Raw genomic sequence first — 113,490 nt, forward strand, 5'->3', positions numbered from 1 at the left:
CCCGGCGAGGGCTTGGAGCAGGCACTGCACCGGGCCGACGGGGCGCTCTATCGCGCCAAGCGGGAGGGGAAGAACCGGGTCTGTGTCTGGCAAGCCGGCGAGACCCGGGCGTCGCCCCCGCCGGTGAGCGCCGCTTGATGCGGCGCAGGGGTCCTCGACCCAGGCGATCCGGGTCGTGGCCGTTTCAGCGGTGCAGCTCGCCGGCGCGCTCCGGCTGATAGACGACTTCCAGGATCTCGACCTCAATGTTGCGGCCAGCGGGACCGGACCAGTTGATGCTGTCACCGACCTTGAGACCGAGCAGGGCGCTGCCAACCGGGGCCAGCACAGAGATCTTCGACTCATCTCCCTGCACGTCCTTGGGATAGACCAGGGTCAGGCAGAAGGGGGTGTCGCTGTTCTTCATCTTGAAGCGTACCTGGCTGTTCATGGTGACCACGTCCGGCGGCATGTCGGCCGGCTCGCGGACCTCGGCGCGATTGAGCTCCTCCTGCAAGGCCTGATGCTGGGGTGAGTGGCCGAGCAGGGGTTCAATTCGGTCCAGATCCAGGCTGGAGATGATGAGATGGGGAGCAGTCATAGGGTATTTCCTCATGCAATAGGGTTAACGAGGCCCAGGGGGCCAAATAGATTGGGAAGCACGGATGTGATGGACGCGGCCCCCGACAGCTCGTGGGAACGACGAGGACGGGGGCTCAGCTGGGTGTGAGCAGAATGGGAAAAATCAGACTGGTTTTCATGGAGATACCATAACCATTATGATTTCCTTTGGCAATGCTTCCGCCCAGTCTCAGGGAGCCTGATAGTCGTACTGAAGCAGGATGCGAACCAGGCTGCCATCGGCCCGCATTCCCTGGATAGCATCGTGCCAGCGTTTGGCTTCCTGGGGGGGAAAGTCGGGGCTGGCGGCCAGATAGAGTGGCACCTTGGCCAGCCTTGCCCCCTTGACCAGATCGGAGAGCCGCAGCCCGGCCTCCTGCTGGGCGTAGCGCATGGTATTCCAGGCGGCGGCCCAGGCCTGGATCCGCCCCAGGGCCAGCTTGTCGGCGTTGTTGCGCTCTGCGGTGACTATCTCCAGAGAGGGTGCCCCCAACTCCTGGAGCCGGCTGTGGCTAAGGGAGTGGCGCAGCACGCCGATTGTCAGGGTGCTCGCCTCATTCAATGCCAAAGGCGTGGGGTGGTGGCGTCGATCGCTGGCGAGCACGAAGGCCTCATCGAGCAGTGGCACTATCCAGGTCAGCATCGTCTCGCGCGCCTGGCTGCGTACCGGCGGCAACAACAAGACCCCGGGCCTGTGCTGGGCCTCCTGAATGGCGCGTGCGAAGGGCATCAACTCTATCTCGATGGGTTCGTGCAAGCGCCGGGCCGCCTCTTCAATGACCTCTACCGCCATGCCGGTCGGCGCCCCTTGCTGGGCGCGGATCACATAGGGAGGCACCTCGCCCGCGAGCAGGGTGATCGCCTGGGCAAAGGGGCTAAGCAAGATAAACAGCAGGCAGAGCAGCAGGGACATGGCACGTCATCATGGTCAACGAGCGGCCAAGTGTACCATCTGTGGCCCATCTGTTTAGTCGAAGAAGTCGCGAATGTCCCGTGGTTGGTAGTCGGCCAGCGCGAGCCAGGGAGCCTGGGCACTGAGCTTGGCGGGGGTGAGCGTCATCTTGTAGCTGCGATAGCCATCAAGGGAGCCCGACTCGACTTGCAGGGGGACTTGCAGGCGTGCGGACCAGAGGATGCGGGTGCGCTCATGGGCCGTCTTGTGTTCATACCAGCGCGCCCCGGCCGGGGCGGCGTCCTCCAGCAAATCCATGGTGGCCAGCAGCTCAGGGTCAATCAGGAAGCGGACCTTGGCCCAGTTGGGGGTGAAGGCAACCTGGCCATACTCCTCGGGGGGCACGCTCACCAACTGCTTGTGGTAGCGGTCGGCGTAGTGCAGTTGCACTGTGCCATCCTCATCCCGGCCGACCCAGCGGGCCGCCATCTGATGAGTGAAGTGCTTGTGACCGGGCTGGCCATCATGCTGCTGGTGGTAGGCACGGGCCACTGTGATGGGGATGAGTCGCTCGCTCCATATCTGATCGCCGCGGCGTTGCCAGCGCTCTTGCCAGCTGCTTTCACGAATGACGCCATCGGCGCTGGTGGTGCGATCCTGATACTGGATGCGGGCGGCCAGGTCCGGGACATCCGGCGTGCTGGCCTGGACGGACAGGGTTGCGAGTTGCAGCAGCAACCCCATCATCAGGGCAAACGGGGGAAGCGGGGTCTTGCGCATGGGTCTCTCATCGTGGGATCCGGGGCCAAGGTTGGGCCCGGGCAGCAAAGGGGATAACGGGTAAAAGGGGCCGCCGTCGATGCGGCCCCTGCGCTGAGAGGTTGCCTGTCTCTCTTAGAGACCCAGGGCCTCTTGTATCTTGCCAAACACCTTGATGTTCTCCAGGGTGCCCTTGAAGCGCGCGCTACCGGCGCCATCGGCAAACAGCATCACATCGCCGCCGCCATGGGTCTCGGATCCGAGCTTGACGCCGGTCTCCTGCAGGTAGTCATCGCTCATCACCTCCGCGCTGGTGAGGGTGGGGCGCACGTCGGCGCGGTTGGGACCATTGCCAAATACCAGGGTGGTGAAGGGCTTGCCATCCACGTCGTTCTGGGTCGAGCCATCACCATTTTTCACCAGATCCAGCACGGGGTTGCCCTTGGCGGCGTAACCGTTGATGGTCATGGTGTGGTCATGGTCTGCGGTGACCACTATCAGGGTGTCGTTCAAATCGACCTTGCCGAGCGCCGTCTTGACCGCCTCATCCAGCGCCACCGCGTCGGTCAGGGCCCGCTTGGCATTGGTGCCATGCAAGGCGTGGTCGATGCGACCCCCCTCCACCATCAGGAAGTAGCCCTGACTGTTTTTGGCCAGCAGATCGATCGCCTTGGCGGTCATCTCGGAGAGGGATGGCTGGGTATTGGCGGCGCCTTTGGCGACCCTGTCCAGTTCGTAGTCGAGGTGGGACTTGGCACTGAACAGTCCCAGCACCTTGCCGTCACTCACCTTGGCCAGATCGCTTTGGGTGGTGACGTACTGATAGCCCTGGGCCTGAAGCTCGGCGGTGAGATCCCGGCCATCGGCACGCCCGCCCTTGTTGCTGCTGGCATCATATGGCGTCCAGTGATTGGCACCGCCTCCCAGCAGTACATCGACCCCATCCCCCAGGGCGCTGTTGAAGCCGGCGCCCCCCGGTACGGCCTGGGCGGAGATGGCGTAGGCGGCATCTCGGTGGCAGATGTGGGCGTAAGTCGCCGCCGGAGTGGCGTGGGTCAGCTCGGTGGTGGTGACGGCGCCCACCGACTTGCCGGCGGCCTTGGCCAGCTCGAGCAGGGTCGGCACCGAGTGGCCGTTGTCCGCCGTGCAGTTGTTGATGCCCTTGTTGCCGTTGACATCCTTAGCCGGCGCCACCGCCTGGGTATCGGCACTCATGCCAATCACCTCGTTGTTCATCTTGACGCCTGTGGTGTAGGCCGCCATCGAGGGGGCCGAATCCGTGGTCTGGGCATCATGGGAGAAGGTCTTGATGCGGGCGCTGCGGGGCAGGGACATCATCTCGAGGTTGCCCTCTTCCCCCACCTTGTAGAGGCGGGTGGCGGTGAGCACGGTCGGGCCCATGCCATCGCCAATAAAGAGGATGACGTTCTTGGCATCGCTGGCCTGGACCCGAGGCACCAGGGCCAGGGTGGCCAGGGTCAGGGCGGCGCAGATCGGTGAGGTCTTGAATCGAGTTTTCATGGGTCTGTTCCTTAGAGCTGGGCCGCAGCCTTTATCTTGCCAAAGACGGCTGTGTTATCGAGGGAGCCATGGAAGCTGTCTGCGCCCTGGCCAATGGCGCCAAGGAATACATCCGTGCCGCCGTGGGTCTCGCTGCCGAGCTCACCGACCTTGACGACCACCTCCTGGTGATAGTCGTCGGCGGAGACGGTGGCATCGTCCAGCGGCGCTACGCTTGCCCGGGAGCCATCGACGCGGTTGTAGCCGTTGCCAAAACCAATGATGGTGTAGGGCATGCCGTCGCTATCGAGCAGGTTGTCGCCGCTGACATAGTCCTTGGCCAGCCCCAAGACTCCGGGGTTGCTGGCGGTGGTCTTGCCGGTGCGCTTGGCATAGCCGTTGAGCACCAGGGTGTGGTCGTGGTCGGCCGTGACCACTATCAGGGTGTTTTTCAGCTCGGGGTCGGTTTTCTTGACCTCATCGATGGCGGCCTGGATGGCCTGGTCGAAGGCGAGGGTGTCTTGCAGGGCGCGCTTGGCATTGGTGTCATGCAGGGCATGATCGATGCGTCCTCCTTCCACCATCAGGAAGTAGCCCTTGGACTTGTCTTTGAGTTGCTTGATGGCCGCCAGGGTCATGTCGCTGAGGGAGGGCTCATCCTGGGGCCTGTCCAGCTCATATTTCATGTGACTGGCGCCAAACAGGCCGAGCAGTGGCTTGCCAGCGGCGGCGCCTTGCAGCTCGCCCAGGTTGCTGGCGAACTGGTAGCCCTGGGTCTTCATCTCCTCGATGAGGTTGCGACCGTCGGTGCGCTTGCCCTTGTCAGCCTGGGGCAGGAAGAAGCTGCTGCCGCCGCCGAGCACCACGTCGATGCCATCCTTGAGGGCCGGGTTGTAGCCAGCGCCGCCCGGTACCATCTGCACGGCGATGTCCGCCTCGAGATCCCGGTTGCAGATATGGGCATAGGTGTCGGCCGGGGTGGCGTGGGTGATGCGGGTGGTGGTGACCACGCCGGTGCCACGGCCATCGGCCTTGGCCAGTTCGAGCAAGGTGGTGACAGACTTGCCTGCGCTCAAGGCACAGTCGTCCTGCTGGGTGGCATCGCCATCCATGCTGATGACGCCGTTGTTGCTCTTGACCCCTGTCATGTAGGCGGCCATGGAGGGGGCCGAGTCCGTGACCTGGGCATCGTGGGAGAAGGTCTTGATAAAGGCCGTCTCCGGCAGGGTATCCATGGTGAGATCCCCCGCTTCGCCGACCCCGTAGATGCGGGCGGCGGTCAGGGTGTTGATCCCCATGCCATCCCCGAGGAAGAAGATCACGTTTTTGGCGCGAGTTGTGCCCGCATCCTTGTCACCACTGTTGTTGCTGTCGCTGCTGGAATTGCAACCGGCGGCCAGGGCGGCGCCTATCATGAGTGCAATTCCTGTGATTTTTTTCATGGGTTCGCTCCTTGTAAATCCAGAGCGAAGCCTAGAGAGGCAAGATGACAGTTTGAATGAACCCAGATGACACTATGATTAAACCCTTAATGAATTGCCTTGCTAATCAATTCGTTAATATTTTCTGAGACGCCCTGGCCGCTCCCTTGGGGCAGATCCGCACCCAGGGGAGATAAGAGTCTGTCAATGTGGGGAAAAGCAGGTAAAATGCGCCCCGTTCCGAGCAGAGAAGGTGAGAGAGAATGTCGATTAACTGGTTCCCCGGTCACATGCACAAGGCCCGTAAAGAGATTGCCGAGGTCATGCCCCAGGTCGATGTCATCATTGAGATGCTCGATGCCCGGATCCCCTTCTCCAGCGAGAACCCCCTGGTGCCGGAATTGCGGGGCGATACCCCTGTCATCAAGGTGCTGAACAAGGCTGACCTGGCCGATCCTGCCATCACGGCGCTCTGGGTTGAACATATGGAAAAGGAGAAGGGGATCAAGGCCCTTCCCCTGACGCAGCAGGAGCCTGAGAAGATCAAGAATCTGCTGGCCCTGTGCCACGAGATGCTGCCGGAGCGCAATCTTGATGTGCGCGGCGTGCGCGCCATGATCATGGGTATCCCCAACGTGGGCAAGTCCACCCTGATCAACACCTTGGCGGGCCGCACCATAGCCCGCACCGGCAACGAGGCGGGGGTGACCAAGTCCCAGCAGCGCATCAAGCTCGACAACAATGTCATCCTGACCGACACCCCGGGCTTCCTGTGGCCAAAGCTCAATCCGCCCTCTTGCGGCTACCGCCTGGCCGTCACCGCCGCCATCAAGGACACGGTATTTGACTATGCCGACATCGCCATGTTTGCCGCGGATTACTTCATCAAGGCCTATCCGGATCGGGTCAAGGCGCGCTACCAGATAAGCGAGCTGCCGGAAACCGAGATCGAGCTGCTGGAGATGATCGCCCGTCAGCGAGCCTTCGTGCGCAAGGGCGGCCTGGTCGACCTGCACAAGGCATCCGAGATCCTGGTCAACGAATTCCGCTCAGGCTTGCTGGGCCGCATCTCTCTGGAGACGCCGGAGATGGTGAGCGCCGAGATAGTGCTGGCGGCCGAAGAGGCGGAGCACAAGGCCAAGGAGAAGGCCGAGCGCGAGGAGGTGCGCCAGGCCCGTGCCCGTCGCAAATATGCCAGGAAGCGCAGTTAACGAACGGTGAGACGTTTAGGTAACAGAAGAGGCGACCCCGGGGTCGCCTCTTCTTGTTTGGGTCCGCGTTGAAATCCTGTCACGGGTCCTGCCCGAAGGGGAGGGGGCCAGCATTGCTGACGCGGTTCAGGAAACGCTGGCCAACAACAAGGGGAGCCGAAGCTCCCCTTGTTGTATGGCACTGGCCTTATTGCTGCTGGATGACCCAGATCTGGAAGGCTTTGCGCGTCTCGGTATCGGCCTTGTTGTACCAGCTTTGCAGCTGGGTCAGGGCTTCTGGGTTGCTCTGAGCCTTGCTCGGTGCAACTTGAACCGGGGCGCTGCTGGCGGCCATGACGGCGGCGGTGGAGACGGCGACCGTGGTTGGCTGGTTGAACGCCTTGCCCATGGTGATCAGCTCCTGCTGATAGTCACGGGTCAGCTGGAAACCCTCGACCTTGGGCAGTACGAACTGCTCGGTCTTGAGGGGCTGGCCACTGACCTTGTCTTTCAGGACCACATTCTGAGTCTTGATGAACTGCTGGGCTTCGGCTTCGTTACGGGGTTTCTTGTAATCCAGGGCCAGCTGCTGGTTGTCCTTGGCCGTGAAGTTGATGACCAGGGGCTCTGCGGTCACGAACTTGGTGTCGCTGCGGCTGGAGTAGTTACCCTCGAAGGCGACGACCAGCTGATGATCTCCCGCCTGGATCGGGAAGCTGTTGGACTTGTCGAGCAGCTTGGGATTGATAGATACGCCATCGATCAACTGCACCACATAGGGTGGGGTGACTTCCAATTGGACATTGGCCAGGGCGCTACCCGCCCACAACAGACCAGCCAGGGCCGGCACCAAAACAGTCAGTTTCATCTCTTCTCCTTGAACAGTCAGGCGATGGCCTGCTGAAAACAGGGGCCATTTTTACAGGTTTGCGCGAGGGCGGCAATAGCCAAGGGGCACCGCTCTTGCCATGGGGAACCCTTCATCTATTACCTTGTTACTCAATAGCGAGGATGGCCGGCACATGGGCTGCATGTTGGCGAGGGCTAATCGATGCGGCGACTGATAGCGGCCAAGGAGGGCGGGGCATCGGCAACCCTGCCCTGTGCCGCGCCCTTCATCGTGGCGAGTCTTAATCGACGCGGCGACTGACGGAGGCGGGCAGGGCTTAGGCAACCCTGCCCTGTGCCGCGCCCTTCATCGTGGCGAGGCTTAGTCGATGCGGTGACGGTGACGGAGGCGGGCAGGGCATCGGCAACTCCTGCCCTGTGCCGCGCCCTTCATCGTGGCGAGGCTTAATCGATGCGGCGACTGATGGCGGCGGACAGGGCATCGGCAACCCTGCCCTGTGCCGCGCCCTTCATCGTGGCGAGGCTTAATCGATGCGGCGACTGATGGCGGCCAAGGCGGGCAGGGCGGGCAGGGCATCGGCAACTCCTGCCCTGTGTCGCGCCCTTCATCGTGGCGAGGCTTAATCGATGCGGCGACTGAACGGGGGCAGGGCATCGAGCAAGCCCTTGCCGTAGCGCTTGGTCAGGAGGCGGCGATCGAGAATGGTCACCCGGCCCCTGTCGCTCTCTTTGCGGATCAGGCGACCACAGGCCTGGATCAGCTTGCGGGAGGCCTCGGGGACCGTTAGTTGCAAGAAGGGATTGCCACCGCGTTGCTCGACCCACTCTGCCGTCGCCTCTTCCACCGGTGAGTTGGGCACGGCGAAGGGGAGCTTGGTGATCACCAGGTTGGTCAGGTAGTGGCCGGGCAAGTCCAGCCCTTCCGAGAAGCTGCCGGTGCCGAGCAGCACGCTGGCCTGGGCACCATCGCATTTCTGTTTGTGCAGGGTCAGCAGCGCACTGCGCGACGCCTCGCCTTGTACCAATAGAGAGAGCCCCTTGGCGCGCAACCCTTGCGCCACCTCGTTCATCTGACGATAGGAGGAGAAGAGCACCAGGCTCGCCTCCTTGCCTGCGACCAGCCGAGGCAGCACCTCAATCAGCTCCTGGGTGAAGCCGGGGGCACTGGGTTCATTGACCATCTTGGGCAGATAGAGCTCCGCCTTCTGGTAATCGAAGGGGGAGCGCAGGCGCAGGTAGCGGGTGCCGTCATGCTCCTTGAGCCCCACCTGATGGCGAAAATAGCTAAAGGAGGAGAGGGCGCTCAGGGTGGCCGAGACCAGTACGGCGCCGAGGCAGCGTGACCAGAGCCACTCTTCCAGCAGGTAGCCGACCTCGATGGGAGAGGCGTGCAGCCAGACCTCCCCCTCGTCTCCCTTCACCATCCAGCGGGCCATGGGGGTTTTTCCTTGGGGAACATGGCGACTTAGCATCTCCCAGAGGGCGTTGAATCCCTCCAGACGCTGCAGGTGAAAACCGGTTTCGGCCAGCAACGGCTCGGCCTCCTTGCGGCGGATCTCCCCATCTTTCAGGGCTTCGGCGATGGCGCCCTGCATCCTGTCCAGGGCCCGCAATGCCTTCTTGCTCGCCTCTTTCAGGTTTTCGGCCAGCATGGGCAGGGGGTCGGGCAAGACGCCACCTTCGAATCGGTAATGGGGCTCCTGGCCGAAGAGCCCTTCATTGGCGCCAAGCCACTGCTCCAGGGCCTTGAGGTCCGGCTGCAAGGAGGCGAGGGCATCTTGCAGCTTGAGCTGGGGATCGATCAGGCTCTCTTTATTGAGACTGCGAGTCAGCTTGCCAGCACTCTGGGCGAGTTTCTCCAGCCAGCGGCGCGAACCCTTGATGCTGGCGCTGGCGGCCCCATGGTCCCGGGCGATGGTGGGCAGGTGATGGGCCTCGTCGAGCACATAGAAACACTCGTCCGGGCTGGGCAAGATGATGCCGCCGCCCATGGTGAGATCCGAGAGCAGCAGGGCGTGATTGACCACCAGGACGTCGGCGGCCTCCATGTCATTGCGGGCACGATGGAAGGGGCAGTGTTGGTGATGGCTGAGCGCCTTGTTGCAACTGTGGCGGTCGGCGGCGATACGCAGCCAGCCGGGTTCGGAAATGGGGTCGGGCCAGTTGTCACGATCCCCATCCCACTTGCCATCGGTATAGGCCTGCCACAGGGCCTGGTAGAGGCTCCGGTCGCTGGCGCTTGGCTTGTGCTTGCTCAGGGCCTCGAAGTTGAACTCAACATTGCTCATGTCGGCGCCACTGGCCGCCTGTTCCAGCAAGTGCTCGCAGCAGTAGCGCTGGCGGCCCTTGACCAGCATGAACTTGAATGGCAACTCGCTATGACGATGATAGAAGGGCAAATCCTTGTGGATGAGCTGCTCTTGCAGCGCCACTGTGGCGGTGGAGATGATGAGTTTCTTCTGGGTCAGGCGTGCGACTGGGATGGCCCCTTGCGCATAAGAGAGGGATTTGCCGATGCCGGTGCCTGCCTCGGCCACCAGGATGCGGCGGGATTTGTCATATTCCCCGGTGAGCGTCTTGGCTATCTCTGCCACCAGGAAGTTCTGCTCTTTGCGCGGCATGAAACCGGGCAAGCTGTCGGCAATCTGGCGGTAGGTAGCACGTATGCTGGCTTTGAGACGGGTCGATAACATGGGCTTGATGGGCGCGCGGCTTGAGGGAGCAGACAGACAGGATACCCGTAACTCGGCTGCCGGGTCGAGGCTGTTGAGCGAGACGCCATGCCACTGTCGCCATATGTTCCACTGTGGCGACAAAACACCTTTGACTCCGCTTTGGTGGCACAGAAAAGCAGCGTTTTACGCTGTAAACGTTTTCCCTCAAAGAGAGATGAAAGATGAGATGAGGATCACATTTTTCTCCCTATGACTATCGATTCTCCGAAAAGTTCCAAGTTTTTTCATTGCGGATTGCAAAACCCGATGCTAGTCTCGGGCCCCATAGTGATGCAAAGAACATCGCTAACACAGGGAATAACAACAACTTAGTGTTTAATTACAGTAGGCATTGGAAACTATGAAAAAGACAATTCTGGCTATTGCTATCCCGGCTCTGTTCGCTTCCGCCGCTAACGCCGCGGTCATCTATGACAAAGACGGTGTGACTTTTGACGTTTACGGCCGTGTTCAGGCTAACTACTATGCTGACCACAATAAATCGGTCAGCGGCACTGCAGACTCTTACAAGTTTGATTCTAAAACTGGCAACACAGTATTCGTACCAGGCAGCGCTGGTGGTTACGAAGACGTCGATGGTGAGCTGGTTGGTTCCTCCCGTCTGGGTTGGTCCGGTAAAGTTGCCCTGAACGACACCTGGTCTGGTATCGCCAAGACCGAGTGGCAGGTTTCTGCCGAGAACTCCGACAACAAATTCAACTCCCGTCATATCTACGTGGGTCTGGACGGCAGCCAGTACGGTAAGATCATCTTCGGTCAGACCGACACCGCCTTCTACGACGCCCTGGAAGCGACCGATATCTTCAACGAATGGGGTGACGTAGGTAACTTCTACGACGGTCGTCAGGAAGGCCAGATCATCTACTCCAACAGCTTCGGTGGCTTCTCCGGCAAGCTCTCCTACCAGACCAACGATGACGTCGCTGTTAAAGTGACTGACATCGGTCAAGGTGTGAAAGAAGACGCCGTATTCGGTTCGGACGTCAAGCGTAACTACGGCTTCGCTGCTGCTGCCGGTTATGACTTCGACTTCGGTCTGGGCTTCGACGCCGCCTACTCCACTTCCGAGCTGGAGAACAAGGTCAATGGTGACGAAGGTAACAAAGACGAGTGGGCCATCGGTGCCAACTACGCCATCAACGGTTTCTACTTCGCCGGTATGTACACCCAGGGTAAAGTTGACAACGACAACACCGGTTGGGATAGCAAGGGCCGTGGCTACGAGCTGGCTGCTTCCTACAACGTTGACGCCTGGACCTTCCTGGCTGGTTACAACTTCACCGAAGCCAAAGACAACGACAGCAGCTACGAAGATCAAGTTGATGAAACCCTGCTGGGCGTTCAGTACAACTTTACTTCCAAGTTCAAAGCCTACACCGAGTACAAAATCCAGGGTATCGACAACCTGGACGACGAGTTCACTGTTGCCCTGCAATACAACTTCTAATTTCGGCTCCCTCGTCTAGGGAAACGATATTGAGTTGATGAAACGGCCAAGCTTGCTTGGCCGTTTTGCTTTTCGCGTTTCTCTCGCTTTTTCTGCTCTGATGTCCCTGCGTCACATCACGTTGTCAGCTTGCCCGGCTTGGTATCAGCTTCGCTATTCGTTAGATTAATCAGCTTGTTACCCCGACAGGGAAGGAGCGGGCCTTGATCGATTTCACTCATCCGGCGTGGCAGACGTTTGCCCAGCAACTCTTGGCGCAAGATGCGGTCAGCGTAAGAGATAGAAACCTGCAACCCCTCATCGGCCTGCTGCGCAGCCATCAGTTGCTGCTCTCCCTCGGCGCCCATCAATATCAGCTCACGCCGGCGGGCCGGCGCTACTTGCAACGGGAGCTCACCCTGGCCAAGTTGTCGTCAGCTCCGCCGAGCCCGGAGGAGTGGATCCATGCCCAAGGCTGGCAGCTCAAGGAGCGGATCAACCAGCGGGTGCTCGCCGCCCTCTATCGCAAGGGTGAGCAGCCATTTAGCACGGCCGAACAGATAGATTTCGAAGACAAGGGGATCACGCCCTGTGGCGACGGGGTCCTCAGGCTGAGGGCGAGCCACCCCTTCAGCCTGTTTTTGCAGGGCGGGCAACTGCTCGATGCCGCGCCCTGGTTGCAGGGGCTGGGTGAGCTTAGCTTGCCGGAGCGCAGCCTGGCGCGGCTTGGCAAGTTGATCTGGCCAGGTCAGGAACCCGCCCGGGCCATCACCACCGACAGCCTCGGCATCTTCACCGAGTTGGTGCTGCCAGATGACTGCATCCTGGTCTATGGGGAGCGCGAAGCCCCCCATCTTCTTGCGCCCCTGCTGGCCGCCTTGCCCCTCGGGGTTCGCTGGCACCATATCACTCGCCTGGATCCGGCTGGCGCTGCGCGGGTTCAGGCGCTGGCGGCGCGCTTCGCCCGTCCGGCGAGCTGGTGGCTACCCCGGGATCTGGCCCCTCTCATGATGCACTATGGGCTCCCCCTGTCGGGGCCGAGAGCCTGGGAGCCAAGCTTGCTGCCGGGTGCTTTTCGCACCGCGTGCCACCCGCTGATAGCCGCGCAGCAGGGGCTCTGCGCCGAGGTAATGGCCCTGGCTTCGAGCTGGGAGGCCCTGGCCGGATAGTCGGCAAAACATGGGGCTAAAAAGCGGTTTTCCCACCCGATGGGCGGTGGTATAAAGAAGAGGCGCAGTGCCGCCTCAGGGCCGCTGCGTTTACCATCCAGGACGCCCCCCAATAACATCAATGGAACACAGGGAAAACCATGTTTGAAAAGGTTGTTGCCGCCCCAGCGGATCCGATTCTGGGCCTGACCGATGCCTTCCGCGCCGATCCTCGTACCGACAAGATCAATCTCGGGGTTGGGATCTACAAGGATGAATCCGGAGCCACTCCTATTTTGCGCAGTGTCAAACAAGCCGAGCAACGCCTGCTCAATGACGAGAAGAGCAAGAACTACCTCGGCATAGAGGGCACCGCCGCCTATGGTGCCGTGGTGCAACAGCTGCTGTTTGGCAAGGGTGCGGAGCTCATCAACAGCGGTCGGGTCAAGACGGCGCAGGCGCCGGGGGGCACGGGTGCCCTGCGTATCGCCGCCGAGTTTGTGGTGCGCAACAACCTGAGCAAGACCGTCTGGATCTCGGATCCGACCTGGGCCAACCACGTCAGCGTCTTCCAGGCCGCCGGTCTGACCGTGAAGTGGTACAAATACTACGATGCCACCACCAAGGGGCTCGACTTTGCCGCCATGCAGGCCTCACTGGCCGAGGCGCAAGCCGGCGATCTGGTGCTGCTGCACGGTTGCTGCCATAACCCGACCGGCATAGATCCGACTCGTGAGCAGTGGCAGGCCCTGGCCGAGCAGAGCCTTGCCGCTGGCTGGTTGCCGCTGTTTGACTTTGCCTATCAGGGTTTTGCCCGTGGTATCGAAGAGGATGCCGAGGGGCTGCGCATCTTCGCCGCCTGCCATGATGAACTGCTGGTGGCGAGCTCTTTCTCCAAGAACTTCGGGCTCTACAACGAGCGGGTCGGGGCCTTTACGCTGGTCAGCGCCAGCAAGGCCGTGGCCGACGTGGCCTTCACCCAGGTCAAGACGGTGATCCGTGCCAACTACTCCAACCCGCCGTCCCATGGCGCCGCCGTGGTGACCACCATAGTGCAGGATCCTGCCCTCTATGCGGAGTGGGTGGCCGAGGTGGCCGAGATGCGGGTGCGGATCCGGGAGATGCGTGAGCTGCTGGTGGAGAAACTTGCGGCGCAGGGTATTGCCCAGGACTTCAGCTTTATCCGCGAGCAGAACGGCATGTTCTCCTTCTCCGGGTTGGACAAGGCCCAGGTTGAGCGACTCAAGCAGGAGTTTGGGATCTATATCGTGGGCTCCGGCCGCATCAGCGTGGCAGGCATCACCCATGCCAACATAGACCCCCTGTGCGATGCCATCGCCAAGGTGATCTGAGCGCTGCCTTGACCGTTCCTGAGTGAGCGGCTGACGTCAGAGACAGAGAGGCCCGCCATGTGCGGGCCTCTCTTCATTGATATGGCCCGATCAGCGGCGACCTTTGCTGCCTCCGAGCAGGGAGCCGAGCACGCCCCGTACCAGCTGGCGCCCCATCTCGTTCCCCAGGGTGCGGGCCACACTCTTGGCGGCCGTCTGCACCACCCCATCGTGCTGACCCCCCCGGGGGCCGGTGCGGCCAAACAGTATCTCGCCGATGGATCCAAAAAGGCCGCCGTCATCCTCGGCTTGCTCGGGGGCTTGACCGGACTGGGGAGCTGACTCAGGCGCGGCTTGAGTCTGCCCTTTCAACCGCTCGAAGGCTGACTCCCTGTCCTGGGTCTGTTCGTACTGACCAAACAGCAAGGAACCCTTGATGAGAGCCTGGCGTTCGGGGACCGTCAGCGGGCCTATTCGGCTGGCAGGGGGCGCTATCAGGGCGCGCTCCACCATTTGGGGGCTGCCCTTCTCATCCAGGGTCGAGACCAGCGCTTCACCGACGCCGAGTTCGGTGATGACACCAGTGGCGTCAAAGGCTGGATTGGCCCTGAGCGTATCGGCGGCGATACGTACTGCTTTCTGATCCTGCGGGGTGAAGGCCCGCAGCGCATGCTGTACCCGGTTGCCGAGTTGGCCCAATACGCTGGCCGGGATATCGGCCGGACTCTGGGTCACGAAGTAGACGCCCACCCCTTTGGAGCGAATAAGCCGTACCACCAGCTCTATTTTTTCCAGCAGCGCCTTGGGGGTATCGGTAAAGAGGAGATGTGCTTCGTCGAAGAAGAACACCAGCTTGGGTTTATCGGGATCGCCAATCTCGGGCAGCTGTTCGAACAGTTCGGAGAGCAGCCAGAGCAGGAAACAGGCGTAAAGGCGGCTCGACTGGGTCAACTTATCCGCCGCCAGGACGTTGATGTGACCACGGCCCTGCTCATCGGTCTGCAGCAGATCCTGGATATCGAGCATGGGTTCACCGAAGAAGTGATCGGCCCCGGCGCGCTCCAGACTGAGCAGATTGCGCAAGATAGCGCCGACAGACGCGCTCGATACATTGCCGTAACTGGTGGTGAGCCGTTTGGCATTTTCGCCGACGAACTGCACCATGGCCCGCAAGTCTTTCAGGTCTAGCAGCAACAACCCCTCGTCATCGGCCACCTTGAACACCAGCTCCAATACACCGCTCTGGGTCTCGTTGAGGCCAAGTAACCGCCCGAGCAGCAAGGGACCCATATCGGAGATGGTGGCGCGCACCGGATGGCCTTGCTCGCCATAGAGATCCCAGAACACCACGGGACTGGCGGCAAAGGTGGGGGCCGCAATGCCCATCTGGCCGAGTCGCTCCTCGAGCTTGGAGGAACGGGTACCCATAGCGCCGAGGCCACTGAGATCGCCCTTCACGTCAGCCAGAAAGACGGGGACCCCCTGATTGGAGAAGCCCTCCGCCAGCACTTGCAATGTCACTGTCTTGCCAGTCCCGGTTGCTCCCGTTATCAGGCCATGGCGATTGGCCTTGGCGGGTAGCAGTGAGAGAGGGTGTTTGCCGGCATAGGCGAGGATCAGGGGGTCAGCCATGGGAGCTCCTTGTGGCAGGTTCGAGTAGCAACCGATTGATTGCACTCAGTGTGGTGCCAAGATGGGCCCCTGACAAGGGACGGGCAGGGCGGAAGATAAGGGAGGCCGAAGGAGACGGCTATCGCGAGGGGGCGGTTGGGATCATGCCGGTTTTCGCCGGCTCAATGACGGCGAAACAGCCTGAGCAGGAGGGCGCAAAGCAGGCCTCCCAGGCTCGCGGTCAGCAGACCAAGCAACAGACTGCCGAGCAGGAAGGGGGGCAGCAGCGTGGCAGCCTCCTGTTCGAACCAGGCCAGCGACCACTCCAGATGGAAGGGGGCCGGGGTCAGCTGAAGCAGTGCGCAGCCGGTGCGGTAAGCCCACAGATACATGAAGGGCAGGGTAACGGGATTGTTGAACCAGACCGCCAGCAGTGCCAGGGGCAAGTTGAGGCTAAACAGCAGCGCCAATCCCACGGCGATCAAGCTGTGCATCGGCAGGGGGATCCAGGATGCGAACAGACCGGCCGCGCAGGCGCCGGACAGAGCACGGGTGCCCGACTGCCAGAGTTCAGGGGCGAACAGGCGTTCCCCAAACAGGGCAAACCACTTGTGCTGGCGCAGCTGCTCCGGGGTTATCCGGAACCGGCTACGCCAGTGGGAGTTCATGGTTTGTCCACCCCTGACTTGTCTGCGCTGCGATTGCGCCATTGACGCACTATGCTCAGCCGCCAGAGGCCGCGTACTACCACATAGCCTGTGATGGAACTGAGGATCGCCAGCACCAGGGAGCCGAGCAGCAGGGGCGGGGCTATGGTCTCGAAGACAGATGTCAGCCAGCTCCAGGTAAATTCAATCTCTATATGCTGGGAGGGCTGGCCCAGCAGATGGCAGCCAACCACGTAGGCGGCGTAGAACAGCGGCGGCATGGTGAGGGGATTGGTCAGCCAGACCAGGGCAACCGAGAGCGGCAGATTGACGCGAAAGAGGATGGCGCCACCGGCGGCCAACAGCATCTGGAAAGGGACGGGGATCCAGGCCATGAAGAGCCCGACCGCGAAGGCGCCAGCGGCGGAGCGACGGTTCAGATGCCAGAGGTTGGCATCGAGCAGCAGGTCACCGAAAAGACGTAAGTGCTTGTGTTCCTTGAGCGTTTTATGATCCGGCATCCAGCGTTTAATGAGATGTTTGGGCATAATGAAACCTTGCTAAATACTTGCTCCATGGATCTGCGTCTATTGTCGTTTGCCCTCGGGGCAAGCTCCTGTCTGCTTTGGCCATGGTTGCCTTCATTCCAATGGGGGGGATTATGGCTGTCCCTGCTGATCCCCTTCTGTTTTATACGCGCCTGGCGGCTGCTGTTTTTGGTACTGGGCATCCTCTGGATGCAGGTCAACATGCAGGCACGGCTCTCCTGGTTGGACACCCTGGGGGAGCAGGCGAGCCACATCATAACCGCACAGGTGCAAAGTGCAGAGCCTCAAGATGATAAATTTACGCGGCTGCGGCTCAAGCTCATCGAGCTGGATGGTCGCAGCTTACCCCTGCCTCCCTCGGTGCGCATCAATGCTTACCAAACTTTACCCGAGCTGACACCGGGCTCGACGCTGACACTGGTCGCCTCTCTCAAACCCGCCCACGGTTTGGCCAATGAGGCTGGCATGGATGGCCGGCGTCTGTTGCTGGGCAAGGGGATCAGCGCGACAGGCAACTTGCGTCGCCTCATCAGGGTTGACCGCGAGCCACCCGGTCTGCGGGCCCGCTGGCTGGCCAGCGCCGGGCAAGCCTGGCAAGGGTTGGCGCAGGCGCCTTTGCTCAGCGCGCTTACCTTTGGCGAGCAAGCTGGCATCTCGGATAGGCAATGGGAGCTGTTTCGCGGCGCAGGCCTGACCCACATCATCGCCATCTCGGGTCAGCACATCGCCCTGGTGGCGGTGCTGGGTTTCTGGTTGGGACGGCTGTTTGGCTTGAAAGGGGCATTGGTCGGCACCTTGCTATTTGCTGCCACTTATAGCTGGTTGGCGGGTTTTGCAGTGGCGACCGAGCGGGCCCTCATCATGGTGCTGGTCTGGAGCATACTGCGAGTCTGGAAGCGGGATTGGCCCCCTTATCGGGTCTGGTTGCTGGCCTTCGTGGCCATCTTGTTGTGGGATCCCTTTGCGCTCTTTGCCGCGGGCTTCTGGCTCTCTTTCCTGGCGGTGGCGCTCTTGATGGGGGCGAGTTACCTCTATGGCAGGCCCAGCCTGCTGCGGCTGCAAGGCCTCTTGCTGCTCGGCCTGTTGCCACTGCAACTCGCGTTGTTCGAGGGGGTGGCACCCTTGGCGCTGTTCATCAACCTGCTGGCTCTGCCACTCTTTTGCCTCTTTATCATCCCGGTGGCGCTCATTGCCGTACTGGTGAGTCTCTTCTCCCCGAGCCTCGCCCATGGTCTGTTCTGGCTGGCCGATGGGGCGCTCGGCTATATCATGGTCAGCCTGGAGTGGCTCAATGGACAGTGGGCACTCTGGTGGCCGGTACCGGGCTGGGCGCTGCCGCTCAGCATCTTGTTTTTGCTGGGCTGGATAGCCTGGACGCTGCCTGGCGGCCGCTGGTTGGGGTTGCCGCTGCTTGTGGCCGCCTTGCTCGCCGGCTGGCCAGCTGCGCCGAGCTGGCAGGTGCGCGTGCTGGATGTGGGGCAGGGGCTGGCGGTGCTGCTCAGCAGTCGTGGTCATCACATTCTATTTGATACCGGCGATCGCTTTCCCGGTGGTTACAACATGGCGGACGCGGCCATCTTGCCGATGTTGCATCGGTTATCGGTCGATGAGCTCGATATGCTGATATTGAGCCACAGAGACCGGGATCATGCGGGCAATCGGGAGGCCCTGCGCGCGGCGCTGCCGGTCAGGGCCGAGTACTCGTCTTACGCTTTCTCGGCCAGCACCCAGGCCTGTCGACGTGGTCAGCAGTGGCAGTGGCAAGGATTGACGCTGCGCATGCTGTGGCCTGAGCGCAGTGGCGCCGGGCGCAACAACGATGGTTGCGTATTGCAGATAAGCGACGGGCAGGTGAGCGTACTGCTGAGCGCCGACATTGAGCGGGAGGCCGAGACCCGCCTGCTGGCACTGGAGGGGGAGGGAGTGCGCAGCACTGTGCTGGTCAGCCCGCACCACGGCAGCAAAACCTCCTCAACACCGGGTTTTGTGAGTGCGGTGGCGGCCACCGAGGTTGTGCATAGCGCCGGTTTCATGAATCGCTGGCACTTTCCTCGTCCTGAAATCGTGGCCCGCTATCGCGCCCTGGTACCCGACTCACGGCAATGGATCAGCGGGGAGTCGGGGGCGATCTCGATCGAGGTGGGGTCAAATGGACTTGAGATCCGGGGTGAGCGAGATGCCGGGCCCTGGTATCGACGCAGTGGAGCTTGGTGGAAACCACAGCTTTGGCTAGAATAGCCCGTCATTTCCCATTTATAACGGCGATTCATGCAACAAGATAACTCTCAAGATACCTCTCAAGAGAGCTGGCCCGTGTTCAAGCGGCTGCTCGCCTATGTGCGCGATCGCAAGCTGGGCTTGGCGGGCGGCATCATTGGCATGCTGGGTTATGCGGCGGTCGATACCACCTTCGTCTACTCCATCAAGCCGCTGATCGATCAGGGCATCAATGGCAACGACAAGACGGTGCTGACCTGGATGCCCTTCTTCGTACTGGGCATAGTCGCGCTGCGCGGCGTCGCGACCTTCCTCTCCACCTTCTGCATGGCCTGGGTCGGTAACCATGTGGTACTCAAGTTGCAGCAGCAGGTGTTTAACCACCTGATGGCCATGCCGATGAGCTTCTTCGACCAGCAAAATACCGGTGCCCTGCTCTCCAAGGTGACCTATGACGCCAGCCAGGTCTCTTCTGCGGCGAGCTCGACCCTGGTCTCCATCGTGCGGGAAGGGGCGACCGTCATCGGTCTGCTGGGCCTGATGTTCTGGCACTCCTGGCAGCTCTCCATCATCTTCCTGGTGGTCGGCCCCGTGGTCGGTGTCTTGATAAGCTTCATCAGCCGCCGTTTCCGCACCATCAGCCGCCAGATCCAGAAGGCGATGGGCAACATCACCACCTCGACCGAGCAGATGCTCAAGGGTCACAAGGAGGTGCTGATGTTTGGCGGTCAGGAGGTGGAGTCCAAGCGCTTCTTCCGGGTCAGCAACCACATGCGCCAGCAGAACATGAAGATGGTCGCGGCCAACGCCATCGGCACGCCCGTGGTGCAGATGGTGGCCTCCATCGCCCTGGCGGTCTTCCTCTATGCGGCGACCGTTGACGGGGTGCGCGAGACCCTGACCGCGGGTACCTTCACCGTGATGATCACCTCGATGATGATGCTGCTCAAACCGCTGAAGAGCCTGACCGACATCAACAACCAGTTCCAGAAGGGCATCACCGCCTGCCAGAGCCTGTTTGGCCTGCTCGACAGCCAGCCTGAGCCCGATACCGGCACGCGTCCCCTGGACAGGGCCCGGGGCGAGATCGAGTTTCGCAATGTCACCTTTAGCTACCCGACCAAGCAGACCCCGGCGCTGCACAATGTCAGCTTCAAGGTCGAGGCGGGCAAGTCGGTGGCGCTGGTGGGCCGCTCCGGCTCTGGCAAGAGCACCATCGCCAGCCTGCTGACCCGTTTCTACGACATAGAGGAAGGGGAGATCCTGCTCGATGGGGTCAACATCCAGGAGTACCGTTTGAGCGATCTGCGCAAGCAATACGCCCTGGTCTCCCAGCATGTGCACCTGTTCAACGACAGTGTCGCCAACAACATCGCCTATGCTGCCGGCGATCGTTACAGCCTCGAGCAGATCCGCCATGCCGCCGTGGTGGCCCACGCCGATGAGTTCGTCAGCAAGATGAGCGACGGTTACGATACCGTGGTGGGCGAGAATGGCGCCTCCTTGTCCGGCGGTCAGCGCCAGCGGATCGCCATCGCCCGCGCCCTGTTGCGCGATGCCCCGGTGCTGCTGCTCGATGAAGCGACGTCCGCACTGGATACCGAATCCGAGCGTCACATTCAGGCCGCCATCGACGAGCTGTGCAAGGCGCGCACCTCGCTGGTGATCGCCCATCGCCTCTCCACCATAGAGAAGGCGGACGAGATCCTGGTGATCGATGAGGGGCGCATCGTCGAACGCGGTAATCATGAGGCCCTGATGACCCACGGTGGCACCTATGCCCAGCTGCGCGCCATCCAGTTTGGCGACGTGCCTGTGGGACATAAAGGCTGATGCTGGATAGGCTCTGGTATGGGCAGAGTGGCTGGCGCTGGTTGCTGGCCCCCTTTGCCCTGCTGTTTGGTCTCATCAGCGGTCTGCGCCGCCTGGCTTTTCGGCGTGGCTGGCTGGAGGCTTATCGCGCCAGCCTGCCGGTGATCGTGGTGGGCAACCTCTCGGTCGGCGGCAATGGCAAGACGCCGGTGGTGATCTGGCTGGTGGAGCAACTGCAGGCAAGAGGCTGGCGACCCGGGGTGGTCAGCCGCGGTTATGGCGGCAAGGCCCCCCATTACCCATATCGGCTCGATGCTGGCAGTACGACCGCAGAGGCGGGGGACGAGCCGGTGCTCATTGCCCGCCGTTGTGGCTGCCCCGTGGTGGTGGCGCCCACACGGGCCGATGCGGTGCGACTGCTCGAGGCAAGTGGTGAGGTGGACATCATCATTACCGACGATGGTTTGCAACACTATGCCCTGGCGCGGGATATCGAGCTGGTGGTGGTGGATGGCATGCGCCGTTTCGGCAACCGCTGTCTGCTGCCCATGGGGCCGCTGCGTGAGCCCCTTTCCAGGCTAAAACGGGTGCATGCCGTGCTCTGCAACGGTGGTGAACCCGAGCTGGGGGAGTACGGCATGCAGCTGGTGGCGGCCGCGCCGCGCCGGGTGCTGGACGACACTGCCCCGGATGTTCCCCTGGGCCCCGAGATCGATGCCCTGGCGGGCATCGGCCATCCCCCTCGTTTCTTTGCGACCCTGACCGAACTGGGTTATCAGCTGCGCCAGGCTCAGGGTTACGCGGATCATCACCCCTTCGATCCCAGCGAGCTGCTCGCCCGTTTCGCCGATCGTCCCCTGTTTATGACCGAGAAAGATGCCGTCAAGTGCCGCGCCTTCGCGCAGCCCCATTGGTGGTATCTGCCGGTCAGTGCCGAGCTGCCTCAGGCATTGCTCGACACCCTGTTGAAATCCTTGAAGGAGTCTCGTTTTGGCACTGGACATTAAGCTGCTCGACATCATTGCCTGCCCGGTCTGCAAGGGCAAACTGCAATACCACAAGGAAGCGGATGAGCTCATCTGCCGCTTCGACAAACTGGCCTATCCCCTGGAAGAGGGCATCCCCGTGCTGCTGGAGAACCGTGCCCGCACCCTGACCAGCGATGAGCTGCCCTCATGAGCTTCGTGGTGGTCATTCCGGCCCGCTACGCCTCGACCCGCCTGCCGGGCAAACCCCTGGCGGACATCCATGGCCAGCCCATGGTCGCCCATGTGGTGGCCAAGGCGCGCCAGTCCGGGGCAGAGCGAGTCATCGTTGCCACTGATGATGAGCGAGTGCGCGCAGCCCTGTGCGAGAGCGGGGTCGAGGTGTGCATGACCTCGACGGATCACCAGTCTGGCACCGAGCGCCTGGCCGAGGTGTGCCGTCACTACGGCTTTGCCGCCGATACCATAGTGGTCAATGTGCAGGGGGATGAACCGCTCATTCCCCCGGCGATCATCCGCCAGGTGGCCGACAACCTGGCCGGGGCCAGCGCGCCCATGGCAACCCTGTCGGTGCCGATCCTGGCGGCGGAGGAGCTGTTCAATCCCAATGCGGTCAAGGTCGTGACTGACAAGGATGGCTATGCCCTCTACTTCAGCCGCGCCCCCATTCCCTGGGATAGAGACGGTTTCGCTGCCAGCAAGGAGCAGGCCGGCCCCTGGTACCAGCGCCATATAGGCATTTATGCCTATCGCGCCGGCTTCATCGAGCGCTATGTGGGCTGGGCACCGAGTCAGCTCGAACAGGTGGAATCCCTCGAGCAGCTGCGGGTGCTCTGGTATGGCGAAAAGATCCATGTGGCTCAGGCACTGGAAGCGCCGCCGGTGGGGGTCGATACCCAGGCCGATCTGGACAAGGTACGGGCCCTGCTGGCGGTATCCTGATGACGCTGCCCATGACCAATACGGCATCTTCGGATGCCGTTTTTTGTTGATGGCTTATATAATTATTTGATTAATAACGTTATTCATGTGCTTCCTCAAACTTTTCCCCGCCATGATTTGCCAAATCGATCAGTTTGGTTATGATGCAAGACGCCGTGTTAACCCTAACTGGCACATAACAAGATAAGAAACGGGGTGTTTGGGTGATAAATGTATTCCTGGTCGATGATCATGAGTTGGTGCGTACAGGGATAAGACGCATTCTGGAAGACGTCCGTGGTATCAAGGTGGTGGGCGAGGTACAGAGTGGCGAGTTGGCGGTCACTTTCTGCCGTCAACATCACCCGGATGTGATCCTGATGGATATGAATATGCCGGGGATCGGCGGGCTGGAAGCGACCCGCAAGATCCTGAGATTGCGGCCCGATGTTCGCATCATAGTGCTGACCATTCATTCTGAAAATCCGTTCCCGACCAAGGTGATGCAGGCGGGTGCCGCCGGTTATCTCACCAAGGGTGCCGCGCCGGAAGAGATGATCCACGCCATTCGCCTGGTGCACTCTGGTCAGCGTTACATCTCCCCCGAGATAGCCCAGCAGATGGCCCTGAGCCAGTTTGCCTCTGCCGACGAGAACCCCTTCAAGTCTCTGTCCGAGCGCGAGCTGCAGATCATGATGATGATCACCAAGGGGCAGAAAGTGACCGATATCTCTGAGCAGCTCAACCTGAGCCCGAAAACGGTCAACAGCTACCGCTACCGGCTGTTCAGCAAACTCGATATCAATGGTGATGTAGAGCTGACTCACTTGGCTATTCGTTATGGCATGCTCGATGCTGATACCCTGTAACGATTGATGAGAGTGAAATATAAGGAGGCGGCTTGAGCCGCCTTTTGCGTTCTTGGGCGGCGACGAGGTAAGCTGCTGCCATCCAAGTCTTTTGTTTCGCTGCCACGCCGAGTGCCTTATGACGACCAGCCCATCCTCCTCCTTCGACAGCAAAGCCTTCCTCAAGGTGGTCAGCCACCAGAGCGGCGTCTACCGCATGTATGACAGCGGCGGCACTGTCATCTATGTGGGCAAGGCGAAGGATCTGAAGAAGCGGCTCGCCTCCTATTTTCGCAGCAAGGTCGACAGCATCAAGACCCGTACCCTGGTGCGCCAGATCAGCGATATTCAGGTGACGGTGACCCATACCGAGACCGAGGCACTGATCCTCGAGCACAACCTCATCAAGCAATATCAGCCGCGATACAACGTGCTGCTGCGCGATGACAAGTCTTACCCCTGGATAGTCATCACCGGCCACCGCCATCCGCGGATCGGCCTGCACCGGGGGGCCCGCAAGTTAAAGGGGGACTATTTCGGCCCTTACCCCTCAGGGGGCGCGGTGCGCGAGAGTCTGCACCTGATGCAGAAAATATTCCCGGTGCGTCAATGCGAGGATGCGGTCTATGCCAACCGCAGCCGCCCCTGCCTGCTCTATCAACTCAAGCGCTGTGCCGGTCCCTGCGTGGCCGGTCTGGTGAGCGAAGAGGAGTATGCCCAGCAGGTCGAGCTGGCCCGCTTGTTTCTGGCGGGCAAAAATCAGCAGGTCATAGGCTCGCTGGTGGGCAAGATGGAGTCTGCCAGCGGCGACTTGCGCTTCGAGGAGGCGGCCCGCTATCGGGATCAGATCCAGGCGCTGCGCAAGGTGACCGAGCAGCAGTCGGTGAGCGGCAACGTGCTCGATGAGCTGGATGTGGTCGGGGTGGCCTTCGAACAAGGCACCGCCTGTATCCATGTACTCTTCATTCGCCAGGGCAAGGTGCTCGGCTCGCGCAGCTATTTCCCCAAGGTGCCCGCCGATACCGACCTCGATGAGGTGGTGCAATCCTTCCTGCTGCAGTTCTATCTGTCGGGGCAGGGGGGACGCCAGATCCCGAGCGAAGTGCTGCTCGATGTGGCCCTGGAGGATGAGGCACTCATCGCCGATACCCTGAGCCAGACCGCGGGTTACAAGGTGCGGGTACAGAGCCGCACCCGCGCCGAGCGCGCCCGTTTCATCAAGCTGGCGGCCATCAACGCCCAGAGTGCGCTACGCTCGCGGCTCGCCCACCAGAGCACCATGGCGGCGCGTCTTGCCCAGCTCGAGGAGTTGCTCGAGCTTGATGGCCCCATCAATCGCATGGAGTGTTTCGATATTTCCCACACCATGGGGGAGCGCACCGTGGCGTCTTGCGTGGTGTTCAACCGGGAGGGGCCCTTCAGCGCCGAGTATCGTCGCTTCAACATAGAGGGGATCACCGGCGGCGATGACTATGCCGCCATGGAGCAGGTGCTGGAGCGCCGCTTTGGCAAGCAGCAGGAGCCGGACAAGGTGCCGGATGTGCTCTTTATCGATGGCGGTCTGGGGCAGTTGCGCCGCGCCGAGGAGATCCTGGCTCGCCAGCTGGATTTTCTGGGGGGCAAGCACCCCCTGCTCATCGGCATTGCCAAGGGGGTAACCCGCAAGGCGGGGCTGGAGACCCTCATCATGGGGGAGAGCCATGAAGAGCTTCATCTGCCGGCAGACATGCCGGCCTTGCACCTGATTCAGCACATTCGCGACGAATCCCACCGTTTCGCCATCACAGGTCACAGGGCGCGCCGCGCCAAGGCGCGTACCACCAGTACCCTGGAAGAGATCCCGGGGGTGGGACCGAAACGGCGTCAGGCGCTGCTCAAATATCTGGGGGGTCTGCAGGAGGTGAAGAAGGCCAGTATCGATGATCTGGCCCGGGTCCCCGGCATCAGCACCGAACTGGCACAGGCCATTCATGAAGCGCTGCACGGCCATTGAGCATGGTGGCATGCATAAGGGCCGTGACGGGGAGGGGACCGAAATGCCATAATGACCCGGTATTTCAAGGTTATTGATGGATTAATAAACTAAGGCGGGTGTCAGCCCGGTTGTCATGGCAACCGGCTTGGGGCTACCATCTAGCGGCATACAAGAAGTGGCTGAAAATAATGACAAATATTCCTAATCTTTTGACGTTTTTCCGGATATTGCTGATCCCCGTCTTCGTCGTCCTGTTCTACCTGCCTTACCAGTGGTCCTATCTGGCGGCGGCAATCGTCTTCTTCCTGGCGGCCGCCACCGATTGGTTCGATGGCTACCTGGCCCGCAAGCTCAACCAGTCCACCGCCTTCGGTGCCTTCCTCGATCCCGTCGCCGACAAGATCATGGTGGCCGCCGCCCTGGTGGTCATCGTCGAGCACTACAACACCGTCTGGGTCACCATACCCGCCATGACCATGATAGGGCGCGAGATCATCATCTCGGCCCTGCGCGAATGGATGGCAGAGCTCGGCAAGCGCTCTGCGGTCGCGGTAAGCTGGATTGGCAAGTGGAAGACCATGATCCAGATGGCCTCGCTCACCGGCCTGATCTGGCAATACGACATCTGGATGGTGTGGTGCTCTTACCTGCTGCTCTATGTCGCGACAGTGCTCACCTTCTGGTCCATGTTCCAGTACCTGCGCGCGGCCTGGGGAGATCTGACTTACCACTCCCGTTTCTGATCGAAAACACACTGCCATGTTCTGGGCCCGCGCCAGCGAGCGGGTCTGGAGCAAGAGTGATGGTTTAGTGCTTTGGATCCAGGTAATGACAACAAGCATTGAAAAAAGACAAAAAGAGTAAAAAATGGTCGAACGATCAGAGTATTAAATATTTGGGGTTGACTGGTGAGCCAGCATCGCTAGAATGCGTCTCGTAGTCAGGCGTTACGCCAGACCCTGCGGGAATAGCTCAGTTGGTAGAGCACGACCTTGCCAAGGTCGGGGTCGCGAGTTCGAGTCTCGTTTCCCGCTCCAAATTTAGACAATCGAGAGCCAACTCTCTTTTGCATGGCGCGTTAGCAAAGCGGTTATGCAGCGGATTGCAAATCCGTTTAGTCCGGTTCGACTCCGGAACGTGCCTCCATATTGATAAGCTCGCATCATGAGCTTGATACCGATTGCGGTGCCCGAGTGGTGAAATCGGTAGACACAAGGGATTTAAAATCCCTCGCTTTCTGAGCGTGCCGGTTCGATTCCGGCCTCGGGCACCATTAAAAATCAAAGACTTACGAAGGCCACTAGCGATAGTGGCCTTTTTGTTTTTTGGCCGAATGGCGACAGAGTGGCGACACTAAAATGCCAGTGATTGTTGTTATTTACGCTAAGGTGTACCATGTACACCATTAGGTCGAATGGTTAGAGTGAGTGATGGGTGAGTAACGCCATTGAGTTTGTTGAAACATCGGTCTTTACCAGGCAGATAAAAGCTCTTGCAACAGATGATGAGCTCAGAGCATTACAAACGGAACTCATTGCCCAACCGGAAAAGGGGGATTTGATCCAGGGCACCGGAGGCTTGCGAAAAGTTCGCATGGCAACTGGCCAGCAAGGAAAGAGTGGCAGCGCGAGAGTCATCTACTTTTTGGCGACAGCGGAGATGATTTACTTAGTGCTCGCTTATGCCAAAAATGAGAAAGATAGCCTGACATCGGCAGAGAAAGCCGACTTGAAGCGCTTGACCACGTTACTAAAGGGCGAGGTTTAACATGAACATGTTTGACGAATTGAAGGCTTCCCTTGAGGAGGCTGTTGAGATTAAGCAGGGCCGTCTTGAGCCTGCCGTGAGAACTCGCTATGAGGTTGCTGACGTCAAGGCTATTCGCCTCGCGCTTAATGTCTCTCAGCAAGAGTTTGCTCAGGCTCTTGGGACGAGTGTTGATACTGTTAAAAGTTGGGAGACCCGACGTCGGAACCCGACTGGACTGGCCGCGAAGGTATTGACGCTTATGCAAGAAAAGCCGGATCTCTATCGAGAATTAGCCACGCACTGATGTGGTGTTGAACGAGGTAGAGTGAAGAGGTCCCAGGCAGTGGGGCCTCTAATGACTTGCAAGATTTCAGTTATCCGTTCACCCCTCATGACGCCTAACATCCAGAGGCGCTACCCGTTTGATGCAGTGAATGGTACTGCTGGCACGACCGGCACTGTCTGGTTGATATGAGAAACGGATCCGGAGCCGCTCCATCGCTGCACCATGACTGGCGTTGGGTCGTGGCAATGACCGGGGGGATAAAAGGGCATTGCAAGGACGAGGGACACCCCAGGCGAGCGTAACCGCTCGCCTGGGGTTGGGATCAACCTTGGACGTTGACCACTATCCGGCCGCGTACCTTGCCAGCCAGGAAGGCATCGCCCTGTGCAACGGCCTGGGAGAGAGGGATTTCCCGGGTGATGAGGTTGAGGCGCTCGATGTCGAGATCGTCGGCCAGCCTTGCCCAGGCCTGATGGCGCAGGGAGAGCGGGGCCATGACGCTGTCTATTCCGCAGAGGGTCACGCCACGCAGGATGAAGGGCATCACGGTGGAGGGGAAATCCATGCCGCCAGCCAGTCCGCATGCCGTCACGACACCGCCGTAACGGGTCGTCGCGCAGGCATTGGCCAGGGTGTGACTGCCCACGGTATCCACGACACCGGCCCAGCGCTCCTTGCCAAGGGGGCGGCCCGGCTCGGACAGTTCGCTGCGATCGATCACTTCTGCCGCGCCCAATGACGTGAGGTAATCCGCTTCGGCGAGACGCCCGGTGGAGGCGACGACCCGATAGCCCAGCTTGGCCAACAGGGCAATGGCCACACTGCCGACACCGCCATTGGCGCCAGTGACCAGAATGCTGCCATCACCGGGGGCCACGCCGTGTTTTTCCAGTGCCAGCACGCAGAGCATAGCGGTGTACCCGGCCGTGCCAATGGCCATGGCTTCCCGGGCACTGAAGCGAGGGGGCAGGGCTACCAGCCAATCCCCCTTGACCCTGGCTTGTTCGGCCAGTCCACCGCAATGGGTTTCACCCACGCCCCAGCCATTGAGCACCACCTTGTCGCCAGCCTGCCAATCGGGGTGGCTGCTGTCCAGCACTGTGCCTGCGAAGTCGATCCCCGGGATCATCGGGAATTTACGCACCACAGGTGATGCCCCGGTCAGTGCCAGGCAATCTTTGTAATTGAGTGATGACCACTCGACGGCCACGGTGACATCCCCCTCGGGCAACGTCTCCTGGGCGATGGCCTGGTAGGTGGCGCGATAGCCCGCCTCATCTTTCTCAATCAGGATACCCTTGAACATGCTGTGTACTCCCTTAATTGGACTGGTTGCTTATTAATGATCGGTAAAAATCACTTCGCTATTTTCATGAAAAATTGGAGGAAAGAGGTCATTGGCTCGGTGGAGCCCGCCAACCTTGCCCGCAGCACGGCCCCTTCCCAGCCGATCCAGAACTGGTGGGCGAGGGCCGCGCAGTCGCTCTCCGGGGCCAGCTCTCCCGCGGTCACGGCGTCCTTGAGGGATTGCTCAAGCAGCGCCTCCCAGCCGCAGAGGATCTGCTCGAGCCGCAGACGCAGTGCAGGTTCGAGCTGAACGACCTCCTGACCCAGGTTGCCGATGAGGCAACCGCGTTTGAAATCAAACCGCTCCAGCCCCCGGCAGGCGCTATCGACAAAGGCATGGAGTCTGGCCAGGGGCGCTTGGCTGCTATCCCCTAGGTAGCGGGTCAGCTTGGCGCAGAAGTAGTGGTGATAGGCATCCATCACCGCCAGGGTGAACTCACTCTTGTTGGCAAAGTAGTGATAGAAGGAGCCCTTGGGGATCTGGGTGGACTTGAGCACCTCGTCAATGGAGGTGGCACTGATGCCCCGCTCGGTCAGCAGCGCCATACCACGGCGGATCAGCAGGTCACGGGTGTCTGCATAGGATTGCCCGTGGAGGGCAGGGCGGCCACGGGGGCGGCGGGGAAGCGAGTCGTTTGTGTGCATAGGGATTATTAGACGCCTCATCTAGAAATAGATCAATCCACAATGATGAACCCATGTTGAGCCTGGTTTCTCCCTCCACCCTGGGCAGTCATCTGAGAGGAGCAGGCGGCAGCCATCCCCCTGGCTGGCCTCTCTGTTGAAGAGAGCCAGCATCACCACGCCAGGTTGAACCCAATAGCAAGGGCGCCCCAAGGCGCCCTTTTGATACTAGATGGCCGTGACCGGCCGCTTAGTTGCTCATCTTCTTGTAGATAAACAGCACCAGCAGGGCGCCGATCACGGCGATGATCAGGCTGGGCAGATTGAAGCCCGTCACTGTGCCCATGCCGAGCAGGGTGCTGACATAGCCCCCGACCATGGCACCGACCACCCCCAGCACCACCGTCATGATAAAACCGCCGCCATCTTTGCCCGGCATGATCCACTTAGCCAGTATGCCCACGAGCAGACCCAGCACAATCCAGGAGAAGAATCCCATGACACTATCCTCATCAATGTTTGGAAGTCAGACTATAGGCCCAAATGTCACCCAGGCACAGGGCCCTCAGGAGGGCATGAGCCAGCAATCGTCGGACTCATGGGCCGTTAACAGCCTAGTTCATCAGCACTTTACTCGATAGGACGCAGTGGCCGTGCCTCAAGCTGCTGGCCACTGGGCTTGCACACCAGTATGGATCCCTGCTCGAACCAATCCCCCAGCACGATGCGGCGGGCGCTGCGTTTGCCGAGACGAAAGTCGTGAATGGCGGGTCTGTGGGTGTGGCCGTGGATCAGCAACTGGCAGTCATGGGCTTTCATCAGATCTGCCACGGCCTGCTCGGTGACGTCCATGATGGTGTGGGGCTTGTGGCTGTTTTGCTGCTGGCTCTGGCCACGCAGCTTGCCCGCTATCTTGCGACGGCGCGCCAGGGGCAGGCGCAGGAACAGCCAGCGCAGCCAGCTTAACTGAGTGATGCGGCGAAACTTCTGGTAGTCGACATCGTCGGTACAGAGCCGATCCCCGTGGCTGAGCAGGGTGCGGGTGCCATAGAGATCGATGATGCAGGGATCGGGCAGCAGCATCATGCCAGCCTGTTTGGCAAAGCCCTTGCCGAGCAAAAAGTCGCGATTGCCGTGGATGAAATAGAGCGGCACACCGCGCTTGCTCAGGGCCAGGAAGGCATCGGCCACCTGTTGGTGGAGCGGGCAGGGATCATCATCGCCAATCCAGAACTCGAACAGATCGCCGAGCACATAGAGGGCATCGGCCCCCGGCGCCTCCTGTTGCAGAAACTGGATCAAGGCCGCCGTCATGTCGGGGCGGGCGCTGCAAAGGTGAAGATCACTGATAAAGAGGGTGCTCATGGGGCCCTATTGGTGAAGGTCATGGCGAAACGCCAGGGTTAAGAGTTGAAAAACGGGAATGCGGGATCCGTTAACGCTGGGGCCAGTGTAACAAGCCAAGGTCGCTCCCTTCCAGCGTTAGCAGTGCCAGATAGGGATCGCCCGGCAGCGCCAGTAGCTGGCAGATGGCGGCTTCCCCCTTGAGACCCTGCGTCAATCGCAGGTGCAGCACGGCGCGGTAGAAGTCGATGCCAAAGTGCTCAAGCAGCGCCGCCATCAGGCCAAGATGACGCCAGCCGTGCAACGATTCGATGGGCCCGGGCGTGACATAGAGCTCGAGAGGCCAGCGTTGACCATCTTGCCCGGTCAGGTGTTGCTCCAACAGCCAGATGCCGTTGCCTTTGTCCCGGCCATGCCAGCCCTGTGCGGTGAGGCCCATGGCAAGGCTCGCCGGATCGGGATGCTGGCAAATGATATCGAGGTCGCTGCCGGGCCTGTCCAGACCGATGACCAGGGTGCTGACCAGGGCCAGATCCTGACAAGTTGCCTGCAAGGCTGCCCAGAGGCCACGTTCGCTCAGCAGGGCATGGGCCGCGCGTTGGCGATCATTGCCCTGGGCCAGATAATCGATGCGGCGCCAGTCAGCGCCATGCTGGCCTCGCGCAGATGGAAAAACTGCGGCCGGGGCCGCAGTGTTATCAGTGCGCAGAAGGCAGCAATCAGTCAGCAAGGGTGACCTTGGTGATGACCACATCTTCTACCGGTACGTCCTGGTGCATGCGGCCGGAATTGCCGGTCTTGACGCCCTTGATCTTGTTGACCACGTCCATGCCGGCGGTCACTTCACCGAATACGCAGTAGCCGAAGCCCTGGGTGGTGGCGGATTTGAAGTCGAGGAAGTCGTTGTTGCTGACGTTGATGAAGAACTGGGCGCTGGCGGAGTGCGGCTCGGAGGTACGGGCCATGGCGATGGTGCCAACTTTGTTGGACAGGCCGTTGGCCGCTTCGTTCTTGATGGAGGCGCGGGTCTCTTTCTCGTCAAAACCGGCGGCGTAGCCACCGCCCTGGATCATGAAGCCGTCGATGACGCGGTGGAAGATGGTGTTGTCGTAGTGACCATCGCGGCAGTATTGCAGGAAGTTGGCCACAGTTTCCGGGGCTTTTTCCGCGTTCAGGGTCAGGGTGATGTCGCCGTGGTTGGTGTGCAGAGTAACCATGATATGTCCTTTATTCTGTCGGGTGAAAAGTGGGCATGTGACCGGGCCCGGAGGCAGTCACAGGCAAGCTTTCATCTAGGGGTAAAAATAGTGGCCGCAATTCTAGCCTATCCCGGTCCCCGGGCAAAGTCGCGCGACCCTCTCAGGAGATCAACCCATGACGGGCGTCAGCAGATCGGCCAGGGTTCATGCTGGGGAGCGGCCTGGCCCCGCCCCCATCTTGGCTGCGTCGATACCGGCATGGCCGCCAATTGGCGAAAAAGCAGCCAGCCTGGACCAAAAAGGCGGCGACTGGTGGCCCCGGCTCGTTTTCTAAAGGGGATGCGGTTAGAATGGCAGGCCATTTCACTCACAGGCAGTGGTCATAAGATGCTGAAGATATACAACACACTCACTCGTCAAAAAGAAGAATTCAAACCTATCCACCCGGGCAAGGTGGGCATGTATGTGTGTGGTGTCACTATCTATGATCACTGTCATATCGGTCACGGTCGCACCTTCGTCGCCTTCGACGTGGTGGCCCGCTACCTGCGTTACAGCGGCTACCAGCTCAACTACGTGCGCAACGTCACCGACGTGGATGACAAGATCATCAAGCGCGCCGCCGAGACCCAGGTGACCTGCGACGATCTGACCGAGCGCCTGATCGGTGACATGCACCAGGATTTTGATGCCCTCGGCATGGTGCGCCCGGACGTCGAGCCGCGCGCCACCCAGCACATCCATGAGATCATCGAGCTGGTCGAGACCCTGATCGCCAAGGATCACGCCTACGTGGCCGACAACGGCGATGTCATGTTCATCGTCGAGTCGTTTGCCGACTACGGCAAGCTGTCCGGTCAGGATCTGGAGCAGCTGCAGGCCGGTGCCCGGGTCGATGTGGTGGATGCCAAGCGCAACCCGCTCGACTTCGTGCTGTGGAAGATGTCCAAGCCCGGCGAGCCGACCTGGGACAGCCCCTGGGGCCCGGGTCGTCCCGGCTGGCACATCGAGTGCTCCGCCATGAACTCCAAGCACCTTGGCAACCACTTCGACATCCACGGTGGCGGCTCGGATCTGCAGTTCCCGCACCACGAGAACGAGATCGCCCAGTCCTGCTGCGCCCACGGCGGCGACTACGTCAACACCTGGATGCACAGCGGCATGGTGATGGTGGACAAGGAGAAGATGTCCAAGTCCCTCGGCAACTTCTTCACCATCCGCGACGTCCTGGCCCACTACGACGCCGAGAGCGTGCGTTACTTCCTGATGTCCGGCCACTACCGCAGCCAGCTCAACTACTCGGAAGACAACCTCAAGCAGGCCCGCGCCGCGCTGGAGCGGATGTACACCGCCCTGCGCGACCTGCCTGCCGCCGAGGCCGCCGGTGGTGACGAACAGGTGGCTCGCTTCAAGGAGGCGATGGACGACGACTTCAACACCCCGGAAGCCTACTCCGCCCTGTTCGATCTGGTGCGCGAGATCAACCGCCAGAAGGCCGAAGACCTGACCGTGGCCGCCGGCCTCGGTGCCCGTCTGCGCGAGCTCGGCGCCGTGCTCGGCATACTGCAGCAGGATCCGGACGCCTTCCTCAAGGGCAATGACGCCGATGAAGAAGTGGCCGAGATCGAGCAGCTGATCGCCCAGCGCAACCAGGCCCGCGCCGACAAGAACTGGGCCGCCGCCGACGCCGCCAGAGCCCGTCTCACCGAGATGGGCATAGTGCTGGAAGACAGCGCCGGCAAGACCAGCTGGCGCCGGGCTTAAGGCCGGTGGCCCTGCTCGCGCCAACCGGTTGACCAAATAAAAAACCGCAGCCCTAGGGCTGCGGTTTTTGTTTGTGGTCTCTCCCGTGAAGTCTCAGCGGCTTTCGGTCTGCTTCCCTCTCCCCTTGAGGGAGAGGGCCAGGGTGAGGGGTAGCTAACTTCTTTGGCTCGCCAGTCTGGCTGATGTGGCTCAGTGTCAAAGAGGCGAGGGCTTTGCCCTCGCAGGGGTTTCGCCCGCCCTTCGGGCTGGGGCGAGTGACTTTTGAAAGACCCGCTCTCTTTGGCAAATAACACCAAAAGTCTTCTCCCCCAACAAACCGCCCGCTTCGCGGGTTCCCTCCTCTCGTCCAACGGGTCGGACGGAGCACCGCAGACGGCACTTTGGCCTTCGCCATCCTTGGCTTCGGCCAAAGTCCGCTTCGAACATCCCTGTTCTCGCGCCAAATCGGGGTCGAGCAGTGCTCGCCCTGATCCGCTTTGGCCCCTATGCCGACTGCGGCTGCGCCATCATCCCTGATGGAGCTCCTGACCCGTTGAACTCGACTCGGCGGTTTGCAGGGGGAACCAATACCGTGCCCGCCCGTGGCTTCAGCTAGTCCAACTTTTTCGGCAGTCTGTTCGATGCCATTTGCAACCATCTCGCCGAGATGAAAATTGTACAGGAAAACAGCACCGACAAAACCAGTGACTCTGTGCTGGAGTTGGTTTAATTGGATAGATAAAAAATCGAAACCAAAGGGTTGCGGTTTTTGTCTATGAACATTTCATGGTTTCATAATTAACATTTAATAGTATTTTACATTTACATGATATTTTTAATGTCAATATATAACGCATAAAGACGACAAGCTGACATATCTAAAATTGGTTCATACATAAATGAATTAAGATGGATGTTCTCTGGAGTCATTAAGTTGACTTGATCTAATAAAGCGATACTTTCTAATTCTGTTGAAAATACTACTGTATATTTGTCAAAAAGCTCACGTGTTTGGTTAGAGGTGATAGAGGTTACGAACTCTTGGTCAGAAATCCTATCTATCATGAACTCTTCGGCTTTAAGCCTGATAGCCATAGCCAAAATAACTTTACACTCAAGCTCAGGGGTTTCTTGGTTATCAATTACTAGGGCGTCACTGTGTTGGAATATTTTATCTATTATGGAGTCATGACCATTTGGTAGTGATAAATTGGGTAGGTCACTAAATATATCGCGGTAAATAAATTGTAAATCACTCACGATGATGTTTGCGCTATTTTCTTTTAGATGCAGTAAAGATGTAAGTTTTTCGAAATGTTCATTACGCCCACAATACTCTGCAATATTTCTGGCAAACGGAATGCTTGCCAGCATGTATTTCTCATTGGTACTTAAATTTTGTTTCCAGGTTGAAAACACATCCTTCTGATATCTTTCTTGAATTATTTTGATTCCATCAAGGGACTTTATAGCTATCAGTCTATTCTGCCGCTTAGCATTTAGACGGCTACTAACAATTCTGTGGAAGTCAAAGTTATGAGTAAGTAAAAGTAAATGAAAACAAGTTGTCTTTGATAAATCGCGCAGATACTCTACGATTGCATATTTATTTTTATAATCAAAAGAGTCTGCAATATCATCAACAATGATCAAAATAGGTTGAGTGCTTTGCTTTCTAACTTCTAGCTCAAATAACACATTAAGGATATATAATGCGCGTTTTTCACCTTGGCTTAACGCGGAAATTAAGCTTTGATGATTTATATTTTCTGAGTTACCACGACCATCATTGAATCTGAATTTTATCGTAGGTGTTGCTGCATTGAGAATGACTTCATCTTGGTTTTCAACACTAAGCTTAAATGGTACGTCAAAGCGTTTGTTGAAAGTGTCAACAACAGTTTCCCATGTAGTTCTTTGTTCTTGGGCTTGTTGGATAATTTGTTTTATTAGTTCTTGATTTTTTTTGTAAGTGTCTACTAAGTCGTGCCAAAGAACTTGTTGTGATTGTAGATAACTTAAAACTATTTTTTTCTTGAATAGATTTATGTTTTGATATTCTGGAAGCAAGTCTTGATGCTCTGAAATATAATCACGAAATGTTTGAGTGTCTTTTGTCTTAAGTTTGTTATCAAATTTGCTGAGTTTTTCTTTGAGCACTGGGTTTTTTAATATTTGGTCTTGTTCCTGCTGAAGTAGTGCATTTAGATCTTCTTGTGAGGTAACTTCACATTTTTCACCCTTAATTGAAATGTTGACGCTGTGCGATGCTGTAAAAAAACCTGATTCATTCAAATTTTTAGATACATCACCAGCTTTCTGGTGATTAAATGTTCTGGATAGGATTGAAGACTCACTAATAAGCTTCTCATAAGTCTCAACATATTCAGTTAGCTCTTGATTTAAGTCTCCAGAGGAAATAAGTTCAATAACTTTTTGGTTGAAAAGATCATTGTATTTAAGATTACTGAAGTGACTTAGGTTATCATACTTTTCTTCATATAATTCCACCAGCAACTCTAGTAGTTTCTTTTCTGGTTTTGAGAATGCCTCGCAAATAATTTCTGGAATACCTTTGGCTGCTTTTCCAGAGGATTTTGACAGGGATTTTATTAGTGACTCCCGTTTATCATCTACTTCTTTCAATGCTATATCATATTGTTGTTTTAGTCCGTTATCGACAAGTAATGTGGACAGTTGTTGAGAGCTATAACTTTCATTGTAAGAGTCAATGGTTAGAACTTGCTCAGCAGTAATGTCAGTGTCATTTATCTTTACTGATCTAATAGTTATACGCTCAGGGAAAATAATATCTTTAGTGGTTTTTTGGTTTTCAATATCTTTGAAGGTTTTTGTTAGGGAAGTTTTTAATGTGCCATTAGGCGCATATAGAGAGTTAACTCCACAGCAAGAATCAGTTTTTGTAAGATTAAATTTTTTTGATAATTTGCTGATCCCATAGCAATTCTCTAATTCTATATCAAGTAGCATGACATACCTTCTCATAAAATATGGTTAATTAATGCTGTCGATTATAAATCGGGTTTTTAGCCCATAGGTTCGATCAGCGGAGCGTAATCGGACGAGCTAGAAATAAGGTGTTATCACGGATAAATACTCACTATCAGGCCTTTAATATAAGGTCATTCCTCGATAGGACGGTGTACCGCTTGTTGCTGTACTCATATTAATTTTTACCATGTCGATTGTGCTTGTTGCATAGGTGCGACAATTTGGTCTTGCCATACGGTGGGTGAGGGGCCAGATCAGAGATAACAACCCTCCCGATCATTGTCCCGAATACATTGGGTTCGGTTAACTGGCCTCGGAGTTGAGGATTCGGGTTTTTGCCCCCTGTTGTTCGCCGAGGTGAGCTCGTTTGTCCAGGCCGCGAGGCAGGACGCCGAGCGAGCGCCGCTGGGCCAGGGATGGCCCATCGGCGCGTGCCGTCGGATAAAGGGGCGAACCGAGGGAACCCGACGCAGGAGGGCGAACAAGTGGGGGTGGCCTTTCTTTTGGTGACTTTTCTTTGGCCACGCAAAGAAAAGTCACTCGCCCAGCCGCGCAGCGGCGGCGAAACCCTGTCGAGGGCAGTGCCCTCGTGTCCTGCATGGCGAAGCCATGCCAATCAGGCTAGTGACCCCTCACCCTAGCCCTCTCCCGCAGGGGGCGAGGGAATTGTTACCGTGGTGCAATGCGCTGCGCTTATTGCACCCTACCGTTCTCCCGCAAGGGGAGAGGGAATTGTTACCCTGGTGCAATGCGCTGTGCTTATTGCACCCTACCGTTCTCCCGCAGGGGAGAGGGGATGATTACCGTGGTGCAATGCGCTGCGCTTATTGCACCCTACACGCTTATTGGCACCCAACGCCTCTCCCCCAAGGGGAGAGGGGATGGTTACCGCGGACGATTACGCTTCGCTACTCGACCCTACTTGTCCCGGGTCCCGGGGCCGTCGGAAACCCCGTCGAGGGTGGAACCCTCGCACCTTGGCGAGGCGCGGGATGCCGGGCTGGCATCCGCCAACGACGCTACCGCCCCTGGCTCTCGCTACCACAATGCGCCGCTGACCCTGGCTTAGGAAAAGGGCCCAACGGGCACCCACCTCCATCCTACGGAGCCCGCTCCACGGATATTGCTGACTCAAGTGTCAGAATCGACAGGTTTTTGCGCTGGTTCAACGTTACGGCCGCACGCCTGGGGTGGCGCGGGGCGTCAAGCCTTGGCGGGGGGCGCACCAAAGTGTGAACGGGCCGATATTTCCCCAGGTCGGTCCCATCTCCCCCTTGTCGGGCGTGTCCCGAGTTGGCTAAGGTGGTCGCCCATCACATGCAGGCAGTGGAGAGAGGCATGGACAACATATTGCAGACCCTGTCGGAGCGGGTCACCCAGGCGCAGGATCTGGAGAGCCTGACCCGGCCGCTGTTGGAAATGCTCGAGGCGGTGACCGGGCTGGAGTCGACCTATCTCACCGAGATCGATCTGGTGCAGGGCAAGCAGAGCATTCGCTATGCCAACAATGCCAACAATGCCAACGACGTGGCCGGGCTGCAGATCCCGGAGGGGATCACGGTGGACTGGAGCGATGCCCTGTGCCGGCGCGCCATCGATGAGGGGCGCATGTTCACCGACAACGTGGCCGAGTGCTGGGGCGATTCGGATGCGGCCAGGATCATGGGCATTCGCACCTATCTGAGCAGCCCGGTGCGCACCCCCTCGGGGTCACTCTATGGCACCCTGTGCGCCGCCAGCGCCGAGCGCAAGCCCTTCGTGGCGGGCTCAGAGCAGCTTATCGGCTTCTTCGCACGCCTCATCGCCGAGCATGTGGAGCGGGAGCAGTTGCTGCAGCAGTTGCAGCAGGCCAACCAGGAGCTGGCGCGCCAGGCCCTCAGCGACCCCCTGACCGGCCTGCCGAACCGGCGGGCGCTGATGCAGGAGCTGGCTCGCCTGTTTTCCCTGTCGGATCGGGCCGGGCACCCTGTGCTCATCGCCTTTATCGATCTCGATGGCTTCAAGCAGATCAATGATACCCACGGTCACGAGGTGGGGGACAAGCTGCTGATCACCATGGCGCAGCAACTGTCGGCAGCCCTGCGCGGCGGCGATCTGCTGGCACGGGTCGGGGGTGACGAGTTCGTCGTGGTGGGCATGGGGCCTCATCAGGGGCATGAGACGGTCGAGAGGGCGGTGCAAGGCTTCCAGCGCCGGTTGTTCGAGCAGAGCGTCTTCCCACTGCCTATCCCCTCCCGGGTGCTGCATTACCCCGGTGCCAGCGTGGGGGTGGTGGCCATAGATCCGGCCCACACCAGCATCGACGACGCCTTGCGTCAGGCCGATGCGCGCATGTATGCGGTCAAGCGCCAGCGCCGCGCGCTGGGATGACGGGCGGATTGCATCTGAGGTGCCCCAGCCCATGGCAAGGGGCCACGGCTTTGATGCCACGCATTGTTGCCCCCGCGCCCGGGATGCTAGGATGCGTCTCCCTCAACACAGGCACTCTCTACCATGGCAAACCGCGTTATCGGCCAGCTCCGCGCCCTAGGGGCGAAAGTGACCACCCTCTTTGCGGGGCTCTGTGAGTTCCAGCAGCGCATCTGGGTGGTCAGCATCATCAAGGATGCCTACACAGACACCTTTATTGTCAATGAAGACAGCTTCGAAGAGCCGATGCAGTGGATGCTCCGCAAGGGCTACAGCGCCGACTTGCTGCAACGGGTCAATGAGATGCGGCGCTCCCAGGTGATCCAGCTTGAACTCGGGGATGTCAGCCATCGCCTGATGCGGGTCAAATAGCCCCGCTGGATTAGCGCTGTCGCCAACTCGCCCCAGATACCATGGGCGGACAAGCTCCCGTGACGTCACCCTTGCCCCATCGGCCCCCGCGATGGTGGCCTATGCCACTGCTTATTTTTCTTTGGTTCTCTCCGCCTTCAGGGCCCCGGCATAGATGCAGAACGCCGAGTTGTAGTCGTTATAGGCAATGGCGTAATTGAAATCGCAAAAGTAGGCCGGGTGCTTGGTCGCAATGGCATCCCCTGCCTTGCACTGGGTCTGCATGTTCTCCACGAGCCCGTCATTGTTTCCCCCCAGGCAGGCCTTGCCCGTGGTCTTGTCGTCGCCGCAGGCCGTCAGCAGGGTACAGAGGGCGATGCCCATCAAGGGTTTGATTAGGTAGTGCATGTTGATCCCGACCAAATGAAAAATCCTGACTGTGATGAGGGTGCCATGGGCTGCTGACGTTTCACCATGCATCGGTGCCATGCGCGTCGCTTGTTGGCGCCCTGCGGGAGCCGCATGCGTTAGACACGCTACCGCCCCTGGCTGTCGCTGCCACAGTGCGCTGACCCTGGATAAAAGAGGGCCAACAGGCACCCATGGCCATATTACGGATCCCGCCAGGCAGGAGTCACGGCATTGCGACGATCCCGGTCGGATATATCTGGTTTTCTTGCGCTGCTTCAAACTTCGGGCCATCCAGGTCCCTTTTTATCTCACAAGCCGGGGTGGCCTGAGGGGTAAATCGTTGGCTGAACGGCCCCGTGACGGATGTTAATGCGCCATGGATGAGGGGGCGGGCAGGGGCGGGTTGAAGGCGTGTCTTGCGGTGCAAGGCGAGGGGCCTTGGGCGTTCACGTCAGGGGCAATTCTGGTCGGCGATATGCGGTTCTGTGAGCCGCGGCCTCTGGTGAGGCCGCGCTGAAGAAGGGATCAGGGGGCGGGGAAGTACTTGCGCTGGATCTGCTGAAATGCGCTGCTGGCCAGCACCTGGGTCAGGCCCTGTTGGAAGCTCTTGACCACCGCATCATCGACCCCCTGGCTAAAGGCGTAGCAGAACTGCTCCGAGCTCAGCACCCAGCGCACCTGATAGCGGGTCGGATCCGCGCCCGGGCTGCTTAGCAGACTCATGACGGTGGTCTTGTTGGTCGACACCAGATCGATCCGGCCCGAGTCGAGCATCTTGATGGCCTGACCCAGGCGGTTGGCACTTATCACCTTCTGTTCGTCAAAGCCGTTGTTGAGCAGCAACTGCTCCCCGACGTCGGCCCGCACCGCCCCTATGTTGTACTGCTGGGCATCTTCGAGTTTGTTGATGGTGATCGCGCGCCGGGTCAGACCCAGCAACACTATCTCGGCGTAGCCGATGGAACAGGCCCATTTGAACAGCGGATCCCGCGCCTCGGTGCGGGCGGTGGAGAAGAGCACCACATTGGGTTTCTGGGTCAGCAGGTAGTAACCCCGGGCCCAGGGCATGATGGCGATAGGCTGGGGCGGCGTTGCTGTCTGTTGCCAGACCCGTTGCAGCAGCTCGACCGCGAGGCCCGCGGGCTGGCCCGTCTCATCGAGGTAGTTGTAGGGGCGATACTCTTCGCTCAAGTAATGGAGGCTCGCCAGCGGCGTGGTGGCCCAGGCCGGTGCGGCGAGCATGAAGATGATCAACGGCAGACTGAATGGGGTGGTCCATGCTCTCATGCGGCCTTCTCCTGTGCGCCTGGGGCAACCTTGAGTGTCGCCAAGTCACAGGATTTCGCCAGCCATGGCCCCTCGACCCGGGGAGGGCCATGGGGCTCACCAGCGGCCGCGGGTCTCTCCCAGCGGGCGCAACTGCTCATCGCGCAAACCTAGCAACAGGCTGCTGCCATCGGGCTGCAGGCGAAACTCGCCATAGGCCGCCCCGGTCAGCGTCTCCCCTTGCCCCTCCTCGAAGAAGTAGGCGTCCGGCCCGACCTTGACCATGCCTTCCCGGCGAACGAGGTTGAGCAGCCGCTCGTCCGGTGCCAGTTTCCCGGTATCCCCGTGGGGCTGCCAGTGAGCCACGCCTTGGTTGTCTAGCCGGATCACCAGCTGGCTGCTGCCCGCCGGTTGCCGTGGGTGAGCCTGGGCCCATTGGCGGGCTATCTCGTAGTTGAGCCGCATATAGTCCCCCTGCATCAGGGAGCGGGGATCCACCGGGGCCAGACGCAACAACACGGGTTCGCCGCTGTCGATGGCATGCTCGAAACGCCACACCTGGGCGTTGACGCCCAGCAAGATGGCGAGGCCACAGAGCAAACTGGCAAGGGTTCTCATGAGTGTCTCCCAAGGCGCAGCAACAGGGCGCGCATCAACAAGAGGGCGGTGCCAGAGCCGAGCAGCAGCCAGGACTTGGTCATCAGCGGCAGGGCCAGATCGTAGTAATAGAGCGAGCCGAAACCGAGCAGCAGCAGGGCGGCCAGGGTCATCATGCCCAGGCTCCCGGCGTAGAAGCCGAGCAGCAGCACCAGGGCGCCCGCCCCCATGCCGGGGATCAGCGCCGCCAGCAACACCAGGGGCAGGGCGAACAGCCCCTGGCGGCGAGGCAGCTTCAGATGGTGAAGCAGGGCGAGCAGCAAGGCCGCGCACAGCAGCGGGTTGAGCCAATGGGGCAGCCGCGACTGTCCCAGCTCCTCGAGCACGCTGGTTTCGTCAAACAGCGGCTGATGCAGGCGCCCGAGCAGGATCAAGGAGAGGGCCAGGCCAAAGGCCATGGCTTCGAACCGCTCGTGCTGATGAGGACGGCGCTGTGCCCAGAGCCAGCAGGCGCAGAGCAGCGCCATCACCAGTGGCAGAGCCAGGATCTGCAAACCGAGGCAGGCGAGCGCCAGGGTCAGCAGCAGGGCGGCGGCCAGGGTGTGAAATAGCCGGATCAGCCAGTGTTCAAAGCAGAAGGCGATGGCGAACGCCAGCGCCGAGAGCCCGGCCCAGGCGCCAAAGGCGTGCACGTCCATCCTATCTATCAGGCCATAGAGCAGCCAGGCATCCGCCGCCAGGGTCAGGGCCAGCACGAACTGATCCCAGAGATCGCCGCTGCGGGCACTGCGATTGAGCAACAGGGCCATGGCGAGCAGAGTCGCGCCAAGGGCCAGGGCATGATCCTGGCTGTCTATCAGATCGCCAACGCTCAAAAAGAGGAAAAACAGCAAGAAGAGGGCGGCGAGCCAGCCGACCACCCCCAGCATGAAGCGGTTGGCCCAGTGGGGCTCGTTATCCCGGGGTTCATCCCCCTCGACCAGCTTGGCCGAGCGCAGGATCTGCCAGAGTTCAGGCTGTGAGGACATAGGGGCTCCGGCAAGGCAGGGAAACTGAACGGGCCGGGGCCCTCTGGTTACTGATTGGCAGCATGGCGACTCCTCTGTTGTTGCAGCCAGCGGCTGGCGGCCACCGACAGGCCAATGGCGACGAGGCTGAGCAGCAAGAAGCCATTCACATCCGGCTCCATCCATTTGCCGAGCGCCGCCAGCAAGACGACGATGACGCTGAGGCAACCCATGGCGAGCCCGGTGATGAAGCTGTGATGCCAGCAGCCATAGGCGGCGCCGAGCCAGAGTAGCCAGAGCGGCCAGATCCAGGAAGAGGCGGCATCAAACAGGGCGAGCAGGGCGAGCAGGGTGACCCCAAGCCCGGCCATCAGCGCGGGCAGGTAAGCGGGCATCACCTTGTAGCGGGCAGGCAAGCTCCAGAGCCCTCCCCAGAGCAGGGCATTGAGCAGGGTGAGGCACCAGGCCAGCCCCTCCTCATCGAAGGAGAAGAACAGCGTGAACAGGCCGAGCCGCCAGTAGAGCACCAGGGCGAGCTGGGCCAGCAGCCAGCTCAAGGTCCAGAGCAGAGGACTCTTGCCGAGCAGGGCCCAGGGCAGCAGCAGCATGGCCCAGAGCGCAAACAGCTGCCAGGGATCGGCCCCGGTCTGATAGGTCTGGCCCACCAGGGCGAGCAGGGCGCCGAGATTGAGGGCGCACAAGCAGAGCAGCCCCTGACGGGCGCCGTCACTGAGCCGGACGCGCCACAGCACCAGCAGCATGGCGAGCAGGGGCAGCTCGACCAGGCCCAGGCGCGGCAGTCGCCCCAGTGCCTGCCAGTTGAAGGCGACAAAGAAGATGAGGCCGGCGCCAAGGCAGAGGCAACCGAGCAGCAGCAAGAGGCGATCGAACAGCACCTGCCAGCGTGCGGGGGCGGGGGGCAAATCGGCCAGACGAAGGGCCTCGGGCAGCTGTGCTGGGGCGAGGTGGCCTCGCTTGACCCAGTCGAGCAGGGGACGGCGGGAGTGATGCTGCATGGAATGGCTCCGAATAACGTGCCCCATTATGGCATAGGGCCGGGGCGCCAACACCATGGCGAGTCCCGGTAAGGGCTGCCGATGGCTGACCTCGGCGCAGAGAGAGGCAAGACACAGACGAGGGTGGGCAAGAGGGGATCAGGGTTGAACGGGATAGCGTGGCGGGATGTGCCGAGATGGTGCTTGGCAGGGGAGGCGTTAAAGACACAGGCCCCCTCATTGTGACGGGGCCCGTGTCTTCTTATATCAGGGCTATCTTAGTGGCGCTGGCTATCAGGCGGTGACGATCAGGGTGCTGATCCCCAGGGTGATAAACAGGATGGCGCAGCCAATCCGGATGCTTTTGAGGGGCAACTTGTCGGCGCCGAGCTTGCCGAGCAGCACCACGGGCACGTTCGCCAGCATCATGCCGATGGTGGTGCCAGCAATGACCTGAGTGAGCGAGTCATACTTGGCGGCCAGCAGCACGGTGGCAATCTGGGTCTTGTCGCCAATTTCGGCGATAAAGAACAGCACGAAGGTGGCGAGGAAGGGGCCGTACTTGTCGAGCTTGCTATCTTCATCGTCCATCTTGTCCGGCACCAAAATCCAGACCGCCATGGCGATAAAGGCTCCCGCCACCAGATAGGTCATCAGTTTGGGATCGAGCCAGCGACTGATCAGCTCGCCCATCCAGGCGGCGCCCGCATGGTTGAGCAGGGTAGCGGCAAACATGCCGGCGATGATGGGCCAGGGCTTGCGAAAGCGACAGATCAGCAGGAGTGCGAGCAACTGGGTCTTGTCGCCTATTTCGGCGACGGCCACGCTCAGGGTGGAGGTTAACAGGGCTTCCATAAAGATACCGGGGGACGGAATTGTTATAAACCAGAGACAAGCCTGCGCCATCCGTCCCCGGTATTGGCACTGGCCCGTCAAAGGTCTTGTCAAATCCGGCATTGCTCGTTGCGGATCACGCTGACCATGGTGAGTTTGCACCAAGTATGTTGATCAACGTCTGCGGGCTTTTTAGCCCGTCAGCGACTACTCCCCCTCGATGGGAGCGGGCATTCTAGGAAAGATGCCCGGTAATTACAAGAGGTTGGCCAAGGTGAGAGCCTGAGGAGGGTGACCGGCTGGTAAATCGCACATCCGGCGCTCTGCTATCGGGAAACCTGTCAGCCTCGACCTTAGCCGCCGACCTGCTTGACGGTGAAGCCCGCCTTTTCCAGCTCGCTGCGGATGAGATCGCGCTTGTCGCCCTGGATCTCGATGATCCCCTCCTTCAAGCCGCCGCCGGTACCGCACTTTTTCTTGAGCAGGGTGGCGATGGCTTTTTGCTGCGCATCAGGCACCCCATGAATGGTGATGACGCCGGCGCCCTTGCGCCCCTTGGTCTCGCGGCGAATACGCACCACCCCATCGGCGGGGAAGGGGGAGGCCGGGCTGGCCTGGGCGCTGGGGGTAATGGCACCGCCATCTGTGCTGAAAACCAGACGGCTGTTGTTGTCCTGATGCATGGTGAACTCTGCAACTAGCTAAGCGAAGTTTGATTTTACGCAAATTGTTGCGCAGGTCACAGCTTATAATGGTCACAGAAAAGAGAATTGTTCTTGTTTAGAGTCGTTACAGTTTCCACCTAGGGGTTGGCCATGGTTCTCACGCAGTTATCACCGGGGCAGAGCGCTCGTATCACAGATTTGAATGCACTGGATCGCAGCCTGCGCCGCAAGCTGATGGTGATGGGGCTCTTGCCGCAATCGGAGGTCACCCTGCTGCGCTGTGCGCCCCTGGGGGATCCGCTCCAGATCCAGTGCCAGGGCATCTGCCTCTCAGTGCAAAAAAGCCTGGCCAACCAGATAGAGGTGGAGTGCCTATGAGCATCAATCTGGTTACGGTCGGCAATCCCAACAGCGGCAAGACCTCACTGTTCAATGCCCTCACCGGGGCCCGCCAGCAGGTGGGTAACTGGAGCGGGGTCACGGTCGACAAGAAGATGGGCAGCTTCAGCGTCGGGGAGCAGGATTATCGGCTGACCGACTTGCCCGGCATCTATAGCCTGGCGGCGCAGGATGCCAGCCTGGATGAGCAGATAGCCAGCGGCTTCGTACAGGGCCAACGCCCTGATCTGCTGCTCAACGTCATCGATGCCGCCAGCCTGGAGCGCTCCCTCTACCTGACCTTGCAACTGCGTGAGCTGGGTCTGCCCATGCTGGTGGTGCTCAACAAGATGGATCTGCTGGAGAAGCGACGCATCACCGTTGACGAGACACTGCTCAGTGCCCGGCTCGGCTGCCCCGTGGTGTCGCTCTCGGCCCACAACCCGGCTCAGGTGCGCGCCCTCAAGGCCAGGCTCCATGAGTTCATCGGCTCGCCCCAGGCGGCGCTGCAGCTCGATTACGGCCAGCCTCTGGAGGCAGACATCAGCGAACTGGAGAGCCTGCTTGCCCCCCATCCGCTGGCGAGTCGTGGCCGCGCCCTGCGCCTGCTCGAAGAAGATCCCGTGATGGCGCAGACCCTGCTGCCCGGTCAGCAAACGGCGGCCGCCAATCTGGTGCGCCGTGCCCAGGGTCAGCAGGATATCGACCTGCAACTGGCGGACGTGCGCTACGGTCACATCCACCAATGGTGCCAGCAGGCCTGCCAGCAGCGGGGCAAGCTCAACGCCGCCCAGAGTGAGTGGCTCGACAGGGTGCTGCTCAATCGCTGGGTCGGCATCCCCTTCTTCTTGCTGGTGATGTATCTGATGTTCATGTTCGCCATCAAGGTGGGCAGTGCCTTCATCGACTTCTTCGACATCCTGGGGGGCGCCCTGTTCGTCGATGGGGTCCACCATCTGCTGGGGCTTGCCCATGCTCCCGAGTGGCTGAGGGCCATATTGGCGGATGGCTTTGGCGCCGGTCTGCAGACGGTGGCGACCTTCATCCCCGTCATCGGTTGCCTCTATCTGTTTCTTGCGGTGCTGGAGAGCTCGGGCTATCTGGCCCGGGCCGCCTTCGTGGTCGATGCCCTGATGCGTCGCCTCGGCCTGCCCGGCAAGGCGTTCGTCCCCATGCTGATGGGCTTTGGTTGCACCGTGCCCGCCGTGATGGCAACCCGCACCCTCAACTCCGAGCGTGAACGGCTGATGACCTCGGCCATGGCCCCCTTCATGTCCTGCGGCGCCCGCCTGCCGGTCTATGCCCTGTTCGCGGTGGCCTTTTTCCCGGCATCTGGCCAGAACCTGGTGTTCGGCCTCTATCTCGTCGGCATTGTGGTGGCCGTGCTCACCGGCCTGCTGCTGCGCAGCACCCTCTTGCCCGGCAAGAGTGACTCCATGCTGATGGAGATGCCCGATTACGAGCTGCCCCGGCCTATCAACGTGGGGATCAAGACCTGGCAGAAGCTGAAATCTTTCGTGTTCGGTGCCGGTAAAACCATAGTGCTGGTGGTGGCGGTGCTGAGCGTGCTCAACTCCCTGGGCACGGATGGCAGCTTCGGCCATCAGGATCAGGAGAGTTCGGTGCTGAGCAAGCTGAGCCAGGGGGTGACACCGCTGCTGCATCCCATCGGCATTCGTGAGGATAACTGGCAGGCCACGGTCGGCATCGTCACCGGTATCTTCGCCAAGGAGGCCGTGGTCGGCACCCTCAACAGCCTCTATGGGGGAGGCGAGCAGGCCGCCGATGCCGAGTACGATCTGTGGCAGAGTGTGCAAGATGCCCTGGCCAGCATCCCCGCCAATCTGGCGGCCATCAACCCGGCCGACCCCCTCGGGATAGATATCGGCGAGGTCGGGGATGCCAGGGTTGCGGCGGCGGAGCAAGAGGTGAGTCTCTCCACCTACGGCAACATGCAGGCTCACTTCGACGGGGCGGCGGGTGCCTTTGCCTACCTGCTGTTCATCCTGCTCTACATGCCATGCGCCGCCGCCATGGGCGCCCTGGTGCGTGAAACCGGTCGTCCCTGGGCTATCTACACCGCGCTCTGGTGCAACTACATGGCCTTCATGGGCGCCACGCTCTTCTATCAGGGGGCCAGCTTTGCGCGCCATCCCGAGCAGAGCCTGGCCTGGATAGGTTTCTATCTCGGCTCCCTGCTGCTGCTCTGGTGGCTGGGACGCATGCGCGGTGACATAGTGACGCGCCGGGTGGTGGCGCTGTGATACAGCGCGGCGCATTGAAATGGGAGGGCTATCCGGCCCGGGAGCACAGGGGCAACTGCGGGAGTGTGGTACTGTGATATTGCATGAATTGGGAGACTATCCGGCCCGGGAGCCGAGGGTCAACTGCGGGAGTGTGACACTGTGATATTGCATGAATTGGGAGACTATCTGGCCCGGGAGCAGAGGGTTAGTCGCTGGGATCTGGCCCGTCACTTCCACACCTCGGAAGATGCCGTCGAGGCCATGCTCGGGGTCTGGATGCGCAAGGGGCGCGTCATCAAACAGGAGAGCCAGCTGTGTGGCGGCCGTTGCTGCGGCAAACAGCAGCTGGTGATATTCGAATGGTGCGAGCCGGGCCGTATCGGCCTGGTGCAACGCGGCTAGGCGGTATCGCCGTCCCGGATGCCAACGAAAGAACCCGCCAACGGCGGGTTCTTGGTCTCTGATCTGCCAGGGCAGCCGGTGGCGCTCAGGTCCAGTCCAGCTCGTCCTTGTCATCTTTGCCTGGTTCCAGGCTCCAACCGCTGGCGTCGCTGCTATTGGCAATCTGCCCCTTGTCACGCCACAGCTTGATCTTGAGGCGCAGGTTGGTCTGCGAGTCCGCATTCTTGATCGCCTCCTCGTCCTCTATCACCCCTTCCACCACCAGATCGAACAGTGCTTCGTCGAAGGTGATCATGCCAAGGGTGCGGGATTTCTCCATCACCTCCTTGAGGCCGCCAAACTCGCCGCGTTTGATCATGTCGCGAATGGTGTGGGTGCCCAGCATGATCTCCACCGCCGCCCGGCGCCCGCCATCCGCGGTCTTCACCAGTCGCTGGGAGACAAAGGCCTTGAGGTTGTTGCCCAGATCGTTGAGCAGCTGGGGACGGCGCTCCTCGGGGAAGAAGTTGATGATGCGATCCAGCGCCTGGTTGGCGTTGTTGGCGTGCAGGGTGGAGATGGCCAGATGCCCGGTCTCCGAGAAGGCCAGGGCATGCTCCATGGTTTCGCGGTCACGAATTTCGCCGATGAGGATCACGTCCGGTGCCTGACGCAGGGTATTTTTCAGGGCGGCGTGGAAGCTGCGGGTGTCCACGCCCACTTCGCGCTGGTTGATGATGCTCTTGCGGTGGCGATGCACGTACTCCACCGGATCCTCGATGGTGATGATGTGGCCGCCGCTGTTGCGGTTGCGATGGTCGATCAGCGCCGCCAGCGATGTGGACTTGCCCGAGCCTGTGCCGCCGACGAACAGCACCAGGCCCCGTTTCTCCATGATGGTATCGAGCAGCACTGGGGGGAGCTTCAAGTCCTCGAAGCGGGGGATCTCGGTCTTGATGTTGCGCGCCACCAGGGAGACTTCGTTGCGCTGCTTGAAGATGTTGACTCGAAAGCGGCCTATCTGGGGCAGGGAGATGGCAAGGTTCATCTCCAGCTCCTTGTCGAACTGCTGCTTTTGCTCAAGATCCATGATCTCTGCGGCGATGGCGGCCACCTCGCCCGGGGCGAGCGGGGCCTCGCTGAGGGTGCGCAATATCCCCTGAAACTTGGCGCTGGGGGGGGCGCCGGTAGAGAGGTAGAGGTCGGAGCCATCCTGGCTCGCCAATAGCTTCAGCATCTCGTGCAGATCCATGACTCGTCTCGCTTAGCCGTCAATGATGTGAGTAATCCAACAGATTGTATCTGCTTATCAACTCATGAGTTTCTCGCGGAACACAAAAAAGACCGCCCCCATGATGCAAAGCCCGGCCCAGAGGTAGTCCCACTTGAGATCCTCCTTGAGATAGAAGACCGAGAAGGGCACGAAGATGGTGAGGGTGATCACCTCCTGCAAGATCTTGAGCTGGCCCACATTGAGTACCGTATGGCCTATCCGGTTGGCGGGGACCTGGAACAGGTATTCGAGCAGGGCGATGCCCCAGCTCACCAGGGCGGCGATGATCCAGGGTTTGTGGTTCATCTCCTTGAGGTGGGCATACCAGGCAAAGGTCATGAAGACATTGCTGCAGATTAACAGCCCGATGCTGGTCAAAATAGGATTCATGGGTGGCTCCTTGACATGAGGGATTGGGTGCAGATTACCCACTTTATGCGGACCGAAACGGGGTTCATGAGCGGCTCCTTGGCGCAATGGCGCCTGTTATATCTCAGTCGAGTCATATCCATAAGCCCCTCTTCAAGGTATTTTTAGCGAACCATCTCAGCGAGGAAAACAGGGAATGTTCAAGTGGAGCTGGCTATCTGTTGTCCTGATATGGGCCAGCCTGGTGCAGGGAGCGCAAGGATCACAGGAAGGTGAGGGGGAGCCCGCCAGTCTGACGGTCGCGACCGACGTCTGGCCCCCGTTTCGCATACTCAGGGCCGATGGCCGCTTCGAGGGACTGGATGTGGATATTCTGGCGGCCCTGGCGCGCCACCTCGATATCCCCATCAAGGTCGAGCGTTTCCCCTGGGGACGCGCCCTGCAGCGCATGCAAACCGGCCAGGTCGATCTCATGATAGGGCTGGCCAAGACTCCGGAGCGCACCGCCTTTATCGACTATCTGCAACCGGCGTATTATCAGTGCCGCCCGGCCTTTTATGCCGAGCCGCTGCTCGCCGCCCAGATCCGCCGTTATGGAGACTTGGCCCATCACGAGGTGGGTTATGTGCTCAAATCGAGCTATTTCAGCCCCTTTGATGAAGACAAGAGCCTCAACAAGCATGGGGTGCCCACCGAAGAACAACTGCTCGGCATGGTCTCACGCGGCCACCTGCCGCTGATGATAGGCACGGATTGCCAGGTTGATTACGCCCTGAGTCTCGCCAACCCGGCGGGCCTTATCAAGACCCGTTACCGCCCGGATAAACCCGTCACTCTCTATCTGGGCATGAGCAAACATTCAAAGGCCCAGCCGCTAAAAGAGCGGATCCAGGCCGCCCTGGCCGAGCTGGTGGCGAGTGGTGAGTTGGCGCAGTTGGCGTCCCATTATAAACCGGGCGAATGATGAGTCGCTTTGCATAGATACCATGGATGGGGAGGTAAGATGTTGAAATGGATATGGGGCTGCTGGCTATTGATGCCGCTCTTTGGCCTGATGGCTGCGCCATCGAGAACCCTGACCGTGGCCAGCAGTGAGTGGCCCCCCTTCATCATGGTGGATGGACAGGGTCGGATGAGCGGCATCGACATCGACCTGATCCAGGCCCTGGAGCGGCATACCGGTTTGCAATTCATCGTCAAGATCTACCCCTGGGGGCGGGTATTGAGGTATGCCGAGGTGGGGGAGATCGACATGGTGTTCAGCATTGCCAAGACCCTAGAGCGCGAGCGCTATGTGGAGTATCTGTCACCGCCCTACATCGCCTGTCCGCCAGCCTTCTACGCCCGTCCCGATCTGGCGGGCCAGATCCGCAATTATCAGGATCTGGGCGCCCATCAGGTAGGTTATGTGCTCAAGTCAGCCCACTTCGCCCGTTTTGACAATGATGAACAGCTCGACAAGCATGGGGTGCCGACCGAGACGCAACTGTTGGGCATGCTGATGCGCGATCACCTGCAGGTGATGGTCGCGGGCTCTTGCCACATGGATTACATCCTCTCCAGGCATAACCCGGCGGGGCTGGTCAAGACGACTTATCGCCCGCCAGAGCAGGAGGGGGTCTACCTGGCCATGAGCCGCCTCTCCCCGCACAAGGCGCTGGGCGTCAAGATAGAACAGGCCCTGGCCGAGACGGTGAAAAGCGGTGAGCTGGCCCGGATTGTCGCTCGCTATTACCCGCCGATGGCGACGGTTCCGGTGCGGCCCGCGACATCGCCTTGACCACGGGGCCCTCTGCCTTGCTATCATGACGGCCATGATGAGGGGCCATATCGGCACCCTCGGTGTTTGACCCACAGACCTCTGTCCGGGATATGCCTTGTTTACCACCTTGATCGCCCGTCAGCGCCGCTGGCAGCAGCGGCTGCTGCTTGGCCTGCTCTGCCTGACCCTGTTGCTGTTTTTGCTCTCGCTCTGCGTCGGCGCCTTTATGGTGCTGCCCTGGCAGCCGCTGGGGCCGCTGGAGCAGCAGATTCTGCTGGAGCTGCGTTTGCCTCGCGCCCTGCTCGCCCTGCTGGCGGGGGCCTCTCTGGCCTGCGGCGGCGCGGTGTTGCAGGTGATGCTCCATAACCCCGTGGCCGAGCCCGGCCTGCTTGGGGTGTCGAGCGGCGCCGGGCTTGCCGCCATGCTGGCCATGGCCCTGGCCAAGGGCGCCGACATGGCGCTGCCGGGTTGGGCCCTCTCCCTGGCCGCCTTCGGCGGTGCCTTGCTGGTGACGCTCCTGCTGCTGCTGGCCGCCCGCCGCGCCCATCTGGGCCATGCTCGCCTGCTCTTGCTCGGGGTGGCCATCGGCATACTCACCAACGCCGTGATGACCTGGTTGATGTATTTCGCCGACGACGGGTCGGTGCGCGAGTTCATGTTCTGGATGATGGGCAGCCTGGCTTATGGCAGCCAGCAACTCGGCTGGTGGTGGCTGTTGATGCCACTGACCCTGCTCTGGCTGATCCGCCAGGGCAGGGCGCTGCAGCAGTTGCTGCTGGGGGAGACCCAGGCCCGCCTGATGGGGCTGGATGTGCATCGCCTGCGGGTGCGTCTGGTGCTGGCGGTCTGTCTGCTGACCGGGCTCGCGGTGGCCCTGTGCGGCGTCATTGGCTTCGTCGGTCTGGTGGTGCCTCATCTGCTGCGTCTGTGCGGGGTGAGCGATCAGCGCTTCTTGCTGCCCGCCTCCGCCCTGGGGGGCGGCGCCCTGCTGCTGGGGGCGGATCTCTGTGCCCGCACCCTGCTGGCGGCGGGGGAGTTGCCCATTGGGGTGGTGACCGCCTCGGTCGGCGCGCCTCTCTTTATTTATCTTCTGCTCAGGCAATCCCATGATCAGCCCCGTTGATGACAAGGCGCTGCTCTGCGCCCGGCAACTGAGCCTGGCGGGTCGGTTGGCCCCCCTCTCCCTCGATTGGCAGGGCGGCCAGCTGGTGGCCCTGCTTGGCCCCAATGGCAGCGGGAAATCGACCCTGCTCGGCGCCCTGGCCGGTCTGCTCCCCGCCGAGGGCAGCATCACCTTGTCCGGAGACACACTGGCTTCCCTGAGTCTGCCGGATCTGGCCAGACGCCGGGCCATGCTGCCTCAGCGCCAGCCCCATCTGTTTCATACCCCGGTGTTCTCAGTGCTGGCGCTGGGCCTTGGCGAGCCCGGCGCCGTCAGCCAGGCTGCCCGAGAGGCCATGGCAGCGCTGTGCCAGGCCCTGGAGCTCGATCATCTGCTCGGGCGGGACTTCAGCCGGCTCTCGGGGGGGGAACAGCAGCGGGTATTGATCGCCCGCACCCTGTTGCAGGTCTGGCCCGGGCTCAATCCGGCGGGACGCCTGCTGCTGCTCGACGAGCCCCTGGCCGGGTTGGATCTGCATCACCAGCTGGCGCTGCTGCGCCTGCTCAAGTCGGTCAGTCGACAGGGATTGCTGGTGGTGATGGCCATTCACGACATCAATCTTGCCATCGATTGGGCCGATCGAATGCTCTGTCTGCAAGGGGGGGAGATGGTGTGCGAGGGCGGGGTTGAGCTTATCGACGAGGCCCTGCTCGAGCGGGTGTTCCAGATCAGGACCAACCGGCTGGAGGCGGGGGGGCGGGTCTGGTTTATGCCGAGTCTGTAAAGGGCCGACTATCGCGCAAGAGAAAGGGGCAGGTGTCACGGACACCTGCCCCTTTGCTTCGTCAGCCATTGCGCTTGGCGTGGCCGTTAGCGAAGGTTTACCTTGCTTATCCGCACTTGTGAAGCCTCAGCCAGCATGGCCAGCAGGGTCTCGGTATCGTCCCAGGAGAGGCAAGCATCGGTGATGCTCTGGCCGAAGACGTTGACGCAGCGCGGTTTGTGTCAGCGTTGGGCTGTCTTGCTTATCCGCACTTGTGAAGCCTCGGCCAGCATGGCCAGCAGGGTCTCGGTATCGTCCCAGGAGAGGCAAGCATCGGTGATGCTCTGGCCGAAGGTGGCGGCACAGCCGTTCTCCACATCCTGACGGCCTTCGACCAGGAAGCTCTCGGCCATGATGCCGGCGATGCCGGTGCGGCCACGGCGCAGCTGATCGCAGATATCCTGCGCCACCAACAGCTGGCGACGATGATCCTTCAAGCTGTTGCCATGGCTGAAATCCACCACCAGCCGCTCGGGTAGGTTGACCTTGGCCAGTGCCTCGCAGGCTTCATCCACGCTGGCGGTATCATAGTTGGGCCTGTGGCCGCCACGCAGTATCACATGACCATAGGGGTTGCCGGCGGTGCGGTAGATGGTCATCTTGCCGTCTTTATCCGGCGAGTAGAAGATGTGGCTGTGGCGGGCGGCGCGCACCGCATCGATGGCGATGCGGGTGTTGCCGTCGGTGCCATTCTTGAAGCCGACCGGGCAGGAGAGCGCCGAGGCCATCTCGCGGTGGACCTGGGATTCGGTGGTGCGGGCGCCTATGGCACCCCAGGTGATGAGATCGCTGATGTACTGACCGGTCACCATATCGAGGAACTCGGTGGCGGTGGGCAGACCCAGGGCGTTGATGTCCGCCAGCAGCTTGCGCGCCAGCTTGAGTCCTTCATTGACGTCGAAGCTGCCGTCCAGGCGCGGATCGTTGATGAGCCCCTTCCAGCCGACTATGGTGCGCGGTTTCTCGAAATAGGTGCGCATGACGATGCACAGCGTCTCTTGGTATTGGTCGCGCAGGGCATTGAGCCGGGCGGCATAGTCGAGGGCGGCAATGGGGTCGTGGATGGAGCAGGGCCCCACTACCACCAGCAGACGCTGGTCGTTACCGGCCAGTATGGCCTCGACATCACGGCGGGCATCGAGCAGGTTCTGGGCGATCTTGTCGGTAATGGGGAAGGCGGCGGCGAGTTCGCTCGGGGTGATGAGGGACTCCAGGCGCCGGGTGCGCAATTCATCGGTGTGAATGGACATACAAACTCAAGTCTCGAGTGGGTGGCATAGCCACAGGCGGCGAAAAAGCAAAGAGATAAAATAAAGCAAAACCCTGTCGATTGAAACCTTGGGCGGCTCTGATAGGATGTGAGGCCATTTCATCCCTACCCGAGGTAGTTTTTTGTGGCAAAACCTGGCGCGACCGGTCTGACCCGGATCATCAATGCAACCGGCTATAGCATGAAGGGGCTCAAATCAGCCTGGCTCAACGAGGCCGCCTTCCGCCAGGAGCTGGTGCTGATCCTGCTGTTGATGCCGCTTGCCTTCTGGGTCGGGGGGGATCTCAACCAGATATTGCTGCTGATCGCGGTGAGCTGGCTGGTGGTGATTGTCGAAGTGCTCAACTCGGCGGTAGAGGCGGTGGTGGACAGGATAGGCTCAGAACATCATGAGTTGTCTGGACGGGCCAAAGATTTGGGCTCGGCCGCCGTCTTCCTCGTGCTGGCACTGAATGTGGTGGTGTGGGGCGCCCTGGCGGGACGTAATCTGCTCGGCTGGTGGTAAGCTTGCGAGATGATTTAGCACAGAATAAAGGCGCCTGATGGCGCCTTTATTCTTGGTCCGGTTTTGGCTGGCTCACTCTGCGATGAGCAGGGTGTAGGAGCGGTTGCGGCGCCAGATCTTGCGTTTGGTGTCATTGAGCTTGAGTTTGCGCCTGGGGCTCCAGCCGCTCTTTGTCGCTTTGACCAGACGAGTCTTTCTACGTTTTTGCATCTTGGTCTCCTCCTAAATGGCATGACAGGCCGATGGCCGTCCGGTGACATCATTGGAACTTAAGGGTGGAGCCCATCTGAAAGTGCTGTCTGCTATCTCGACCTGAGGATGTGAGGGACAAAAACAATTTCGGATAGGCTCCGATGTGACAGGATGATAGCAGGCTTGCGCGGGCTTAGACAGACGCTTGATTCAGCCTTGTTCGACCCCCGTGATCCGGCTCACTACCTCGGCGATGGGACTTGGGTGAGAAGCCTCATCGCTGACGGGCTCGTTGTCGTCCTCGTCCAGCGCCTCACGCCGTTGCGCCTTCTGCTGTTCGTTGTCGAGCCACAGCAGGCTCTGGTAATACTGGCGCACGTTGTTGACATAGTTGCGCGCCTCGCCACCGCGGGCATAGCCGTAGCGAACCTTGCTGTGCCAGCGGGCCTGTTGCAGCAGCGGCAGCACCTCCTTGACGTCCCCCCAGCTGTCCGGATCCTTGCCCAGCTGCTTGGTCAGGCGGCGGGCATCCATCATGTGGCCATAGCCGATGTTGTAGGCGGTGAGGGCAAACCACACCTTCTCGTCCTCGGGTACCGAGTCCGGCACCTTGTCGACCATCAGTTTGAGGTAGCGGGCGCCCCCTTCGATGCTCTCCTCCGGGTGGGTTCTGTCCTTGACTCCCATGGCCTTGGCGGTGTTTTCGGTCAACATCATCATGCCGCGCACTCCGGTGTAGGAGCGGGCAGCAGGATCCCAGTGGGACTCCTGATAACTGATGGCGGCCAGCAGGCGCCAGTCAATCTCCAGGGCATGTTGCTTGAACAGCTCCTGATACTTGGGCAGCAGCTCCTTGGCCCGGCGCAGGAAGGTGCGGGTATCGACAAAATCGAAGTTCTGCACATGGCCAAAATATTTCTCGTCGAGCTTGGCGATGGCGCCATCCATGAAGCGTTGGCCGAAGAAGTCGATGACGCTGGCATAGAGGCTGTCATCGGGCAGGCGGTTCATGACCCAGGCCACGGTCTGGCTGTCGGAGAGGGTGAGCGCCTCGGCAAGCTCGGGGTAGTAACGCTGGGTGCGTGCCAGCACGGTATTTTGCACTATGGTGTAGTCAATTTTCCCCTCGGCCAGCATCTTGAGCAGATCCTCGGTGTCCGACTTGGGATCGGCTTGCCAGCTGAGTGTGGGGTGGGATACCTGAAACTCCTTGAGCAGATCTTCACCGCTCGAGCCCTGGGCCACCACCAGCTTGCCGTCTATGTCATCCAGGCTGCGCGGGCGCCGGGAACCATTGCGATAGACCAGCTTGGGGGAGACCTGGTAAAAACCGGGGCCGAAGCGAAATTGGGCTCGGCGCTCCGGGGTGACGACGATGGCGGCGGCAACGAGGTCCAGTTTGTCACCCTCAAGCAGCCCGACCAGTTCGGCACTGGTGTTGACTGGAATGATGGTCAGCTTGACGCCGAGCCAGTCGGCAAAGGATTGCGCCAGTTCGTAATCGTAACCGAAGGCGGTGTCGTCTCTTTGGTAATAGGAGGTGGGCCCGTAGAGGGTCCCGACCCGGATCTCGCCTCGCTGACGGATCTGCTCCAGCTGGCTGGAGGGGGTGTGAAAGTCACAGCTGGCGAGGAGCAGCGTCATGATCACGGCGAGAAATAGTCGAACAATGTGGCGCAAGTAGGCGAGTACCCTTGTTGAAAAATTCGGCATTTGTCAAAAAAGAGGCTCCTTTATACCAGAGAGTCCGAGGCGAGTCACACCGGCGCCGTGGATAAAAACGTTTGTCCGGCAGGGGAGGGATCCCTATAATACGCGCGTCTCAAATCCCCCCACACATTAAAACTTGGTGAGAAAGGTCATATGGAAATCTTGCGAGGTGCGCCTGCACTGTCTGAGTTTCGTATCAACAAGTTGCTGCAAAGCTTCGCGCACAGAGGACTCGAGATAAGCAGTATCTATGCCGAATATGTGCATTTTGCCGAGCTGTCGGCGCCGCTCTCGGATGCGGAGCGAACGACACTGGGACGGTTGCTGCGCTACGGCCCGACTATCCCCGAACATGCCCCCAGCGGCCAACTCTTCCTCGTTACCCCCCGTCCCGGCACTATCTCCCCCTGGTCTTCCAAAGCAAGCGACATCGCCCACAACTGCGGCCTGACCCAGGTCAAGCGGCTCGAGCGTGGCATTGCCTATTACGTGGAAGGCGAGTTTGATGCGGCCCAGCACGCCGAGATAACGGCCCTGCTCCATGACCGCATGATGGAGACAGTGTTCAGCGCCCCCGAGCAGGCGAGCGCCCTCTTTGCCCATCAGGCCCCGCGCCCCTTCACCCAGGTGGACGTGCTGGGCGGTGGCCGCAGCGCCCTGGCTTCTGCCAACATCGCCCTGGGTCTGGCCCTGGCCGATGACGAAATCGACTACCTGGTGGAGAACTTCACCCGCCTTGGTCGCAATCCCAACGACATCGAGCTCTACATGTTCGCCCAGGCGAACTCCGAGCACTGTCGTCACAAGATCTTCAACGCCGACTGGACCATAGATGGCGAGCGCCAGCCCAAGTCGCTGTTCAAGATGATCAAGAATACCTTCGAGCAGACCCCGGACTATGTGCTGTCTGCCTACAAAGACAACGCCGCCGTGATGGAAGGGAGCCAGGGTGGCCGCTTCTTCCCGAGCAGCAAGGGTGAGTATCAGTATCACCAGGAGCGGGTCGATATCCTGATGAAGGTGGAGACTCACAACCACCCGACCGCCATCTCTCCCTTCCCGGGCGCCGCCACCGGCTCCGGTGGCGAGATCCGCGATGAGGGTGCGACCGGACGCGGCGCCAAGCCCAAGGCCGGTCTGGTCGGTTTCTCCGTCTCCAACCTGCGCATCCCCGGTTTCGAACAGCCCTGGGAGCAGGATTTCGGCAAGCCGAGCCGCATCGTCAGCGCCTTCGACATCATGCAGGAGGGGCCGCTGGGCGGCGCCGCCTTCAACAACGAGTTTGGCCGTCCGGCCCTGCTCGGCTACTTCCGTACCTTCGAAGAGCTGGTGCCGAGCCACAATGGCGTCGAAGTGCGTGGCTACCACAAGCCCATCATGCTGGCTGGCGGCCTTGGCAATATCCGCAGCGAGCATGTGCAAAAAGCGGAGATCCCGGTGGGCGCCGCCCTGATCGTGCTGGGCGGCCCGGCCATGAACATCGGTCTGGGGGGCGGCGCGGCCTCCTCCATGGCCTCCGGCCAGTCCGCCGAGGATCTCGACTTTGCCTCGGTACAGCGTGACAACCCCGAGATGGAGCGTCGCTGCCAGGAGGTGATCGATCGCTGCTGGCAGCTCGGTGACGAGAATCCCATCGCCTTCATCCACGACGTGGGCGCCGGTGGCCTCTCCAACGCCATGCCGGAATTGGTCAATGACGGTGAGCGCGGTGGTCGTTTCGATTTGCGTGCCATTTCGAGCGACGAGCCGGGCATGAGCCCGCTGGAGATCTGGTGCAACGAATCCCAGGAGCGCTACGTACTGGCGGTGCCTCAGGAGAAGCTGGCGCTGTTCAAGGCCCTGTGCGAGCGCGAGCGCGCCCCTTACGCCGTCATCGGTACCGCCACCGCCGAGCCGCATCTCACGCTCTCCGATGCCCATTTTGACAACCAGCCCATCGATCTGCCCCTGGACGTGCTGCTCGGCAAGGCGCCCAAGATGCACCGCGATGTGCAGAGCCTGCCCGCCCAGGGCAAGGCCCTGATGCTCGATGGCATCACCTTGTCCGATGCCGCCGAGCGGGTATTGCGCCTGCCGACGGTGGCGGAGAAGTCCTTCCTCATCACCATTGGCGATCGCAGCGTGACCGGTCTGGTCAACCGCGACCAGATGGTCGGCCCCTGGCAGATCCCGGTGGCCGATTGCGCCGTCACCGCCGCCACCTATGACAGCTATCACGGGGAAGCCATGTCCCTGGGGGAGCGCACCCCGGTGGCGCTGCTCTCCCACGCAGCCTCCGCCCGCATGGCGGTGGCCGAGGCGCTCACCAACCTGGCACCGGCTCACATCGGCTCCTTGAAGCGGGTCAAACTCTCCGCCAACTGGATGTCTGCCGCCGGTCACCCGGGGGAAGATGCCGGTCTCTATGAGGCGGTCAAGGCGGTGGGTGAAGAGCTCTGCCCGGCCCTTGGCATCACCATCCCGGTCGGCAAGGACTCCATGTCCATGAAGACCCGCTGGCAGCAAGATGGCGAGGAGCGCAGCGTCACCTCGCCGCTCTCCCTGCTCATCACCGCCTTCGCGCGGGTCGAGGATGTGCGCAACACCGTCACCCCCCAGCTGCGTACCGATCTCGGCGAGACAGATCTCATCCTGATTGACCTTGGCAACGGCAAGCAGCGCCTGGGCGCCTCCGCCCTGGCTCAGGTCTACCGCCAGCTGGGCGACAGCGCGCCGGATCTCGACAACCCGACTCAACTCAAGGGCTTCTTCAACGCCATCCAGGCGCTGGTGGCGGATCGCAAGATTGTGGCTTACCACGACAGATCCGACGGCGGCCTGTTCGTCACCCTGACCGAGATGGCCTTCGCCGGTCACTGCGGCCTCGACATCCAGCTCGATCGCGTCGGTGGCGAGCTGTTGCCCGCGCTGTTCAACGAGGAGCTGGGTGCCGTCATTCAGGTGTGCCGTGCCGACAAGGAAGCCGTCATGACCCTGCTGGCGGGCCATGGCCTGGCCGCCTGCGTCCATGTCATCGGCAGCGTCGACGACCAGGACAGCCTGCGGTTCAGCCGCGCCGGGCAAGAGGTCTATCGTGCCAGTCGTACCGCCCTGCGCACCCTCTGGGGTGAGACCAGCTGGCAGATGCAGCGTCTTCGTGATAACCCCGAGTGCGCCGATCAGGAGCACGCCGCTCGCCAGGATGCGACCGACCCGGGTCTGCATGCCTCCTTGAGCTTCAATCCGTCCGAGGATGTGGCTGCGCCCTATATCGCTCGCGGGGTCTCTCCTCGTTTGGCGGTACTGCGCGAGCAGGGGGTCAACTCCCACGTGGAGATGGCCGCCGCTTTCGATCGTGCCGGTTTTGCTGCCGTGGACGTGCACATGAGCGACATCCTGTCCGGTCGCATCAAGCTGGAAGAGTTCCAGAGTCTGGTGGCCTGTGGCGGCTTCTCCTACGGCGACGTGCTGGGGGCGGGGGAAGGCTGGGCCAAGTCCATCCTGTTCAACGACGGCGCCCGCGAGCAGTTCCAGCGCTTCTTCGAGCGTGGCGACACCCTGACTCTGGGGGTGTGCAACGGTTGCCAGATGATGTCCAACCTGCGTGACCTCATTCCGGGGGCCGATCTGTGGCCGCGCTTCGTGCGCAACCGCTCCGAGCGCTTCGAGGCGCGCTTCAGCCTGGTGGAAGTACAGGACTCTCCGTCCGCCTTCTTCGCCGGCATGGCGGGCTCTGTGATGCCCATCGCCGTCTCCCACGGGGAAGGGCGGGTGGAGGTGCGCGACGCCGCTCACCTGGCGGCGTTGCAAGCCAGCGGCCTGGTGGGGCTGCGTTTCGTCGACAACCGCGGCAAGGTCACCGAGCAGTATCCGGCCAACCCGAACGGGGCACCGGCGGGCATCACTGCGGTCACCACCACGGACGGCCGCGCGACTATCATGATGCCGCACCCTGAGCGGGTATTCCGCACCGTGGCGAACTCCTGGCACCCGGACAACTGGGGCGAGGATGGCGCCTGGATGCGGATGTTCAGAAACGCTCGGGTGCGTCTGGGCTAATCCCGCCAGATACTCTGCAGCAATGAAAAACCGGCCAACTGGCCGGTTTTTTTATCGCTGGGGGGAGCGGTTTAGTGGAGTACCAGGTGCTGGAAGCCCTGCACCAGGCTGATGACCGGTTGGGGATAGATCCCCATGGCCAAGACGATGATGGCGGAGAGCAGCACCACCAGCCCGCCGGAGGAGAAGGCCCAGTCGGCCTTGGCATCGCGCAGCTGCATGCCGGGTTCGCGCAGGTAGAGGGTGACCATGACTCTCAGGTAGTAGTAGAGCCCCAGGGCGCTGCCGAGCACTATGGCGCCGCAGAGCCACCAGAGTTGCGCCTCGACCGTCACCCCGATGAGGTAGAACTTGCCGATGAAGCCCAGCGTCATGGGGATACCCGCCAGGGAGAGCATCATCACCGTCATGACGGCGGTCAGGTAGGGGCGTTTCCAGAACAGGCCGCGATAGCTGTGCAGGGAGTCCGCATCCTTGCCGCGATAGGGGCTGGACATCATGCTGATGACGCCGAAGGCCCCCAGGCTGGTGAAGAGGTACATCAGCAGGTAGACACCGGCCGCTTCCACCGGCATCTGGCCGAGGCGGCTCGCCACCACCACCGCCAGCAGGTAGCCGAAGTGGGAGATGGAGGAGTAACCCATCATCCGCTTGATGTTGGTCTGGATCAGCGCCAAGAGGTTGCCGACCACGATGGAGATGACCGCCATGGCCGCCAGCAGCCAGTGGATCATGGGATCCGAGGTGGCCGGCACCGCCAGGTAGAAGCGCAGCAGCACGCAAAACACGGCTATCTTGCTGACGGTGGCGAGGAAGGTGGCCACAGGTGCCGGGGCGCCCTCGTACACGTCCGGGGTCCAGAGGTGGAAGGGGGCGAGGGACAACTTGAACGCAAAGCCCACCAGCATCAGGCCAAAGCCCCCCATCAGCAGTGGCTGGTGAGCCGGGCTCTGGGCCAGGGTCAGACCGAGATCGCTGAAGCTCAGGCTGCCCGCCTGGGCATAGAGCAACGCCATGCCGAACAGCAGGAAGGCGGTAGCGGCGGCGGAGAGCACCATGTACTTGATGCTGGCCTCCAGGGAATGGCGCTCGCGGTAGGCATAACCCACCAGACCGAACATGGGCAGGGTCAGCATCTCGATCCCGATAAACAGTGACGCGAGATGGCGGGAACCCGCCAGCACCAGGCCACCGGCGGTGGCGATCAGCAGCAGCAGGTAGAACTCTTCCCGGTTGTCCGGGTAGCCCTTGAGCCAGGAGCGACCGAAGGTACAGGTGGCCAGGGCGCCGATGAGCACCAGCCCCATGTAGAAGACCGCGTAGCTGTCCACTTGCAGCAGGGGAGTGACCCCCTGATCCCCCTGGGCCATGACGATGGGCAGGGAGAAGAGCGCCAGGTTGAGGCCTGTGATGGTCACCACGAAGGCGGTGTCATCGCAGCGCTTCCAGGCGATGGCGAGCATCAGGGCGACCATGGCCCCCGTGGTCAGCAACAGGGGCAGCAGGGCCAATAGTTGGGCGGCGGTAAACGTCATGACAAGGCTCCCGGCGTGGACAAGGAAAGGGAGAGAGAAACAGAGGGCATCATTGCAGTGCTCCTGTGGCTGGCAGCGCGTACCAGTGCAGCACGCTCAGCAGGCTGCTGCTGGCGGTGTCGAGCACGGGTTGCGGGTAGAGACCGAGCAGCACCAGCAGACCGGCTATGGTCAGCATCATGGCCAGCTCCCGTCTGTCCAGGCCCTTGAGGACGCTCTCGTCCTTGGGAGCTCCGAAGCAGGCGCGCTGCAGCATGATGAGGGAGTAGACCGAGGCCAGCACCAGGCCGAAGGTGGCGATGATGGTGATGATGGGGGCCACCTGGAAGCTGCCGATGAGGATCAGGAACTCGCCGACGAAGTTGCCGGTGCCCGGCATGCCAAGGGAGGCCACCGAGAAGAACAGCATGACGCCGGGCAGGTAACGCAGCCGACCCCAGAGGCCGCCCATCAGGCGCAAGTCCCGGGTGTGCAGGCGCTCGTAGAGCTGGCCACAGAGGATGAAGAGGCCGGCGGCGGAGAGGCCGTGGGCGATCATCTGCACCACGGCGCCCTGCAGCGCCAGCTCGCTACCGGAGTAGATGGCGATCATCACGAAACCCATGTGGGAGATGCTGGTGTAGGCCACCAGCCGTTTGATGTCTGTCTGGGCGAACGCCAGCAGGGCGCCGTAGACGATGCCGAACAGGCCAAGGAGCATGGCGTAGGGGGCGAACTGGGCGGAGGCCTCCGGGAACAGCGGCAGGGTGAAGCGCAGCAGGCCGTAGGCGGCTGTCTTCAGCAAGATGCCCGCCAGATCCACGGAACCTGCGGTCGGTGCCTGACTATGGGCGTCCGGCAACCAGCCATGGAGCGGCACCAGCGGCATCTTGACCGCGAAGGCGATGAAGAAGCCCAGCATCAGCAGCCACTGTACGCCCTTGCTCATCGGGGTGTTGAGCAGGTCGAGGTAGTTGAAGGTAAAGACGCCGGTGGCGGCGTGGTGAGTCAGTACCAGCCCCAGGATGGCCACCAGCATGATGAGGCCGCTGGCCTGGGTGTAGATGAAGAACTTGGTGGCCGCGTTGATCCGGGATTTACCGTCGGTAACCGAATGGCCCCAGAGCGCGATCAGGAAGTACATGGGAACCAGCATCATCTCCCAGAAGAAGAAGAAGAGGAACAGGTCCACCGCCATGAAGACGCCGAGCACGCCCCCCAGGATCCACAGCAGGTTGAGGTGGAAGAAGCCGATGCGCTGCACGATTTCTTTCCAGGAGCAGAGGATGGCCAGCACGCCGATGAAGCTGGTGAGCATCACCATCAGGAGCGACAAGCCGTCTACCGCCAGGTGCAATGAGATGCCGAAGCGGGGGATCCAGGGTTGCTGCCACTCGGCCGCCCAGACGGGGAGCCCGGGGCTGGCGAGGGAGAAGTCACCGCCGAGCCAGATGGCACCGGAGAGCAACAGACAGGCGCTCATGGAGAGCAGGGCTACCCAGCGAACGAATTGTCCGCCGAGCCGCTCCATCTGCCAGCAGAGCAAGCCGCCGATAAAAGGAATTAACAAGATCCAGAGTAAGGTCACGATATCAGCTCTCTTATAGGTTCTGGTCGCTGTGTAGGCCCGCAGGCCTGTGAATTCAGGGAATGCATCGACGTCAACCGAGCAGCAGCAGGGCCAGGATCAGGGCGGCGCCCATCCCCATGGAGGCGGCGTACCAGCGCAGCTTGCCGGACACAGTCCAGGCCAGCAGCTGGTGGCCACCCTGGGCCAGCACGGCGGGCAGGTTCATCATCCGATCCAGCGGATCCTTGCCGAGCAAGCGGGTCACCAGCAGGTAGGGCTTGACCCAGATCCAGTCATAGAGCCAGTCAAAGCCCCAGGCATTGAACCAGAGGGTGCTGAGCAGGCGGCCAGGAGCACTATTTGCGATGCTTTTTGCCAGACGACGTTCGCCGAGGAAGAGGAAGGCGGCGAGCGCAATGCCTGCCACGGCGATGACGCCGGAGAGGATCTCGAGGCTGTGACGGCCCTCCTCGATATGATCCCCCGGGCCTGCCGGCAGTACTCCGGCGAGCGGTGGCACTATCAGGGCGCCCACCGCGGTGGAGAGCACCAGCAGCACCAGCAGCGGCAGCTGGTGGGCCAGGCCGTGGCCTTTGTGCGCCTGCGTCTGCGCCTTGCCGTGGAAGGCGATGAAGATGAGGCGGAAGGTGTAGAGGGAGGTCAGGAAGGCCCCACCCAGACCGGCCCACAGCAGGGCGCTCTGGCCACTGGCCTGCACTTGCCAGAGGATGGCGTCCTTGCTGTAGAAACCGGCGGTGACCAGCGGCAACGCGGCCAGGGCCGAGCCCCCCACCAGGAAGCAGGCATAGACCAGGGGCAGGCTCTTGCGCAGGCCCCCCATCTTGAAGATGTTCTGCTCGTGGTGGCAGGCGATGATCACCGCACCAGAGGAGAGGAACAAGAGCGCCTTGAAGAAGGCGTGGGTCATCAGGTGGAAGATGGCCCCTTCCCAGGCGCCGACCCCCAAGCCTAAGAACATGTAGCCTATCTGGCTCATGGTGGAGTAAGCCAGGATCCGCTTGATGTCGGTCTGCACCAGGGCGGCAAAGCCTGCCAGCACTAGTGTGATGACGCCCACCAGCGCCACCAGATGGAGGATCTCGGGAGCCAGCAGGAAGAGGCCGTGGGTACGGGCGATGAGGTAGACACCGGCGGTCACCATGGTGGCCGCGTGGATCAGCGCCGAGACCGGGGTCGGGCCCGCCATGGCGTCCGCCAGCCAGGTCTGCAGGGGCAGCTGGGCGGATTTGCCAACCGCGCCACCGAGCAGCATCAGGCAGGCGAACGACAGGGCAGGGGAGCCCTCGGCAAACATCGCCGGAGCACGCACCAGCAGCTCGTGGATGTTGAGGGTGCCGAGTTCCCGGTACAGGACGAACAGCCCGATGGCGAGGAAGACGTCGCCGACCCGGGTCACCACGAATGCCTTGAGGGCGGCCGCGCCGTTGGCCGGGTTGCGGTAGTAGAAGCCGATCAGCAGGTAGCTGCAGAGCCCCACCCCTTCCCAACCCAGATAGACGAACAGCAGGTCATCGGCCAGTACCAGAAACACCATGCTGGCGATAAACAGGTTGGTGTAGGTGAAGAAGCGTGAATAGCCCTCTTCTCCGCGCATGTACCAGGAGGCGAACAGGTGGATGAAGAAACCCACCCCTGTCACCACCCCCAACATGGTCAGCGACAGGCCGTCCAGCGCCAGGCGGAAGGTGGGCTGGAATTCACCCACCGACATCCACTGCCACAGGGTCTGGGTATAGACGCCGCCCTCGGGGGTGTGATTGAGGAAGTCGAACCCGACCCAGATTGTGGTCAGAGCCGACAGGCCTATGCTGCCGACACCGATCAGCGCCGCGCTGCGCTCGCCGAGACGGCCGATGGAGAAGGCCAGCAGCAGCCACCCCAGCAGGGGGAACAGGAAAGTCAGATATAGGAGGCTCATCCGCGCATCTCGCTCACAGTGTCCACGTTCAGGGTGTGGTAACGACGATAGAGCAGCAGTAACAGGGCGAGGCCGATACTGGCCTCCGCTGCCGCCAGAGAAATCACCAGAATGTACATGATCTGGCCGTCGGCCTGGGCCCAGCGGCTGCCAGCCACCACGAACGCCAGGGCGGACGCATTCATCATGATTTCGATACTCATGAGGATAAACAGCAAGTTACGGCGAATTAACAGACCGCACAAACCGATGCAGAACAGGATGGCGGCCAGCAGAAGGCCGTGCTCCATGGGGATACCACTCATTGCTGACCTCCTTCCTGAGATGGGCGAGCGGTGGGTTTGGGGACGGAGAGCACTTCCCCGCTCTTGTCTTCACGGCCAAGGTGATAGGCGGTGACCAGACCCGCCAGCAGCAGTATGGAGGCGAGCTCCACCGCCAGTACATAGGGGCCGAACAGGGCGATGCCGACCTCTTTCGCACTGACGTCGGTCTGCCCGAGCTCACCGCCGGTGACCCCGAGAATGCCGTAGGCCAGGAAGCCGAGCAGGATGAGGGAGAGCAGGGCAGGCCCACCCCAGGTCATGGGGGTGAGCCAGTTGCGCTCCTGATCCTGGGCGCTCCCTAAGTTCAGCATCATCACCACGAACACGAACAGCACCATGATGGCGCCGGCGTAGACGATCACCTGCAGGGCGCCTGCGAAGGAGGCTCCCAGGCAGAAGAAGATCATGGCCACGGCGATGAGCGAGATGATGAGATTGAGCAACGCATGCATGGGGTTGCTGGTGCTGATGACCCGCAGCGTGCTGTAAACGGCGACCAGGGCCGCGGCATAAAATGCCAGTTCCATGATTGACTCCTAGGGCAGCAGGCTCTTGACATCGATGGGCTTGGCTTCGTTCTCGGCATCCCCTTTGGGCTTGCCGTCGATGGCCATCCCGCTCATGCGGTAGAAGTTGTAGTCCGGGTATTTGCCGGGGCCGCTGATCAGCAGATCTTCCTTCTCGTACACCAGATCCTGGCGGCGATACTCGCCCATCTCGAAATCCGGCGTCAGCTGGATGGCGGTGGTGGGGCAGGCCTCTTCACACAGACCGCAGAAGATGCAGCGGGAGAAGTTGATGCGGAAGAACTCCGGGTACCAGCGACCGTCGTCCCGCTCCGCTTTTTGCAGCGAGATGCAGCCGACCGGGCAGGCCACGGCGCACAGGTTGCACGCCACGCAGCGCTCGTCACCGTCGGGATCCCGGGTCAACACGATGCGGCCACGGAAACGGGGCGCGGCATAGACCTGCTGCTCCGGGTAGCTCAGGGTCTCGCGGGGGCGCCAGGCATGGGAGAAGACCATCCCCAGACTGCGCAGTTGGGTGCCAACACCCTTGATAATGCTCGTAATTTTCATTGGTGCCTCACTGCACGTTCATAAGCACGACGGCGCCGGTTACCAGCATGTTGAGCAAGGTAAGCGGTAAGCAGACTTTCCAGCCAAAGGACATCACCTGGTCAAAGCGCGGGCGGGGCAGGGAGGCCCGCAGCAGGATGAAGAACACCATGAAACAGGCGGTCTTCAGGGCAAACCAGATGAAGGGCGGCAACCAGGGGCCGTGCCAGCCACCGAAGAAGAGGGTCACTATGAGGGAGGAGATCAGCACTATGCCGATGTACTCGCCCACGAAGAACAGACCCCACTTCATGCCCGCGTACTCGATGTGATAGCCGTCGGCGAGCTCCTGCTCGGCCTCCGGCTGGTCAAACGGGTGACGGTGGGTGACGGCAACCCCGGCAAACAGGAAGGTGATGAAACCCAGGAACTGGGGGATCACGTTCCACAATCCGGCTTGCGCTTCGACTATATCCCGCAGGTTGAAGCTGCCGGTCTGGATGACGATGCCCATCAGGGAGAGGCCGAGGAACACCTCGTAGGAGAGGGTCTGGGCCGAGGCGCGCAGGCTGCCGAGCAGGGAGTACTTGTTGTTGCTCGACCAGCCGGCAAAGAGCACGGCGTAGACCGCCAGCCCTGCTATGGCCAGGATGTAGAGCAGCCCCACGTTGAGATCCGCCACGCCCCAGGTGGGGGTGATGGGCACCACCGCAAACGCCAGGATGAAGGCGGTAAAGGCGATGATGGGGGCCAGCACGAAGATCCGGCGATCCGCGAAGGGCGGGATCCAGTCCTCCTTGAAGAACATCTTGACCATGTCGGCCGCCAGTTGCAGCAGGCCGAAGGGGCCCACCCGGTTGGGGCCGTACCTGTCTTGCCAGAGCGCCAGCAGACGGCGCTCGATGAAGCTCATGAAGGCGCCAGCCCCCACAATCCCCACCAGCACGATCAAGGCTTTGCCTACCTCCAGCAACAGATCGATCAGCTCATTGCTCATGCGATGGCCTCCTGCAAGTCAGTCACATAGGCCTGGTGCAGCGCGGTCGGCAGGCCATGGGCGCCCAGCGGCAGACCGAGCAGCCCCTGTGCCAGCCGCTCGCTGACCCGCAGGGTCAGTCGCCAGTGGTGGCCGCCCCAGGAGAAGGCCACCAGGTTGCCAGCATGGAGGGCGAAGCGGGTGGCGTCGCCCGGGTTAAGCACCAGCTCGGGGGCGGCCATGCGCGCCTGGATGACGGGGCTGCGCGCGGAGAGCTCTTCCCCGCCAAAGAGTTGCTCGTAGCTCACCACTTGCAGCGCCGCCTGGGCGCCGAAGGGGGCGGGGATGGTCTCGAACCAGCCGAGGCTGTCTTCACCCGGCTCCAGCAGACGACGACCGGGATCGCCGGCTCGCAGGTTGCCACCCACCTCGCTCTGGAACTTGTTCCAGGCAGAGGGGGAGTTCCAGCCCGGCGCCCAGGCGAACGGCACCTGTTGCATCGGCTGGCGGGCACCGGCGTAGCCTTCCATGGAGAAGCTGAAGGGGGAGTCGGGGTCTTGCGCCACCCGGGGCTCGCTCACGTTCTGATCCGCCAGCATGGAGGTGCGGCCGCTGTAGCGGTGCGGCTCGCGGGCGAGCTTCATGCCGCGGATACGCAGCCCGGCATTGGGGGCGGCTTCGCCCATGGTGGCCAGCAGCGGGGCAGAGGCGGCGCAGGCCGCACTCACCTCATCGAAGCTGCTCCAGCGCGGGGACTTGCCGTCCAGCGTGCCTTGCAGCGCGGCCAGCCAGCGCCAGCCTTCGCGCACCTGGATGTCGGCGTCGTAGAAGGCGGGGGCATAGACCTGGAAGAAGCGCTGGGCACGGCCTTCCATGTTCACCACAGTGCCATCGGCCTCCGCAAAGCTGGCGGCAGGCAGCACCAGGTGGGCCTGCTGGGAGGTGCGGGTGTCCTGATGATCCACCACCAGCAGATGCTGCAGGCGCTTGATGGCGGCATCGACCCGGTTGCGGGGGGCACGGCGATAGAGATCGTTCTCCAGGGTGATCAGCGCAAGGGACTCGCTCCCTTCGATGCGCTCGAGGGCGGCTTCCAGGGGGGCGGCGTTGCCGGCCAGCATGGCCAGCCCCAGGCTGTTGGTCTCCTGGGCCACCAGTGCCAGTTCGACGCTCTGACCACGACCCTTGAGGGCGTGGGCTATGTTGCTGGCCGCCTCGATCAGCGCCTGGCTGCGGGCACCGGAGCCCGCGATGATGAGCGGCTTCTTGGCGTTGCCAAGCAGCTCGGCCCAGCGGGTCGCTTGAGCCAGCTGATCGGCGTCCAGATCCTGCGGGGCAGGGGCGGAACCGTCGAGCAGGTGGGCGATGGCAAAGCCGAGGCGGGCCTGATCGGCGTGAGGGGCATGCAGTGTATCGGCGGCCACGTCGTCGAGACGGGTCTGATCCAGGCTGGTAATGAGCAGCGGGTAGCGCTCGTTCTGGGCCAGGGTCTGCACCGCGGCGACTTGCCACAGGTCCACCTTCAGCTTGCGGGCGATCTCGCGCCCCTTGCCCTTGACCGCCTGGCGCAGGGCCAGGGCGATGCGGGCGGCCGTCTGGGTGACATCTTCACCCAGCACCAGCACGGCGTCGGCCTCTTCCATGTCACGCAGGCTCGGGGTGCGTACGCCACCCTGTTGCAGGATCTGCAGCATCTTCTGCAGGCATTCCCATTCGCTCTGCTCGACCCCTGCGTAGAAGTTGGCGGCGCCCACCAGCTCGCGCAAGGCGAAGTTGCTCTCGAGCGACGCCCGGGGCGAGCCGATACCGATGATGCCGGAGGCGGTGCGCAGGGCATCGGCGGCGCGGTTGAGGGCGCCGTCGACCGTGATGGCCAGCTTGTCATTGCCATCCTGAAGCAGGGGTTGGCGCGGGCGGTCGGCCTGGTTGACATAGCCGTAACCGAAGCGGCCACGATCACAGAGGAAGTAGTGGTTCAGGGCGCCGTGGAAGCGGTTCTCGATGCGGCGCAGCTCGCCGTAGCGCTCACCCGGGCTGATGTTGCAGCCGACCGAGCACTGCTGGCAGATGCTGGGGGCAAACTGCATGTCCCACTTGCGGTTGTAGCGCTCGGAATGGGTCTTGTCGGTGAAGACGCCGGTGGGGCAGACCTCCACCAGGTTGCCGGAGAACTCGCTCTCCAGGGTGCCATCCTCGACCCGGCCGAAGTAGACGTTGTCGTGGGCGCCGTAGACCCCCAGATCCTCGCCGCCGGCGTAATCCTTGTAGTAGCGCACGCAGCGATAGCAGGCGATGCAGCGGTTCATCTCGTGGTTGATGAAGGGGCCGAGATCCTGATTCTGGTGGGTGCGCTTGGTGAAGCGGTAGCGACGGCTGTTGTGGCCGGTCATCACCGTCATGTCTTGCAGGTGGCAGGCGCCGCCCTCTTCACACACCGGGCAGTCGTGGGGGTGGTTGGTCATCTGCCACTCCACCACAGTCTTGCGAAATTTTTTCGCCTCTTCGTCCTCGATGGAGATATAGCTGCCATCGGTGGACGGGGTCATGCAGGACATGACCAGGCGGCCGCGCTTGTCGTCGGCATTCTGATACTGTTTGACCGCACACTGGCGGCAGGCGCCGACGCTACCGAGCGCCGGGTGCCAGCAAAAATAGGGGACGTCCAGACCCAGGGACAGACAGGCTTGCAGCAGGTTATCTGCCCCGTCTACCTCGAACTCTTTACCGTCTACATGAATGGTTGCCATACAACTTCCCTGAAACCTGTTTTGTGAAATCGGCTATTGCCCGATGCGTTCTGGCGTATTACCAGCGCTCGCCCAGCAGATTGGGCTGGATACCCTTGAACAGCTTGTGATTGTCATGGGGGGCCTTGACCCCGGCCTCGAACTCGGACCGGAAGTACTTCATGGCACTGCCAAGGGGCTCGACGGCGCCGGGGGCATGGGCGCAGAAGGTCTTGCCCGGCCCCAGGAAGCTGACCAGCTGCTCCAGGGTGGCGAGATCCTCGGGCTGGCCTTCGCCTCGCTCCAGGGCCCGCAGGATCTTGACACTCCAGGGCAGGCCGTCGCGGCAGGGGGTGCACCAGCCGCAGGATTCGCGGGCGAAGAACTCCTCCATGTTGCGCAAGAGTCCGACCATGTTGATGCTGTCATCCACTGCCATGGCGAGGCCCGTCCCCATACGGGTGCCGACCTTGCCGATGCCACCGGCATACATCTGGGCATCCAGGTGCTCGGGCAGCAGGAAGCCGGTGCCGGCACCGCCCGGTTGCCACGCCTTGAGGCGATAGCCGGGTTTCATGCCGCCGGCATAGTTCTCGAACAGTTCGCGCGCCGTGATACCAAAGGGCAGCTCCCACAGACCCGGGTTGTTCACCTTGCCGGAGAAGCCCATCAGCTTGGTGCCGTGATCTTCCGAGCCTGGCAGCGCCAGCCCCTGATACCAGGCCACGCCGTTGCCTATGATGGCGGGCACGTTGCACAGGGTCTCGACGTTGTTGACGCAGGTCGGCTTGCCCCAGACGCCGGAGACGGCGGGGAAGGGGGGTTTGGCCCGCGGGTTGGCGCGTCGCCCTTCCAGGGAGTTGATAAGCGCCGTCTCTTCGCCGCAGATGTAACGCCCGGCGCCCGTGTGGACGAACAGCTCGAAGTCAAAGCCCGAGCCCAGGATGTTCTTGCCGAGCAGGCCGGCGGCCTTGGCCTCGATCACCGCGCGGCGCAGGTGGATGGCGGCATCGACATATTCACCACGCAGGAAGATGTAGCCACGGTAGGCCTTGAGGGCCCGGGCACTGATGATCATCCCCTCGATCAGCAGGTGGGGCAGTTGCTCCATCAGCAGCCGGTCTTTCCAGGTATTCGGCTCCATCTCGTCGGCGTTGCAGAGCAGGTAACGGATGTTCATGCTCTCGTCTTTGGGCATCAGGCCCCACTTCACCCCGGTGGAGAAGCCGGCGCCGCCGCGCCCCTTGAGGCCGGCGTCCTTGACGGTGCCGACGATCTCATCAGGGCTCATCTGACTCAGTGCCTTGCGGGCCGCATCGTAGCCCTGCTTGCTCTGGTATTCGTCCAGCCAGACCGGCTGGCCGTCATCCCGCAACCGCCAGGTGAGGGGATGGGTCTCGGGGGCACGGGCGATGCGGTTGGCGGTGCCGAGGGAGGCGAGTGTCTTGTTTGGTTGCAGGCTCATGGGTAAGCCTCCAGGGTTTTCAGCAGACTGACGGCGTCGAGCCCACCGTAGGTATCGTCGTCTATCATCAGCGCCGGCCCCTTGTCGCAGTTGCCGAGGCAGCAGACCGGCAGCAGGGTGAAGCGGCCGTCAGGGGAGGTCTGGCCGGGGGCCAGATCCATGACCTCTTTCAGGCCGGCCAGCAGCTGCTCATGGCCGTTGATGTAACAGACCATGCTGTCACAGACACGGATGATGTGGCGTCCGACCGGCTGGCGGAAGATCTGGCTGTAGAAGGTGGCGACCCCTTCCACGTCGCTGGCAGGGATGCCGAGCACGGCGGCGATGGCATGGATGGCACCGTCCGGTACCCAGCCGCGGGCCTGCTGCACTATTTTGAGTGCTTCTATGCTGGCGGCGCGGGGATCTTCGTAGTGGTGCGTCTCATGCTCTATGGCATCGCGCTCGGCCTGGCTCAGGACGAAGCCGTCCTTCTGGCTTGGGACTAGGGCGTCCCCCTTGCTCTGGCATGCGCTCTGTCCCGCTGGGGACGATGTATTCTTGCACTGACATTGCTGGCTCATGAACTTAACCTTTTGTCGTTTATTCTTCTTGTCCCGTTGCGCCCTCGCGTGGGCGCGGCGGGGACTTAACGATCCACATCCGACATGACGAAATCGATACTGCCCAGGTAGACGATGAGATCCGACACCAGCTGACCCTTGATGACCGAGGGGATCTGTTGCAGGTGGGGGAAACTCGGGGTGCGGATCCGGGTCCGGTAGCTCATGGTGGAGCCGTCGCTGGTCAGGTAGTAACTGTTGATCCCCTTGGTCGCCTCTATCATCTGGAAGGACTCGGCGGCCGGCATCACGGGCCCCCAGGACACTTGCAGGAAGTGGGTGATCAGGGTCTCGATGTCCTGCAGGGTGCGCTCTTTTGGCGGCGGTGTGGTGAGCGGGTGATCCGCCTTGAAGGGCCCCTCCGGCATGTTCTTCATGCACTGCTCTATGATCGCCAAGCTCTGGCGGATCTCCTCGATGCGCACGGTGGCGCGATCGTAAGCATCCCCATTGCTGCCTACCGGCACCTCGAACTCGAACTGATCGTAGCCGGAATAAGGGCGCCACTTGCGCACGTCGAAGTTGAGACCGGTGGCGCGCAGGCCCGCGCCCGTGGTGCCCCAGGCCAGCGCCTGCGCGGTGTTGTAGGCGGCGACGCCAATGGTGCGACCGCGCAAGATGCTATTGCGCATGGCGGCCTTCTCATACTCCATCAGCCGTTTGGGCAGCCAGCTCAGCAGGTTGTCCTGGATGAGACGGGCCCAGCCGGTGGGCAGGTCGTGGGCCACACCGCCGATGCGGAACCAGGCCGGGTGCATGCGCGCGCCCGTGATAGCCTCGATGATGGTGTAGATCTTCTGCCGGTCGGTGAAGGTGAAGAAGACAGGGGTCATGGCCCCCACGTCCTGGATATAGGTGCCAAGGAACAGCAAGTGGCTCTGGATGCGGAACAGCTCCGCCATCATCACCCGGATCATGTCGACCCGGTTGGGCACGGTGATCCCCGCCAGCTTCTCGACTGCCAGCACATAGGGCAGGTTGTTCATGACCCCCCCTAAGTACTCGACCCGGTCGGTGTAGGGGATGTAGCTGTGCCAGGACTGGCGTTCGCCCATCTTCTCGGCACCCCTGTGGTGATAGCCGATGTCAGGCACGCAATCGCGGATCTCTTCGCCATCGAGCTGCAGCACCAGCCGGAAGGCGCCGTGGGCGGAGGGGTGGTTGGGGCCGAGGTTCAAGAACATGTAGTCTTCGTTCTCGTTGCCCCGGCTCATGCCCCACTCTTCGGGCTTGAACAGCAGGTTGTCCTGTTCCTGATCCTGCTTGACCGCGTCGAGCATGAAGGGATCGAACTCGGTGGCCCGGGCCGGGTAGTCCTTGCGCAGCGGGTGTCCCTGCCAGCTCTTGGGCATCATGATGCGGGTGAGATGGGGGTGACCGTCGAAGGTGATGCCCATCAGATCCCAGACTTCCCGCTCGTACCAGTTGGCGTTGGGGAAGTGACGGCTGATGGTCGGCAGGTGCAGATCGCTCTCCATCAGCGGCACCTTCAGCATCACATCGGCGTTACGGTCGATGGAAATGAGGTGGTAGAAGACGGTGAAGTCGCTGCCCGGCAGGCCGTGGCGGTGGCTGCGCATTCGCTCGTCGGTGGCGCTCAAGTCAAACAGCATCACGAAGGGGGAGGGGAGTTTTTGCAAGAAGCCCATCACGTCCAGCAGCAGATCGCGGGAGAGCCAGAGCACAGGCACCCCGGTGCGGGTGGTCTGGACGGTGAAGCGCTCGGCGCCGAAATGGGCAAACAGCTCGCCGACCACCTGGGCATCGGCGTGATCCGCCGTCTGCCCCTGGGCCATGGTGTAGTTGCTTGGGAATTCTCGAGTCAGTTTCATGGTCAGATCTCATCCGGCGTGCGCAGGTTGGTGACTTGGATGCGCTCTTCCCGCTTGCGATCCTTCTCGGCCTGCATCTGGGGGCGATAGATCCCCTGATCGCCCACCGTCCAGGAGAGGGGGCGGCGCTCCTTGCCGATGGAGTCCTGCAACAGCATCAGGGCCTGCAGGAAGGCTTCGGGACGGGGCGGGCAGCCCGGAATGTAGACGTCGACCGGCAGGAACTTGTCCACCCCCTGCACCACGGAATAGATGTCATACATGCCGCCCGAGTTGGCGCAGGCGCCCATGGAGATGACCCACTTGGGTTCGAGCAGCTGTTCATAGAGGCGCTGGATGACGGGCGCCATCTTGATGAAGGGAGTGCCGGCGATCACCATGAAATCCGCCTGACGGGGCGAGGCCCGGATGACTTCGGCGCCGAAGCGGGCCACGTCATGGGGGGAGGTGAAGGCGGTACACATCTCCACATAGCAGCAAGAAATACCGAAGTTGTAGGGCCAGAGGGAGTTCTTGCGGCCCCAGTTGACTGTGTCTTGCAACACCTCTTCGAGCCGCCCGATCATGATGCCGCGGCTCGCCTGCTGCGCCAGCGGGTCATCGACGGTCTGGCGCTGTTCCTGGGGGTAGCGCTCAGCGGGCGCATCCGGGTCAATCCGGGTCAGGGTGTACTTCATGGTGCAACCTCAAAGGGATAATCGGTAAATCAGTCTGGCTTCTTGTCAGTCAGGACGCGTTTCTTCGGGGCCCAGTCGAGGGCACCGATGCGCCACAGGTAGATGAGGCCTACCAGCAGCAGGGTGATGAAGATGGTGGCTTCGATAAAGCCGACCCAGCCGCTTTCCCGAACGGAGACGGACCAGGCGAAGAGATAGAGCGCCTCGACGTCGAAGATGACGAAGAACATGGCGACCAGGTAGAACTTGGCGGAGAAACGCAGACGGGCGTTGCCGACGGAATCTATGCCGGATTCGAAGGGTCTGTTTTTGGCACGGCCATAGGCTCGCCCTCCCAGCAAGGCCGCGACGCCTACCATGGTCAGACAGATGCAGATGGCCCCAATGACATAGACAGCAAAGGCCCAATGCTGGACAGCGACATCAGCAAACATATAGGTTTTCCCTAACAAAATTAATCACGTGACATAACAATCTTGTCACGCAGTATGGCACTTCCATACTGATTTATATGTCATTTCATCAGGTCAATTATTAATCATGGCAAGGAGAAATTGCTTTTTGCTACCGGGGTCAAACTTCTCATTCGAGAATGATTTTTAATCGCCGTGAAATGCGGAGGTGTACTGTCGGGTGGCAGGCGAAACAGGGGGCGGCATAACAAAGATCCCCCATTTTATCAGGGGGTGAGGAGGGGGAGGGTTCGTTCGGCGGCCTTGCCTTGTGAGAGGGTTATCTCGACGCGCCGATTGGCCTGCCGGTGTGCGAGGGTGTCATTGGCAAAGCGAGGCTGGGTGTCGGCCACCCCTTGAGCGATGACTCGTCTGGCATCGATCTTCGGGTTGGTCAGCAGGGTGTGGACTATGGATGCCGCCCGCAGCACCGACAACTCCCAGTTGTTGCGATAAAGCTCTATCGCCGTCAGTGAATCATCGGTATGACCGGTGACCACCACCATCCCCGGGATATCTGCCAGGGTATCGGAGACCTTGTTGACCAGAGGAATGAATTGGGGTTGGAGGAAGGCCGAGTTTGCAGGGAACAGGCTCTTCTCGCCGATACGGATCACCAGCTGGCTGCCGAGCTGCTCTACCTCCAGTTCTTTGGATTCAATCTGGCTCTTGAGCTGCTGATCCAGTTTCTGTTTGGTGGTGGTTGCCCACTCCTGCTCCTTGCTCTTATGGGGCCAGGACTCCGCCGCATTGGCTTTCTCCGAGGCGCCAATGGTTTCGTTGAAGGGATCGGTCGCCACCGTGGGTGCCTCTGTACTCAGTACCGGCTCTGCTTGGGGGACAGCCGGCGTGATGCTGGGATCGGGCTCGAGGATCCCGGTGCCCCCTTGCATCACCGGCGAGCCCGCGGGAGGAGAGATGAGCCCGATCTTGCCGAGCGACTCAATGAGACCCTGGATCAACACCCGGGTTTCCGACTGCTTGGTCATGGCGAAGGAGTAGAGCACCACGAACAGGGCGAACAGCAGGGTCATGAAATCGGCATAGGAGACCAGCCAGCGCTCATGGTTCTCCGGGGATTCAGCCTTTTTCTTTTTGGCCATCATGGCCTCCGAGATAGGGTTCCAGAGTCACTTGCAGCCGTTGCTGTGATTCGCCGTCCAGGATGCAGAGGATGCCGGTCAGAGTCATCTCCTTGTAGTGCCTGATCTGATGGGCAAATCCTTTGTAGCGGTTGCCAAATGGCAGAAAGATCAGGTTGGCCGCGCCCACCCCGTAGATGGTGGCGATGAAGGCCACCGCGATGGCCCCCCCAAGCTGGTCTGGGGCATCCAGCAGACCCATCGCATGGATCAGGCCAAACACGGCACCGACGATCCCCATGGTGGGACAGTAACCCCCCATGGCTTCATAAAACTTGACGGTTTGCTCGAGATCTTCCTGCTCGAATTCGATCTCGTTTTCCAGCACCTCGTGGATCTTGGTCTTCTCGTAGCCGTCGACCATCATCTGCACCCCCTTTTGCAAGAAGGGATCCTTGATGTCGTCGATCATGGCTTCCAGCGCCAGCATACCGCTGCGCCTTGCATTGCCTGCCAGGGTTTCCAGCAGTTGAGCCTGCTCTTGCATGTCGAGGCGAAGGGGGGTGATGAGCCATTTGAAGCGCTTGAAGGTTCTGCCAACCACGGAGAAAGGGAATTGGGTCAGGGCCGCGCCGACAGTGCCCCCGATCACGATGAGGAAGGCGGGCAGATTGAGCAGGGCACTGGGATGACCACCTTCGAGCATGTTGCCGCCCAATATGGCAATCAAGGCTAGCAGCAAACCGATCAGACTCATGTATCCAGACCCCTGTGTAGTTAACTCTGGCTAGTGTAGGTACTTAACTATCAGTTTTTCAAAATGATATCCAACTTGTGAACCATTATTGAGAGGTAAAACCAGGCTGGCGGTAGATCCTGTTTCGGCCTTGGCGGCAACATCATGAGGATTAAGGGGATGGGGTTGTGCCGAACTGGCTGGGTGACGGTGATATGGCGGGAGAGAAGAGACAAGGGTTGAGCGGGTAGCTGCGAAGGGGGAGGCGGTGACATCGCCCCTGGCCGGGCGAGAGTCGTCAATGCCACAAAGCAAAAAACCGACCCTGAGGTCGGTTTTTATAATTTGGCGGTGAGGGAGGGATTCGAACCCTCGATACGTTGCCGTATACACACTTTCCAGGCGTGCTCCTTCAGCCACTCGGACACCTCACCAAATTTTTACTTCTTTGAAGTGGCTTTCGGAGCACGCTACGCGTGCTTTCTTACCGACTTCGCCGGTGGGCAGCCTCTCGGACAGCTCACCAAATTTTTGACTGTTAGTTTACCTGTTCAATCATCAGGATTGTTCATGGCCTTGGCCGCGACAACGGGGCGTAATTTAGGGGAAAGCGGGTGGCGGGTCAACCCTTTTTCCCCTTGTTTTTCATATCATTTTCCATTTGTACAGCTTTTATGCCGAGATAGGTGTTTTTCTCACCTCATGGCTGATCCAGCATGATCAGGCTGTCGGGCAGCTCGTTCTTGTCATTGGTGGGCGGGAAGGCATCGGCCAATATGGCACCGGTGCGGGTCACACACTCGATGAAACCGGGCTCGACCTCGCCCTTGCGGATGCGGGCGGTAAAGTCGTCGATGATCTGCTGCCATTGGGCATTGTCTATGTGCTTGGCGACACCGTCATCGACCAGGATCTCCACATAGTGTTCCGCCACCGAAACGAAGATCAGCACCCCCAGTCTATCGTGGGTGCGATGCAAGCCTTGCTCGATAAACTGCAACCGCGCCATCAGGGCTGCCCGGTGCTGGCGGACCTTCTTCGGGATCAGCAGCATCTTGATGGGGGTCCAGTGAAACAGCAAGGTCAAGGCGAGCCAGACAGCCCACTGGGTCAGCAGTATTTCGTACCAGCCGAGCCAGAAGCCGAGCTGGAACACCAGCAAGGGAGTGAGCATGGCCAGCAGCGCGGCCCACAGGGTCGGAATGTAGCGATAGCCGTCACTGGCCGGGGCCAAGACGGTGACCAGCTCGGCGTCAGTGGCCTGCTCGACTTGGCGTACCTTGGCCTGCAAGGTGTGATAAAACTGTTTAGAAATCATTGCGTTGTCTCTTTGTATCCCAGATTACCAGCCACCGGAGGCACCACCGCCCCCAAAACTGCCGCCACCGCCGCTGAAGCCGCCGCCACCAAAACCACCGCCGGCGCGACCACCGCCGAAGCCACCGGCCAGATAGGCGGCCCGACGGCGGCCACCGGAGCCACCCCCGCCGCCGCCTCGCAGGTTGTGCAGCACGATCATCACTATCACCATCAGGATGAACAGCCAGGGGCCGCCCAGCTTGTCCTGCTGCTTGGTCACCTCCACCGGTTTGTATTCACCGGCCAGGGCCTGCATGATGCCCTGGCTGCCGGCGACTATGCCGGCCACCATGTCGCCGCGCTTGAAGGCAGGCAGGATCCGGGTCTGGATGATGTTGGCGGCGATGGCGTCGGGCAGGGCGCCCTCCAGCCCATAGCCCACTTCGATGCGCACCTTGCGCTCATCCTGGGCGATCAGCAGCAGCACACCGTTGTTGTGCTCCTTCTGGCCAATGCCCCAGTGGCGCCCCAGTTGATAGCCGTACTCTTCGATGGTATTGCCGTCCAGGCTGTCGATTGACACCACCACCAGCTGGATGCCGCTGCGTTTTTCAAAGGCAGCCAGTTGCTGGGTCAGCTGATGAGCCTGTTTGCGCGACATCAGATGGGCTTCGTCGACCACCTGGCCGCTGAGGGCCGGGAAGGTGGGGGCGGCTTGCAGCGCCGCCGTCCACAACAGCAGACAGGGCAGCAGCCAGCGCATCATCGAATTCATTCGAAGCTGACCTTGGGCGCCTCATCGGCACCTGGCTTGGCGCTAAAGCTTGGCTTGGGTTCGAGATCCGAATAGAGCAGTTTGGCCCAGATCACCCCGGGGAAGGTGCGCAGCTCGGTGTTGAACTGGCGCACCGCCTCGATGTAGTCGCGACGGGCCACCGAGATACGGTTTTCCGTCCCCTCAAGCTGGGCTTGCAGAGTGAGGAACTGTTGATCCGCCTTCAAATCCGGGTAGCGTTCTACCACCACCATGAGCCGTGACAGGGCACTGCTGAGCTGGTTCTGGGCCGCCTCAAACTGCTTGAGCTGGGCCGGATCGCTTACCTGCAGGCTGCCAACCCGGGCGCGGGCGTCGGTGACTGCCTTGAGGGTCTCCTGCTCGTGGCTGGCATAGCCCTTGACGGTGGCGACCAGGTTCGGCACCAGATCGGCGCGGCGCTGATACTGGTTCTCCACTTGACCCCAGCTCGCCTTGACCTGTTCATCCAGGGTCGGAATGGTATTCATGCCGCAACCGGTCAGGGTCAGCAGCAGGGACAGCAGCAGGAAGGCCCGACCTAAGGGGCGCCAGATACTCGTAGCCATCTTGTTGTTCTCCAGTGATTTTTCAATATTGACCCGCACACCATACAGCCTGTGCTCACCCCTCACAACGGCCAGGCAGTTGCGGCAGCTTGCTGTAGATGGTCGAGGTCTTGGGGAGTTGCGGTTTGTCCTTGATCCAGGAGCTGAGTTCGGCGCCACAGCCATTGCCCGGCGGTATGGGGGCCTGGGGCAGGCAGTCAGGGCTGCCTATGGGGCAGCGCAACCGCACATGGAAGTGGCTGTAGTGGCCGACCCAGGGTCTGAGTTTCTGCACCCAGGGCTCGCTCGGTGCACGTTTGCACACCTCGGCCTTGAGCGCGGGGTTGATGAAGATGCGGGTCACATCGGGGGATTGGGCGGCGAGGCGCAGCAGGGTCATCTGCTGGGGACCGAAGCGACCCGGCAGGGTTCGGTAGCTTGGCTCATCGATCAGCGCCCACTCCTTGGGGGCATCCTGCTCCCAGCGGCTGATAGGCTTGTTCGCCATGCGAAACCAGATGTCGGCATCGAGGCCGGTCTGGTGGCTGCGGTGACCCGAGCTGAAGGGGCCGCCGCGGGCCATGGCGAGATCGGCGATGTAGAGATCCGGCAAACCGGCCATCTTGGTCTGGCTCGCCAGTCCCTCGAGGTATTGAATCAGCTCGGGGTGGCCGTAGTAGCGTAGCCGCTTGGTGCGGATCACCTGATAACCGGGGCCGGTCAGCGGCAGGGCCATGCCGTTTTTCAGGCAGCCCCCGGCATAACCGCCAATGGCTTCGGGTTGCAGGGTACTGGTCAGCAGGAGCAGGGTGGCGATAAGCATGATGCCCTCTCGGAGAACGGGAAAAGGGGTGTCCTTTGAGCGTCACCAGCATAGCAATAGAGCGGGGGGCAGGGCCAGTGGGGACCACGACCTTGCATCGGCTCCAACCTTATTGCCACAATGCGCCCCTCGAAGGGGATCTGAATAGAGGAACAAGATGATGAAAGCGAGTGAGCTGGTCGGCAAGGATGGCATTTTCTGGTTGCAGCCACCGGCCGGGCGCTTCTATCCCGCCATGGTGAGCCTGCTGCTGTTGAGCCTGGGAGCTGTCGGTGCCGCGCTCTGGCAGGGCTACCCCCAGATGGGTCTTTTGCCTTGGGTCGGTGTCATCTTTGGCGGCATAGTGCTGCTGATGATGCTGGTGCCCCGCCACTGGCAAGCCTGGCGCATGGCGGAACTTGCCTGGGATGCAGAATATCTCTACCTGATCAACGGTTCGCAAGACAGGGCCAAGGCGATAGCGCGAGGGGCGCTGGTTGAGGTGGATCGCGAACGGCGGGTCGGTCATAACGGGGAGTGGCTCGCCTTCAGTCTGGATCTGGCTCTGGCCCCGGATGATCTCGATGAGGCCGCCGAGGTGCTGGGTTTGACTGGTGAGACGGCCCACGAGATAAGTCCGGGGATCTATCGATTTGGCTTTAAACGGGCCTGGCACAGCCACTCGGCACTGAGCCGAATATTGGCTAAATTGGTGCCGAATCGGGCTGATTAATTTCTAGACAATTTAGGGTTAAGCTCAGATACTGCCTGTTACTTGAATTGAACTTGCCGCCGGACTTACTCGAGAGATCAATGGCTTGAGTGGTCAGGCGGGGAGTGCCAGGACATGATGCCCTGGCCAGTCCGGCGTAGCGGTTGTGCCCTGCTGCTGCGTCGGTGATTGCATAGAGAAGGCACCCTGACTCGAGAGTGGATGGCATGAAGATTTACGTAGGAAATCTGTCGTACCGGATGACGGCCGACGAACTGACAACCGTATTCAGCCAGTTTGGACAGGTAGAGAAGGTCGATATCATCATCGATCGCGATACCGGTCAGTCCAAGGGATTCGGTTTTATTGAAATGCCGGTAAACGGTGAGGCCGAGAAGGCGATCGCCGATTTGCATGGCACCGAGATAGGTGGACGAACCATCACGGTCAATCAGGCCAAACCGAAGACAGATGCACCACGTGGTCGCCCCCAGCGTCATCGTTGAGGTGCTTCGATAAGGCAAAACGGCATGGGTTCCCCCATGCCGTTTTTGTTTGTGCCTGATGTAGCCTGTCGATGAGGATCAGGGCACGTCATAGCCCAGGGCCGCCTTGCGAATGTGGAACCACTGCTGGCGACTGAGGCGTACCGCCTCCGAGGCGACGGCGCTGGCGATCCGCTCGCGCTTGCCCGAGCCGATGATGGGCAGCGGCCGGCTTGGCAACATCATCACCCAGGCGTATACCACCTGTTCTATGGTCTGGGCGCCGCACTCTTCGCGGATCCGCTCCAGTTCATGGCGAAGATTCTCAAAGCGGCCATCGTGGAACAGGCTGCCGCCTCCCAGGCAAGACCAGGCCATGGGGCTGATGCGCAACTGTTGGCACAAGTCCAGGGTGCCATCCAGGGTGAGATCCATGTTGAGGGGGGAGATCTCCAACTGGTTGGTGACCAGGGGGAAGGGCAGACGCGATTGCAGCAGCTCGAACTGGCGCGCGGTGAAGTTGGAGACGCCAGCGTGCTTGATCTTGCCCGCCTGCTTGAGGGCGATAAAGGCCTCGGCCACTTCGTCGGCATCCATCAGGGGATCCGGGCGATGGATCAGCAACAAGTCCAGGTGATCGGTGGCCAGCTTCTGCAAGGAGGCTTCGGTGCTGGCGATGATGTACGCCTTGCTGGTGTTGTAATGGTTGAGGGCGTGTTCAGGCTTGGCGGTGAGGGCGATGCCGCACTTGCTGACCAGCTCCATGCGCGTGCGCAGGGAGGGATCGAGGCGCAGCGCCTTGCCGAAGGCCTCTTCACACTGATAGCCGCCATAAATATCGGCGTGATCTATGGTGGTGACCCCGAGATCCAGGTGGTACTTGATGAGATCCAGCAGGGCGGCCGGAGTGAGTTGCCACTCCATCAGGCGCCAGTAACCCATGATGATGCGAGAGAATTCGGGCCCCTGGGGGTGCAGGGTCAGGCGGGATACTGTCATTGTCTTCTCCTTGGGATAAATGCTGGGCTTATCTTGGCCCTTGCGCTCGGGCAAGGCAATAATAGCGCCCGTCGTCATTCGTACTTTGGTTCTGACTGGGAGAGATATGGAAGGCTTTGCTGCGCGATTGCGGGAGTTGGTGGGGGAGATGAGCGTGAGCGCCTTCGCCCGCAAGGTGGGCTTGGGCGAGGCGCTCATTCGCAAGTATCTCAAGGGGGCCGAGCCCGGCTTTGCCAAGGCAAACCAGATTGCCATGGCCGCCAACTGCTCTCTGGAGTGGCTGGCCACCGGCTGCGGTTACCTCTATCGCCAGGCCGAAGTGGTCGACAGGCTTGCGCTGCAGGGGGCACGGACCCTGATCTGCGAGCAGGATGCGACCATGGCCCTGCCGGATGAGGAGGCCCTGGTCCGGTTGCTCGCCTATTACCAGTTCCTGCGCAGCCACAAGCGGGCCGATGGCTTTCTCGATCTCGCCATGGCCCGCCAATTTGGCAAGCACCTGGACGAGGCGTGAACGGCGTGTTCAGGGATATCTGTTACCCTTGAAAGCCAAGGGAAATCGACGAGCATGGGGTGGGTAATGGAATACCTTATCTTGGGAAGTGGTGGCCTGGGGACGGCCCTGGCCCTTGAATTGACGCGGCGCCATGAACCCTTCGTCCTGGCGGGGCGTCATGTGCCGCCTGGCATAGAGGCTGGCGCCACCTTTCCCATGCTGGATGTGGATCCCCTGGCGTTCGAGGCCCTGTTCACCCTCTTTGACAGGTTGCCGAATGTCATCATCAACACCATAGGAGTGCTCCATGATCTGCACTTCATGCCGGAGCGCCGGGTAGAGGAGGTCGATCCCCGCTGGTTGTGCGAGAGTGTGCGCACCAATGCCTGGCCAACCCTGGCGCTGGGCGCTTATTTGAGCCAGCGCATGATGGCAGAGAGCGATTGCCTGCTCATCACCCTCTCGGATCTCGAAGGCAGCCTGACCGCCAACCAGCAAGGAGAACACTACAGCTATCGGATGAGCAAGGCGGCCCTCAACATGGGGGTCAAGACGCTAGCGCTTGAGTGGCGCGAGCGCTTCCCCCGGGCGGCGGTGGTGGCGCTGCACCCAGGCCCCATGCATACCCCCCTGCGCGATCCTCTGTTGACCATGCCGCCTGCCGAGACGGTGCGTCCCCCCGCCGAGGTTGCGCCACTGCTGCTCGATGCCATTCGCACACTGGGGCCGGCGCACTCGGGCCAGCTTCAGGATCTGGCCGGGTATCACCTGCCCTGGTAGTAGGGTTTCCATCTGCAGAGTGAATGCGGTTCATCGGGGCGACAGGCCGGTGCTGGCCGGGAATCACCTGCCCTGGTAATAGGGTTTCCATCTGCAGAGTGAATGCGGTTCATCGGGGCGACAGGCCGGTGCTGGCCGGGAATCACCTGCCCTGGTAATAGGGTTTCCATCTGCAGAGTGAAAATGGTTCATCGGGGCGACAGGCCGGTGCTGGTCGGGTATCACCTGCCCTGGTAGTAGGGCTTTCATAGGCCATCCTCCTTGCCAAACAGGGCTCAGCTGGCTTAACGTCAGGCTCTTGCCATTGGAGGGACAGGATGCGCTACATCGATCTACGAAGTGATACGGTAACCCAACCGACAGACGCCATGCGTCAAGTCATGCTGCACGCCCAGGTGGGCGATGATGTCTATGGCGAGGATCCCGCCGTCAATGCCCTGGAGGCCTATGCCGCCACCCGTCTGGGTAAGGAGGCCGCGCTCTTTGTACCCTCGGGCACCATGTCCAACCTGATCGGGGTGTTGTCTCACTGCCAACGGGGCGAAGAGGCCTTGCTTGGCAATGGCGCTCACATCTATCGCTATGAGGCCATGGGCAGTGCCGTGCTGGGGTCGGTGGCGCTCAATCCCGTGCCCATGCAGGCAGACGGCACCCTGGCGTTCAGCGATCTCAAACAGGCCATCAAGCCCGATGACCCCCATTTCGCCCAGGCGCGGCTGCTCTGCCTCGAAAATACCCACAATGGCAAGGTGCTGCCCCTGAATTACCTGCATCAGGCCCGTGACTTTGCCGATGAACATGGTCTCAAGCTGCATCTGGATGGTGCCCGTGTTGCCAACGCCGCCGTGGCAAGCGGGGTCTCCCTTGCTGAGATTGCCGCCCCCTTTGATAGCGTCTCGCTCTGCCTGTCCAAAGGGTTGGGGGCACCGGTGGGATCGGTATTGGTGGGGGATGGCGCCTTGATCCAGCGCGCCAGACGGTTGCGCAAGATGGTGGGGGGTGGCATGCGTCAGGCTGGTTTCCTCGCCGCCGCCGGCCAGTTTGCCCTGGAGCACCAGTGCGCGCGTCTCGCAGACGATCATCGCCGGGCTCGCCGTTTGGCCGAGGGGCTGGCCGGGCTGCCCGGTATCAAGCTGGATGTGAGCCAGGTGCAGACCAATATGCTGTTCTTGCAGCTCACCCAGGGAGACAGCAGCGCGCTGCTGGCCTTCATGAAGGAGCGCGGCATCCTCTTCTCCGGCTATGGCGAGATGCGGCTGGTGACCCATTTGCAGATAACCGACGATGATGTGGCCGAGGTGATCGACTCCTTCAGCGAGTATTGTCAGGGGCGCTAGGCTGGGTCAGGGCTCCCGCTTCATCAAACGGGAGCCATAAAAAAACGCAGCCTTGGCTGCGCTTTTTCGTTATCGGGGCGGATAGGCACCGGCTTAGTAAGCCTGTTGATGCACATCCAGCACGGCGCGACCGGACGGGTCGGCCATCTCTTTGAACTTGGCATCCCACTCAAGCGCCGTGGGGGTGGAGCAGGCGACCGACTTGCCGTAAGGCACACAGCGCGCGGCAGATTCGAGGGGGAAGTGCTCCTCGAAGATGCTGCGGTAGTAGTAGGCCTCCTTGGTGAGCGGGGTGTTGATGGGGAAGCGATACGCCGCCGCCTCGAACATCTGATCCGTCACCTCGATCTCGACCATGGCCTTGAGGCTGTCTATCCAGGAGTAACCCACACCGTCTGAGAACTGCTCCTTCTGGCGCCATGCCACTTCGTGGGGCAACAGCTCCTCGAAGGCTTGGCGCAAGATGTGTTTCTCGATCTTGCCGTTGCCACACATCTTGGCGGCAGGATTGATGCGCATCGCCACGTCCATGAACTCCTTGTCGAGGAAGGGCACGCGGCCTTCCACGCCCCAGGCGGCCATGGACTTGTTGGCGCGCAGGCAATCGTACAGATGCAGGGCATCGAGCTTGCGCACCGTCTCTTCGTGAAACTCTTTGGCGTTTGGCGCCTTGTGGAAATAGAGGTAACCGCCGAACAGTTCGTCCGATCCCTCTCCCGACAGCACCATCTTGATACCCATCGCCTTGATGTAACGGGCCATCAGATACATGGGGGTCGAGGCACGAATGGTGGTGACGTCATAGGTCTCGAGGTGATAGATGACGTCCCGCAGGGCATCGAGTCCCTCTTGCACCGTGAAGTGGATCTGGTGATGAATGGTGCCCAGATGATCGGCCACCTTCTGGGCGGCGGCCAAGTCTGGCGAGCCTTCCAGGCCGACGGCGAAGGAGTGCAACTGGGGCCACCAGGCCTCGCTCTTGCCATCGTCTTCGATGCGACGGGCGGCATAAATTTTGGTGATGGCCGAGATGACCGAGGAGTCCAACCCGCCGGAGAGCAGTACGCCGTAGGGGACGTCACACATCAGCTGGCGCTTGACGGCCGCTTCCAGGGCGGCACGCAGCTCCTCTACCGAGGCAGGATTGTCCTTGACGACGTCAAACTCGCGCCAGTCGCGCTGATAGTATTGGGTCAGCTCGCCATCCTTGCTCCACAGATAGTGTCCGGGCGGGAACTCTTCCACGCTCTTGCACACGGGAACCAGGGCCTTCATCTCGGAGGCGACATAGAAGTTGCCATGTTCATCGCGGCCGGTATAGAGGGGGATGATCCCCATGTGGTCGCGACCAATCAGGTAGGCATCCTGCTCGGCGTCATAGAGGATGAAGGCGAAGATGCCGTTGAGATCATCCAGGAAGGCGGGGCCCTTCTCCTGGTAGAGCGCGAGCAATACCTCACAGTCAGACTTGGTCTGGAACTGGAAGTCCACCTTGAGCTCTTTCTCCAGCTCCTTGTGGTTGTAGATCTCGCCGTTGACGGCCAGCACGTGGCTGCGCGCCGGGTTGTAGAGGGGTTGGGCGCCATTGCCCGGATCGACGATGGCCAGCCGCTCGTGGACCAGAATGGCTTTGTCTGAGCTGTAGACGCCGGACCAGTCGGGTCCGCGATGACGTAGTCGCTTGGACATTTCAAGCGCCGATTTACGCAAGCTGGCTGCGTCAGACTTGATGTCCAGAATGCCGAATATTGAACACATTGATGTAAATCCTCTTTGATTTTATTGAGCCCCCCACGTTTGGGCTCGAAATTCCATTTACATTCCTCGCCTTTCACAATGCCTAGCGCCAAAACCTTTTGCAAGCGGCAACACCGCACAAAATCAGGGCTCTGGCCGCTTTCTCCATGAGCCGCGAACCTGACCTTGGCGTCAAGTTGGTTGACGTGTACGTCACCCTGCTGGATTTCGCTGTCCCTGACGCCATTTCACCGCTCGCTTATTGGGGGGCTGACCCACCCGCTGGCTCGAAGATCACATAGAGCTTGCGGCAAGGGGTCAGGGTCTCCCACTCTCCGACGAAGCCAGCCGGAATGACGAACTGATCCCCCGGGGAGAGGCGCAGTTGGCCGCCCAGGGTGTCGTGGATGCACACCTCCCCTTCGATCAGCTGACAGTACTCATGCTCGGTATAGTGAATGGCCCAGCGGCCCGGCTCACAGGACCAGAAGCCGACGTGAAACTGCTGGCTCGGATCCGAGTAGTGGTTCCAGAGTGTCTGCTCAGGGTGACCGGCTTTGATTTTGTCCCTTGAGGGGACAAGGGAGGAGGGGGTGACGCTCTGGCGGTCGAGCAGGGTCCAATCTTTCAGGCTCAGCATGAAACCCCCTTGGCAGGGGATTGAGGCTGAGTGCGGGCTTGCATGGCACACGCATTGGCAACCTGTTCAGGTTGATCGAGGGGCTGCATGGCACAGCTATTGGCAGAGTGTCTGGATAGAGCGAGGGTCAGCATTGTGCCTCCTTGGCAGTGACTCGGGTCTATGGCGGTGGCTAGCAGGGGCCATCCTGGCCCCTTGTTCGTTTTATTTAACAGTTGGAAAGGTAAACTAAACGATCGAGCGCGCCTTGCCAAGATCCTCAGGTCCTTTTACCCCCTTGATGACATGGCGGGCGAAGCCGCTGCCAGCCTCGTCATAGACGTTGAACACCGCATCCACCCCCTGTTCGCGCAAGGATTCGATATCGTCCTCGAAGCGGACGATGGCGGCTATCTGGCCGGTGAAGCCATGGCTGCGCAGCTTCTCGATGGCATAGAGGTTGCCCGAATGGCGGGGCATGGCCAGCAGCACCAGATTGATCTGGTTGGAGATGAGCACCTTGTCCCAGAAGTCGGTATCGGTCGCATCGCCCTCGATGACGTTCATGTTGCGCTCGCGCAGGGCCGGCAGCTTGCTGGCGTCATTCTCTACCCCCAGGATGACGGGGCCATATTTGTGTTCCAGTTCGAAGTAGGCGCCCTGGCCGATGCGCCCCATGCCGAGGATGATCACCTCGGCATCGCCGAGTTCAATGGGTCTGTCTTCCGGATGCAGTTCCCGGGCCTGCAAGCCGCGCAGCCAGTTGCCGAGTCTGTGATAGATGCGTTCACTCTGGCTGTTGAGGGGGGCCGAGATCATGAAGCTGGCCGCCAGTGCCAGCGACAGCGCAATCAGCCACTCATGGGAGAGCCAGCCCGCCTTGGCGGCGATGGCGGCCACGATGAGGCCGAATTCGGAGAAGTTGGTCAGCGCCAGGGTAGAGAGCAGCACGGTACGCACCCTCAGGTGGGCACCGCTGTAGACCAGATAGTAGAGCGCGCTCTTGAATGGCAGGGCCAGTACCAGGGCAAAGGCTATCCACATGGCGTCCTGGGTCGGCAGACCGTTGAGGCCAATGGTCAGGAAGAAGCAGATGAGGAAGAGATCTTTCAAGTTGAACAGCGCCTTGGCAAGGCCCGCCGCGGCCGGGTGGGAGGCCAGCATCATGCCGATGATCAGCGCCCCCAGATCTGGCTTGAGTCCAACCGCCTCGAAACCGGCGGCGCCCACTACCAGGGCCAGGAAGATGCCAAGTAGCACCTGTAACTCTCCATGACCTGCCCGCTCCAGCAATTTGCAAAGCAGGGGGCGCAGCAGAGGCAGCCCCAGCACCCAGAGCGCCCAGATGCTCGGCAGCTTGCCACTGGAGATGGCGAGAAAGGCGACGGCGAAAATGTCCTGCATCACCAGCACGCCGATGGCGAGGCGTGCATAGAGGGCATTCATGTCGCTGCGCTCCTCGAGCACCTTGACCGCGAACACAGTGCTGGAAAATGACAGGGCAAAGCCCAGCAACACGGCGAGCTGCCAGCCAAGGGACATGGCCAGGGCCATGCCCAGCCCCTTGCACACCAGGAGTACCAGGGTGAACAGCAAGGTGGAGAGCAGTATGTGCAGGCTGGCGGTACCCCAGACATCACGGCGCAGCAGGGTGCGCACATTCAGCTTGAGCCCTATGGTGAACAGCAGCAGCGTGACCCCGAGATCTGCCAGCTCACTCAGGGCCGGGCTGTTTTCATAGCCCATGCCGTTGAGGATGAAGCCGGCGGCGAGAAAGCCGAGCAGGGGAGGCAGGCCTATCAGGTTGACCAGCATGCCGCAGGCGAAAGCCACGGCGATCAGTACAGGTTCCATACAATTACCATTTTCCGGGCGGCGCCCTTGACTCTGTACGCTGGGCCGCCGCCAACTACCTCAAATGATGTCGATATCGGCCACGGAGTTGAAAATGTGGTTGGGGCTAAACGGCATCTGATCGATGTCGGCCACCTTGCTCACCCCGGACAGGACCAGCACGGTTTCCAGTCCCGCCTGGAAGCCGGCCAGGATATCGGTACGCAGGTTGTCGCCGATGATGATGGTGTTATCCGAATGGGCTTCCATCCGGTTGAGTGCCGCGCGGATGATCCAGGCGCTCGGCTTGCCGACATAGAAGGGCTTCTTGCCAGTCATGCGCTCTATGGGGGCACAGAGGGCGCCGCAGGCTGGATGCATCATGGGGCCATGGGTGTCAGGGTTGGTGGCGATGAAGCGGGCACCTTGCGCCACGAACTTGGCGCCCAGTTGCATCATGGACCAGTTGTAGTTGCGGGTTTCGCCCACCACCACGAAGTCGGGGTCGATGTCGGTGATGGTGAAGCCCGCCTTGTAAAGTTCGTGAGTCAGCGCCCCTTCGCCTATCACATAGGCCTTCTTGCCATCCTGGCGCTTGAGGAAATCGGCGGTGCCCATGGCGGAGGTATAGAAGCTCTCTTCGGGCACGTCGATGCCGGCGGAGCGGAAGCGATTCTGCAGATCTTTCTGGGTCTGGGCCGGATAGTTGGTGAGGAACAGGAGTTTGCTGCCCTGCTCCAGCAGGCGATGGACGAAGTGATCGGCCCCCGGGATGAGATCGTTGTTGTGCAATATGACACCGTCGATATCACAGATGACGTTTTTCTTCATGTAAACTCCTTGCAGGGGCAGAGATGAGGCACAGACATTCTTAAATGTCTTCAATCGGTTATCTTTTTTGTGCCGCCATTATATGCCCCTTTGATGACAAGGTGTGACAGCAATTGCGCCAAGCTGCCTCCGCTGTTGTCTGTGTCGCTGGCCGGGCAGCCATGGCACCTAATGAAACCTGACCAGCCACTACTTTACTCAAGGACGTAACATCATGGATGACTTCATCACGGGCTTGCCCAAGCTGGAACTGCATCTGCACCTGGAAGGCACCCTGGAGCCCGCCCTGATGCTGCGTCTGGCGGCGCGCAATGGCTTGACCCTGCCCTGGACCGAGGCGGCCACTCTGAAGGCTGCCTATCAGTTCGACGGCTTGCAATCCTTCCTCGACCTCTACTATCAGGGCTGCGATGTGTTGCGCCAGGAGCAGGATTTCTTCGATCTCACCTGGGCTTATCTGCAGCGTTGTGCGAGTGAGCAGGTGGTGCATGTCGAGGTGTTCTTCGATCCTCAGGCGCACACCAGCAGGGGTGTACCATTCGAGACGGTGCTGGCGGGGATAGAGGCGGCGTTGTTGCGTGGTGAGGGCGAACTGGGCATCAGTTACCGGCTCATCATGAGTTTTCTGCGCCACCTCGGGGAGGAGGCGGCCTTGACGGCTCTGGCCGAGGCCGACCCCTGGCTGGACAGGATCCATGGGATCGGGCTCGATTCATCCGAGCTGGGGTATCCGCCTGAGCAGTTCACCCGCCTGTTTGCCCGTGCCAAGGCGCTGGGACTGGGGCTGGTGGCCCACGCCGGGGAGGAGGGGCCGGCAGACTACATCTGGCAGGCCATCCGTCAGCTCGGGGTGCGGCGCATCGACCACGGGGTACGCTGCGCCGACGATCCCGACTTGTTGCGTTTTCTGGCCGACACCCGGTTGCCCCTCACGGTTTGCCCACTCTCCAATGTGCGGCTCGGGGTCTTCCCCACCATGGCGAACCACAATGTGTTGACCCTGCTCGAGCAAGGGCTCTGCGTCACCATCAACTCGGACGATCCCGCCTACTTCGGGGGCTATATGGACGCCAACATGCGCGCCCTGGTCGAGGCGCTTGGTGCCAGCCGCGAGCAGCTGTGTCGTCTCAGTCTGAACGCGGTGGAGGCGAGCTGGCTCAATCTGGCAGCCAAGGCGCGGCTGACTCGCAGCATCCTCGGCTATGCCGCTTGCCAGGGGGTCAGTCTGAGCTGAGGCCCGGGTGAGGGGAAAATGGCATAACGAAGAGGGCCCCGCGGGGCCCTCTGCTATTTGAGTATGTTAAGCGGGCTGCGGCTCAGCCTGCGGGCCGTAGACGGGATAGTCGGTGAGGCCCTGCTCGGCGCCACCAAACAGGGTGGCGGGATCGTGGGGCGTCCAGGGATAACCGTGGCGCAGCCGGGTCGGCAAGTCAGGATTGGCCACGAAGGGTCGCCCGAAGCCTATCATATCGGCCCAGCCCTCGTGGATGGCGGCCCGTGCCCGTGCACCATCGTACTTGCCCGCATAGATGAGGGTGTTGGGGAAGGCGGCCCTGAGTCCCTGTTTGAAATCGACGGGCATCAGGGGAGCGTCTTCCCAGTCAGCTTCGGCGATGTGCAGATAGCTGACATTCAGCTCCCCCAGCAGGGTCGCGGCGGCAAGATAGGTCGCTTGCGGATTGGCATCGACGGTGCCGTTGAGGGTGGTGAGCGGCGCAAGACGCACCCCAACCCGATCGGCACCTATCTCGGCACAGACTGCCTCGGTTACCTCCTTGAGGAAACGCAGACGGTTCTCAAGGGAGCCGCCGTAACCGTCGGTGCGGTCATTGGACTCGGAGTCGAGGAACTGGTTGATGAGATAGCCGTTGGCGGCGTGCAACTCTATGCCGTCAAAGCCAGCCAGCATGGCATTGCGAGCACCCTGGCGGAACTGGCCGACCACGGCATCTATGTCATCCTGCGTCATGGCGCGGGGCAGGGCACTCTCGACAAAGCCGGGGTTATCGCTGCCGTTGTCGACAAACACCTTGACCCCGGCCGCGCGGATGGCGGAAGCCGAGATGGGCTGGGCGCCGCCAATATTATCCGGATGAGTCACCCGACCCACGTGCCAGAGCTGGGCGAACATGACCCCTCCCTTGGCATGTACGGCGTCGGTGACCTGTCTCCAGCCAGCAATTTGCTCTGGGCTATAGATGCCAGGAGTCCAGGCGTAGCCTTTGCCAAGGGGATCTATCTGGGTGCCCTCGCTAATGATGAGACCCGCCTCGGCACGCTGGGCGTAATAGGTCGCCATCATGGCGTTGGCCACATCTCCCGGTTGGCTGGCGCGGGAGCGGGTCATGGGGGGCATGACGATACGGTTGTTCAGGTGCAACTGGCCGAGGCGCAGCGGACAAAACAGGGGATCGTGGCTCATTCGGGTGTCCTCATCGGGTGAATGGGGCCACTCTAGCGCGGCATATCATTGAGATAAACCAGCATATTTTCAAAAGAGTGCTGCGTTTAAGACAATAATAGGGGTCGAGAATGGGAGCCGTGATAGCGCATGATCCCAGAGCGCGAGCGCTTCATCATCGTCTGGTATGAATAAGCGTGGAGTCTTTATTAATTATTTATATGGGCAGAGCTCAATGTAACAACCGGTACCCATTCACATAGAAGACTATATTGGCGCCGGGTATTGCATTCAGCGTTGGAATACACTCCCTGATACAGGCAGTGTTGATCTGCATCAATTAAACCCATGAAAAGATATTCTTAATCATGCAGGAGTATGTTTCCCGGTGTCATTATATTCCGTCTCTCTCAATGAGGATGACAGTGAGGAGTGAAAAAGGGAGGCAATGCCTCCCATGTTGTGAGCCAACCAGCCCGATGCTGCGTGTCCGCCTCACACTCGGGCACCGTGGCTGACTCAGGACCCGGTCGAGGCGGCGCCCTGCACATGACCCTGCTTGTCGCTCAGGCAGGACCAGGGCGCCTGGCTACCTGGAACCTCAATGGTGACACCCACTCCTGCTTCGGAGTCCAGTACCTCGAGCACATTGAGCTTGCTGACGGCTGTCCCAGTCTTGCTTGCGACGGCCTTCAGACAGGCGGTCTCGGCGGCGCTGGCTCTATTGGCTGGGGCAGCTTGCCCTGCTGCTGCAGTCGGCTGGCAGACGCCCGAGCCTTGCTTGCTGGTGTAAGAGACATCGTACTGGCCCCCGGTGTTGCTGATGGAGAGGGTGACTCCCGCGCCCTTGGCCTCATAGAAGTTGTCGTTGAACTTCTTGAGCTTGGCCTCCTTGCCATTGATATAGACGGGACCACCCTCATCGCTGTGCATCTGTATCTTACCCGGGCACTCGTAATTAAGCTGGGGAAGGGCAGCACTGGCCGTGCCCGCCATGGTCAATGCGAATACTGTGATCAACACCTTTTTCATGGGACTTACCTTAACTGTTTAACAAAGTGGAATAAGTGTATTTGTTTTTATTGTTTGGTGGATAACAACATCACTGTATTTCGGCGCGTAGTCTGCCGTTTGTCCTTGGCGAAAATAAATAGCTGGCCTACTTAATTTTAGCAACGAAATTTTCGAAAATTTTTGTGCTGCTGAAAATGGTTATTGATTCAAGGGACTCGACAAACGGTTTTCCCTGTCAATGGTTTAAAGATTAAAAAAACAGAGCAATAACGGGCAGGAGAGGGGCGGCGAGCGTGACGCTAGGCGAGGCAGCGGGCTGCAGGAGGCCCTGTTTGGGACATTTGTCACGCGGGGCGACGGGGCCCCGCGTTGCATCAGGATGGCAAGCGCTGGATCAGAGCCAGCGTTTCTCGCGAGTGAAGCAGACCGAGAGCCAGGCATCCCCCAGGGTATCGCCCAGGCGGGACCAGAGCTCCTGGCGCAGGGCATCCTGGCGCTCTATGGGCCACTCCTGATCCGGGGCCACCAGTATGTTCAATTCGAGATCGAAGCGGCGGCCGCTCTTGGCCAGATGGCTGTAACACTCGATCCCATGGCGCTGGCGCAGGGCGTCTATCTCGCGCTCGACCCGCGCCGAGACATCCCCCTTGGGGGCGATTTTCAACACTTCCCGCAGGTTGCGACCGAGCACCTTGATGGGGATCAGGGTGGCGCACAGGGCGAGCAGGGTGACCAGCACGGGGTCTATGTAGCGGTTGTAGTGGCCATAACCGAGGGCGTCGAGGCCGATGGCGACCACGAAACCGATGAGCAGGGTGGCGCTGAGCAGGGTATCGACCAGCCACTCCTTGGAGTCGACCCGCACCAGTTCGGAATCGACGCGCTCGGCCACCGCCGCCTCGACGCGGTAAATGATGGCGCAGAAGAAGGTGCAGACGGCGGCATAGATGAGGGCGTGACCGAGGTCTATCTCCCGTCCCCCTTCCATCAGGGAGGTGATGCCGCTATGGAGAGCGCCGAGACAGAGCAGCAAGATGATGGTGCCGTTGATGACGTTGGTGATGGGCTCGAAATGGGCGTAGCCGTACTGGAAGCGCGCGTCGGAGGGGCGGGTCACCAGGTAGGCGGTGATTAACCCTAAGCCCGTCATACCCATGCTGAACAGGGTGAAGATGCCGTCGAGCATGATGGCGTTGGAACCGGCGAACAGGCCATAGCCGATCCCGAAGATGGCGAAGCTGATGCAGCCAAACAGTGACAGGGTCAGCGCCTGTTTCTCGGTGGTGATAAACGTACTGATAACATGGCTGAGGTGAGCCATAACAATCCTCCTTTCAAATGGTGAATATTGCCGATCGCAAGCGGTTTTCTTGCTGATATACTGGCCGCCACATGTGAGCTGACCGCCCACGACTCGGCCAACGCAGCCGTGTCGGGCCGTCGTAGTCGCCGGTATGCCGGCATCAAGCAATGGAAGGCAACAAGGATTCATGATCCCGAGACTCGATTACCAGGACAGTTTGTCACCCACAACCCTGCAGTTTCTTGAGTTGCTAGGGCGAAGCGCATTTCGTGGTGATATCGAAAAGTCTTATGCAAGCCGGTTGGCGATGGCGACGGATAACAGCGTCTATCAGGTAGTACCTCAGGCGGTTCTCTATCCGCGCAGCGCGGATGATATTGCAGTCATGCTCACGCTGGCTCAGGGGCCAGAGTATGCCACCTTGAGTTTTTTCCCTCGCGGCGGCGGCACCGGCACCAATGGCCAGTCCCTGGGCGGCGGCATTATCGTCGATCTCTCCCGCCATATGAACCAGATCATGGAAATTAATCTGGAGCAGGGTTGGGTGCGCGCCCAGGCCGGGGTGGTGAAGGATCAGCTCAACGCCTACCTCAAACCCCACGGCTACTTCTTCTCGCCGGATCTCTCCACCTCCAACCGCGCTACCTTGGGAGGCATGGTCAACACCGATGCGTCCGGTCAGGGGTCGCTGGTCTACGGCAAGACCTCGGATCACGTGCTGGGGCTCAAGGCCGTGCTGGAAAACGGCGACATCATGGCCAGTGAGCCCGTCACGGGAGCCCGCCTCGCCGACAAGCTGGCCCTCGAGAGCCGCGAGGGGGAGATCTATCGCACCCTCTATCGCATCGGCCGCGAGCGCCGCGCCGACATAGAGGCCATCTTCCCCAAGCTCAACCGCTTTTTGACCGGTTACGATCTCAAGCATCTTTATACCCCTGAGACAGATACCCTGGACGTCAGTCGGGTACTGTGCGGCTCTGAAGGGTCGCTCGGCTTTATCACCGAGGCTCGCCTCAACATCACCCCCATTCCCCGCTATCGCACCCTGGTCAACGTCAAGTACGACAGCTTCCCGTCGGCCCTGCGCAATGCCCCCTTTATGGTGGCGGCCCATGCCCTGTCGGTGGAAACCGTGGACTCACGGGTGCTGGGGCTGGCTCGCGCCGACATCATCTGGCACTCGGTGAAAGACCTCATTCAGGACGTGCCCGGCAAGGATCTGCAGGGGCTCAACATCGTCGAGTTTGCCGACACCGACGAGGGCGAGCACCAGATCAAGGTGACCGAGCTGTGCCGCCGCATCGATGAGCTGCTGGCCAAAGGGGAGGCGGGCATCATCGGCTATCAGCTGTGCGACCACCTGCCGAGCATCGAGACCATCTACGGCATGCGCAAAAAATCGGTGGGGCTGCTTGGCAACGCCGAGGGGCGCAAGAAGCCGGTGGCTTTCACCGAAGACACCGCCGTGCCGCCGGAATCCCTGGCGGACTTCATCATGGAGTTTCGCGCCCTGCTCGATGGTCATGGCCTCGATTACGGCATGTTTGGCCACGTCGATGCGGGGGTGCTGCACGTGCGCCCGGCCCTGGACTTGTGCGACCCCGAACAGGAAGTGCTGCTGCGCCGCATCTCCGATCAGGTGGTGGCGCTCACCGCCAAATATGGCGGCCTGATGTGGGGGGAGCACGGCAAGGGCTTTCGCTCCGAATACAGCCCCGCCTTCTTCGGCGAGCTGTGGGAGGAGCTGCAGCGGGTGAAGGGGGCCTTCGATCCCGCCAACCGCCTCAACCCCGGCAAGATCTGCATCCCTTATGGCAGCGGCGCTTCGCTTGTGTCGGTGGATGGGCCCAAGCGCGGCAAGTTCGACCGCCAGATCCCGATTGCGGTGCGGGAGAGCTACACCCGCGCCATGGATTGCAACGGCAACGGTCTCTGCTTCACCTTCGAGACCGACTCCCCCATGTGTCCCTCGGTGAAGATCAGCCGCGATCGCCGCCACTCGCCCAAAGGGCGGGCGGGCTTGATGCGCGAATGGCTGCGCCAGCTGGCGCAGCAGGGCTTCGATCCCCTCGCGCAAGAGGTGGCGCTGCAAAGCGGTGGCTTGTCTATCAAGGCCATCATCGACAAGACGCGCAACACCCTAGCCCGCGCTCGTGGCCAGTATGACTTTTCCCACGAGGTGATGGAGGCGATGGAGGGGTGCCTGGCCTGCAAGGCATGCACCAGCCAGTGCCCCATCAAGGTGGATGTGCCGAGCTTTCGGGCTCGTTTCATTCAGCTCTACCACGCGCGCTACCTGCGCGGCCCCAAGGATTACTTCGTCGGCACCGTCGAGAGCTACACCCCCTGGCTGGCCAAGGTGCCGAAATTGGTCAACTTCTTCCTGGAGAAGGAGTGGGCTCAGCGTCTGAGTGCCAAGAGCATCGGCATGGTGGATGTGCCGCTGCTGAGTGTCCCGACCCTGAACGAGGCGCTGCGCGACGACCGTGCCCGCTACTTCGACCTGGCCGGACTGGAAGCCATGAGCCCCGAGCAGCGCCAAAAAGTGGTGCTCATAGTGCAGGATCCCTTCACCAGTTATTACGATGCCCCCGTGGTGCGCGACTTGGTCCGACTGGTGACCAAGCTCGGCTATCAGCCCTATCTGCTGCCCTTCTTGCCCAACGGCAAGCCTCAGCATGTGAAAGGTTTCTTGCGCGCCTTCGCCCGTACCGCGGCCAACAGCGCCCAATTCCTCAACAGCCTGGCCCGTCTCGATGTGCCTCTGGTGGGGGTCGATCCCTCACTGGTACTCTGCTACCGCGATGAGTATGTGAAGGCGCTGGGTACTGCCCGTGGCGACTTCCAGGTGCTGCTGCCCCAGGAGTGGTTATTGTCCATCCCTGCGCCGCAGCCCAAGGCGTCCGAGGAGACGACGGCGGCTGAACCTTGGTATCTGTTTGCCCACTGCACCGAAAAGACCGCCAAGCCCACGACCCATGGCGATTGGGGCACCCTGTTTGACCGCTTTGGCGCCCGCCTGCAGCCCGTGTCGGTGGGCTGTTGCGGCATGGCCGGCACCTATGGTCACGATGCCAAACAGGTGGACAACTCCAAGGGGATCTACGCCTTGAGCTGGGCCGAGCCGCTCTCTCGCCTACCCAAGGGCCGCTGTCTGGCCACGGGCTACTCATGTCGCAGCCAGGTGAAACGGATGGAGGGGGAGAAACTCAAACATCCACTGCAGGCGCTTTTGGAATTACTTTGATGCTGAGCTTGCCCAAGCGGTTTCGGGTGCCGCAAGCCTTGCGGCACCCGGATTTTCTGTTGTTACCGGTCAACCCGGCTCAGGCTGTGGTGGAGTTTGTGGCCATGTTGCGCGAGCGGGAGCAGTTGCATCAGCTGTTTCGCCCCCAGGATATCTGGCCTTCCGCCCAGTTCAGCCTCGGCCAGCATGAGGAGGATCTGACCTGGCAGCAATCGGAGTTCCTGGCCAAGCGCTCCTTCGCCTATGGCCTCTGGAGCCCGAGTCGGGAGCCCGAGTTCTGGGGCGGCGTCTATCTCTACCCCTCGGTGCTGCCGGAGGTGGAGGTGGAGCTCTTCTTCTGGAAGGTGGCCGAGGCGCCCCTCGCTGACGCCGTGCTGGAGGCCGAGCTACGTGCCTGGCTGGGCAAGGTGTGGCAGTGGCACCATCCCCGTTTGCCAGGGCGAGACGTTGCCTGGTCTGACTGGCCCGGCATCAGTTACCCCTGGTAAGGCGGATGCCGACCCGCTCAGACAGGGGGCATCCGTCATCTTGTTTCCCCCATGAGGTCCACCCTCATTTAAGGAGATCTGCATTTCATGAACGACGATAAAGCCGCCATCTGGCAACAGCCCCTAAGTTTGGCGCGGCTCAACGCGACATCGGCCAACACTCTGATGGCTCATCTTGATATTCAGTATTCTGATTTCGGGCCCGACTGGCTGGAAGCGACCATGCCTGTGGACGCGCGCACCCATCAGCCCTTTGGCATGTTGCACGGTGGCGCCTCTGTGGTCTTGGCGGAGAGTCTGGGATCGGTGGCGGCCAATATGTCGGTTGGCAGCGACAGTTATTGCGTCGGTCTGGAGATAAATGCCAATCATCTGCGTGCCAAGCGGGAAGGGAGAGTGACGGGGCGCTGCTCGCCGTTGCACCTGGGCGCGACGACTCAGGTGTGGCAGATAGAAATTCGGGATGAAAGGGCACGTTTACTCTGTACAAGCCGTTTAACGGTTGCCGTGCTCAAACACAAGCGGGACAAGGGCTAGCGAGCATTGCGATCCGCCATCACGCACCATGGCTGAAAAATAAGCAAGCCATAGTCGCAAGATCCCTCTATAATTGCCAACGTCTTGAGAGGCCTATCACATTTTTCAAGACAGCAGAACAAAGTGGCGCTATAATCGCCGCCTTTTGCTATTCCGCGGTGTTTAGCCGCCTGCCTTAATCTGGAAGAATCTATGTCTGATACCGAACAACTGCCCCTTTTTAGTGAGCTTGGACTGGCCGCGCCTGTATTGAAAGCGCTGCAGGACGTGGGCTATGAGCGCCCGTCACCAATCCAGGCCGCAGCAATCCCCCACCTGATGGCGGGACACGATCTGCTGGGGCAGGCGCAAACCGGTACAGGGAAGACCGCTGCTTTTGCTTTGCCTTTGCTCTCTCGTCTGGAAGCTGGTAACCGCAACACCCAGGTTTTGGTGCTGGCACCGACTCGTGAACTGGCGCTGCAGGTTGCAGAAGCGTGCCAACGCTATGCCCACCACATGCCTGATTTCCACGTACTGCCCATCTACGGTGGTTCCTCCTACGAAACCCAGACCCGCGCCCTGCGTCGTGGTGCTCAGGTGGTCGTGGGTACCCCGGGTCGCGTGATGGATCTTATTCGCCGCAAGAACCTGGACCTCTCCGGCCTGAAAGCACTGGTACTGGACGAAGCCGATGAAATGCTGCGCATGGGCTTCATCGACGACGTGGACTGGATCATGGATCAGTGCCCGGCCGGTCGCCAGGTTGCGCTGTTCTCTGCCACCATGCCAGATCAGATCCGTCGCGTTGCCCAGAAGCACCTGAAGCAACCCAAAGAGATCAAGATCGTCTCCAAGACCTCCACTGCACCGACCATTCGTCAGCGCTACTGGCAGGTAACCGGTCTGCACAAGCTGGACGCCATGACCCGTCTGCTGGAAGTCGAGCCCTATGAGGCTGTTCTGGTGTTTGTTCGCACCAAGAACGCTGCCGAAGAGCTGGCTGGCAAGCTGGCCGCCCGTGGCCACGCCTGTGAAGCCCTGCACGGTGACATTCCGCAGAAACTGCGTGAGCGTACCGTCGACAAGCTGCGTCAAGGCCAGCTGGACATCCTGATCGCCACCGACGTCGTCGCTCGTGGTCTGGACGTTGAGCGTATCACCCACGTGGTGAACTACGACATCCCTTACGATACCGAATCCTACGTGCACCGTATCGGCCGTACTGGCCGTGCCGGTCGTAAAGGCGAAGCCATCCTGTTCGTGGCTCCGCGCGAGCGCCGTATGCTGCGCGCCATCGAGCACGCAACGCGTCAGGCCATCGAGCCGATGAAGATGCCGAGCACCGATGACATCAACCAGCATCGCATGACCAAGTTCAAAGAGCGCATCCGGGAAACCATGATGGGCGAAGAGCTTGAGCTGTACCACAACCTGGTCAACGAGCTGATCCAGGAAGACTCTGTCGATCCGCTGGAACTGGCTGCCGCACTGGCCAAGCTGGTACAGGGCGACCAACCGCTGCTGCTGGATGACTCCATCCCTGAGCCGCAGTTCAATGCTGGCAGCGGTCGTGACTTCGAGCGTCGTGACGGTGGCCGTGATTTCGGCAACCGTGATGGTGGTGACCGTGGCGATCGTCCTGCCCGTCGCATGCCGTCCCTGGAGCCGCGTCCGCTCAAAGACAACCCGGATGTGGAGATGGAGCGCTACCGTGTAGACGTGGGTGCCCATCACGGCGTCAAGCCGGGTCAAATCGTCGGTGCCATCGCCAACGAAGCGAACATCGAGAGCCGTTTCATCGGTAACATCGACATCGCCGATGACTTCTCCACCGTCGACCTGCCCAAGGGCATGACCGCCGATGTACTGGAAGTGATCAAGAAGGCCCGTGTTTGCCAGCGTCCGCTGCAGATCACTCGCTATACCGAAGTGCCTGCCGGCAGCAACACAGCGCCACGCCCGCAGCGCAGCGACCGCCCTTTCAACAAGGATCGTCGTCCAGCCGGTGACCGCCCGTTCAACAAGGGTGGAGAGCGCCGTGAAGGTGGCTTCAATAAAGATCGTAAATTTGCTGGTAAGCGCCGCGATAGCTAAGCGCTGACACCATGCCAAGAGGCCGCTCATCGAGCGGCCTTTTTTATGTCTGTTTGCCCCCGAGCTGGCCAGTGGCGAGGTGATCAGGGTGCTCCCCGAGTGGCAGCTTCCCCGCCTCTCATTGTGGGCGTTGTTTCCTGCGGGTCGTCAGTCAAGCGCCAAGTCCCGCGCGTTTGTGGCATTCGTGGCCGCCTTGGCTGGCCTTCAGCGGACAGCCGGCAAGGGACAGGGCCATTCCTCGGTGGAATAAGTGTTATGGCGATCACTCGTCTACCGGAGTCTCTTGGCCATCGTTATGCTCTCTTCATCAGGTTTGTGCGCGCCACGGGGTGCCCATCATCTACCAGGAGAGTGTCATGACATCATCGCCATCAAGCCGGTCGACAACCTTGCCCAAGGTTGCCATCAGCCGCTCGCTTATCTTCGCCATGGCGCTCTCCTGTGGCCTGGCCGTCGCCAATATCTATTACAACCAGCCGATGCTGGAGGTGATGGCACGGGATTTCCCCGATCAGCCTGCTATTCCCATGATTGCCATGCTGACTCAGCTGGGCTATGCCGCCGGCTTGCTGTTTCTGGTGCCACTGGGGGATGTACTTGAGCGCCGCTGGCTCATCGTGGGGCAGTTTGGGCTGATTGCAGTCGCCTCGGTGATGGCCGCGATGGCGACGGGGGCCGTCGGATTGATGGTGGCGTCAGTGATACTCGGGGTGGGGGCGACGGCGGCCCAGCAGATAGTGCCGGTCGCGGCGGCGCTGGCCGACCCAGCCAGGCGGGGGGCCATTGTCGGCACCGTGATGAGCGGGCTGTTAAGCGGCATCCTTTTGAGTCGTACCCTGGCGGGTTTCATTACCGCTTACGCCAGCTGGCGCGCCATGTTCTGGCTGGGGGCGCCGCTTGCCCTGCTGGGGGCTGTGCTGATGACGAGGATGATCCCCTTGCATCTGCCTCGCTCCACCATGAGCTATGGACGTTTGCTGCGTTCACTGAGTGTCCTGTGGCGGGAGGAGCCCGCTCTGCGCAGGGCTAGCCTGATCCAGGCGCTGCTGTTTGGCTCGTTCAGCGCATTCTGGACGGTGCTGGCATTCTATCTTGCCCATTCCGAGTACCGTCTCGGGGCTGAGGCAGCCGGTCTGTTCGGGGTGATCGGCATCGTCGGCGTGCTGGCCGCGCCGCTTGCTGGGCGGATGGCGGACAGAGTAGGCGCTAAGCCCGTGGTGCTGGCGGGGGCGCTGCTGGTGGTACTGGCATGGGGCCTCTTTGAGGCATGGCACTCGCTGTTTGGGTTGGCGATGGGGGTTATCTTGCTGGATCTGGGGGTACAGAGTGCCTTGATCGCCAATCAGCACCTGATCTATGGACTGAGGGGCGAGGCGAGAGGCAGGATCAATACCCTGTTCATGGTGGCGATGTTCCTGGGGGGCACCCTGGGCTCCAGCGGTGCCATGCTGGCCTGGCAGCAGGCGGGTTGGATGGGGGTGGGCTGCCTTGGCTTCGGGTTGGCACTGCTGGCCTTGCTCTATGGGGTCATGACCAAGGGGATCTCCCCCTCGACCAGCGTCTGAAACAGGCGGTGCTGGCAACGAAGCCGCGGACGAGCTTGTCTCTGCCCATGGACAGATTATCCGGGGGCTGAGTTAACCATGGCGGCCGTTCAACCGAGCTGGGTGGCGCCGTGCGGGTTGAAGCCTGCGCCATTTATCCGTAGCCTGTGTGGTTCTGGCTTGAAAATGAGGGTGGCCTGTTTATGGTGGCAACGCGGTTGCAAGGGGTGATTTCCCCGCTGATCAGTCTGGTGATCTTCATTCTGGGTCATGGCTTGATGAGCACACTGCTGACGGTACGGCTCTCGGCCGAGCAGGTGGATGCGCAGGCCATAGGATTGGTGTCCGGCGCCTATTTCGCCGGACTGGTGCTCGGTTCCTTCGCCAATGCCCGCCTCATCATCAGGGTGGGCCATATCCGTGCCTACGCCGCCTATGCCTCCCTTATCTGCACCCTGACCATACTGCATGGCCTCATTGTCGATCCCTGGGTCTGGGCCGGACTCAGGCTGCTGGGAGGCTTTGCCACCGGCGGCCTGTTTGTGGTGCTCGAATCCTGGATGCTGGTCTCCAGCACCCCGGCCAACCGGGGCAAGCTGATGTCCCTCTACATGATATTGCTCTATGGCGCCTTGGCGGCGGGTCAGCTGTTGCTCAAGGTCATCGATCCCATGATGTTGGTGCCCTTCGCCCTGTGCGCCATGGGCGCTTCCCTCTCCGTGATCCCGCTTGCTCTCTCCCGGGTGGCCATGCCAGCCATGATCCAGCCCCAGAAGGTGGGCTTTCTCGAGTTGTTCCGCCTCACCCCGGCGGGCATGTGGAGCAGCATGACCTCGGGTCTCATTCTGGGGGCCATCTATGGGTTGCTGCCGCTGTTTTTCACCGACAGTGGCTATCCCATCGAACGGGTTGCCAACATGATGGCCGTGGTGATCCTGGGGGGCATGTGCCTGCAGTACCCCATAGGCCGCATATCGGACCGTTTCGATCGGCGACTCATCATCGGGGTCCTTGCCGCCTTGCTCTCCGTCATCGCCTTGCTGATGGTGATACTGCCAGCCCCGCAGCCTCAGTGGCTGATGACCGGGCTCATCTTCCTGTTTGGGGGCCTGGCGTTCTCCATCTACCCTCTGAGCCTCAGTCATGCCTGTGATGAGCTCAAGCCGGATCAGGTACTCAGTGCCAACCAGGGGTTGCTGCTCGCCTATAGCCTGGGAGCCATGATAGGACCCGTCTTGGCGCCGACTGCCATCCACCTGTTTGGCCCGCAAGGGTTGTTTGCCTACTTCTGCCTCTGTGGTGCGCTGTTGACGCTGTTTCTGATATGGCGCCAGCGGGTGCGAGCACCGGTTCCCCTGGCGGAGCACCAGCAGTTTATGCCGGTGCCACCCAATACACCCATGAGCGCCGAGCTCGAGCCCAGACCCGATGTGGAGCTGGCCGAGCCCCATGGGCAGACGAGTTAGCCGGACGTTGACAGGGCGTCTGGCTCAGAACCGAGCAGTGACACAGAGGGGGAGGGATCCTGATGCCACGGGGGAACCCAGGCACAAGAGAGGCTAACAGATGGCGAACAGATCATGGAGGAGTCCATTATGAAGACCGAGCTGGTGGCCATGAGCCAGGCTTATTATGAGCGCTATGTGGCGCAATCCTGGCGTGATTACGCCGAGGAGAATGTGGCGACCGGCCGTTGGCCACTGGTGGGGGCGCTCGCACGCGCCCAGGCCGAATACGAGGCACTGCTGCCTCAAGGGTTGGAGACTGCCGATCATCGCTTGTTCGAAATCCTCGACGGGGAAGGAGAGACGGTGGGGGGACTCTGGTTTGCCCTGCGGGGATCCGGGGAGACTCGCACTGGCTTCGTCTTCGACATCACCATCTTGCCCCAAGCCAGGCGTCTTGGGCATGGTCAGCGAGCCTTCGAGTTGCTCGAACCTCTGGCCCGCGACTTGGGGCTGATTAGCATTGGGTTGAATGTGTTCGCCAACAATCCAGCGGCTTTGGCCCTCTATCGCAGATTGGGTTATGAGGTGACCAATATCGCCATGAGCAAGCGGCTCAGCCCGCGCGGTTGACAGGGGCGCTGCCATCATGGGGTCGGCAACGTTGTCCGACAATGGAAATAAAAAAACCGGTGCCAAGGCACCGGTTTGCGATCAGGTTGGCGGGGCTTAGGCCAGAGCGGACTCAGCCTGCTGCACCTGAGTGGGCTCAGGCGTGCGGATGAGGTAATCAAAGGCCCCCAATGCGGCGGTGGCGCCGGCACCCATGGAGATGATGATCTGCTTGAACGGCACCGTGGTGGCGTCGCCCGCGGCGTAGACGCCGGGCAGGGAGGTCGCGCCCTTGGCGTCGATCTCTATCTCGCCGAAACGAGTCAGTGCCACTTCGCTCCCTTTCAGGAACTCGGTGTTTGGCACCAGCCCGATCTGCACGAAGATACCAGCCACCGCAAGGTGCTTGATTTCGCCCGTGGTGCGGTCTTCGTAATCCATGCCGACTACCTTGCTGCCGTCACCGATCACTTCCGTGGTGCGGGCACTCATGATGATGTCGATGTTGCCCATGGAGCGGGCTTTTTTCTGCAGCACGTCGTCGGCGCGCAGGGTGTCGGCGAACTCCACCACGGTAACGTGTTCGACGATGCCGGCCAGGTCGATGGCCGCTTCGATGCCGGAGTTACCGCCACCTATGACCGCCACCCGCTTGCCTTTGAAGAAGGGGCCGTCGCAGTGGGGGCAGTAGGCCACGCCCTTGGTGCGGTACTCGAGCTCGCCCGGCACGTTCAGATCGCGCCAGCGGGCGCCGGTCGCCAGGATCACGGCGCGGCTCTTCAAGGTGGCACCGGAGGCGAGCTCCAGGTTCACATAGCCGTCTTTGCTGATGGCGGCGGCACGCTGCTCGGTGATGAGCTCAACGCCATACTGCTTGACGTGCTGCTCCAGGCTGGCGGCCAGCTTGGGGCCCTCGGTGTAGGGCACGGAGATGAAGTTCTCGATGCCGACGGTGTCCATCACCTGGCCACCGAAACGCTCGGCGACGATGGCGGTGCGGATCCCCTTGCGGGCGGCATAGATGGCGGCAGCAGCGCCAGCCGGGCCACCGCCCACCACCAGCACGTCATAGGGGGCCTTTTCGTTGAGTTCTTCGGCCTTGCGCTCGGCCGCGCCGGTATCGAGCTTGGCGACTATCTCTTCCAGCGAGATGCGGCCCTGGCTGAACGGCTGACCGTTCATATAGACGTTCGGCACCGCCATGATCTGACGCTCGTTCACCTCGTCCTGGAACAGTGCACCGTCGATCATGGTGTGGGTGATGCCGGGGTTCAGGGTGGCCATCAGGTTCAGGGCCTGCACCACGTCCGGGCAGTTGTGGCAGGAGAGGGAGATATAGGTCTCGAAGTGGAACTCGCCCTTCAGGTTCTTGACCTGCTCCAGCACGGCCGGATCGGCCTTGGAGGGGTGGCCGCCGCTTTGCAGCAGGGCGAGCACCAGGGAGGTAAATTCATGACCCATGGGGATGCCGGCAAAATGCACGCGCGGTGCCTGGCCTTGTGGCGCCACGCTCATGGAAGGCTTGCGAGTAGCAGTGCCATCGGTCATGGAAATCTTGGGGGACATCTCGCTGATTTCCTGGCCTAAGGCCAGCAGCTCTGCGGATTTGTCACTGTCATTGCCGGACACGCTGATCTCGATGGGATTGACGATGTACTGCAAGTAACCGTTGAGTTGTTGTTTGAGGTTGGTATCTAACATGGTCGAATTCCTTCTTACTGATTGCGGGTCGGCGCCATTACTGAAAACAGAAAGTACGGGATACAGAAAACACCGAATGCAGAAAGCACTGGGCCAGAAAGCAGACCGGCCCTTGAGTGGGCCGGTCTTGGAGGAGGGAGGCTTAGATTTTGCCTACCAGATCCAGGGACGGGGCCAGGGTGGCATCGCCTTCTTTCCACTTGGCCGGGCACACTTCACCCGGGTGGGAAGCAACGTACTGGGCAGCTTTGACTTTGCGCAGCAGTTCCAGGGCGTCACGGCCGATGCCACCAGCGTTGATTTCAACGATCTGGATGATGCCCTGCGGGTCGATCACGAAGGTGCCACGGTCAGCCAGGCCAGCTTCTTCGATCATCACGCCGAAGTTGCGGGTGATGGCGCCAGTCGGGTCACCAATCATCGGATACTGGATCTTCTGAATGGTGTCGGAGGTGTCATGCCACGCTTTGTGCGTGAAGTGAGTGTCGGTGGAGACAGAGTAGATCTCGACGCCCAGCTTCTTGAATTCGGCGTAGTTGTCAGCCAGGTCACCCAGCTCGGTCGGGCAAACGAAAGTGAAGTCAGCCGGGTAGAAGAACACCACGGACCACTTGCCTTTCAAATCAGCGTCGGAGACCTGAACGAATTTGCCATTGTGGTAGGCGGTAGCGTTGAACGGCTTGATTTCAGTATTGATATAGGTAGACATCTATTTGCTCCTGTGTGTCCCTGGGGCAACGATTTGCGACCCTGGGTTAGTTGACTGGGATGATGATAGGGCCATTCCCCAATCGGTTAAAGCGGCAATTATGAATCGGACAAATCTGTTTTTTAGATTAACCGTCTTGCCTGTACCCAGGATGAATATACCGATCAATTTAGAATAAACATATGTTTTATAAAGATAAGGCAGATGTTCAATCCATCTTTCTCTCATGTCGGAGGGGAATGGTGAGGTGGGCGTGATGTCGCGCCGGGAAGAGCGGTTGGATGAGCAGCGGTAGAGGTTTGCTGAGGAGGGCTGCCTCAGCGGGTGCGAGTCAATGCCGGCATCGATCCTGTCGCTGGCAAAGGGTCTGGCGATACGGCAGGGGGAGGGGAGATAAAAAAATCCCGGCGCCAGGGCCGGGGTATCAAAACAAAGGAATGGCAATAAAAATAAAGACTCACTACGGGGTGTGCAAACTTGCAGACAATGAGAAAACGCTAGGGTGGTTGCACGCGCCACTGGCATTCTCTCGGCAAACATTGCAGGGGAGGAATAATAGTGTGATCCATGTCACGCTGCAACCCCATTATGTTCTTTTTATATCAAATATGTGCGTCACTAAGGCCTTTGTGGCGAAATGATCGTCAAATTTGGTGTGTTTTGTAGTTTTATTACCAAATTATGGGGCGATTGACTCAGTGATCGTCAGTGGTATCCCCGATGGGGGAGGGATCGCGATCTTCCATCAGCTCCAGCAAGTTGATCGCCACCGTGATCATATCCGACTCGGTGACGATGCCGATCAGCTCTCCCTTGTCTTGTACCGGCAGGCAGCCATAGCGATGCCGTTGCAGATACAGGGCAGCCTCTTTGATGCCGGCACGGGGGCTGACGGTCGAAACCTTGCGGGTCATGATCTCCTCGAGGCGCACGCTGTCGGTAAATTCGGCCTCCCGCTCAGGGTCAATCAGCAACAGTTTGGATTCGCGGGTCGCCAGTATGTCGGTGAGGGTGACCAGGCCCAGCAACTGTTGCTGCTCATTGACGATGGGGATATGGCGGATCCGCTCCTGCTGCATCAGATCCATTGCCTGTTTGACGCTGTTGTTCGGCCCCAGGGTGAAGGGCTGCTCTGTCATTATCTCGCTCAGGGTCATCATGCAAACCTCCTTGGGGCCAACCTTGTGTGGTTCACTTCACCCTAGCCCAGTGCCGAGGGGCGAAACATGATCGGAGTCAAGGGGAAAGGCGATAGCCGAATTAACGGTTCCTGGTTCACAAAGTCGGTCTGTACCCCTTGTATCCCTTGTGTTTTTGGCCTTTTCGGTTGCCATGCCAGGAGGGGATAACTAGACTAGCCGCCGATCCTATTGCCAAGCCAAGTAGTCACGATGCAAGTATCCGATTTTTCCTTTGAGTTGCCCGATGCGCTGATCGCCCGCTATCCCATGAGCGAGCGCACTGCCAGCCGTCTGCTACAACTCGATGGCGACAGCGGCGCCCTGCGCCACGGCCAATTTGTCGACGTACTCGACCTGCTCAACCCTGGCGATCTGCTGGTGTTCAATAACACCCGGGTCATTCCGGCCCGCATGTTTGGCCAGAAGGCCAGCGGCGGCAAGCTGGAGGTGCTGGTGGAGCGCATCCTGGATAAGAAGAGCGTGCTGGCCCATGTGCGGGCCTCCAAAGCGCCCAAGCCCGGCACCCGTCTCATACTCGATGGCGGTGTGGAAGCCGAGATGCGTGCCCGCCACGACGCCCTGTTCGAGATCCACTTCCTGGACTCCCGTCCGGTGCTGGAGATCCTGGAAGCCATCGGCCACATGCCGTTGCCGCCTTATATTGACAGGCCCGACGAGGATGCCGACAAGGAGCGCTACCAGACCGTCTACAACCAGAAGCCGGGCGCCGTGGCGGCGCCGACCGCGGGTCTGCACTTCGATGAGCCCCTGCTGGCGAAGATCCGGGCCAAAGGGGTGGAGACCGCCTTCGTCACCCTGCATGTGGGAGCGGGCACCTTCCAGCCGGTGCGGGTCGACAAGATTGAAGATCACCACATGCACTCGGAATATGCCGAGGTGCCCCAGGAGGTGGTGGACGCCATAGCCGCGACCCGGGCCCGTGGTGGTCGCGTGATTGCGGTGGGCACCACCTCGGTGCGTTCCCTGGAGAGTGCGGCCAAGGTGACCCTGGCCCAGGGCAAGCCGCTGGCGCCGTTTTTCAGCGACACCGACATCTTCATCTTCCCCGGCTACCAGTTCCAGGTGGTCGATGCCATGGTCACCAACTTCCATCTGCCGGAATCGACCCTGATCATGCTGGTCAGTGCTTTCGCCGGGTATGAGAACGTGATGGCGGCCTATCAGGCGGCCGTGGCCGAGCAGTACCGTTTCTTCAGCTACGGGGACGCCATGTTCGTCACCCGTCGCCGGGGCTGAGCCGCGTTCAGTCCCATATCGGGCCCGTCGGGCTCCCTGCTGTCAGACTGTTTCTCTGACTGAATAGAGGTAGTGATGAAATTTGAACTGAAAACCACTGACGGCCACGCCCGTCGCGGCCAACTGGTCTTCGAGCGCGGCACTGTGCAGACCCCGGCCTTTATGCCGGTCGGCACCTACGGCACCGTCAAGGGCATGACCCCGGAAGAGGTGCGCGAGACCGGCGCCCAGATCCTGCTCGGCAACACCTTCCACCTCTGGCTGCGGCCGGGGCAGGCGGTGATGCGCGCCCACGGGGATCTGCATGACTTCATGAACTGGCAGGGTCCTATCCTGACCGACTCCGGTGGCTTCCAGGTGTTCAGCCTGGGTCACATCCGCAAGATCACCGAGGAGGGCGTGCACTTCCGTCACCCCATCAACGGTGAGAAGATCTTCCTCGACCCCGAGAAGTCCATGGAGATCCAGTACGATCTGGGCTCCGACATCGTGATGATCTTCGACGAGTGCACGCCGTACCCGGCGACCTATGAAGAAGCCCGCAAGTCCATGGAGATGTCCCTGCGCTGGGCCAAGCGCTCCCGTGACAAGTTTGATGAGATGGGCAACAAGAATGCCCTGTTTGGCATCATCCAGGGCTCCGTCTACGAGCCGCTGCGGGATGTCTCCCTCGACGGCCTGCTCGAGATAGGTTTTGACGGCTACGCGGTCGGCGGCCTGGCGGTGGGTGAGCCCAAGGAAGACATGCATCGCATCCTCGAGCACGTCTGCCCACGGATCCCGGCCGACAAGCCGCGCTACCTGATGGGGGTGGGCAAGCCGGAGGATCTGGTGGAAGGGGTGCGCCGCGGCGTCGACATGTTCGACTGCGTGATGCCGACCCGCAACGCCCGCAACGGTCATCTGTTTACCACGGACGGGGTGGTCAAGATCCGCAACGCCAAGTATCGCGAGGATACCAGCACCCTGGATGCGGACTGCGATTGCTACACCTGCAAGAACTACACCCGCAGCTATTTGTACCATCTGGACAAGTGCAACGAGATATTAGGTGCCCGTTTGAACACCATTCACAACCTGCGTTATTACCAGCGAGTGATGCAGGGTTTGCGGGACGCGATCGAGCAGGGTAAATTAGACGACTTTGTGACTGAGTTTTATCGTCGGCAAGGGAAGGCCGTGCCTCCATTAGCTGAAGAAAACGTGTAATAACAACAACGTATCAGCGCGTTGTGTCTTAAATCCATATCAATAAGAGGTTGTTAAATGAGCATTATCTCCAAGGCCTATGCAGACGTCGGTGCCGGTCCCCAGGGTGGCGGCATGGAAATGATCATCATGCTGGCCGTGTTTGGCCTGATCTTCTACTTCATGATCTATCGTCCGCAAGCCAAGCGTGTGAAGGAACATAAAAACCTGATGAGCTCACTGGCCAAGGGCGATGAAGTGCTCACCTCCGGTGGCCTGGTCGGTAAAATCGCCAAAGTCTCCACCGAGAACGACTATCTGGTACTGGCCCTGAACGATCAGACCCAGGTCACCATCAAGCGTGATTTCGTCACCGCCGTTCTGCCCAAAGGTTCTATCCAGTCCCTTTAATCTCCCAAGGAGCACAGCGTGTTAAACCGCTATCCGCTGTGGAAATACCTGATGGTGATCATCGTGATCGCCATCGGTTTTCTATATGCAGCCCCCAACCTGTACGGTGAAGATCCGGCTCTGCAAGTCTCCGCCAGTCGCGGTGCCGAAGTTCAGCTCAAGACGCTGGATCAGGTTAAAGCGATCCTGGATGAGGCCGCTATTCCGGTCAAACATGCCGCCTTCGAACATGACCAGATCCTGGTCCGTTTCACCAATACCGAAGATCAGCTCAAGGCCCGCGACCTGGTTGCGTCCAAGCTGGGTGATGACTTTGTCACCGCGCTGAACCTGGCGCCGTCCACGCCCGCCTGGCTCGAGGCGATCGGTGCCGCTCCCCTCAAGCTGGGTCTCGACCTGCGCGGTGGTGTGCATTTCCTGATGGAAGTGGACATGGCCGAGGCGCTGGTCAAGCAGCAAGATCAGATGGTGCAGGATTTCCGCACCGAGCTGCGTACCCAGAAGATCCGTTACTCTGGGGTGCGCCGCAGCGGCGATCGGGTTGAAATCCTGTTCCGTGATGAAGCGGATCAAGAGAAGGCCATCGCCCATCTGCGCCGCCAGAATGCGGATCTGACCTTCAACAGCGAGCAGAAGGGTGATGACTTCCTGATCCTGGCTACCTTGAGTGAAGCCAAGATCAAGGAGGTGAAGAAGTACGCTCTCGAGCAGAACATCACCATCATCCGTAACCGGGTCAACGAGCTGGGCGTCGCCGAGCCGCTGGTGCAGCAACAGGGTGCCGAGCGCATCGTGGTCGAGCTGCCCGGTATCCAGGATACCGCCCGTGCCAAGGAAATTCTGGGC

The 113,490-nt window shown here is 60.7% G+C and carries 104 protein-coding genes and 4 tRNA genes (2 of these 108 only partly in view); 48 read left to right on the forward strand and 60 right to left on the reverse strand.

The annotated features are described in order from the left end of the window. Positions 1-138 carry the 3' end of a GGDEF domain-containing protein gene (locus KYK33_RS07825; protein ID WP_224432614.1) on the forward strand. Its footprint begins 1,035 nt before the window's first position, so 138 of the gene's 1,173 nt are visible here — the last part of the coding sequence; the start codon falls outside the window, past its left edge; it ends in the stop codon at positions 136-138. A gap of 46 nt (positions 139-184) precedes the next feature. On the opposite strand, the gene rnk is transcribed toward KYK33_RS07825, so the two are convergent. The 5 genes from rnk to KYK33_RS07850 form a co-directional block, all read right to left on the reverse strand. After that, positions 185-580 (reverse strand): nucleoside diphosphate kinase regulator, encoded by a 396-nt coding sequence (rnk, locus tag KYK33_RS07830; RefSeq protein ID WP_042044133.1) that lies wholly within the window; start codon positions 578-580, stop codon positions 185-187. 210 nt (positions 581-790) lie between these two features. Continuing rightward, entirely contained in the window at positions 791-1,513 is a 723-nt protein-coding gene (locus KYK33_RS07835; protein ID WP_224432615.1) for a substrate-binding periplasmic protein, read from the reverse strand. 54 nt (positions 1,514-1,567) lie between these two features. Then, on the reverse strand, positions 1,568-2,239 hold the full coding sequence (locus KYK33_RS07840) for a hypothetical protein (protein WP_224432974.1): 672 nt from the start codon (positions 2,237-2,239) through the stop codon (positions 1,568-1,570). 147 nt (positions 2,240-2,386) lie between these two features. Further along, positions 2,387-3,772, reverse strand: coding sequence for an alkaline phosphatase (locus KYK33_RS07845; RefSeq protein ID WP_224432616.1), 1,386 nt, complete (start codon positions 3,770-3,772; stop codon positions 2,387-2,389). Between the two features lie 11 nt (positions 3,773-3,783). After that, on the reverse strand, positions 3,784-5,193 hold the full coding sequence (locus KYK33_RS07850) for an alkaline phosphatase (protein WP_224432617.1): 1,410 nt from the start codon (positions 5,191-5,193) through the stop codon (positions 3,784-3,786). A gap of 242 nt (positions 5,194-5,435) precedes the next feature. On the opposite strand from KYK33_RS07850, the gene ylqF reads away from it, so the two are divergent. Then, the gene (gene ylqF / locus KYK33_RS07855; protein WP_042044139.1) at positions 5,436-6,383 is read left to right on the forward strand and encodes a ribosome biogenesis GTPase YlqF; all 948 of its coding nucleotides are present in this window, start codon (positions 5,436-5,438) and stop codon (positions 6,381-6,383) included. 187 nt (positions 6,384-6,570) lie between these two features. On the opposite strand, the gene KYK33_RS07860 is transcribed toward ylqF, so the two are convergent. Both KYK33_RS07860 and dinG read right to left on the reverse strand, forming a co-directional pair. Continuing rightward, positions 6,571-7,230 (reverse strand): YccT family protein, encoded by a 660-nt coding sequence (locus tag KYK33_RS07860; protein WP_224432618.1) that lies wholly within the window; start codon positions 7,228-7,230, stop codon positions 6,571-6,573. 601 nt (positions 7,231-7,831) lie between these two features. Beyond that, positions 7,832-9,904 carry an ATP-dependent DNA helicase DinG gene (gene dinG / locus KYK33_RS07865; RefSeq protein ID WP_042044142.1) on the reverse strand — a complete coding sequence of 691 codons (2,073 nt, stop codon included), beginning with the start codon at positions 9,902-9,904 and terminating at the stop codon, positions 7,832-7,834. A gap of 382 nt (positions 9,905-10,286) precedes the next feature. Here dinG and KYK33_RS07870 point away from each other — a divergent pair, with 382 nt between their 5' ends. From KYK33_RS07870 to KYK33_RS07880, 3 genes are all read left to right on the forward strand, one after another. Then, positions 10,287-11,393 carry a porin gene (locus tag KYK33_RS07870; protein WP_042044143.1) on the forward strand — a complete coding sequence of 369 codons (1,107 nt, stop codon included), beginning with the start codon at positions 10,287-10,289 and terminating at the stop codon, positions 11,391-11,393. 203 nt (positions 11,394-11,596) lie between these two features. After that, positions 11,597-12,541, forward strand: coding sequence for a hypothetical protein (locus KYK33_RS07875; RefSeq protein WP_224432619.1), 945 nt, complete (start codon positions 11,597-11,599; stop codon positions 12,539-12,541). Between the two features lie 140 nt (positions 12,542-12,681). Next, positions 12,682-13,872 (forward strand): amino acid aminotransferase, encoded by a 1,191-nt coding sequence (locus KYK33_RS07880; RefSeq protein ID WP_224432620.1) that lies wholly within the window; start codon positions 12,682-12,684, stop codon positions 13,870-13,872. A 90-nt stretch (positions 13,873-13,962) separates the two neighbouring features. On the opposite strand, the gene KYK33_RS07885 is transcribed toward KYK33_RS07880, so the two are convergent. From KYK33_RS07885 to KYK33_RS07895, 3 genes are all read right to left on the reverse strand, one after another. Beyond that, on the reverse strand, positions 13,963-15,483 hold the full coding sequence (locus KYK33_RS07885) for a helicase HerA-like domain-containing protein (protein ID WP_224432621.1): 1,521 nt from the start codon (positions 15,481-15,483) through the stop codon (positions 13,963-13,965). Positions 15,484-15,644: 161 nt separating this feature from the next. After that, positions 15,645-16,130: a DUF2062 domain-containing protein gene (locus KYK33_RS07890; protein WP_224432622.1), complete on the reverse strand. Its 486-nt coding sequence runs from the start codon at positions 16,128-16,130 to the stop codon at positions 15,645-15,647. Beyond that, positions 16,127-16,657 (reverse strand): DUF2062 domain-containing protein, encoded by a 531-nt coding sequence (locus tag KYK33_RS07895; protein WP_042042066.1) that lies wholly within the window; start codon positions 16,655-16,657, stop codon positions 16,127-16,129. Before KYK33_RS07895 ends, KYK33_RS07890 begins: the two co-directional genes overlap by 4 nt. Before the next feature lie 27 nt (positions 16,658-16,684). On the opposite strand from KYK33_RS07895, the gene KYK33_RS07900 reads away from it, so the two are divergent. The 13 genes from KYK33_RS07900 (at position 16,685) to nadS (ending at position 27,469) form a co-directional block, all read left to right on the forward strand. Continuing rightward, entirely contained in the window at positions 16,685-18,895 is a 2,211-nt protein-coding gene (locus tag KYK33_RS07900; RefSeq protein WP_224432623.1) for a DNA internalization-related competence protein ComEC/Rec2, read from the forward strand. Between the two features lie 30 nt (positions 18,896-18,925). Then, complete coding sequence (gene msbA, locus KYK33_RS07905; RefSeq protein WP_224432624.1) at positions 18,926-20,707, forward strand: lipid A ABC transporter ATP-binding protein/permease MsbA; 1,782 nt, start codon at positions 18,926-18,928, stop codon at positions 20,705-20,707. Continuing rightward, complete coding sequence (lpxK, locus tag KYK33_RS07910; protein ID WP_224432625.1) at positions 20,707-21,693, forward strand: tetraacyldisaccharide 4'-kinase; 987 nt, start codon at positions 20,707-20,709, stop codon at positions 21,691-21,693. The genes msbA and lpxK overlap by 1 nt, the downstream gene beginning before the upstream one ends. Continuing rightward, positions 21,677-21,865 (forward strand): Trm112 family protein, encoded by a 189-nt coding sequence (locus KYK33_RS07915; RefSeq protein ID WP_042042070.1) that lies wholly within the window; start codon positions 21,677-21,679, stop codon positions 21,863-21,865. The genes lpxK and KYK33_RS07915 overlap by 17 nt, the downstream gene beginning before the upstream one ends. Next, on the forward strand, positions 21,862-22,614 hold the full coding sequence (gene kdsB / locus KYK33_RS07920) for a 3-deoxy-manno-octulosonate cytidylyltransferase (RefSeq protein ID WP_224432626.1): 753 nt from the start codon (positions 21,862-21,864) through the stop codon (positions 22,612-22,614). The genes KYK33_RS07915 and kdsB overlap by 4 nt, the downstream gene beginning before the upstream one ends. 203 nt (positions 22,615-22,817) lie before the next feature. Beyond that, positions 22,818-23,462, forward strand: a complete 645-nt coding sequence (gene uvrY, locus KYK33_RS07925; protein WP_005904670.1) for a UvrY/SirA/GacA family response regulator transcription factor — start codon at positions 22,818-22,820, stop codon at positions 23,460-23,462. Positions 23,463-23,580: 118 nt separating this feature from the next. Further along, positions 23,581-25,434 carry an excinuclease ABC subunit UvrC gene (gene uvrC / locus KYK33_RS07930; RefSeq protein WP_224432627.1) on the forward strand — a complete coding sequence of 618 codons (1,854 nt, stop codon included), beginning with the start codon at positions 23,581-23,583 and terminating at the stop codon, positions 25,432-25,434. 170 nt (positions 25,435-25,604) lie between these two features. Beyond that, positions 25,605-26,159: a CDP-diacylglycerol--glycerol-3-phosphate 3-phosphatidyltransferase gene (pgsA, locus tag KYK33_RS07935; RefSeq protein ID WP_042042074.1), complete on the forward strand. Its 555-nt coding sequence runs from the start codon at positions 25,605-25,607 to the stop codon at positions 26,157-26,159. Positions 26,160-26,377: 218 nt separating this feature from the next. Then, positions 26,378-26,453, forward strand: a tRNA-Gly gene (locus tag KYK33_RS07940). A gap of 35 nt (positions 26,454-26,488) precedes the next feature. Continuing rightward, positions 26,489-26,562 (forward strand) — tRNA-Cys (locus tag KYK33_RS07945). Positions 26,563-26,603: 41 nt separating this feature from the next. Further along, positions 26,604-26,689 (forward strand) — tRNA-Leu (locus KYK33_RS07950). Positions 26,690-26,850: 161 nt separating this feature from the next. Next, positions 26,851-27,183: a type II toxin-antitoxin system RelE/ParE family toxin gene (locus KYK33_RS07955; protein WP_224432628.1), complete on the forward strand. Its 333-nt coding sequence runs from the start codon at positions 26,851-26,853 to the stop codon at positions 27,181-27,183. A gap of 7 nt (positions 27,184-27,190) precedes the next feature. Continuing rightward, a complete protein-coding gene (nadS, locus tag KYK33_RS07960) occupies positions 27,191-27,469 on the forward strand; it encodes a NadS family protein (RefSeq protein WP_224432629.1) in 279 nt (92 codons plus the stop codon). 304 nt (positions 27,470-27,773) lie between these two features. Here the strand turns inward: nadS and acuI are convergent, their stop codons facing one another. From acuI to KYK33_RS07990, 6 genes are all read right to left on the reverse strand, one after another. Beyond that, positions 27,774-28,757, reverse strand: coding sequence for an acrylyl-CoA reductase (NADPH) (gene acuI / locus KYK33_RS07965; protein WP_042042081.1), 984 nt, complete (start codon positions 28,755-28,757; stop codon positions 27,774-27,776). Between the two features lie 50 nt (positions 28,758-28,807). Then, positions 28,808-29,443 carry an acrylate utilization transcriptional regulator AcuR gene (acuR, locus tag KYK33_RS07970; protein ID WP_224432630.1) on the reverse strand — a complete coding sequence of 212 codons (636 nt, stop codon included), beginning with the start codon at positions 29,441-29,443 and terminating at the stop codon, positions 28,808-28,810. 229 nt (positions 29,444-29,672) lie between these two features. Then, on the reverse strand, positions 29,673-29,921 hold the full coding sequence (locus KYK33_RS07975) for a GlsB/YeaQ/YmgE family stress response membrane protein (protein ID WP_042042083.1): 249 nt from the start codon (positions 29,919-29,921) through the stop codon (positions 29,673-29,675). 131 nt (positions 29,922-30,052) lie between these two features. After that, positions 30,053-30,787, reverse strand: a complete 735-nt coding sequence (gene lpxH / locus KYK33_RS07980; RefSeq protein ID WP_042042084.1) for a UDP-2,3-diacylglucosamine diphosphatase — start codon at positions 30,785-30,787, stop codon at positions 30,053-30,055. 70 nt (positions 30,788-30,857) lie between these two features. Beyond that, positions 30,858-31,496 carry a DUF4269 domain-containing protein gene (locus tag KYK33_RS07985; protein WP_224432631.1) on the reverse strand — a complete coding sequence of 213 codons (639 nt, stop codon included), beginning with the start codon at positions 31,494-31,496 and terminating at the stop codon, positions 30,858-30,860. Then, positions 31,486-31,983 (reverse strand): peptidylprolyl isomerase, encoded by a 498-nt coding sequence (locus KYK33_RS07990; RefSeq protein WP_042042086.1) that lies wholly within the window; start codon positions 31,981-31,983, stop codon positions 31,486-31,488. Before KYK33_RS07990 ends, KYK33_RS07985 begins: the two co-directional genes overlap by 11 nt. A 369-nt stretch (positions 31,984-32,352) precedes the next feature. Between KYK33_RS07990 and cysS the strand changes: the two genes are divergently transcribed. Next, positions 32,353-33,729, forward strand: coding sequence for a cysteine--tRNA ligase (gene cysS / locus KYK33_RS07995; protein ID WP_224432632.1), 1,377 nt, complete (start codon positions 32,353-32,355; stop codon positions 33,727-33,729). An 801-nt stretch (positions 33,730-34,530) separates the two neighbouring features. Here cysS and KYK33_RS08000 read toward each other — a convergent pair. After that, the gene (locus tag KYK33_RS08000; protein WP_224432633.1) at positions 34,531-36,699 is read right to left on the reverse strand and encodes an ATP-binding protein; all 2,169 of its coding nucleotides are present in this window, start codon (positions 36,697-36,699) and stop codon (positions 34,531-34,533) included. A 1,359-nt stretch (positions 36,700-38,058) separates the two neighbouring features. Between KYK33_RS08000 and KYK33_RS08005 the strand changes: the two genes are divergently transcribed. Next, entirely contained in the window at positions 38,059-39,090 is a 1,032-nt protein-coding gene (locus KYK33_RS08005) for a GGDEF domain-containing protein (RefSeq protein WP_224432634.1), read from the forward strand. Positions 39,091-39,213: 123 nt separating this feature from the next. Further along, on the forward strand, positions 39,214-39,501 hold the full coding sequence (locus KYK33_RS08010) for a hypothetical protein (RefSeq protein WP_224432635.1): 288 nt from the start codon (positions 39,214-39,216) through the stop codon (positions 39,499-39,501). 111 nt (positions 39,502-39,612) lie between these two features. Here the strand turns inward: KYK33_RS08010 and KYK33_RS08015 are convergent, their stop codons facing one another. From KYK33_RS08015 to KYK33_RS08045, 7 genes are all read right to left on the reverse strand, one after another. Next, on the reverse strand, positions 39,613-39,888 hold the full coding sequence (locus KYK33_RS08015; RefSeq protein WP_042042104.1) for a hypothetical protein: 276 nt from the start codon (positions 39,886-39,888) through the stop codon (positions 39,613-39,615). Positions 39,889-40,416: 528 nt separating this feature from the next. Next, a complete protein-coding gene (locus KYK33_RS08020) occupies positions 40,417-41,178 on the reverse strand; it encodes a substrate-binding periplasmic protein (protein ID WP_396021385.1) in 762 nt (253 codons plus the stop codon). A 96-nt stretch (positions 41,179-41,274) separates the two neighbouring features. Further along, positions 41,275-41,775: a GDYXXLXY domain-containing protein gene (locus KYK33_RS08025; RefSeq protein ID WP_042042091.1), complete on the reverse strand. Its 501-nt coding sequence runs from the start codon at positions 41,773-41,775 to the stop codon at positions 41,275-41,277. After that, complete coding sequence (locus tag KYK33_RS08030; protein WP_224432636.1) at positions 41,772-42,782, reverse strand: DUF4401 domain-containing protein; 1,011 nt, start codon at positions 42,780-42,782, stop codon at positions 41,772-41,774. The genes KYK33_RS08025 and KYK33_RS08030 overlap by 4 nt, the downstream gene beginning before the upstream one ends. A 47-nt stretch (positions 42,783-42,829) precedes the next feature. Then, positions 42,830-43,777: a DUF2157 domain-containing protein gene (locus KYK33_RS08035; RefSeq protein ID WP_224432637.1), complete on the reverse strand. Its 948-nt coding sequence runs from the start codon at positions 43,775-43,777 to the stop codon at positions 42,830-42,832. Between the two features lie 273 nt (positions 43,778-44,050). Then, complete coding sequence (locus KYK33_RS08040) at positions 44,051-44,611, reverse strand: TMEM165/GDT1 family protein (RefSeq protein WP_224432638.1); 561 nt, start codon at positions 44,609-44,611, stop codon at positions 44,051-44,053. Between the two features lie 332 nt (positions 44,612-44,943). Next, positions 44,944-45,273, reverse strand: coding sequence for a translation initiation factor (locus KYK33_RS08045; protein WP_224432639.1), 330 nt, complete (start codon positions 45,271-45,273; stop codon positions 44,944-44,946). 132 nt (positions 45,274-45,405) lie between these two features. Here KYK33_RS08045 and KYK33_RS08050 point away from each other — a divergent pair, with 132 nt between their 5' ends. The 3 genes from KYK33_RS08050 (at position 45,406) to KYK33_RS08060 (ending at position 48,281) form a co-directional block, all read left to right on the forward strand. After that, the gene (locus KYK33_RS08050) at positions 45,406-45,633 is read left to right on the forward strand and encodes a FeoA family protein (protein ID WP_042042097.1); all 228 of its coding nucleotides are present in this window, start codon (positions 45,406-45,408) and stop codon (positions 45,631-45,633) included. Beyond that, complete coding sequence (gene feoB, locus KYK33_RS08055) at positions 45,630-47,897, forward strand: Fe(2+) transporter permease subunit FeoB (RefSeq protein WP_224432640.1); 2,268 nt, start codon at positions 45,630-45,632, stop codon at positions 47,895-47,897. The genes KYK33_RS08050 and feoB overlap by 4 nt, the downstream gene beginning before the upstream one ends. Before the next feature lie 141 nt (positions 47,898-48,038). Beyond that, positions 48,039-48,281 carry a FeoC-like transcriptional regulator gene (locus tag KYK33_RS08060; protein WP_224432641.1) on the forward strand — a complete coding sequence of 81 codons (243 nt, stop codon included), beginning with the start codon at positions 48,039-48,041 and terminating at the stop codon, positions 48,279-48,281. A gap of 85 nt (positions 48,282-48,366) precedes the next feature. Here the strand turns inward: KYK33_RS08060 and tapW are convergent, their stop codons facing one another. Both tapW and KYK33_RS08070 read right to left on the reverse strand, forming a co-directional pair. Beyond that, on the reverse strand, positions 48,367-49,512 hold the full coding sequence (gene tapW / locus KYK33_RS08065) for a type IVa pilus ATPase TapW (protein ID WP_224432642.1): 1,146 nt from the start codon (positions 49,510-49,512) through the stop codon (positions 48,367-48,369). A gap of 57 nt (positions 49,513-49,569) precedes the next feature. Next, positions 49,570-49,923, reverse strand: a complete 354-nt coding sequence (locus KYK33_RS08070) for a DMT family protein (protein ID WP_224432643.1) — start codon at positions 49,921-49,923, stop codon at positions 49,570-49,572. Positions 49,924-50,098: 175 nt separating this feature from the next. Here KYK33_RS08070 and KYK33_RS08075 point away from each other — a divergent pair, with 175 nt between their 5' ends. The 4 genes from KYK33_RS08075 (at position 50,099) to KYK33_RS08090 (ending at position 53,550) form a co-directional block, all read left to right on the forward strand. Next, positions 50,099-50,866: a substrate-binding periplasmic protein gene (locus tag KYK33_RS08075; RefSeq protein ID WP_224432644.1), complete on the forward strand. Its 768-nt coding sequence runs from the start codon at positions 50,099-50,101 to the stop codon at positions 50,864-50,866. Between the two features lie 39 nt (positions 50,867-50,905). Continuing rightward, entirely contained in the window at positions 50,906-51,682 is a 777-nt protein-coding gene (locus KYK33_RS08080) for a substrate-binding periplasmic protein (protein ID WP_224432645.1), read from the forward strand. Between the two features lie 97 nt (positions 51,683-51,779). After that, on the forward strand, positions 51,780-52,787 hold the full coding sequence (gene btuC, locus KYK33_RS08085; RefSeq protein ID WP_042043665.1) for a vitamin B12 ABC transporter permease BtuC: 1,008 nt from the start codon (positions 51,780-51,782) through the stop codon (positions 52,785-52,787). Next, a complete protein-coding gene (locus tag KYK33_RS08090) occupies positions 52,771-53,550 on the forward strand; it encodes an ATP-binding cassette domain-containing protein (RefSeq protein ID WP_224432646.1) in 780 nt (259 codons plus the stop codon). Before btuC ends, KYK33_RS08090 begins: the two co-directional genes overlap by 17 nt. A 221-nt stretch (positions 53,551-53,771) precedes the next feature. Here KYK33_RS08090 and KYK33_RS08100 read toward each other — a convergent pair whose 3' ends face one another. After that, positions 53,772-54,839, reverse strand: a complete 1,068-nt coding sequence (locus KYK33_RS08100) for a 3-deoxy-7-phosphoheptulonate synthase (RefSeq protein WP_224432647.1) — start codon at positions 54,837-54,839, stop codon at positions 53,772-53,774. Between the two features lie 144 nt (positions 54,840-54,983). On the opposite strand from KYK33_RS08100, the gene KYK33_RS08105 reads away from it, so the two are divergent. Continuing rightward, complete coding sequence (locus KYK33_RS08105) at positions 54,984-55,364, forward strand: diacylglycerol kinase (RefSeq protein ID WP_042043671.1); 381 nt, start codon at positions 54,984-54,986, stop codon at positions 55,362-55,364. A 72-nt stretch (positions 55,365-55,436) separates the two neighbouring features. Here KYK33_RS08105 and KYK33_RS08110 read toward each other — a convergent pair whose 3' ends face one another. Next, the gene (locus KYK33_RS08110) at positions 55,437-55,574 is read right to left on the reverse strand and encodes a hypothetical protein (RefSeq protein ID WP_198135310.1); all 138 of its coding nucleotides are present in this window, start codon (positions 55,572-55,574) and stop codon (positions 55,437-55,439) included. A 192-nt stretch (positions 55,575-55,766) separates the two neighbouring features. Beyond that, entirely contained in the window at positions 55,767-57,269 is a 1,503-nt protein-coding gene (mltF, locus tag KYK33_RS08115) for a membrane-bound lytic murein transglycosylase MltF (RefSeq protein WP_224432648.1), read from the reverse strand. Positions 57,270-57,419: 150 nt separating this feature from the next. On the opposite strand from mltF, the gene purL reads away from it, so the two are divergent. After that, entirely contained in the window at positions 57,420-61,304 is a 3,885-nt protein-coding gene (purL, locus tag KYK33_RS08120) for a phosphoribosylformylglycinamidine synthase (RefSeq protein ID WP_224432649.1), read from the forward strand. A 71-nt stretch (positions 61,305-61,375) separates the two neighbouring features. Here the strand turns inward: purL and nuoN are convergent, their stop codons facing one another. The 20 genes from nuoN to mepA form a co-directional block, all read right to left on the reverse strand. Next, positions 61,376-62,839 carry an NADH-quinone oxidoreductase subunit NuoN gene (gene nuoN / locus KYK33_RS08125; RefSeq protein WP_224432650.1) on the reverse strand — a complete coding sequence of 488 codons (1,464 nt, stop codon included), beginning with the start codon at positions 62,837-62,839 and terminating at the stop codon, positions 61,376-61,378. A gap of 49 nt (positions 62,840-62,888) precedes the next feature. After that, the gene (gene nuoM, locus KYK33_RS08130) at positions 62,889-64,406 is read right to left on the reverse strand and encodes an NADH-quinone oxidoreductase subunit M (protein WP_224432651.1); all 1,518 of its coding nucleotides are present in this window, start codon (positions 64,404-64,406) and stop codon (positions 62,889-62,891) included. A 73-nt stretch (positions 64,407-64,479) separates the two neighbouring features. After that, on the reverse strand, positions 64,480-66,327 hold the full coding sequence (nuoL, locus tag KYK33_RS08135; RefSeq protein WP_224432652.1) for an NADH-quinone oxidoreductase subunit L: 1,848 nt from the start codon (positions 66,325-66,327) through the stop codon (positions 64,480-64,482). Further along, the gene (gene nuoK / locus KYK33_RS08140; protein WP_041205926.1) at positions 66,324-66,632 is read right to left on the reverse strand and encodes an NADH-quinone oxidoreductase subunit NuoK; all 309 of its coding nucleotides are present in this window, start codon (positions 66,630-66,632) and stop codon (positions 66,324-66,326) included. The genes nuoL and nuoK overlap by 4 nt, the downstream gene beginning before the upstream one ends. After that, on the reverse strand, positions 66,629-67,180 hold the full coding sequence (nuoJ, locus tag KYK33_RS08145) for an NADH-quinone oxidoreductase subunit J (RefSeq protein ID WP_042043679.1): 552 nt from the start codon (positions 67,178-67,180) through the stop codon (positions 66,629-66,631). Before nuoJ ends, nuoK begins: the two co-directional genes overlap by 4 nt. A 9-nt stretch (positions 67,181-67,189) precedes the next feature. Then, the gene (gene nuoI / locus KYK33_RS08150; protein ID WP_005324242.1) at positions 67,190-67,732 is read right to left on the reverse strand and encodes an NADH-quinone oxidoreductase subunit NuoI; all 543 of its coding nucleotides are present in this window, start codon (positions 67,730-67,732) and stop codon (positions 67,190-67,192) included. A gap of 7 nt (positions 67,733-67,739) precedes the next feature. Then, positions 67,740-68,708 carry an NADH-quinone oxidoreductase subunit NuoH gene (gene nuoH / locus KYK33_RS08155; RefSeq protein ID WP_025327220.1) on the reverse strand — a complete coding sequence of 323 codons (969 nt, stop codon included), beginning with the start codon at positions 68,706-68,708 and terminating at the stop codon, positions 67,740-67,742. Further along, the gene (gene nuoG, locus KYK33_RS08160; protein WP_224432653.1) at positions 68,705-71,434 is read right to left on the reverse strand and encodes an NADH-quinone oxidoreductase subunit NuoG; all 2,730 of its coding nucleotides are present in this window, start codon (positions 71,432-71,434) and stop codon (positions 68,705-68,707) included. Before nuoG ends, nuoH begins: the two co-directional genes overlap by 4 nt. A gap of 58 nt (positions 71,435-71,492) precedes the next feature. Beyond that, on the reverse strand, positions 71,493-72,878 hold the full coding sequence (gene nuoF / locus KYK33_RS08165; RefSeq protein ID WP_224432654.1) for an NADH-quinone oxidoreductase subunit NuoF: 1,386 nt from the start codon (positions 72,876-72,878) through the stop codon (positions 71,493-71,495). After that, positions 72,875-73,441, reverse strand: a complete 567-nt coding sequence (gene nuoE / locus KYK33_RS08170; RefSeq protein ID WP_224432655.1) for an NADH-quinone oxidoreductase subunit NuoE — start codon at positions 73,439-73,441, stop codon at positions 72,875-72,877. The genes nuoF and nuoE overlap by 4 nt, the downstream gene beginning before the upstream one ends. A gap of 65 nt (positions 73,442-73,506) precedes the next feature. Next, the gene (gene nuoC / locus KYK33_RS08175) at positions 73,507-75,312 is read right to left on the reverse strand and encodes an NADH-quinone oxidoreductase subunit C/D (RefSeq protein WP_224432656.1); all 1,806 of its coding nucleotides are present in this window, start codon (positions 75,310-75,312) and stop codon (positions 73,507-73,509) included. Between the two features lie 2 nt (positions 75,313-75,314). Beyond that, the gene (locus KYK33_RS08180; protein WP_224432657.1) at positions 75,315-75,989 is read right to left on the reverse strand and encodes a NuoB/complex I 20 kDa subunit family protein; all 675 of its coding nucleotides are present in this window, start codon (positions 75,987-75,989) and stop codon (positions 75,315-75,317) included. A 29-nt stretch (positions 75,990-76,018) separates the two neighbouring features. Continuing rightward, positions 76,019-76,423: an NADH-quinone oxidoreductase subunit A gene (locus KYK33_RS08185; protein WP_224432658.1), complete on the reverse strand. Its 405-nt coding sequence runs from the start codon at positions 76,421-76,423 to the stop codon at positions 76,019-76,021. A 245-nt stretch (positions 76,424-76,668) separates the two neighbouring features. Then, a complete protein-coding gene (locus tag KYK33_RS08190; protein ID WP_157014085.1) occupies positions 76,669-77,544 on the reverse strand; it encodes a MotB family protein in 876 nt (291 codons plus the stop codon). Beyond that, entirely contained in the window at positions 77,522-78,280 is a 759-nt protein-coding gene (locus KYK33_RS08195; protein WP_042043695.1) for a flagellar motor protein, read from the reverse strand. Before KYK33_RS08195 ends, KYK33_RS08190 begins: the two co-directional genes overlap by 23 nt. Positions 78,281-78,605: 325 nt before the next feature. Further along, positions 78,606-78,693, reverse strand: a tRNA-Ser gene (locus KYK33_RS08200). 266 nt (positions 78,694-78,959) lie between these two features. Then, positions 78,960-79,577, reverse strand: a complete 618-nt coding sequence (locus KYK33_RS08205; protein WP_224432659.1) for a TPM domain-containing protein — start codon at positions 79,575-79,577, stop codon at positions 78,960-78,962. A gap of 24 nt (positions 79,578-79,601) precedes the next feature. Then, positions 79,602-80,333: a TPM domain-containing protein gene (locus KYK33_RS08210; protein ID WP_224432660.1), complete on the reverse strand. Its 732-nt coding sequence runs from the start codon at positions 80,331-80,333 to the stop codon at positions 79,602-79,604. Further along, positions 80,330-80,920 carry a LemA family protein gene (locus KYK33_RS08215; RefSeq protein ID WP_224432661.1) on the reverse strand — a complete coding sequence of 197 codons (591 nt, stop codon included), beginning with the start codon at positions 80,918-80,920 and terminating at the stop codon, positions 80,330-80,332. Before KYK33_RS08215 ends, KYK33_RS08210 begins: the two co-directional genes overlap by 4 nt. Before the next feature lie 55 nt (positions 80,921-80,975). Next, a complete protein-coding gene (mepA, locus tag KYK33_RS08220) occupies positions 80,976-81,722 on the reverse strand; it encodes a penicillin-insensitive murein endopeptidase (protein WP_224432662.1) in 747 nt (248 codons plus the stop codon). A gap of 160 nt (positions 81,723-81,882) precedes the next feature. Here mepA and KYK33_RS08225 point away from each other — a divergent pair, with 160 nt between their 5' ends. Then, the gene (locus tag KYK33_RS08225; protein WP_224432976.1) at positions 81,883-82,434 is read left to right on the forward strand and encodes a hypothetical protein; all 552 of its coding nucleotides are present in this window, start codon (positions 81,883-81,885) and stop codon (positions 82,432-82,434) included. 206 nt (positions 82,435-82,640) lie between these two features. Further along, positions 82,641-82,919 (forward strand): RNA recognition motif domain-containing protein, encoded by a 279-nt coding sequence (locus tag KYK33_RS08230; RefSeq protein WP_083940371.1) that lies wholly within the window; start codon positions 82,641-82,643, stop codon positions 82,917-82,919. Between the two features lie 78 nt (positions 82,920-82,997). On the opposite strand, the gene KYK33_RS08235 is transcribed toward KYK33_RS08230, so the two are convergent. Further along, a complete protein-coding gene (locus KYK33_RS08235) occupies positions 82,998-83,897 on the reverse strand; it encodes an aldo/keto reductase (protein WP_224432663.1) in 900 nt (299 codons plus the stop codon). 106 nt (positions 83,898-84,003) lie between these two features. Between KYK33_RS08235 and KYK33_RS08240 the strand changes: the two genes are divergently transcribed. The 3 genes from KYK33_RS08240 to ltaE all read left to right on the forward strand — a co-directional run bounded on the left by KYK33_RS08240 (position 84,004) and on the right by ltaE (position 86,510). Continuing rightward, positions 84,004-84,411 carry a helix-turn-helix domain-containing protein gene (locus tag KYK33_RS08240; RefSeq protein ID WP_224432664.1) on the forward strand — a complete coding sequence of 136 codons (408 nt, stop codon included), beginning with the start codon at positions 84,004-84,006 and terminating at the stop codon, positions 84,409-84,411. A gap of 66 nt (positions 84,412-84,477) precedes the next feature. Beyond that, on the forward strand, positions 84,478-85,173 hold the full coding sequence (locus KYK33_RS08245; protein WP_224432665.1) for an SDR family oxidoreductase: 696 nt from the start codon (positions 84,478-84,480) through the stop codon (positions 85,171-85,173). Positions 85,174-85,490: 317 nt separating this feature from the next. After that, positions 85,491-86,510, forward strand: a complete 1,020-nt coding sequence (gene ltaE / locus KYK33_RS08250) for a low-specificity L-threonine aldolase (protein ID WP_224432666.1) — start codon at positions 85,491-85,493, stop codon at positions 86,508-86,510. Positions 86,511-86,603: 93 nt separating this feature from the next. On the opposite strand, the gene asnB is transcribed toward ltaE, so the two are convergent. The 4 genes from asnB to KYK33_RS08270 all read right to left on the reverse strand — a co-directional run bounded on the left by asnB (position 86,604) and on the right by KYK33_RS08270 (position 91,530). Further along, a complete protein-coding gene (gene asnB / locus KYK33_RS08255; RefSeq protein WP_042043709.1) occupies positions 86,604-88,268 on the reverse strand; it encodes an asparagine synthase B in 1,665 nt (554 codons plus the stop codon). Positions 88,269-88,506: 238 nt separating this feature from the next. Further along, on the reverse strand, positions 88,507-88,887 hold the full coding sequence (locus KYK33_RS08260; protein ID WP_224432667.1) for a cupin domain-containing protein: 381 nt from the start codon (positions 88,885-88,887) through the stop codon (positions 88,507-88,509). Positions 88,888-89,115: 228 nt separating this feature from the next. After that, positions 89,116-90,720 (reverse strand): cation:proton antiporter family protein, encoded by a 1,605-nt coding sequence (locus tag KYK33_RS08265; protein WP_224432668.1) that lies wholly within the window; start codon positions 90,718-90,720, stop codon positions 89,116-89,118. A gap of 60 nt (positions 90,721-90,780) precedes the next feature. Next, positions 90,781-91,530, reverse strand: coding sequence for an HAD-IIA family hydrolase (locus KYK33_RS08270; RefSeq protein WP_224432669.1), 750 nt, complete (start codon positions 91,528-91,530; stop codon positions 90,781-90,783). Positions 91,531-91,744: 214 nt separating this feature from the next. Here KYK33_RS08270 and KYK33_RS08275 point away from each other — a divergent pair, with 214 nt between their 5' ends. After that, positions 91,745-92,764 (forward strand): adenosine deaminase, encoded by a 1,020-nt coding sequence (locus KYK33_RS08275; protein WP_224432670.1) that lies wholly within the window; start codon positions 91,745-91,747, stop codon positions 92,762-92,764. A gap of 66 nt (positions 92,765-92,830) precedes the next feature. Here the strand turns inward: KYK33_RS08275 and KYK33_RS08280 are convergent, their stop codons facing one another. The 3 genes from KYK33_RS08280 to KYK33_RS08290 form a co-directional block, all read right to left on the reverse strand. Beyond that, the gene (locus KYK33_RS08280) at positions 92,831-93,952 is read right to left on the reverse strand and encodes an alkene reductase (RefSeq protein WP_224432671.1); all 1,122 of its coding nucleotides are present in this window, start codon (positions 93,950-93,952) and stop codon (positions 92,831-92,833) included. A 498-nt stretch (positions 93,953-94,450) separates the two neighbouring features. Beyond that, positions 94,451-94,963, reverse strand: a complete 513-nt coding sequence (locus tag KYK33_RS08285) for a hypothetical protein (protein ID WP_224432672.1) — start codon at positions 94,961-94,963, stop codon at positions 94,451-94,453. A 376-nt stretch (positions 94,964-95,339) separates the two neighbouring features. Then, a complete protein-coding gene (locus KYK33_RS08290; RefSeq protein ID WP_042043718.1) occupies positions 95,340-96,266 on the reverse strand; it encodes a cation diffusion facilitator family transporter in 927 nt (308 codons plus the stop codon). A 169-nt stretch (positions 96,267-96,435) separates the two neighbouring features. Here KYK33_RS08290 and ydiJ point away from each other — a divergent pair, with 169 nt between their 5' ends. From ydiJ to KYK33_RS08330, 8 genes are all read left to right on the forward strand, one after another. Beyond that, complete coding sequence (ydiJ, locus tag KYK33_RS08295; RefSeq protein WP_224432673.1) at positions 96,436-99,495, forward strand: D-2-hydroxyglutarate dehydrogenase YdiJ; 3,060 nt, start codon at positions 96,436-96,438, stop codon at positions 99,493-99,495. After that, positions 99,495-99,983 (forward strand): hypothetical protein, encoded by a 489-nt coding sequence (locus KYK33_RS08300; protein WP_224432674.1) that lies wholly within the window; start codon positions 99,495-99,497, stop codon positions 99,981-99,983. The genes ydiJ and KYK33_RS08300 overlap by 1 nt, the downstream gene beginning before the upstream one ends. Before the next feature lie 87 nt (positions 99,984-100,070). Then, a complete protein-coding gene (locus KYK33_RS08305) occupies positions 100,071-100,520 on the forward strand; it encodes a hotdog fold thioesterase (protein WP_042043722.1) in 450 nt (149 codons plus the stop codon). 192 nt (positions 100,521-100,712) lie between these two features. Next, entirely contained in the window at positions 100,713-102,596 is a 1,884-nt protein-coding gene (locus tag KYK33_RS08310) for a DEAD/DEAH box helicase (protein WP_042043723.1), read from the forward strand. A 64-nt stretch (positions 102,597-102,660) separates the two neighbouring features. Next, entirely contained in the window at positions 102,661-102,846 is a 186-nt protein-coding gene (locus KYK33_RS08315) for a hypothetical protein (protein ID WP_224432977.1), read from the forward strand. A gap of 106 nt (positions 102,847-102,952) precedes the next feature. Further along, positions 102,953-104,161 carry an MFS transporter gene (locus tag KYK33_RS08320; protein ID WP_224432675.1) on the forward strand — a complete coding sequence of 403 codons (1,209 nt, stop codon included), beginning with the start codon at positions 102,953-102,955 and terminating at the stop codon, positions 104,159-104,161. 182 nt (positions 104,162-104,343) lie between these two features. Then, the gene (locus KYK33_RS08325; protein ID WP_224432676.1) at positions 104,344-105,606 is read left to right on the forward strand and encodes an MFS transporter; all 1,263 of its coding nucleotides are present in this window, start codon (positions 104,344-104,346) and stop codon (positions 105,604-105,606) included. Positions 105,607-105,735: 129 nt separating this feature from the next. Beyond that, on the forward strand, positions 105,736-106,218 hold the full coding sequence (locus KYK33_RS08330) for a GNAT family N-acetyltransferase (protein ID WP_224432677.1): 483 nt from the start codon (positions 105,736-105,738) through the stop codon (positions 106,216-106,218). A 96-nt stretch (positions 106,219-106,314) separates the two neighbouring features. On the opposite strand, the gene ahpF is transcribed toward KYK33_RS08330, so the two are convergent. From ahpF to KYK33_RS08345, 3 genes are all read right to left on the reverse strand, one after another. Next, positions 106,315-107,898, reverse strand: a complete 1,584-nt coding sequence (gene ahpF, locus KYK33_RS08335) for an alkyl hydroperoxide reductase subunit F (RefSeq protein WP_224432678.1) — start codon at positions 107,896-107,898, stop codon at positions 106,315-106,317. A gap of 142 nt (positions 107,899-108,040) precedes the next feature. Further along, positions 108,041-108,607 carry an alkyl hydroperoxide reductase subunit C gene (gene ahpC, locus KYK33_RS08340; RefSeq protein ID WP_017411392.1) on the reverse strand — a complete coding sequence of 189 codons (567 nt, stop codon included), beginning with the start codon at positions 108,605-108,607 and terminating at the stop codon, positions 108,041-108,043. A 695-nt stretch (positions 108,608-109,302) separates the two neighbouring features. Next, on the reverse strand, positions 109,303-109,767 hold the full coding sequence (locus KYK33_RS08345) for a CBS domain-containing protein (RefSeq protein WP_224432679.1): 465 nt from the start codon (positions 109,765-109,767) through the stop codon (positions 109,303-109,305). Positions 109,768-109,998: 231 nt separating this feature from the next. On the opposite strand from KYK33_RS08345, the gene queA reads away from it, so the two are divergent. From queA to secD, 4 genes are all read left to right on the forward strand, one after another. Next, on the forward strand, positions 109,999-111,045 hold the full coding sequence (gene queA / locus KYK33_RS08350) for a tRNA preQ1(34) S-adenosylmethionine ribosyltransferase-isomerase QueA (RefSeq protein ID WP_224432680.1): 1,047 nt from the start codon (positions 109,999-110,001) through the stop codon (positions 111,043-111,045). 75 nt (positions 111,046-111,120) lie between these two features. Further along, complete coding sequence (tgt, locus tag KYK33_RS08355) at positions 111,121-112,254, forward strand: tRNA guanosine(34) transglycosylase Tgt (RefSeq protein ID WP_224432681.1); 1,134 nt, start codon at positions 111,121-111,123, stop codon at positions 112,252-112,254. A 57-nt stretch (positions 112,255-112,311) separates the two neighbouring features. Continuing rightward, positions 112,312-112,644, forward strand: a complete 333-nt coding sequence (yajC, locus tag KYK33_RS08360) for a preprotein translocase subunit YajC (protein WP_005899993.1) — start codon at positions 112,312-112,314, stop codon at positions 112,642-112,644. An 18-nt stretch (positions 112,645-112,662) separates the two neighbouring features. Beyond that, positions 112,663-113,490, forward strand: partial view of a protein translocase subunit SecD gene (secD, locus tag KYK33_RS08365; RefSeq protein ID WP_224432682.1) — the start only. 1,026 nt of this gene lie beyond the right edge of the window; 828 of the gene's 1,854 nt are visible here — the first part of the coding sequence; its start codon is at positions 112,663-112,665; its stop codon lies beyond the right edge, outside the window.

This window comes from Aeromonas rivuli, assembly GCF_020149575.1.
Taxonomy (GTDB): domain Bacteria; phylum Pseudomonadota; class Gammaproteobacteria; order Enterobacterales; family Aeromonadaceae; genus Aeromonas; species Aeromonas rivuli.

Excerpts from the sequence above, each read along its gene's own strand:
- rnk (WP_042044133.1), bottom strand. The coding sequence starts at position 580 with ATGACTGCTCCCCATCTCATCATCTCCAGCCTGGATCTGGACCGAATT.
- KYK33_RS07835 (WP_224432615.1), bottom strand. The coding sequence starts at position 1,513 with ATGTCCCTGCTGCTCTGCCTGCTGTTTATCTTGCTTAGCCCCTTTGCC.
- KYK33_RS07840 (WP_224432974.1), bottom strand. The coding sequence starts at position 2,239 with ATGATGGGGTTGCTGCTGCAACTCGCAACCCTGTCCGTCCAGGCCAGC.
- KYK33_RS07845 (WP_224432616.1), bottom strand. The coding sequence starts at position 3,772 with ATGAAAACTCGATTCAAGACCTCACCGATCTGCGCCGCCCTGACCCTG.
- KYK33_RS07850 (WP_224432617.1), bottom strand. The coding sequence starts at position 5,193 with ATGAAAAAAATCACAGGAATTGCACTCATGATAGGCGCCGCCCTGGCC.
- ylqF (WP_042044139.1), top strand. The coding sequence starts at position 5,436 with ATGTCGATTAACTGGTTCCCCGGTCACATGCACAAGGCCCGTAAAGAG.
- KYK33_RS07860 (WP_224432618.1), bottom strand. The coding sequence starts at position 7,230 with ATGAAACTGACTGTTTTGGTGCCGGCCCTGGCTGGTCTGTTGTGGGCG.
- dinG (WP_042044142.1), bottom strand. The coding sequence starts at position 9,904 with ATGTTATCGACCCGTCTCAAAGCCAGCATACGTGCTACCTACCGCCAG.
- KYK33_RS07870 (WP_042044143.1), top strand. The coding sequence starts at position 10,287 with ATGAAAAAGACAATTCTGGCTATTGCTATCCCGGCTCTGTTCGCTTCC.
- KYK33_RS07880 (WP_224432620.1), top strand. The coding sequence starts at position 12,682 with ATGTTTGAAAAGGTTGTTGCCGCCCCAGCGGATCCGATTCTGGGCCTG.
- KYK33_RS07885 (WP_224432621.1), bottom strand. The coding sequence starts at position 15,483 with ATGGCTGACCCCCTGATCCTCGCCTATGCCGGCAAACACCCTCTCTCA.
- KYK33_RS07890 (WP_224432622.1), bottom strand. The coding sequence starts at position 16,130 with ATGAACTCCCACTGGCGTAGCCGGTTCCGGATAACCCCGGAGCAGCTG.
- KYK33_RS07895 (WP_042042066.1), bottom strand. The coding sequence starts at position 16,657 with ATGCCCAAACATCTCATTAAACGCTGGATGCCGGATCATAAAACGCTC.
- KYK33_RS07900 (WP_224432623.1), top strand. The coding sequence starts at position 16,685 with ATGGATCTGCGTCTATTGTCGTTTGCCCTCGGGGCAAGCTCCTGTCTG.
- msbA (WP_224432624.1), top strand. The coding sequence starts at position 18,926 with ATGCAACAAGATAACTCTCAAGATACCTCTCAAGAGAGCTGGCCCGTG.
- lpxK (WP_224432625.1), top strand. The coding sequence starts at position 20,707 with ATGCTGGATAGGCTCTGGTATGGGCAGAGTGGCTGGCGCTGGTTGCTG.
- kdsB (WP_224432626.1), top strand. The coding sequence starts at position 21,862 with ATGAGCTTCGTGGTGGTCATTCCGGCCCGCTACGCCTCGACCCGCCTG.
- uvrC (WP_224432627.1), top strand. The coding sequence starts at position 23,581 with ATGACGACCAGCCCATCCTCCTCCTTCGACAGCAAAGCCTTCCTCAAG.
- pgsA (WP_042042074.1), top strand. The coding sequence starts at position 25,605 with ATGACAAATATTCCTAATCTTTTGACGTTTTTCCGGATATTGCTGATC.
- nadS (WP_224432629.1), top strand. The coding sequence starts at position 27,191 with ATGTTTGACGAATTGAAGGCTTCCCTTGAGGAGGCTGTTGAGATTAAG.
- acuI (WP_042042081.1), bottom strand. The coding sequence starts at position 28,757 with ATGTTCAAGGGTATCCTGATTGAGAAAGATGAGGCGGGCTATCGCGCC.
- acuR (WP_224432630.1), bottom strand. The coding sequence starts at position 29,443 with ATGCACACAAACGACTCGCTTCCCCGCCGCCCCCGTGGCCGCCCTGCC.
- KYK33_RS07975 (WP_042042083.1), bottom strand. The coding sequence starts at position 29,921 with ATGGGATTCTTCTCCTGGATTGTGCTGGGTCTGCTCGTGGGCATACTG.
- lpxH (WP_042042084.1), bottom strand. The coding sequence starts at position 30,787 with ATGAGCACCCTCTTTATCAGTGATCTTCACCTTTGCAGCGCCCGCCCC.
- KYK33_RS07990 (WP_042042086.1), bottom strand. The coding sequence starts at position 31,983 with ATGGTTACTCTGCACACCAACCACGGCGACATCACCCTGACCCTGAAC.
- cysS (WP_224432632.1), top strand. The coding sequence starts at position 32,353 with ATGCTGAAGATATACAACACACTCACTCGTCAAAAAGAAGAATTCAAA.
- KYK33_RS08000 (WP_224432633.1), bottom strand. The coding sequence starts at position 36,699 with ATGCTACTTGATATAGAATTAGAGAATTGCTATGGGATCAGCAAATTA.
- KYK33_RS08005 (WP_224432634.1), top strand. The coding sequence starts at position 38,059 with ATGGACAACATATTGCAGACCCTGTCGGAGCGGGTCACCCAGGCGCAG.
- KYK33_RS08010 (WP_224432635.1), top strand. The coding sequence starts at position 39,214 with ATGGCAAACCGCGTTATCGGCCAGCTCCGCGCCCTAGGGGCGAAAGTG.
- KYK33_RS08015 (WP_042042104.1), bottom strand. The coding sequence starts at position 39,888 with ATGCACTACCTAATCAAACCCTTGATGGGCATCGCCCTCTGTACCCTG.
- KYK33_RS08020 (WP_396021385.1), bottom strand. The coding sequence starts at position 41,178 with ATGAGAGCATGGACCACCCCATTCAGTCTGCCGTTGATCATCTTCATG.
- KYK33_RS08025 (WP_042042091.1), bottom strand. The coding sequence starts at position 41,775 with ATGAGAACCCTTGCCAGTTTGCTCTGTGGCCTCGCCATCTTGCTGGGC.
- KYK33_RS08030 (WP_224432636.1), bottom strand. The coding sequence starts at position 42,782 with ATGTCCTCACAGCCTGAACTCTGGCAGATCCTGCGCTCGGCCAAGCTG.
- KYK33_RS08035 (WP_224432637.1), bottom strand. The coding sequence starts at position 43,777 with ATGCAGCATCACTCCCGCCGTCCCCTGCTCGACTGGGTCAAGCGAGGC.
- KYK33_RS08040 (WP_224432638.1), bottom strand. The coding sequence starts at position 44,611 with ATGGAAGCCCTGTTAACCTCCACCCTGAGCGTGGCCGTCGCCGAAATA.
- KYK33_RS08045 (WP_224432639.1), bottom strand. The coding sequence starts at position 45,273 with ATGCATCAGGACAACAACAGCCGTCTGGTTTTCAGCACAGATGGCGGT.
- KYK33_RS08050 (WP_042042097.1), top strand. The coding sequence starts at position 45,406 with ATGGTTCTCACGCAGTTATCACCGGGGCAGAGCGCTCGTATCACAGAT.
- feoB (WP_224432640.1), top strand. The coding sequence starts at position 45,630 with ATGAGCATCAATCTGGTTACGGTCGGCAATCCCAACAGCGGCAAGACC.
- tapW (WP_224432642.1), bottom strand. The coding sequence starts at position 49,512 with ATGGATCTGCACGAGATGCTGAAGCTATTGGCGAGCCAGGATGGCTCC.
- KYK33_RS08070 (WP_224432643.1), bottom strand. The coding sequence starts at position 49,923 with ATGAATCCTATTTTGACCAGCATCGGGCTGTTAATCTGCAGCAATGTC.
- KYK33_RS08075 (WP_224432644.1), top strand. The coding sequence starts at position 50,099 with ATGTTCAAGTGGAGCTGGCTATCTGTTGTCCTGATATGGGCCAGCCTG.
- KYK33_RS08080 (WP_224432645.1), top strand. The coding sequence starts at position 50,906 with ATGTTGAAATGGATATGGGGCTGCTGGCTATTGATGCCGCTCTTTGGC.
- KYK33_RS08090 (WP_224432646.1), top strand. The coding sequence starts at position 52,771 with ATGATCAGCCCCGTTGATGACAAGGCGCTGCTCTGCGCCCGGCAACTG.
- KYK33_RS08100 (WP_224432647.1), bottom strand. The coding sequence starts at position 54,839 with ATGTCCATTCACACCGATGAATTGCGCACCCGGCGCCTGGAGTCCCTC.
- KYK33_RS08110 (WP_198135310.1), bottom strand. The coding sequence starts at position 55,574 with ATGCAAAAACGTAGAAAGACTCGTCTGGTCAAAGCGACAAAGAGCGGC.
- mltF (WP_224432648.1), bottom strand. The coding sequence starts at position 57,269 with ATGCCGAATTTTTCAACAAGGGTACTCGCCTACTTGCGCCACATTGTT.
- purL (WP_224432649.1), top strand. The coding sequence starts at position 57,420 with ATGGAAATCTTGCGAGGTGCGCCTGCACTGTCTGAGTTTCGTATCAAC.
- nuoN (WP_224432650.1), bottom strand. The coding sequence starts at position 62,839 with ATGACGTTTACCGCCGCCCAACTATTGGCCCTGCTGCCCCTGTTGCTG.
- nuoL (WP_224432652.1), bottom strand. The coding sequence starts at position 66,327 with ATGAGCCTCCTATATCTGACTTTCCTGTTCCCCCTGCTGGGGTGGCTG.
- nuoK (WP_041205926.1), bottom strand. The coding sequence starts at position 66,632 with ATGAGTGGTATCCCCATGGAGCACGGCCTTCTGCTGGCCGCCATCCTG.
- nuoJ (WP_042043679.1), bottom strand. The coding sequence starts at position 67,180 with ATGGAACTGGCATTTTATGCCGCGGCCCTGGTCGCCGTTTACAGCACG.
- nuoI (WP_005324242.1), bottom strand. The coding sequence starts at position 67,732 with ATGAAAATTACGAGCATTATCAAGGGTGTTGGCACCCAACTGCGCAGT.
- nuoH (WP_025327220.1), bottom strand. The coding sequence starts at position 68,708 with ATGAGCAATGAGCTGATCGATCTGTTGCTGGAGGTAGGCAAAGCCTTG.
- nuoG (WP_224432653.1), bottom strand. The coding sequence starts at position 71,434 with ATGGCAACCATTCATGTAGACGGTAAAGAGTTCGAGGTAGACGGGGCA.
- nuoF (WP_224432654.1), bottom strand. The coding sequence starts at position 72,878 with ATGAGCCTGCAACCAAACAAGACACTCGCCTCCCTCGGCACCGCCAAC.
- nuoE (WP_224432655.1), bottom strand. The coding sequence starts at position 73,441 with ATGAGCCAGCAATGTCAGTGCAAGAATACATCGTCCCCAGCGGGACAG.
- nuoC (WP_224432656.1), bottom strand. The coding sequence starts at position 75,312 with ATGAAACTGACTCGAGAATTCCCAAGCAACTACACCATGGCCCAGGGG.
- KYK33_RS08180 (WP_224432657.1), bottom strand. The coding sequence starts at position 75,989 with ATGAAGTACACCCTGACCCGGATTGACCCGGATGCGCCCGCTGAGCGC.
- KYK33_RS08185 (WP_224432658.1), bottom strand. The coding sequence starts at position 76,423 with ATGTTTGCTGATGTCGCTGTCCAGCATTGGGCCTTTGCTGTCTATGTC.
- KYK33_RS08190 (WP_157014085.1), bottom strand. The coding sequence starts at position 77,544 with ATGGCCAAAAAGAAAAAGGCTGAATCCCCGGAGAACCATGAGCGCTGG.
- KYK33_RS08195 (WP_042043695.1), bottom strand. The coding sequence starts at position 78,280 with ATGAGTCTGATCGGTTTGCTGCTAGCCTTGATTGCCATATTGGGCGGC.
- KYK33_RS08205 (WP_224432659.1), bottom strand. The coding sequence starts at position 79,577 with ATGATTTCTAAACAGTTTTATCACACCTTGCAGGCCAAGGTACGCCAA.
- KYK33_RS08210 (WP_224432660.1), bottom strand. The coding sequence starts at position 80,333 with ATGAATTCGATGATGCGCTGGCTGCTGCCCTGTCTGCTGTTGTGGACG.
- KYK33_RS08215 (WP_224432661.1), bottom strand. The coding sequence starts at position 80,920 with ATGGCTACGAGTATCTGGCGCCCCTTAGGTCGGGCCTTCCTGCTGCTG.
- mepA (WP_224432662.1), bottom strand. The coding sequence starts at position 81,722 with ATGCTTATCGCCACCCTGCTCCTGCTGACCAGTACCCTGCAACCCGAA.
- KYK33_RS08225 (WP_224432976.1), top strand. The coding sequence starts at position 81,883 with ATGAAAGCGAGTGAGCTGGTCGGCAAGGATGGCATTTTCTGGTTGCAG.
- KYK33_RS08230 (WP_083940371.1), top strand. The coding sequence starts at position 82,641 with ATGAAGATTTACGTAGGAAATCTGTCGTACCGGATGACGGCCGACGAA.
- KYK33_RS08235 (WP_224432663.1), bottom strand. The coding sequence starts at position 83,897 with ATGACAGTATCCCGCCTGACCCTGCACCCCCAGGGGCCCGAATTCTCT.
- KYK33_RS08240 (WP_224432664.1), top strand. The coding sequence starts at position 84,004 with ATGGAAGGCTTTGCTGCGCGATTGCGGGAGTTGGTGGGGGAGATGAGC.
- KYK33_RS08245 (WP_224432665.1), top strand. The coding sequence starts at position 84,478 with ATGGAATACCTTATCTTGGGAAGTGGTGGCCTGGGGACGGCCCTGGCC.
- ltaE (WP_224432666.1), top strand. The coding sequence starts at position 85,491 with ATGCGCTACATCGATCTACGAAGTGATACGGTAACCCAACCGACAGAC.
- asnB (WP_042043709.1), bottom strand. The coding sequence starts at position 88,268 with ATGTGTTCAATATTCGGCATTCTGGACATCAAGTCTGACGCAGCCAGC.
- KYK33_RS08260 (WP_224432667.1), bottom strand. The coding sequence starts at position 88,887 with ATGCTGAGCCTGAAAGATTGGACCCTGCTCGACCGCCAGAGCGTCACC.
- KYK33_RS08265 (WP_224432668.1), bottom strand. The coding sequence starts at position 90,720 with ATGGAACCTGTACTGATCGCCGTGGCTTTCGCCTGCGGCATGCTGGTC.
- KYK33_RS08270 (WP_224432669.1), bottom strand. The coding sequence starts at position 91,530 with ATGAAGAAAAACGTCATCTGTGATATCGACGGTGTCATATTGCACAAC.
- KYK33_RS08275 (WP_224432670.1), top strand. The coding sequence starts at position 91,745 with ATGGATGACTTCATCACGGGCTTGCCCAAGCTGGAACTGCATCTGCAC.
- KYK33_RS08280 (WP_224432671.1), bottom strand. The coding sequence starts at position 93,952 with ATGAGCCACGATCCCCTGTTTTGTCCGCTGCGCCTCGGCCAGTTGCAC.
- KYK33_RS08285 (WP_224432672.1), bottom strand. The coding sequence starts at position 94,963 with ATGAAAAAGGTGTTGATCACAGTATTCGCATTGACCATGGCGGGCACG.
- KYK33_RS08290 (WP_042043718.1), bottom strand. The coding sequence starts at position 96,266 with ATGGCTCACCTCAGCCATGTTATCAGTACGTTTATCACCACCGAGAAA.
- ydiJ (WP_224432673.1), top strand. The coding sequence starts at position 96,436 with ATGATCCCGAGACTCGATTACCAGGACAGTTTGTCACCCACAACCCTG.
- KYK33_RS08300 (WP_224432674.1), top strand. The coding sequence starts at position 99,495 with ATGCTGAGCTTGCCCAAGCGGTTTCGGGTGCCGCAAGCCTTGCGGCAC.
- KYK33_RS08305 (WP_042043722.1), top strand. The coding sequence starts at position 100,071 with ATGAACGACGATAAAGCCGCCATCTGGCAACAGCCCCTAAGTTTGGCG.
- KYK33_RS08310 (WP_042043723.1), top strand. The coding sequence starts at position 100,713 with ATGTCTGATACCGAACAACTGCCCCTTTTTAGTGAGCTTGGACTGGCC.
- KYK33_RS08320 (WP_224432675.1), top strand. The coding sequence starts at position 102,953 with ATGACATCATCGCCATCAAGCCGGTCGACAACCTTGCCCAAGGTTGCC.
- KYK33_RS08325 (WP_224432676.1), top strand. The coding sequence starts at position 104,344 with ATGGTGGCAACGCGGTTGCAAGGGGTGATTTCCCCGCTGATCAGTCTG.
- KYK33_RS08330 (WP_224432677.1), top strand. The coding sequence starts at position 105,736 with ATGAAGACCGAGCTGGTGGCCATGAGCCAGGCTTATTATGAGCGCTAT.
- ahpF (WP_224432678.1), bottom strand. The coding sequence starts at position 107,898 with ATGTTAGATACCAACCTCAAACAACAACTCAACGGTTACTTGCAGTAC.
- ahpC (WP_017411392.1), bottom strand. The coding sequence starts at position 108,607 with ATGTCTACCTATATCAATACTGAAATCAAGCCGTTCAACGCTACCGCC.
- KYK33_RS08345 (WP_224432679.1), bottom strand. The coding sequence starts at position 109,767 with ATGATGACCCTGAGCGAGATAATGACAGAGCAGCCCTTCACCCTGGGG.
- queA (WP_224432680.1), top strand. The coding sequence starts at position 109,999 with ATGCAAGTATCCGATTTTTCCTTTGAGTTGCCCGATGCGCTGATCGCC.
- tgt (WP_224432681.1), top strand. The coding sequence starts at position 111,121 with ATGAAATTTGAACTGAAAACCACTGACGGCCACGCCCGTCGCGGCCAA.
- yajC (WP_005899993.1), top strand. The coding sequence starts at position 112,312 with ATGAGCATTATCTCCAAGGCCTATGCAGACGTCGGTGCCGGTCCCCAG.